We start from the raw sequence: 115,343 nt of genomic DNA on the forward strand, positions 1-115,343 counted from the left end.
TCGTTGCCTGTGGGAACCACCAATTTTCTGGATATTGGAGGGGCACTCGGCAGCAAGTGTCAGCACGTCTCCGCTGACGCGGTCTTGCTGGCAAGACTTGGCCGTGAAGCCGATCGCGACCGGGAAGTGCTGCTCGAGGTTGCGGGCAACCAGGTGATCCTGACGGAACGCCGACGGCCCTTCCATACTCTGGATGATTTCAGGCGGTTCGGCATCGAACCGACCACGGCAAGATACCTCATCGTAAAGTCCGGCTATCTGTCGCCTGACCTCGCCCCGATTGCCAATCCTGCCCGCATGGCCCTTACAGATGGGGCGGTCAACCAGGAAATCGGATCGCTGTCGAGCCGACAACGACCAGTGCCAAGCTATCCTTTTCAAGAGACCTTCGAGTGGATACCGGCTCCTCGGCTTTCTCTAAGGACAAATATTTGATAACCCGCACCTCCCTCTGGTCTCTTCGAACAAAAGACCGAATCCCGGATACCAAAAGCGCGTTCTGCATTTCGTAAGTTTCCGAATATCTTGACGAAAAGCTGTTTTTCGCCTTGCGAATACAAGCGCCGCCAAAGATTTATTCATATAAATTTCGGCGTCAAATTTAATGGCCATCACTCACTGGCGATCACATTTCCCAAATCAATCATAGCCTTAGATAGGACCTTGAACACGACAGGTTCCTCCCAGGCAGAATTATTGTCATTTTTGCCAAGGTTGAACGTGAACGGTCGCTCAGTACTAATTTATTTGACGATCAGACAGACACTGTCAGGGCCTGGCCAGACCGGGGATGTAACCACCGGCAACAGGAAACGTCCTGCGAACAGCAAGGTCTTGGTCGAACGGGATACAAGCACTCGCCCCATCGACTGTGCCAATCCCTATAAGCTCCGCCGGCACGCTCCGGTGGAGCTTTTTGTTTGTGTTGTGAGGGCGCCGCCTCCCTCACCAAACAAACCGGGAAACGATCATCCTCGCGACTTTCGATAAAACTTTAGAATAAGTGGCCTTGACCTTTTCTAAACTCAAACGAATTCATCGAAAAAACTCGGCATAAATGTCACAGTCAACAAACTTACTCTACGTTCATTGTCAGTTATGACGAGGGTCATTTGATCACGAACCAGTGATTGGCCTTGAACTTGAGGGTTCAAACCACACTTATTACCGAAATGTAACTGAAATTGCCCGGATTTGTGATCTTTATTACACGCATTCGGGACATTGTGGTGCGATAATGGCAAAATCGTGACCGCACGAATGGGGCGCAAAAGCGCGGTAGACCTGACAAGTCCCTTAAGGGACCACCGTTAAAGAGACCCCACGCGCGGTAAGTGAAGTTGTATTAGCCTTGGGAGGCGTACATGCAACGGAATACCAGAGCAGGAACTCTTGCGATTGGCTTCATCCTGGCCTTGGCGGGAAGCGCTGCTGCGGCCCCATTGCCTCAGGAAACGATCACGTTACCTGAGGATCGCCTTGCGGTCACAGTCGCGTCAGCGTCACAGGATCAAGCCGATCCGCTGGAAAGTGAGCTCACAATTTGGGTGGGCGAAATCGAATTGGAAGGCCGGAAAACGATCTGGGTAGAACTGATCGATTCCTTCGGCGAAGTTATCTATGACAGTGAAGTGAACACCAACGAAACCCATCTGCTTCCTGATGGCCGGGCCGTTGTAGTTCGCTCCATGGATCAGGATACCGTCGTCGCGAGCAAGGATGAGTCCAGGTTGGTCAACGAAGGCACCCTTACAGTCACACGGCGTGTGGTCAACGAAGGTGCTGATGCCACAACAATTGAACTGATCGAGACCGGTCAGCAGCCAAGCAAAGAGCGTGGCACCATGCTGCAGGTTGCCGATTTTGGTGAATTGGTCTGGCATAAGGTCGTTGCCTTCTTCGACGCAGCACGTACGCGCGTCGAAATCGCCTGGAATTGGATTGTCGATACAATTCAGGCGTAATGACCGGTCCTGACCCGATCTCACTGCTTAGACGCAGTGCGCACCCGCGCTTGCCCGGTTTATAGCCGGGCAGCAACGGTGCGTGCGCCACTTTGCAGGGACATCGGTGATCTCCGAACACACGACGCTATGAGCGCAACTCCTTCGCTCGCCCTCGCGTCAAAAATAATCCATAAAATTCATCATCCTATGTGATCCGCCTATTTAGCCGAGGCGTAACCGCTGCACATCAACTGGAAAACCTCGCAACCAAACAGGTTTTCTGCGGTAACACCGACGTGCCGAAGGATAAGATATGCGGATTGCCGTCATCGGCTCCGGAATCTCCGGAAATAGTGCAGCCTGGGCTCTCAACGATCATCATGACGTTGTTCTTTACGAAAAGCGCGACCGGCCAGGCGGTCACAGCGCAACCGCGGATATCGACTATGACGGCGTCAGGATATCGGTGGATACCGGGTTCATTGTCTATAACGAGCTCAACTATCCGAATTTTACTGCCTTGCTCGACCACCTTGGGGTCGCCAACGAAATCAGCGATATGAGCTTTGCCCTGTCTGCGGACAACGGCAAGCTTGAGTGGTCGGGACATTCGCTGAACGCGGTGTTCGCGCAACGGAAGAACCTGGTTTCGCCGCGCTTTCTGCGCATGTTGCGCGATATTTTCCGATTTAACACGAAGGCCGTGGAAGACCTCAAAGCCGGCCGACTGAACACGGAGACGCTTGGGGGATATCTTGAGCGCGAGCGGTATTCCGCCGGCTTCATCAACGACTATCTGCTGGCAATGGGAGCTGCAATCTGGTCAACACCGATCAATGAAATGCGGGACTATCCGGCAGAAAGCTTCGTGGCATTCTTCGAAAACCACCGCCTGCTGTCCTTCGACCGTCCACTCTGGCGAACGATTTCCGGCGGCAGCCGAAATTACGTCGAAAAACTGCTGGCTCCCCTGCAAGGAAAGATCAGGCTGGGCAAACCGGTGACTGAAATCCTTCGGCAGAACGGTCAGGTACTTGTTCGTGACGCATCAGGTCATCAGGATGTCTTCGATCATGTGATCCTCGCCAGCCACACGGACCAGAGCCTCGCCATGCTGGGTGACCCTTCCGCACAAGAGCGCGATATCCTGGGGTCAATCCGGTATCGGCCGAACGAGGTCTATCTGCACCGCGATGAAGCCTTGATGCCCAGGCGCAAGAAAGTCTGGGCTTCCTGGAATTACATGTCCGATCGCGATGCCGGCGAAACGCAGGATGTGACCGTCAGCTACTGGATGAACAGGTTGCAGAATTTCGACCATTCCAGGCCTGTCTTTGTAACATTGAACCCCTACGCACCGCCGCGCGAGGACAAGACCTTCGCAAAGTATGTGTATGACCATCCGCAGTTCGATGCCACCGCCCGGCAGGCCAAGGACCGCCTTGGCGAAATTCAGGGCGTCAACAACACTTGGTATTGTGGGGCCTGGCGTGGCCACGGTTTTCATGAGGACGGATTAGCTTCCGGCCTCGACGTTGCCAGGTCGCTTGGTGCGCGCCTACCATGGGACAGGGAGAGCACCGAAGGCACCTATCTGGAGGCTGCCGAATGAGGTTGAGGCCGAGCAATCGTCTGCATGACAACGGACCACCACCGGATCCGGCGGCATCCCTGTTCATGGGCACGGTCATGCATCACCGGATGAAACCCCGTGAACACAGGTTTTCCTACAAGGTCTTTTCCATCCTGATCGATCTGGATCGCCTGGACGAGGCATCCGGCTCGAGCCCGCTTTTTTCCGTCAACAGGTTCAATCTGTTGTCGTTTCATCAAAAGGATCACGGGCTGCGGGACGGGACGGATCTTCGGTCTCATGTCGACCGCTTGCTCGCCACGGAAGGACTTGAAGCACCCGCCCGGATCTTGCTGCTCGCCTATCCTCGGATGCTGGGCTACGGCTTCAATCCTCTCAGCGTCTACTATGCCTATGACCGTTCAGACCACCTGGTTGCGCTCGTCTATGAGGTGCGCAACACGTTTGGTGGATTGCATACCTATGTCGCTCCGGTTCGGACGGGTCAGTCAACCGATGCCGGCATCCGGCAGGACCAGAAGAAACTGTTCTACGTGTCCCCTTTCGTGAGCATGGAACAGCACTATTTCTTCCGCATGATGCCACCGGGGAAGACGGTTCGCGTCCGCATCCTGGAAAAGGACACCGACGGGCCGCTGTTGTCAGCAACATTCTCCGGCACCCGGCACCCCCTTACCACCAGTTCGATCCTTCGGGCATGCCTCCGAGTGCCGTTGCTGAGTTACAAGGTCATCAGCGCCATCCATTGGGAAGCCTTTAAAATCTGGCGCAAGCGTGTACCATTTCATGCTCGGCCCGCAGAGGATGCAAGGAAAGACGGGCTGGCCAGGCAGGCAGGATCTGTTCTGCCGGTTTCAAACAACTGACATTTCAAGAGGTTCTGCTATGGGTGAGCCGATTGTTCTGACCAAGGAAAATCTCCGCGCGGAGTTGAAGGGAACACCACGCCTCGCCAAAATGGCGGCGGGCCTTGCCCTCAAAATCCGTTACGGATCGCTCGAAGTGCAATTTCCGGACGGCCGAAGGTTTCTCATCAAAGGCCAGGAAGATGGCCCGCACGGTGTTCTAAAAATCCACAACTGGTCGTTTTTCCGCATGGTGGTGCAGGCCGGCGACGTCGGCGTCGGGGAAGCCTTCATGGCCGGATACTGGTCGTCCCCGGATGTGACCACGTTCCTCGAAGTCTTCTGCATCAATCAGGAATCGACCCTGGAAGCACTCCAGGGAAAGCCGTTCACGCGCTTTCTCATGTCGGTTCGCCATTGGCTGAATTCCAACACAAAACGCGGATCGAAGCGCAACATCTCGGCCCATTACGATCTCGGCAACGCGTTCTACCGGGAATGGCTCGATCCCTCGATGACGTATTCCTCGGCGATCTACAGCAACGAGACCAACAATCTGGAACAGGCCCAGGCGGAAAAATACGCTTCACTGGTACGCCAGACGGGCATAAATCCGGACCACAAGGTTCTGGAAATCGGCTGTGGCTGGGGTGGGTTCGCCGAATATGTCGCCTCGACAGTCGGTGCCAACGTGCGTGCGCTGACGATCTCTCAGGAACAGTTCGACTATGCGCGCGAGCGTATCTACAAGGCCGGTCTCAACGACAAGGTCGAAGTTGTTTTCCAGGATTACCGGGACGAAACCGGCGTGTTCGACCGGATTGCCTCCATCGAGATGTTCGAAGCTGTCGGCGAGAAATACTGGCCAACCTACTTCCGCCAATTGTCGAGATGCCTGAAGCCAGGCGGCAAGGCAGGCCTGCAGATCATCACCATCCAGGACAGGATGTTTGACGATTATCGCCGGGGCACCGACTTCATTCAGCGCTACATTTTTCCGGGTGGCATGCTGCCTCCTCCCAGCCGTCTGGCGGAAATCGGCAAGTCGCTCGGCCTGGATCTCATGGATCAGAAAATCTTCGGTCAGGACTACGCACGAACGCTTGCGGAATGGAGACAAAGTTTCCGGCAGGCCTGGCCCAGGATCAGTTCGCTGGGCTTTGACGAGCGTTTCAAGCGTCTGTGGGAGTTCTATCTCCATTATTGCGAAGCAGGCTTCCGGTCCGGCAATATCGATGTCCGCCAGATGGTTTACGTCAAGTCCGCCTGAACCTGGCGCGAGCCTTGAAGGCTCCCAAGTCGGCAGGCCGGGTCAACCGGCCTGCTTCTTGTTCCAGCCCGTGGACCGGGCAACAAGTGTGAAATACGCACTGTACGGCAACAAGCGAAGAAGCTTGAGCTGTCGCACGAATTTGCGGGGAAACGCGATTTCGAAGCGGGTCGGGTGAAGCAGACCTTGCCTGATCTCTCCGACGGCTTCTTGCGGAGACATCAGATACGGCATCGGAAACGGGTTTGATTTTGTTGCTGGCGTGTCGACGAACCCCGGATTGATCACCTGAATTCGGATACCGGCCAGGTCCAGATCGAACTTCAATGCTTCCACCAGGTTGATCAACCCAGCCTTGGTTGCCCCATAAGCAGCCGATGTCGGCAAGCCGCCATAGCCTGCCACGGAAGACACCACCGCAATCTGTCCCCTGCCCGCTGCCTTCATGGCCGCTATTGCCGGCAGGAGCACGTTCACTGTGCCCATCAGGTTGACGTCAAAACTCTTGCGAAACGCCTCGGTTTCAGCAGCGAGACCATCTTGCGGCAGGTATATCCCCGCATTCGCTACCAGAAGCGCCAGCCCGCCGTAAACATCCTGAATTTTGGTCACGTGAGCGGCCATCAGGTCCGTCTCCGTGACGTCACCAGGCAGAGCATGAATTGAACCGGAAAATCCTTCAGCCTGGGATTCAAGTTCCGCCAACGCCTTTGCCGAGCGGGCTGTTGCAACGACTGTCCACCCCGAACGGGCCAGATCAAGCGCGAGTTCCCGACCAATACCGGAGCTGGCACCCGTGATCCAGGCGCAGCCGTGATCGGGTTCGGCAACGTAGTTCTTTTCAGGCAATTCGATCTCCCGGTCTGTTTGTCTCTTTACGCAAACAAACCGGGTTCTGGATCGTTTTTCAGCGGATGAAAGGTGCGAACCAGCGGCCGACGGGACCGGTCAATTGCAATCGACCCGCGGTCACCGCAAAGCAGATGCAATCTTCGCCCTCATCGGCAATCGGCTTGTGGTCGACATCCCCGTCGGCAAAGGCAACGTCACCGGCCACGTAATGGCCGTCGTCGTCCTTGAAGCCACCTTTCAAGACCAGGGTGAGCTCTGTGCCATGGTGCGTGTGGGAAGGCATGGCGCGGCCCGCGCGCACCCACAGAAGGCTGCTGTCACAGCCGTCGATTTCGCCGAACTTGCATTCCTTCACGCCTGGAAGGAGTGTTTTCCAGGGTAGGCTGTCCATCGAGGCTCCGATGATGGCACGCAGCGATTCGGGAACCGCTGAGCCACCAGCCTCAACCGGCTGCCCAGCAGGCGCATTGTCGTTCAAATCCTCGACAGGGCCGCTGAAAATCGATCCCAGGATTGCATCCCGGTTGGAGATGGACACCGGTTCGGCATCTTCCAGCTCAAGGCCGGCAAGTGCTTCCAGCGAGCTGACATAGGACCTGTTGCTGCCGCTCATTTCAAGATGAGCACCCACCAGTGCCTGCGCCGGATAGGTCAAGGTCCCGGCCGCGTATCCGGCCAGCAACTCGTCCATTCCGGTCACATTTTTTTCCATTACCGCTCTCATATAGCTTCAGAATCCCAAATTGCCTTACGGGCGATACGACAGGCAACAAAATTCGGATCAACAATTACACCAGAATTGTTGGAAATAGTATTTTAGTGAACTGCAAAGACGGAACAACTGATGGCGTGTTTTTGACGCCAGAGGGAAAAGTGAACCTGATTGTCTTCAGGCGCTGGCAATCCCCCTTTGAACGCTTACATTGCGACCTTGATCAAGGCCCATCAGACCTTTAGCGTCCTGGGCTCATCAGATTTCATCTGGCCGGTCAGTGCCACCGGACCAGATCAGCCGGGAAAGAATAAATGTCTGTGTCCGCTTCTGTTGTCGATGCAATCGGTAACACGCCCCTCATCCGTCTGAAAGCCCTGTCCGAAGAAACGGGTTGCGAGATTCTTGGCAAGGCCGAGTTCATGAACCCCGGTCAATCGGTCAAGGACCGCCCTGCCCGGCAAATGATTCTTGAAGCAGAGGCCAGGGGCGACTTGAAACCAGGCGGTGTGATCGTTGAAGGCACCGCCGGCAACACCGGCATTGGCCTGGCGCTCGTCGCCAGCGCACGCGGATACCGGACAGTCATCGTTATTCCGGAAACGCAAAGCCAGGAAAAGAAAGACATGCTGCGACTTTGCGGAGCAGAGCTTGTCGAAGTTCCGGCCAAGCCCTTTTCCGACCCCAACAATTACCAGCATGTTGCCCGCCGTCTGGCAGAAGACATGGCACGCACCGAGCCGAACGGCGTCATCTTTGCCGACCAGTGGAACAATCTCGACAACCGCAAGGCCCATTTCGTGACCACGGGTCCGGAAATCCTGGCACAGACGGGTGGCCGCGTTGACGGTTTCATCTGCGCTGTCGGCTCCGGCGGCACCCTGGCCGGCGTGTCGACCTATCTTCAGGAAAACAAGCCCGGCGTCCTCATCGGCTGTGCCGACCCGCGTGGCGCGGCCATGCAATCGCTGTTCACCACAGGCAAGGCAATTGCATCCGAAGGCGGCTCGGTTTCCGAAGGGATTGGCCTTGGCCGCATCACCCCGATTGTCGGCGACCTGAAAATCGACCATGCGTATACGATCCCGGACGAAGAGGCCTTGCCGCTGGTTTTCGACCTTGCCCAGAACGAAGGCCTGTTGCTGGGTGGTTCGACCGCAATCAACCTGGCTGGTGCGCGGCGCCTCGCCCGTGAGCTCGGTCCGGGCAAGACCATTGTTACCATCCTGTGCGATCACGGGACCCGCTACCAATCAAAACTCTATAATCCCGATTTCCTCAGATCCAAGAACCTGCCGGTTCCCGAATGGCTGGAACGGAAGGTTTCGATCCAGCCTCCCTTCGCCTGATCGACCGACATAGGGGGCTGACATTTCATGGATTCCGGGGATCAAGCATTGGTACAAGGCGGCGAAGCAGCCGAAGCGGGAATCCGCGATGCCGTGACCGATGCAGGTGTTCTGGATGTCATGGCAAACAATCTCGGACTGGTCGCGGCATTTGTCGCGATCATGTATGTGACGGCCGGCATCTGCGCCGTTCGCGAGGTCATGAATTCGCGCACATCCCAGGGTTCGGTTGCATGGCTCCTGTCCCTGTTTTTCCTGCCCTACCTCACGGTACCGCTCTACTTCGTGTTTGGCTGGCGATCCTTCTCCGACTACGCCAAGATTCAGGCAACCCTGGGCCGAGCGGAACGAGCAAGGCGTGCTGACGAACTCGGACTGACCGATCACGTCGAAACCCGGGACTGGCCAGTTCTATCCCGCGTCGCCGGCGTGCCCTTCATGGCCGGCAACAAGGCAAACCTCCTGATTGATGGCGACGCCACCTTTAGCGCTATCAAGAACGAGATCGCATCGGCGCGAAACGTCATCTTCTTCCAGTTCTTCGCCGTACACGACGATGAGCTGGGGCGCGAAATGGCTGACGCCCTGATTGCGCGTGCCAAGGACGGCATCACGGTCTATTTCCTTTACGACGACGTCGGCAGCCATTCCCTGTCGAAAGACTTTCTGGCTCGTTTGAAAACCGCCGGTGTCAAGGTCTGCGGGTTCAATGAAAATCACAAGTTCCTGCGACTTCTCGGGCCCATGCGCCTCAACTACCGCAATCACCGAAAACTGGTCGTCGTCGACTATCGGGTGACCTTTGTTGGCGGACACAATGTTGCGGACCAATATGTCGGCCGGGACAACTGGTTTGGTCACTGGCGCGATACCCACGTCCGTGTCGAGGGGCCGGCCGCCGTTGCCTGCGCACTCTCCTTTGTTGAGGACTGGCTCTGGGCGAGCGGCGAGCGTATCGACCTTCCACAGGTTGGCGAGATCCCGATGCCCGGAGACGAAGCCGTGCTGGTGATGCCGACAGGCCCTGCCGACAAGCTAGAGGAATGTGCGCTGGCCTTTCTCGAAACAGCGGCGCGGGCGCGCAAACGGCTCTGGATCACGACACCTTATCTGGTGCCTTCGCTCGACATCCAGACGGCGCTGTGTTCAGCAGCAATGCGCGGTGTGGACGTGCGGGTCCTGATGCCGGAGAAACGTGACCACTGGACAGTCTGGCTGGCGAGCCACGCCTATGAAGACACCCTGGTGCAGCGCGGTGTGAAGGTTTACCGCTATATCGACGGCTTTCTGCACCAGAAAGTCACGCTTATGGACGACGAACTCGTTTCCATCGGTACAGTGAATTTCGACAACAGGTCTTTCCAGATCAATTTTGAGCTGACCCTTTGGTTCACCCATCCACGCATGATCGGAAACGTCGAACGGATGCTGGAGACCGACTTTCAGAACTCCCGCCTGACCTGGCCGGACGCGTTCCAGTCGCGCAGCTACGTTTTCCGCGTGCTGGCCCAGGGCGCCCGACTTCTGTCACCTATTCTTTGAACAGTTGTCGGGACGTATTGACTCCATAACCGCGCGGCCATGCAGAGCGACTTATGCAGTTTGAAGGCAACTCCAACACCTGTTTTCGGAAAACGATGACAAAGCACGCACCGTCCGGGCTGGTGCCGTCGAGGTGAATGATCTAAACCTCTTTCAGACCAACTTCTCCGGCATCTGCAAACCATGGCTTACATTCCTGACTACACGACCCTGCTCGCCTTCACGGCGGCAGCGCTGGTACTCACGGTTACACCCGGACCAGACATGACGCTGTTCATGAGCAAGACGCTGACACAAGGCCGCCGCGCAGGGCTTGCAGCGGTGTTCGGGGCCACTTGCGGGTTGATCGTACACACCATACTTGCCGCCATCGGTGTTTCGGCACTTCTTTCAGCCTCGGCGGTCGCATTTACGGTGCTCAAGACCGTCGGTGCGGCCTATCTGATATGGCTCGCCGTGCAAGCTGTCAGGAATGGTTCAAGCCTCGCGCTGGAAGCAGCTTCCGTGAAGAAGCAACCTATTCACCGGGTGTGGTTGCAGGCGCTCGGGATCAATATCCTCAATCCCAAGATTGTCTTGTTTTTTGTAACCTTCCTGCCGCAATTCGTGAGTGCGGCCGACCCGAATGCGACTGGCAAACTCATGTTCCTCGGGTTCTATTTCGTCGCGCTTGGCATGCCAATCTGCGCCGCAATGGTGCTTGGTGCCAGTGCTTTTGCACGCTTCCTGAAATCCTCGCCAAAATTCATGCGTACCTTCGACTGGGCCTTTGCCGGGATCATGGGAACTTTCGCCTTGAAGCTTCTGGTGGCCAAGGCCAACAACTGAACGGCATACAAAGGATCTGACCGGCGATCGGCCTTTCAGGACAGATACCGCTCAAGTGAACGCACGACAATTGATCTAGCGAGCCAGCAATTCTCTGAGACCTGAGGGCGTGACTTGCGCCATCTTGCGAAAGTCCCTGCTCATATGGTGGCGGTCCGAATAGGATGCCTGATAGGCGATTTCGTCGAGACAACAATTGCCAGACGCCAACAGGCGCGTCGCCTTGCGAAGCCGAACGAAACGCGCCAGGCGGGCATAGCCGAGGCCCGCCTCCGTGAGCCGGCGGGAAAGACTTCTTGCAGAAAGTCCGAGCTCGGTCGCTGTTGACGACAGCCCCGGGTGTTCTCCTTCGGTCCTTTCCAGGCTGTCGACAACCCGCCCCAGGAGACGGTTCAGTCCCGACCCGGTCTGCCGGTTCACAAGATGAGCAAAAGACAGGCTACGCGCAGGAGCCGCCAATCCGATCTCGCTTTCGAGCCCGGGGACCTTTTCCGAAAGAACAATCAAGATATCGCTGTCGAAGTCTATGCCGTCTCCCAGATAGGTGCCGAACCGATAGACGGGTCGCGAAACTCCGCCACGGGTGACAGACCAAATGCCGTGAATGTGCACCCCCGCACTTTCAAGTGTCCCGGTGGCCACCCCGGCAAGCATTGCAGGTCCGAAGGGTTTCTGGTTGGCAGGACGAACCATGTAGGGAGACAGGACCAGTGAATTACGCTGATCGGCAGCAATAAAACCCTGCCTCGGGTTGCTGTCCTGAAAACGGATGGAAGACTGCAAGGCCAGGACACCTGACCATCTGTGCACGAGACCAGATACGGTCGGTGCACTGGTCAGGAGATGACTGATCACGTCGAAGCCGGCGGGCCGCCCTAGAGCGCGGGCCAATCCAAAAACCGCTCCGCATCCTCGTGCCTCATAAAGCATACCGATGTGAGAAAGCGGGTCTCCGATATCGGTGCCTTGCGCTGCTGCCCCTGCAAAGATTTCAGGAAATTGGGCTTCTGCCTGCCTTGCGAAATGTTTCAGCCACCAGTTCCAGTAAGCCGAATAGGCTTCACCGAGCGGTTCGTTGACACTCGCATCTCCCACTTTTCTCGTCGGGTCGGCGGAAATTTTGGCGTCGATATTCACAGGCCTTCTTTCGACCGTGTTGCAGGATGCAGGGTGCCCTGGAACGAAACCAAGGGTTTAGCGCAAATGCAAGCATCGAAATCGAGGGGAACATGCGCAAATTGAAAAATGGGCTGCGGCTTCTGGCTGTGATGTCACTGACGGTACTGGCTGCCAGCACTTACGTACGCGCCGATCCGGCGAACCTGACGGCGGCCGAGATCAGCGACATGATGTCGGGCAATTCCATCCATGGTTTCTTTCCGGACGGTGTGACGGAGTACAAGCAGAACAATCACTCCGATGGCATCGCCGTTGTCGTGGTCAAGGGCGACAAGATCCGGAACATTCCCTGGGAAGCTGTCGAAATCGAAGGGACAGGGCATTACTGCGAAGACTGGAGCGGCGATGGCTGGGGCAAACTCTGCTTCACCGTAACACGCGAAGACCTCGCCAAACCTGTCTTCACAAATGCGAAGGGCAAGGCCAACAGCCAGAACTGGTCGGAAGGGTTTGTCGACCTGAATTTCGCAGACTGATTTCCAATCCAGATCAACGCTACGCCCGCGGTCCGACCGGATCGCGGGCGTTCGTATTTCAAGCCCTCGCTTCCTCCAAATAGACCTTGCACCCGAGACTGATCGTTGCTCAATTCAACGCTATTCGTTTCAGGGAGTTCCAGATGACCGAACCTTTGTTCCGCGACGACGCCTATCTCAGAACATGTCAAGCCGAAGTGACCGGTGTGAACGAGCGTGGCGGCATCGTTCTGGACAGAACCGTGTTTTATGCAACCGGCGGGGGACAGCCCGGCGATAGCGGCATGCTGGAACTGGAAGACGGCACAAAGCTCAGCATTGCCACAGCGGTCTACGATGACGACAAGAAAACCATCGTGCATGTTCCGTCAGAAGGACAAAGCCTGCCAGCTGCGGGCATCGGCGTAACAGCCCATATCGACTGGGCCAGGCGTTATCGCCTGATGCGCATGCATACGGCCTTGCATCTTCTTTCCGTAGCCCTTCCCTATCCCGTTACCGGTGGCCAGATCGGGGATCCGGAAGGACGACTCGATTTCGATATGGGTGAAGAAACCATCGACCGGGAAGCTCTTCTGAAGCAGCTAAACGCGCTTGCTGCAGGTGACCACGAAGTGACCACCGAGTGGATCACCGACGAAGAACTCGATGCCAACCCGGGCCTGGTAAAGACCATGTTAGTCAAGCCACCACGCGGGTCTGGTCGTGTCAGACTGGTCCGGATCGGTGGTGATGTAGACTTGCAGCCTTGTGGCGGTACCCATGTGACCAGAACCTCCGAAATCGGTCTGCTTGATCTTGGCAAGATCGAAAAGAAGGGCAAGCAGAACAGGCGCGTTCGAATTCGCCTAACGGACTGATGAACTGGAGACGTCAGCATGAAACTATCCGGAAGCTGCCGATGCGGTACAGTATCCTTCGAAGTGGACAGCAGGACGCCCTACCCTTACATGCGCTGTTATTGCTCCATCTGCAGGAAGACAGGTGGCAGTGGCGGCTATGCGATCAATCTTTTGGGGGATGCCGGCAGCCTCAAGGTGAAGGGAGCGGAAGCAAAGGCCGTCTACAATGCGGTCATTGATGGTGAAACCAGTCCTGCGGAACGTCATTTCTGCAAGGCCTGCGGTTCGCATCTGTGGGTTTGGGATCCGCGCTGGCCGGAGCTTGTGCATCCACATGCCGGAGCAGTCGATAGCCCCTTGCCAACACCGCCGGAGATTGTCCATATCATGCTGGCGTTCAAGCCTGACTGGATCGAAGTGCCGAACGGTCCCGGACATGTTCACTTTCAGAACTATCCGGACCTTTCCATCGAGGACTGGCACAAGTCCAAAGGCTTGCTGGAGACCTAAGGAGCCCTTATGACCGACCATCCTCTCGTATCGACCCAATGGCTGGACGATCATCTCTCCTCACCAGATCTGATTGTCATCAATGCCTGGATGCCACCGGTCACTCATCCGGATGCTCCGCCAGTCTATCCAAACGCCCACATTCCCGGTGCTGTCTTTTTCGACGTCAACGAGGTCTGCGACAAATCCACCGATCTGCCTCACATGCTGCCTGCACCACATGTGTTTTCCTCAACCATGCGGAAGATGGGTATCGGCGATGGCCAGACGCTCGTTGTCTACGACGATTTCGGTTTCTATTCCGCGCCACGCGTCTGGTGGACACTGCGCAGCATGGGGGCGGAACGGGTTTATGTTCTTGATGGCGGTTTCCCCAAGTGGCGCGCCGAAGGCCGGGCATTCAACGACGACACGCCCCGGCGGGTACAAAGCCACTTCTCCTCGCGCTTGAACCATGGCGCCGTTGCCGATCTAGCCCAGATCCGCTCTACCATCGCAAACGGATCCCGCCAGATTCTGGACGCCCGGTCTGGCGAACGCTTTGCCGGAGAGGCACCAGAGCCACGCGCCGGCCTCAAGTCCGGACACATGCCGACGGCACTCAACCTGCCGTTCACCCAGCTGATTGCCGAAGACGGCACGTTTTTGCCGAAGGAAGACCTCGCAAAGGCATTCCAGGACGCCGGCGTCAATCTGGATAAGCCCGTGACCACGACGTGTGGCTCAGGTGTGACGGCGGCAATCCTGACGCTTGGACTTACCGTGCTCGGCGTCCGGGATCTCGCACTTTACGACGGTTCCTGGGCGGAATGGGGAAGCCGGGACGACACGGATGTCGTCACCGGTCCTGCCTGAGACCTGACCACCTTGAGTTAGGTACCGGTCTTCAGGGTTTCGAAGAAGTCCCGGATTTCATCTGAGATCGAATTGGTGCTCGACGACATTCGGCTGGAGGCAGCCAGCAGACTGTCTGCGGCCTGATCGGTTGCCGTGATCGCCTGCTCCACGCCGCCGATATTCTCGTCGAGTGTCTGGGTTCCGGAAGCAACCGTCTGGATACTGTGCGAGATTTCCTGCGTTGCAGCCCCCTGCTCCTCGACGGCGGCGGCAATCGACGAGGTCATCTCGTCCAGCTGCTTGACCACTTCGGAGATTGACTGGATGGACGCTACCGCATTGTCCGTCGAACTCTGGATCTCGGTAACCTGCTGGCTGATTTCTTCCGTTGCCTTCGCTGTCTGCTCGGCCAGCGTTTTCACTTCACTGGCAACCACTGCAAAGCCCTTTCCGGCATCACCAGCGCGGGCTGCTTCTATCGTTGCATTCAACGCGAGCAAGTTCGTCTGCTCGGCAATTGCCTGAATGAGACCGATCACATCGCCAATTTTCTGGGCCGCACCAGCAAGGCTCGCCACCTGCAGGCTTGATTGTTCAGTCCCACCAGCCGCCTGGCTTGCAATGCGGGAGGCGCCGGATATCTGCTTGGAAATCTCCTGGATCGAACTGGAGAGCTCTTCCGTGGCAGAGGCAACCGTCTGCACACTTACGCTGGAGTCCTTCGAGACATGACCGGCGTTTTCAACCTGCCTTCTTGCCGTTTGAGAAACGCTCGTCAAATGCTCGGCTTCACCGGCGACACTCCGTGCCCCCGCTTCGACATCGGCTAGTGGTTGCTTGACGCTGTTCTGGAACTTTTCGATAGCCTTGTTCAACCGTTCCGTCTGCGCTGCGCGCTCCAGAAGAAGTTCTTCTTCGTAGGTTGATATGGCAAGGTCCATGTCAAGGAAGACGGCCGCCGTGACATCGTTCAACAAGACAGCAAGGTTTTTAAAAGACCGTCTGTATTTACGGGTCAAATGGGCATGCAGATGGCGCAGGACATAAAGATACCCGGCAATGTACCAACGCGGTTCCAGCCCGATGCGGCAATGCACATGACCGATCTGGTTGATGCTCTGCTGGTAGCTCTGGTCGAAGCCCGACGTGAACAGCTTCTTCCAATGGCCCTTTTGAGCTGAAACAAGTCGGGGCTGATGCGAGCCGACAAGTGCAGCCAGATTTGGCTGGGTGTTGATGTGAACGTAAAAACCCGCCAGCACATCGTCCAACACGGGCTCGATTACCGGCCAGAGCTTTCTGAGATTTTCGATTGTGGAATGATCAATTTGGGCGAATTTCAAACGGGATTGGAAGTCGTATTCCGGATCGCTCATGGCAGGTCACCTTGATAAAAACTGACCCTACGTGACCTGACAATTCTAAATAAACCATAAATTGTATTTTTACGTACGACATAGTGACAATGGCGCGTTGAGCCACAACGAAAACGAAATAGGAATAATTACCAATCCCCCCGGTTTTTGGCCGTTTTTTAGGCAATAAAAACGCGACACCCGATTCTTACCGATGGGAGCGGCGAACACAACCTGAAAACGCAGACAGCGATACTTTGGTCGTATTCCGGTTGTCCAAAACAAGGCTCACTCTCCCGGCTGGGGTCTTGCCTTCAACCCATCCGGTTTCTTGCGTGACGGCTCCAGACTGATCAGAAAGTCGGCACGTGTGCCGGCAAGATGATGGCCTGGCCAGATCTCCAGAGCATCGTTCAGTTTCCCTTTCGGGTATCGAGCGAAGATGTCCTTGCGAACGTTCTGCGCAATCCTGCGCTGCCCCATTCCGAACACGTCACACATTGCTCCACGCGAAATAAGATGTGCTTCTGCACCATATCTTCTGGCAGACACATACCCGTTAAGGTGCAGTCCAATGGCATCGGCAATCCGGTGTACCTTTGCCCGGTCATGTCCCTGGCCGACAAGGTGGTGCTGGCAGCGTTCCGCACCATGGACCACGAAACAGCAATCCCGCGGCTCACTGGTCCGGCCTGACGCCAAGCCTACGTCATGCAATATGGCTGCACAGAAGAGGATTTCCTTGTCTACAGTGAGCTTACGATAGCCACCCAACACGAGACCAAAGTAATAGGTGCGCCAACTGTGCCGCATCAGGTCCAAATTCTGGACTTCGTCGGCAAAGTCCAACGCATCCCGGACCAATGCGGTCTCCGGTGGCTGCAGTCCTTCAAGGTCTGCGCCGAAGGTGTTGATCAGGCCCAGTTTTCCTCTGAAAGCATCCAGCGCTTCAAGCATCCCCATACGGCCAAGATTTGTAAGCACCTTCAGCTTTTCAGTTCTTGTCAGTCGCCCATTGCTGAACTGACCAGGCCTTCGTCCCCAAGCCACCGTCCCCATGTCTACAGTGTTTTCCGGCATCTCCCAAAACGTCTCCATTGATTGCTCCATTTTTATGTACCGTATCGCATAAAAATAGACATGTCGATATTTATGTGCGAATAGGTATAAAATGAAAGCCGAAAGCAAACGCGGCCGTCCGCGCAAATTCGACGAAGACGTCACGCTGGACCGCATCATGTTGGTGTTCTGGCAGCACGGCTATGCCGCTACCAGTCTCGACCAGATAGCAGAAGCAACCGGCCTGAACAGACCCAGCCTCTACGCCGCATTCGGCAGCAAGAAAGACATGTATCTGAAGGTGATTTCACGGTTCGCGGACCAGATGCAGGCCCACCTGAAGGCGGCAGGACAGACAAAAACAGGGCTGAAACCCCGGCTCAAGGCCATCATGACAGCTGCTATCGATCTTTATTGCGGCAGGTCGACATTTAGCGATGCGGCCTATGGTTGCCTGGCCATCTCCACACTGACGACTGAAGCTGCTGATGATCTTGACTTCAGATCAATGCTGGCGCATGTCGTTGAGCGAATGGATCGAGGGTTCGCCAGTCTGATTTACGCGGAAATGAAAGCCTCAGTTCCGGAAGCGAGCGTCCAGTTCGCCGCCCAGCATCTGTCTTTGATGCTGCACGGTCTTTCAGTTCGCGCCCGGGCTGGTGAATCTCGCGATATCCTGGTGGAACTGGCAGAGACTGCGGTCGACCGACTTGTACCGGACCCGGCATCAGAGCCCGTTGTGTAGCTCCAGAGACCATTCAAGCGTCAGAGGCAGCGGCGTCCATATGCCGGTCTTGAGCCCTGCCCGCCTCAGCATGTCGGCCGTCCAGGTGTTGCAGCCCCTGAACGCATTGAAACCACCAACTGCCGGAAAGAAAATGTCGTGCGCGTCGTAAGCCACCCCGGGGATTGCTGCCGGTGGCACCGCGCCATCTGACAGGAAACTGGCCTTGATATCGGCAACCAGTTCATCAAATTCCTGTCCGCTGAGGACAACGTTCCGGACGCTATCCTGATCAAGTTGAATATCGCCGGTTCGACGGACATGCATGACCGATGCATCCCATGTCAAAGCGTCCATCACAGGACCAGGCTTCAGGTCACCCCATGTTGGCGTCTCGATATAGAAAGACCGTCCTCCCCACCCGAAAGCAATCCAGAAAACGCCCGGATAATCGAGTTTCAGCCCCCCATCGGATATGAACCCGAATGCCTCAAGTACGTCCGGATCAGCGGGAAGTGCGATATCCGTGTGAATGGGATTACTGAGTATCAGTATGTTTCGCTCACCGGATGGTGCCGACACCGCATCTTCAAACGGCTTGGAAACGAACAAAGGCCTCGGAACAATTGTTCCGAGGCCTAATGCTACAAGAGCGGTGAAGAAAACCACACAAATTCCAGCCAGGAACCTGCGCAGAATTTTCGCCATCAGCAGTATATTTCCGATCAGTGATGCAGGATCTGGCTCAGGAAGAGTTTGGTGCGCTCATGCTGCGGATTGGTGAAGAACTCTTCCGGCTCGTTCTGCTCGACGATCTGACCCGCATCCATGAAGATGACGCGGTTTGCGACCTTACGAGCAAAGCCCATCTCGTGAGTGACGCACAACATCGTCATGCCTTCTTCGGCAAGCCCGACCATCACGTCCAGAACTTCTTTGATCATTTCCGGATCGAGTGCCGATGTCGGCTCATCGAACAGCATGATTTTCGGGCTCATGCAGAGCGAGCGGGCAATTGCAACGCGCTGCTGCTGACCGCCGGACAACTGTCCCGGATATTTGTTCGCCTGTTCCGGGATCTTGACGCGCTCCAGGTAGTGCATCGCGATGTCTTCGGCTTCCTTCTTGGGCATCTTGCGAACCCAGATCGGCGCCAGTGTGCAATTCTCCAGGATGGTCAAATGCGGAAAAAGGTTGAAGTGCTGGAAGCACATGCCGACTTCCCGACGAATTTCGTCGATCTTTTTGAGATCGTCCGTCAGCTCGATACCATCGACGAGGATCTGCCCGGCCTGGTGTTCTTCCAGACGGTTGATACAGCGGATCATGGTTGACTTACCGGAACCGGACGGCCCGCAGATCACGATGCGCTCGCCGCGCATGACCTTCAGGTTGATGTCGCGCAGCACGTGGAAATCCCCGTACCACTTGTTCATGTTCTTGATTTCGACAGCCACATCCGTATCGGAGATGGTCATTCTGGAACGATCGGCTGCGAGTTCCTCGTCGCGTACAGCGTTTGCAGACATTGTATTTTACTCCAAGAGTGTCCTTTGGCCGGGGCGCTGCGGTTCATCGCGCGCCCCGGAAGCGGCTTGCTAGCGTTTGTGGCCCGTATGCAGCTTGTTCTCCATGAAGATGGAGTAGCGTGACATGCCGAAGCAGAAGGTCCAAAACACCATTGCTGCGAACAGGTAGCCCGTGTGACCGGTGCTTGGCGTCGACCATGTCGGGTCCGTGAAGGACGACTGGATCTGGCCAAGAAGGTCGAACATGCCGACGATCAGAACCAGGGTCGTGTCCTTGAACAGCCCGATGAAGGTGTTGACGATCCCGGGGATCACGAGCTTCAGGGCCTGCGGCAGGATGATGAGATACATCATCGGCCAGAACCGAAGCCCAAGCGCCATGGCACCTTCATATTGCCCCTTCGGAATGGCCTGCAGGCCACCGCGAACCACTTCGGCCATATAGGCCGCAGAGAACAGCGTCACGCCGATCAGCACACGCAGCAGCTTGTCGAAGGTCACACCTTCCGGCAGGAACAACGGCAACATCACCGAGGACATGAACAGAACGGTGATCAACGGAACACCACGCCAGAACTCGATGAAGATGATCGAGACCATCTTGATGATCGGCATTTTCGACCGGCGCCCGAGAGCCAGCGCGATGCCAAGTGGCAGTGAGGCAACAATACCTGTAACCGCAATGACAAGCGTGACAAGCAAGCCGCCCCAGACCGCTGTTTCAACGATCGGCAGGATAACCGCGTCGCCGATGACCAGACCGGTCAGAAGAAAATACGCGACGATCGGAAAAACGACCAGGAACAGGATCGCGTTGATTTTCTTGAACGGAACCCCGGGGATCGCCAACGGAACAAGAAGCACCGCGAACAGGAAATACACGACGTTTACACGCCAGATTTCCTCAGTCGGATACCGGCCATAGATGAACTGCGGGAAGTAAGCTTCCACATACGCCCAGCAGGCTCCGGCATGACCACCATCTTGCGCCAGACAGGCTTCACGGTTCTCCCCGCTCCAGACCGCATCGATTAACGCAAACTGGATCAACGGCGCGATCAGTGAATAGGCGATCAGGATGCCGATTACGGTCAGGACCGTGTTGCCTATGGAAGAGAACAGGTTCTGACGCATCCAGCCGATGACGCCGGTGGTCGAGATCGGCGCCGGCAGACGCGGCGCTTCCTCGGTTCTGATATGAAACAAATCAGTATTAGCCATTGTGTGCGCTCCTTACCGTTCCACGAGCGCCATGCGCTGGTTGTACCAGTTCATGAAGGCCGATGTGATGAGACTGAGCGACAGGTAGACAACCATCCAGATACCGATGATTTCGATTGCCTGACCGGTCTGGTTGAGCACTGTTCCCCCCATCGAGACAAGATCCGGATAGGCGATGGCCACAGCCAGCGAGGAGTTTTTGGTCAGGTTCAGGTACTGACTGGTCAACGGCGGAATGATCACGCGCATTGCCTGCGGGATAACCACCAGTCTCAGGGTCGGTCCGTTCCGCAGTCCAAGGGCATGTGCAGCCTCGGTCTGGCCATGGCTCACAGCCTGAATACCCGCACGTACAATTTCCGCAATGAACGAAGCCGTGTAGATCGACAAGGCCGCAGTGAGAGCCAAAAATTCAGGAATGATGTTCAACCCGACATTCAGCTCGAAGCCCTGACGCAGAATGGGCCCGGTTTCCACAAAGTTCGGATGTTCCAGGCTGATCGGCATGCCCATGACAAAGTAGGTCAGGACGGGAAGCCCGATGATCAACCCAACCCCGGTCAGGAAAGACGGAAATGGCTGTCCGGTTGCTTCCTGACGTTTGCGCGCCCAACGTGCCACAAGATATGCAACCGCGATCCCGATGAGGAAGGCATAACCGATCCATTCAGAACCGGTTCCCATGATAGGTTTGGGAAGCCGAAGCCCACCGATGTTCAGGTGAAACGTGTCGAACAGCGACCATTTTTCACGTTTGCTCGGGATCGATCGCAGAACTGCGAAGTACCAGAAGAAGATCTGCAGCAGCAACGGAATGTTGCGGACCAGCTCAACGTAGCAATACGCCAGGCGGTTGATGACCCAGTTGTTCGACAAACGGGCAATACCGACGATGAAGCCGATCAATGTGGCGAAGAAGATACCGACGCCCGCCACAAGAAGAGTATTCAGGAAGCCGACATAGATTGCCCTTCCGTAACTCGATGTCTCCGAGTAGGAGACCAGGGATTGGTTGGTTCCAAACCCGGCTGTATTTTCAAGAAAGCTCCAACCGGAGGCGATGTTCTGCCTCTCCAGGTTGGCTATCGTGTTCGTAACGATGACATATCCCAAAGTGACAATCGCGACGACCAGCAACAGCTGGTAAAAGATGCCGCGGGCTTTGGGATCGTTCAACAGCGAAGCACGCGCCGGCGCCCCCGCCGAGTCCTGCTCCATTACTGACATAGAACCTCGCCCAAGTTTTCACGAAAGAGCCCGGCCCGAAGCCTCTCCTCAATCGCGTCTGACATGCTTCCTGGCCGCACATTGGCAGCACTCCCCTATCGACGGAAGCAGTCTGTTCCCCCACGCTGTTGCCGGGTATGTTGTCCGGTTTTTATTGCGTGGAATTTATTGAGGGTTCCGGCAGAACACCGCCGGAACCCCTTCAATCCTCAAACAAAGAAGAGGATTATTAGCGGACCGGCGGAGCGTACATGAAGCCGCCGTCGTTCCACAGAGCGTTTACGCCACGGGAGATGCCGAGCGGAGTGTCCGGACCAACGTTTGCGTTGAAGGACTCTTCGTAGTTACCGACGTTCTTGATGATGGCATAGGCCCAGTCGTTCGGCAGGCCGATCGCTTCACCAAATGCGCCCTCGACGCCCAGAAGGCGCTTGATGGACGGGTTGTCGGAAGACTTCATCTCGTCAACGTTTGCAGAGGTCACGCCGAGCTCTTCTGCGTTGAGCATCGCGTTCAGCGTCCACTTTGCAATGTTGAACCACTCATCGTCGCCCTGACGGACAACCGGGCCCAGAGGCTCCTTGGAGATGATTTCCGGAAGGACCATGTGGTCGCCCGGGTTGGTCAGCTTCAGGCGCTGTGCGTACAGGCCGGATGCGTCAGTGGTGTAAACGTCGCAACGGCCGGCGTCGTAAGCAGCCACAACTTCGTCAGCCTTTTCGAAGGCGACGATTTCGTACGGCATGTTGTTGGCGCGGAAGTAGTCGGCAACGTTCAGCTCGGTGGTCGTACCGGTGTTGGTGCAGACCGAAGCGCCAGACAGTTCCAGTGCGGAGGTCACGCCGAGGTCCTTGCGAACCATGAAGCCTTGACCGTCATAGTAGTTCACACCAGCAAAGTTCAGGCCCAGCTGAGTGTCGCGGGACATGGTCCAGGTGGTGTTACGAGACAGAACGTCAACTTCGCCGGACTGAAGCGCGGTGAAGCGCTCTTTTGCAGACAGCGGAGTGTATTTCACAGCGGAAGCATCGCCGAACACTGCTGCAGCCATAGCGCGGCAGTAGTCAACGTCGATACCGGTCCAGTTCCCCTGAGCATCCGGGTTCGAGAAGCCCGGCAGACCCTGGCTCACACCACACTGAATGAAGCCCTTTGCCTTGACGTCTTCCAGCGTCGTTGCACCAGCAGCCGTCGTCGCGGCGACTCCCATAGCAGCGCCGATTACGAGCGGAAGGAATTTGTTGGACATGGATATGCAGCCTTTATTTGTTACCCATACTTTTATTATGCCGGGTTTGTTCGAAAGACACCTTCTCCGTCTCTTATTCCGGACGGATGCCAACCTTAACGGCTGCTTCCTCCAGATATCTTTCGTCCCACCCAACGGCTCCATACGATGGCATTTAGCTGTTCGGGTCAAGTACTTGCTGCAGATATCTCGTCAAATTTCTCGAGCTATCCGCCATTTGCCACCAGGATGGATGCACAAACAGCGAACATGTCTAAATCGAATTCATTCAATGCCTAAAAAGGGTTCAATCCATTTAGACGAGACCTTGCGAAGGTTAACGCTGATCTAAATTTCTCCACTTTCACGATGCATCGAGGAGCACATGAAATGCCGGTTGCGACCATGGCGCGAATGACTAAAGTGAGCGCACGGCGTCCGGTAGTTCACATCCACGCCGCCCCACCACATTCACATACCCAAGAGCCTTCATGTCTTCCACCACCTCCAAGCCGCCGCTGAAGCAGGATACCAAGCTTGCGCACGCCGGGCGGGACCCGCTTGCGTTTCACGGATTCGTCAATCCACCTGTCGTACATGCCTCGACCGTTCTTTATCCCGATACCAAGACCATGGTGACGGGTGCCCAGACCTATTCCTACGCCCGCCGAGGCAATCCGACGACGGATTCGCTTGAAGGCGCAATGAAGGAGATTGAAGGTGCGGCAGGGGTCAAGATTGCCAATTCCGGACTGAATGCTATTGCGCTGGCTATCCTGTCCTGTGTGAAATCCGGCGACCACATCCTGATCACCGATACGGCCTATGGACCAACCCGCTATTTCGCCGACACGGTCTTGCCCGGTTTCGGTGTAACTGTGACCTACTACGACCCCCAGATCGGCACAGGCATAAAAACACTGTTCCAGAACAACACGGCCGCGGTGTTCACGGAAGCTCCCGGCTCCCTCACCTTCGAGATGCAGGATGTGCCGGCGATTGTCGCGGAGGCTCGTGCCATCGGCGCAACGATCCTGATGGACAACACCTGGGCCAGTTCGATTTACTGCCAACCCCTGTCTTTCGGCGTCGACATATCGATCCAGGCGGGCACCAAGTACATTGTCGGTCATTCCGACGCCATGCTCGGCACGATTGCCGCCAGCGAACGCGCCTGGGAAAAGCTGGACAAGCTCTGCGGTGCCATGGGCTGTCACGTCGGGCCCGACGATATCTACCTCGGCCTGCGGGGCCTTAGAACCCTGTCCGTGCGCCTTGAACGTCACCAGCGCAACACACTGGCCGTGCTTGGCTGGTTGAAGGATCAGCCTCATATCGGCCGTATCCGATATCCTGGCCTTGAGACCGACCCCGGTCACGCCCTTTGGAAGCGCGATTTCACCGGAGCCTCCGGCCTGTGTGCATTCGACTTCTCCGAAGGCACGACACAGGAGCAGGCCTACGCATTTCTTGATGCGCTGACGCTCTTCGGTCTTGGTTATTCCTGGGGTGGCTTTGAAAGCCTCGCGATACCGGTTCGTCTGAAGGGAGCTCGAACTGCCACCGCGGTGAACCCGGATCTGCAATCCGTGCGGCTGCACATCGGTCTGGAAGATCCCGAAGACCTGATTGCCGATGTGAGCCAGGCTCTGACGAAAGCTTTCGGCTGACAAATTGCAAACAGAAAGGCGGAACGATTCAGATCGTTGGATCGTCCCGCTTTTCCTTGAAGATCAGCCATATGTTGCGGAAATAGATCAGCAACCCCAGTCCCTGGCCGGCAATGAACACAGGGTCCTGTCTTTGAATGGCGTAAATCAGCAACAACGCCCCACCGGCGATGGAAAAAAACCAGAAAGCAACAGGCACGATTGAGCGGCCGACCCGCTCCGACGCGATCCATTGTATGACGAAGCGCATCATGAACATGCCCTGGGCAAAGAAACCCAGGATGATCCAGAAATCGAATTGCGCGATAAAAACCGCATGGATCCAATCGTAAAGAGCGCTCATGTCTCAGGTCCAGTCAGTGTTCTTGAAAGTTCGGCGGGCTTCTCCACCCCGATTGGGGCATTAATCAGGTCAGCGGGCGGACATCCGGTATTTTTTTGCGGCGGCGGCGCAACCACCAGACACCGAAAAGATCCAGCACGCCGACAAGCGCCCTGTCGAAGATCCCGTATTTCGAAGATCCATGACGCCGTTGCCGATCCTGTACGTCGATATGGGTAACCCCATAGCCTTCGCGGATCACCAGGGCGGGCAGAAATCTGTGCCAGCTGTCGAAATACGGAAGTTGCAGGAAAACCTCCCGGCGCAACGCCTTCAGTCCGCAGCCGCTGTCGCGGGTATTGTCCCGCAGGATTGCGCCACGCAGCTTGTTGGCGAATTTCGAGGCATACCGTTTGGCAAGGCTGGCCTTGCGGCCAAGTCTCTGACCGGCGGCAAGTGCAACCGCAGGGCCGGCTTCCTCAAGTGCATCCAGAAGCGCCGGAATATATGCGGGATTGTTCTCGCCGTCGCCGTCGATGGTCGCCACGACGTCTCCCCTGGCATTCAACACGCCGGTGCGCACTGCACAGCTTTGACCGCACGACTTTTCATGCCTGACCGGCCGAAGCCAGTCATGGGTGGCCGCATAGTCCTGGAGGACGATATCGGTGCCGTCGGAAGACCCGTCATCGATGACGATGACTTCGAAACGCCTGCCCTGCAGAGCAGCCTCAATTTCGTCCAGCAGGATCGGCAGGTTTTCCGCCTCGTCCTTTGCGGGGACCACGACCGTGACAGCGAGCGTGCCTTTGCTGGCAGCCAACGCTTCCAGATAGCTTTGTGTCATGCGCTTGTCCGTTCTGTCGTGTCTGCAGCGAGTGCCTCAGCTTCCACACGATCAGCACCACGCTGACCGCGCAGCACCTGCCAGACAGCCCGCAAACAGGCCTTGGCAGACAGGACATTCATGTTGGGTTCAATCTTTCCGGCGGAAGACAGGTGAAAGCCGATCCGGCGCCGGGCCATGGCGCGAACCGTGAAAAAGGTGAAGGTCATGCCCAAAAGCGTGCCTGCGATAACGTCGCTGGGATAGTGCGCACCGACCATGACGCGACTGAACGCGAGCCAGAAGCCCGCAACGATGATCAGCCAGCGATAGGCCGGAAAAATAAAGGCCAGCGCAGTTGCAAGCGCTGCGACAGTGGTCGAATGGCCAGACGGAAAACTGGTGAAGGTGCCATCGAAAGCCAGAAAGTCGAACCGGACAGGGCCAACTTCCTCATACAGCTTTGGACGTGCCCGACCGAGCGACCATTTGAAAGCAATGGCAAGGAGGCCTGTCGCGGCGACCGAATAGAAGATGAAGGCAGCATAAGTGAAGACAGCCCCGATCGCCATTCGCAGGCGAAACGCATAGCGCCCTGCATCCAGCGCCAGCAGAAGAAGGCAGGCAACACCGGTAGAAACCAGGATCCAGTCAGCCTTGCCAATGTCGGTAAACGTGCGAAAGGCTGACCGGTATTCTCCCGGAAGGGACCGCAGCCAGGGATAGGTCGGCACATCGAAGGCAACGACAGCGATGCCTACAGTCAGCAGCAGGACCGCCAAAATGTCCTGCGGCCGTTGCCCCGGAGGCAACGGATCCCTGTTATGGCGCGCACGTTCCCTGCGCCCGGAAAACAGTATTGCAGCCCGCCGAGAATTCCCGCGCATGCGCGCCAGAACGTGCCAGACAAATTTACTGCTGTTGCTCATTGCCGTCTTCTGAAACCGTCGTCGGCACGGACTTCTGGTAAAGCCCGATATCGACATCGTCCCCGCCGTTGATATTGAGGCCGTCTACCCTTTTTACAGCCTCCGGCACAAGGCCAATCTCTTTTGCTGCCGTCAAAAACGCCGCTTCTTCCCGGCTTTCTATCGCCGCGATACGGCATGCACCCGAATTACCGGCGTCATCGGCAGCCAGAAAAGCAGCTGCGTCCTGAGCGGAAACGATCTTTGTCGTCGTGCCCTCGAGAAAAATGAAGCTGGGTTCGTGAAAACCGGTTGTCACGACAAGCCGGTTCGCCCGGTCTGCGCAACCGGGGATCTCGTCCATGGCCGTGACCAGTCGCGGACTGACCCAGATCGGCGTGAGGGCCGGACCGACGAACCCCCAGAAGCCTATGCTGACGCAAACTGCGGTCAAACAGATCGCAGGGAAGGCATAAAGAGCCGGTCCACGCAGAACCCGAGAGGCTGCGGCGAGCGCAAAAACTGCCCCAAGCGAAAGCAGAACAGCGCCGGGAGGTGACGGCCAAACACCAAGGACGAAAGGACCGGCAAACGCAGCGCCAGCCAGCCCCAGTGCAGGCACCGCCAGCAGGGCAGCAGCGATCCAGCGAAGCCAGGTCTTGCTTGTGGCTCCCGCCCCTTCCATCAAGGCGGCGGCGACAGGCAATGCGAGTGCGGGCAGCAACGGCATCGTGTAGTGCGGCAGTTTGGTCGCGACCAGTTCAAAGACGATCCAGCTTGGAACGAACCATGCCACGGCGAACGTCACCAGTGGACTAGTCCGCTCACGCCAGATGAGTGGAAGAGCGATCAGGAAGAATGCCGGCAACGGCCAGAATATCCCGAACATCGCGCCAAGATGGGTGAGCGGGGGTGCCCCGTGGCCCTCCTGCCCCTGCCCGACCTTGCCAAGAAGATCCTTGCCGATCGCTTCCGTGAAGAACGTTCCGTCGGTGGCGAGCCAGATTGCCACGAACCAGGGCGAAACCAGCAGCACAAACCACAAAAAGCCAACGAGTGGCGCGGTTCCCTTGAACCAGGCTGCTTTCCGCTTCAAGGCCATAAGTCCGACGACCGTAAGACCGATCACCATGGGCCCTACCGGCCCCTTTATGAGCACACTGCCCGCAAGCGCCGTCCAGAACAAGAAACCAAGGCCCCATAGCCGTTTCCCCGGGTTCTTGAGCCAGATCCGCGCCAAGGCTCCTTGCGCTATTATGATCGTTGCAAACAGCGCCGCATCGGTCTTTGCCAGGCGCGCCTCGACACCAACGATGATCGCCATGGCCACAAAGCCGGCAGCCAGAAGCGCTCCCGCCGGTCCCATGAAGGCCCTGGCAAGCCAGAAGGTTGCCAAAACGCTTATCGTGGCAGCTATGATCGACGGCAGGCGATAGGTCCACAGCGGCGCTTCGGCCCCCTGCCCGGTCAGCTTCACGGCAGCAGCCTGAAGCCAATAGATGCCGACAGGTTTCTTGTAGCGCGCCTGATCCTGAAAACGAATATCAATAAAATCGTTCGTTTCCAGCATCTGCTTGGTTGCCTGGGTGAAGCGAGGCTCGTCCCTGTCAAGCGGAGGCACTGTCCACTGGCCCGGCGCGAACAAAATGAGCGCCAAGACCAGCAGAAAAAATGGTGCCGTGATGTCGTGCCCGAAAATATGCAGCCAGACCGGCTTTCGAACCGGAACAACCGGTGGACCATCCACCTTGTGTTTCCGTTCGGTGTTTTCGGCAGATCCGCTTGCTGCCTCGGGCTTCTGATCGTCGCGCGTGTCCGACATCAACTTTCTTGTCCAGTTCCTGCGTCCAGTGCCTGCATCGGGGCGCTCCGCCCCAGGCCGCCCGTTTCTGAACGCTTCTCCTACATGAGCTTTTCAAAAAGGGAAACTAGTGCTTGCCCTCTACGAGAGCACGGTTATCGTCCGGGCAGAAGATCAACCTGACGATTCACAAGGTTTCCCATGACATTGATCGCTCACATGACGGACCTGCATCTGCGTCCGCGGGGGCTTCCCTGCTACCGCGTTTCCGACACCAACATGCTTGCAGAGCGCGCGATCCGGTCCTTGCAGAGCCTCTCCCCGAAACCCGATGCTCTCGTAATTACCGGCGACATAACCGACAGAAACGATCCGCGGGAATATGCGCTGGCCCGGGCGATCCTGTCACGTGTCGATATGCCTGTTTATCTCATTCCGGGAAATCACGACGGAACTGAAGTCATGCGTCGCGAACTGGCCGGTTTTCCGGGCTTGTCGGGAAACCTTGACGACAAGATCTGCTACACGGCGGACATCGGTGACATTCGTCTGATTGCTTTGGACACGCATATTCCGGGCAATCCCCGCGGCCGGCTCGGACAAGCACAGCTGGACTGGCTCGAAAACCAATTGAGCGAATGTTCCAGGACGACACTGATTGCCCTCCATCATCCGCCAGCTCTGTCCGGGATCCGTCACATGGACGACATTGGGCTGGTGGATGCGGATGCTCTGGCAGAAGTCGTTTCTCCCCATGGACACGTCGCGCGGTTTCTGTGTGGGCACCTTCACCGTCCCATCATCGCGAGCTTTGCCGGAAAGGTCATGACACTTGCGCCTAGCACCGGACACCAGGTCGTTCTCGACCTGACCGAAGACGGGCCCGCCATGTTCAACTTCGAACCCGCGGCCTATTTTCTGCACTACCATTCATCGAAAACCGGAGTGGTATCTCACATGGCCTATGTGGAAGCCTATCCGGGTCCACATCATTTCTTCGCCGATGAAGGCGTCGTCTGGCCGGGAGATGAAACCTGATGTGCGGAATCGCGCTACCAAAACGCATCTTGTCCATGTTGCAGCTTGTCCTGTTCGCAGCTGCGCTCAGCGCGTGTGGCGCCTTGCCCGGAAAGAGCGACCTGGAAGACAGGACAGTGTTGACGGACCAGCCGGTCGACAAGGCGCAAATGCTGTCGATGATAAATGCATACCGGCAGCAAAAAGGCCTGCCCGCCCTGCGCCACGATCCGGAACTGGATGTCGTTTCCCAAAAGATGGCGCGTCATATCGCCGAGCGAGACAGTATGGACACTTGGGCACACAGTGCCTTCGGCCTGTCTCAGAGGCTCGACAAGGCGGGATACGCCAATTACGCCGGCGCGGAAAACCTTGGTGCCGGCTATGCGGATCTGTCAGCAGCCTTCCGGGGCTGGCAGGGGTCCGAGGGGCACAACAAGAATCTTCTCAACCCCTACGTGACGCGTGTGGGTATAGCCAGAACGAACCGCAACAATGGCAAGTGGCGCAATTTCTGGGTGATGACACTGTCCCGCCCCTATGCGGACGGACGGCCGACCGTGCGGTAATGCATGTCTCCTGAAAGGAGGCGGAGCCAGGCTCCGCCAAAGGGTTCTTCCAGAGAGCGGATGCACCAGCTGTCATCCGGACGCCAAGCACAAAATATGAGTTCTCACCTCATATTTCTTGGAACCTCGCATACGGCCTGTCAATCGCTCAGAACGGAAACGGCCGGCTGGCGAATTCTGCTTCTGTGGCAGGCGATTCACGCAAGCCACGTTCGACCACCCCGTTGAACAGCCTTTTTTTGCCGAACCGTGGCTCCCAGCTGCAAAGCTCAGCGGACAACAGCTTGATACAGGGAATCTCGAGGTCTTGTCGGGTTGCATCAAACTCCCAAAGGCCGATCCCGCGATCGAAGCAGCTCTGCAGCAATGCCTCGAACGTGGAGGTCGTCTGAATGGTCTTCTCGCCTGCGGCAATCGCGTCCTGTAACGGAAGGTCTTCGAAAATCACGCGTTCTCTGGCATATGCCAACTGTCTGGGCGGTGACAGAGGCGTTCCTGTCTTTCCGCCATTGGCGGGGTAGGCCCTGTCCATCAGCGACAGCGCGTTTTCAGATTGCAGCATCTCCTGAAGAGCACTGACACAGGCTTGCGTAATATCCCAACCGGCGGATGATCCAAACGCGCAACCTCTTCCGTATCCGTCATGAGAAACAGCAATCACCACCTGGACCGCGAGATCCGTTTCGACGTGATAAAGCCCCCATGACCGTGGCTGGCTGGCCAGATAAAGGAGCAGGTCAGGTGGCAGAATTTCTCGCAGAGCCTCCTCAGATATAGAAGTTATCCCCAGGCGGTTGTACCAGGATTGCGCAACAGCATCACGCTCAACCAGCTCAAGCAACGCACGCTCGCGAGCCCCCTCAACATGCTGCCAGACGGCGCATCCGACACTGGAAGCGAAGGGCAATCGAATACCTGCAACCTCATCGGTTTCTCGAAACAGAACACCCAAACTCGGACACTGTGCCGCTTCCCCGGTTTGCAGATTTCGCAAGTGAATTCGCCTGTCCGACAAACGAGACCATTTTGGGGATACGTCACGAGCGCTCACTTCTGCCAGACCCAGCCTGCCAAAGGCAACCTTCGCTTGGCTGTCACTCAAACCAAGCAATGAATCAAAATCTACTTCTGGTTGCTCTACATCATATCTACGCACCCTATTGTCACTATTTCCGAGACTACAAAGACTTAGCCTTTCAGACATTTCGCCAAGACAGCTCAAGGTTGCAATCGCATCAGAATCTCCCTGCCCACCAGCGGGAATTGATGCGAGGAAGCGTTGCTCTTCCGCCACCGCACCTGCCTGAGGTTTCAACAAACCAGTGCAAAAATGTACCGGGCACCCGACCCGAGGCATGGAGACCAGTCTTGGGGAATATGCAAAGAGCAGTTTTGAAAACAGATGCAGATGTGGGTCGAGCACACGCAACTCTCCCGGCCGATCATCGGCAACCGTGGACACAAGGCCAAGGCGCGTCAGGTCGGCCAGCAGCTCACTTGCAAGAGCCTGCTCTCCATTCATTGAAGCGGCATCATCGGCTTCAGCACGCTCAAGCACCAGTCAACGAGACCCAGATACGGTTTTTTACTTTGCCTCACCCTACAATTGCACTCACCGTTGATTAACAAAACTGCCATTGAGTGGGCTCACCTCATCATTCTACATTCATTCCGAAAGCAGTCGAACAGTAGTAAACAGGATAAATACATAATCTTTTACTAAAGTTCGATCAATTTCTGAAAACGCCGGGTGACCATCCCACCACCAGGCAAAACGCATTGCAACTTCAACTACCGGAGGCTCATTATGCACGCTGACACAACTTCCCGGACTGAACTGGAAATTGGCGCAAAACTTGGCGCAATCATTCAGAATGCCACAGCTCGTGAGCGCCTGGTTGCCAACCCGGCTGAAATTTTGGCTGAAGTTGGCATCAAGTCCGATGCCGCAATCTTTGCCGACACTGCTGACCTCGTCCACCTCGTGATTCCTGCACAAATCGACGCTGCACGCGTTGCAGCCGGCGACGAAAGCTATTTCGAAGAACTCGGTAAAGCTGCCCTCGGGACATGCTTTTACGACGACCTGCCGGAATAACTTTTTCTGGGCGACACGTTCCCAAACCCGACAAAATCGTCGTGCGGCGTTTCAATCGGCATTGCCAGATCCGCCGCAGACGCACTTCCGTACCCTCCAGGCAAATATAGTCTGTTGTTGGATCGTTTGCGAACACCCCAACTGGTCTTTGAGTTCGACTATTCTGAATAGACAGAGAGGTGGAAAGCCGTGGCGAGATTTCCGTATTACGCGAGAAACACAGCAGATCTGGGACGCCTTCTGGTGAAAGCGAATATGGATCCCGATTTTGCTGAAAAGCTAAAAAGCGACCCTCGATCTGTGCTGGCAGAACTCGGATTGCCCGCCCAAACAATAGAACTGATCGACTTCAAGGTTGTTGACGAGCGTGATTGCCGCAAGGCTCGTGTTCTGCCGTTCAAACTCAATCCAGCGAAGCTAGCCTCTACGGATGTCTCATATGTCACTAGTGTTGCGAAACTCCTGAGCTAGGTCAGTCTGACTTGTTGAACAAAACCCTTTGGACCAACTGAGCCCCCCGGTCAAAATTTGCCCGAACACGTGCATCCTGGAAAAAATTGATGCGCTGGCGCCACTGCTCAGGTTGGACATTGAGGTTCTCGTTAGGCATCAAGAAATGGTTTCGTTTCTCGTTGAAACTTTCCAGAATAGTGATTGCCTCGCCTTCTCTTCCTGAACAAACAAGTGCTGCTACGCGTGTTGTCAGGCAACCAAGACTGCTTCCCGTACCCCGTTCAATTTGAACGATTGCATTTTCGTAGTCCTCAGCAGCAAAAAAGATATTTGCAAGGTATTCGTAGAACACCCTGGGGACGAACGAGAACAAGCGGAATGCGCGTTCAGCTGTTTCGCGTGCTTCGTTGACATCTCCCGAAAGTGCAAGTCCCTCTGCTACCGACATGAGGTTAGCGGGATCGGAAGAGCTGAGGCGACCCGCGTTTTGGAAGGCACGCTTTGCTTCTTCAGGCATATTGGAAAGAATTAAGGACCAGCCGTAAACTCGTTGGTTCACCGCTTGCCAAGGATCCAGTACAATTGCGCGCTCTGCCATATCAAGCAGACTGCTCATTCCCTCCGAAGACGTTCTGTCATGAAGTGGATAATGCAACTCTTGCTTCATGATTATTGATGCCTTCCCGGCATAAATCATGGAGAAGGTTTTATTCGTCTGCTCCAGCTCGTTCAGCAGACGCATAGCTTTTTCATCGGATTGCGGCGTAAAATCCCAAAGCAGCGCCTCGGCCTGACACCAACGCGCGAATGCTGACGTATTGGCAGGATTCCTCAAGCGACCTGTGGCGTGACCATGAATTCGACCGACAATCTGACTAGCTGCAGGGACGATGCCGTCCCAAAGCGTCAGGTCAACAATCTCGTTAAAGACAATCTGCCCGTTTGTACGATCTTCGAATTGTACAACAATTTTTCCAGAACGTTCGTCATGCCTGAACCGAAGCAGATAAGCCCCCAATTCATGACCTTCGACAAGTGTTGGCTTCGGGGTATTCTCGTCGCCGAAATATTCGGATTCAAACAAGTCGAATGACCTAAAGGACGATAGGCCTGACACAATTTCTTCTCTGAGGTGAACTGCGTCGCTCAGTCCTTTCTTCAGGAGCGAAGAAGATACAATTGAAATTTCAGGCAACCTTACGACTTCGTCGCTGTTTGCAAGCCCTCCCCCGATTGGACCTACTGCTTCCTGGCGCTTGAAGAGCTTTTCCCCAGAAGCCTCGACCTCGGCCTCGCTCAGCAGTTTCCGCGTCTCGTCATCAGGCTCCGCGTCCAGATGAAGGCGCATTTCTCGTTCGCAGGACCGGAATTGCTGTTCGGCACGTTCTCGCTGTCCCAGCTTCATGTAGAGCCGGATGAGAACGCGATGCGCGGCTTCAAATGCGGGATCGAGCTTCAATACGAAACGCGCCCCGGCCTCCGCCAGCACGCCGCCGTCTTCGGTGGATATTCTGTTAAGATGCTTGAAGGCGGCGCTGATGAGTTCCGAACGCACCCGTTCGCGCTCAACCGTCAGCCATTCGGAGAATTCAGAATCGATATCGTCGAAACCGGTCAGAAACTCTCCGCGCCACAGATCCTCCGCCTCGCGGAAATCGGCCGCCTGCCCACGCTCCAGCAGAGTGTTCATGCGTATGAGATCGGAGCTGAATGCCGATGGGTCGAGCTGAATATGACCTGGCGAAGATCTCACCACATCGATACCGGCTGTTTCCTCGGCAGTTTTCAGCTGGCGCAGTGCCTGACGCAAGGATTGCATCGCCTTGTGGCGGTCCGTGCCGCTCCACAACAGGTCCGCCAGCGCTTCCCGGGGTGAAGCCATACCGCTCATGCGGCTCAAATACCCCATGATCGCCAGAGCCTTGCGCGTTTTGACCGCCACAGGTTCCTGGTTGCCATCAAGGAGCAAAGGCCGCCCAAGGCATGCAAAGCAGGACGCGATTGCCATCAATTCCCCGTATTTGAAATGCAGGCTTCAATTGTTGCCTCGCGCAACCGCGAATATCACGCAACCTGAAACACAACAGCACCTTATCACGCTCTTTTCACGCTGCAACAGCATGCTTTTATCGGATGGTCACAGCAGCGATGCTGCAATCGGCAAATCAAATACTGGTGGGTAGTAAAATGTCTAAGACCGTTGGCAAATCGGACCGCACTGAACTCGAGCAGGAACCTGCAATCGAGGCAATCAAGCGCATGATCCGCTACACGAAAAAAGAATCGGACAAGGACGGTCGCACGTTCTGTTCGTATTTCCTGGATATGGCCCTACAGTCCCTGGAAGATGGTTCTGAGGACGTGGACATGATCCTGAAGACCAAGATCACGCCACTCATGGTCGGACAGAAAGCAGAATCAGCCAAATCCGAAACGCTTTAACAGTTTCGCGACAAGCACTCTGACAAAGACCGTCGTGCCTCAATATTTCTGAGGCCGGCGGTTTTTTGTTTTCTAGCGACCGGCTTCCAGTTCACGTCGCGACGAAAATCCCGGCTAGACAAGCATGTTCTGCTGCACGAGACGGAATCGTCCCCGTTCAATATCTGGCTTTTTTCAGAGGTATCAGAGAAATGGCGACTCCGGCAGGATTCGAACCTGCGACCATTCGCTTAGAAGGCGAGTGCTCTATCCAGCTGAGCTACGGAGCCATTTTCTCGGGGACGGAACCCGTCCCACATCAGAGCGCCTGCCACTGTCACCAAGACCGGCGAGACGTTCCGGCAAGTTTGGATCAGCATGTTGTTCCGGACGCAATTCCGATCCTGCAAATGCGCCTGCTGACCTAATGCGCCAAAACACGAGCCCGTGTCGATCCGAATTTGCCGCTTTCAACAGACAATCCGGCTCCTTGCGGACCAGATCCGCAAACCGGATTGCCAAGGTTCAGTGTGTCCAGGGAGCCGTCCTGTTGAATTTGAAATTGTCTGCATAGGCAGACCCGCGCACCTTGCGTTCCTGGGCTTTCTCAACCCGGTGAGGAATACCGTGACGCTTTGCATATGCGACGGCCTCTTCCACGGTTTCGAAATAAAGCCGGATTTGCTGCTTCATGTCGGAAGACGACGTGTAGCCCATCAGCGGCTCGACGGACTTCGCGACCTCCGGCTCATAATCCAGCACCCATCTCTGGGTCTTCGCCTTGCCAGACTGCATGGCGGTTTTCGCCGGACGGTAGATGCGCGCAACCATGTGACAGTGCCCTCAAGTCTGAATGTGTGAGATGCAATTCCTCACAGCAGCTTTTTCCCGCCTTTGCCGCCGGTGTCAACACCGATATTGGCTGCAGCTCGCAATCTCCGGCGATGAATCGACTCATCCATCGTCACAAGCATGCATTAACGACGTTGGTCGAGAGCCCATTTATGACATTCACGTAACATGACAGGGATACTCAACCTATGCTATCAATTACCCTTACGTGAACTTGTCTTGTTGCCACCAGTTTCCGGCAACAATGCAAATTCTGCTTAGAAGGTATAACAGGGCTGGACATCCCGACAGGGCCGATCCTCAATAAAGAACGATAAGGCTTTGACATGCATTATGAATTCCTGAAACGACTGGAAGGTTATGTTCCTGAACATGTGCAGCCGGCCACGACCGCACCTGTCAATCTGAAAGCTGCGATCGACTCGGCCAATCTCACCGAAATGTGGGACATGATACTTACGCTGGACTATTCGGTTTCCGACCCGAACGATCTTTCGCCCGAAAAACGCGACGAGTTCCTGAATGTCATGTCATTGCTGTTGAAAGCTTTCGATCGCTGACCACGTTGAACCCGGCTATCCGGCCGGTATTTTAAATATGCCAAGCCCGGTCGCAATGGTCCCGGAACCAAGGCGACAAACACTTGAGATAGGAACGTGCTGACACGCCCTGACACACATTTTTCAGAACTCGGCATTCAGGCCATAGAGAAAGGGCTTGCGGATCCGGCTGTGTCCGCGTTCTACGACAGCATGATGTCTACCGGTACGGGTCAGATCCAGCAGAGCCTGAAACCGTTCCTGCCGAAGTTGAGCCTTTGCTCTGACAAGATGCCCGGCAACGCGCCGCCTCCGATATTCTACGTGGGCAAGGAAAGCGGTCAGCGGCACCTGTTCGGCGAAGATTGGGCAAGTCCAGCCACGCCCGCGTGCGGTTTGCGCACTCCTGACCCCGACCTGGAACACGCTTCCGCAGACGGCTATCGCAAGGCTCTGGAGGGAACGCCATACTATGGCTATGCGCGGACGAAAATTCAGATCAATGGCGAACTGTACGAAATCGCATTCGAACGGCTGATCGTGGCGGTACGGCCATCGTTGCATTCGAATCTTCGCTTTTGCGCCTATCTTGGCGTTATTCAGGATCTTCAGCGGACGTCCTGAGAATCAGCTTTACGAGGCCATGTAGATCGCTTCGGGTCGCATAGACCAGCCAATCATCCGGCCTGATATGCCCCGGCGCTATTTCCCAATGTGTGCCACGTGGTACGAACCGGCGATATCCAACCCGGACACCGAAGCCTTTCTCGGCACTTCTTGCTGCCATCAGACCATAAAGATAGTCCGGCGACCACTTCAACAGGGACAGCAAAAATCCCAGTTGGGTCAAAGGCTCGGCAAGGCCTTGCCCCCGGATATCCCGCCGGAGCCAGAGATTGCCGTGGTAGACGATGCGCCCACGCATGAAATAAGCGTCATGCGCGTGGTCTGTGCCGAAGCGGACTTGGGGATTGGGATCGACAAAGATTCGTCGCTGCTGTTGCTGCCAGTGCTCTGCAAGGCTCCGGTCCTGTAAGTCCTCTACCTTGGCTGCTTGTACGGACACGACATTGCCATGGCTGTTGACGGCACCGACCCAGAACGCGGTCGCACCATGCAGGTCGAAAAAGCGTGGTGAAAAATCTTCCATCAGGTACTTGTCTTCAGTACCCCGGACAGTGCTTTCGAAAAGCGAAAAATCCGCACTTTCTTTCAGGGAAAGCCCGGCCTTCTCAATTCTGGACTGCAGTACGGCAATCGCCGCGGATACATCCAGCGTCGCCTGGTCGTCAGGATCCTGTATCATCAACCCTATCCGGCGCGGCTTGCATGCCGTCGCAACCGCCGCCACTCCCCAAGGCATGCAAACGCCTGTTCGAACAGTCTGTTATGCTGCGAAAAGTTGCACAAGACGCCAGCGCAGCCTGACCCTAGTTATCCCGGCCTTTAGGCAAGAAACGAGGGATTTAGCGCGTTTTTCCGTCGCCGGATGCCTGCGCACCAGCCCGCATATAGATTATTTTGTTGGAAGAGAGAGTGGTCGGGGCAGCAAGATTCGAACTTGCGACCCTCTGGTCCCAAACCAGATGCGCTACCAGGCTGCGCTATACCCCGATCCGTTGATTTTTGCGGGTGTATCTCCCGGGGCCGCGTTCGTCAAGGGAGAAGCATCCGCTGATATGGATGATTGTGGACAGGCATTCGAATTTTGGACGTTCCACCCTGGCAATCTGGGCGTATCTCCCCTTCGCTCACTCCAGCCCCATTGACGGACTGATGACCTTGTCTCCGGCGGAGATATCAAGTTTTTCCGCCAAACCGGCATTGATCTCGAATACGAATTGCGCAGGGCCGAGTGAGGGAATTACATCTTCTGAGAACGGCGTGGTGTTGTCTGCGATGCTGACGATGGCACCATTCGCGTCGATGAAAATGATATCGAGTGGCAACGGGGTGTTCTTCATCCAGAAATAACGATCGCCCTCCCTTTCGAACAGGAAAAGCATACCGCGCTCTGCTGGCATCTCGTTCCGGAACATCAGGCCCATCGACCGCTGCTGATCCGTCGCGGCGACTTCTGCTTTGAATTTGTGTTCCGTATCACCGGACAGAATGACGAGCTCCTCCACCGGCAGGTTCAGCTGCGGCTCTTGCGCCATCGCCAGATCTGCTGGTCCCGCGAATGAAATCCAGAGCGTTGCGGCGAAAAGGGAGAGAAACAGAAAGAAAGGACGCATTCTGATAACTTTCTGAAAGACCCGGCTGTACCGGATGGAGAGACAGCAGCAACAGGCGTGACCCGGAGGCCAATTCCCGCTTGCCGGAAAAACTTGCCTCAAGGTCCGCAAACAAAAAGGCCGGAACATGTCCGGCCGAGTCAATGTGCAGAATGACGGATAGAGAAGTCAGTGTGAGGACGGTATGTGTGTTCCCGTTCCCATCGGCCGGATTTCGGCAGCCATGCGGCCTTTCGGTCCTTCACCAAATCGAACAAGAACGTCCTGCCCGGGACGAAGCTCTGTAATGCCGAAGCGGCGCAGGGTTTCCATGTGAATGAAGATATCTTCTGATCCCTCACCCTGGGTCAGAAACCCGAATCCCTTGACGCGGTTGAACCATTTCACGGTTGCCTTTTCGAAACCGCCTTCCGGCACGACCTGAACATGGGTGCGTGACGGTGGCAGCTGCGAAGGATGGGTCGCCGTGCTTTCATCCATCGACAGGATGCGAAAGGCCTGAAGCCCACGCGGCCGGTCGAGCACCTCGCAAACAACGCGCGCGCCTTCGTAAGCGGTCTGGTACCCGTCTCGCCTGAGGCAGGTGACGTGCAGAAGGATATCGCCGTTACCGCTGTCCGGCACGATGAAGCCATACCCTTTTCCGACGTCGAACCACTTAATCGTTCCGGCAATCTCAAGCACATCGACAGCAACTTCGTCCGTCAATGTTTCGAGTGCGCGGGGTTCCCGTGCGGTTTTAACCCCCATAGCCTTTTGTCCCGTCTCTGGTCCGCATCATGAAGCTGAAGGCAAAATCGACTCACCAACCAGCTGATTCCTAACAAAAGGATAACATTGTGCTTTCGGGCGAGAAGGGAAATTGTCGGACTAACCACAGACCATTTACGGAAATCAGGCTCGTTATTCGCCAAATCTCGCAAATGTTTGAGCTAAAGGCGTTCGAATGACTGTTGACGCGTAGGAATCGAGCGGTGTTGTCTCACCGTTGAGAATCACCAGTTCAGCTCCGGCACGCACCGCGATTGCGGGCAGTTGTGCGGCCGGGTGCACGACAAGTGAAGACCCCAAGACCAGAAACATGTCGCAAGCAGCAGCGGCTTCCGCAGCCCGCTGGAGTTGGATCTCCGGCATCTGTTGGCCGAAACTGATGACCGCCGCCTTCAACAGCCCCTTGCAATCTGGACATCTTGGACTTTCACCTGCGTCGACGGCAGGCTTCTGTGCCTCCAGCTCGGCCCGCTTGCCGCAGGAAAGACAGGTTGCGAAGGTGGAATTGCCATGGATTTCGACAAGCCGGTCGTCCGGGAAACCGGCCCGCTGGTGCAGACCATCGACATTCTGTGTGATGAGACAGTCAAGTTTTCCTGACAGCGCAAGCGCCGTCATGGCCCGATGAGCCGCATTCGGCTCCGCCTTGGCAAAATACGCCATCATTTCAAAACGGCGGTCCCAGTCCTCCAGGCGGCTGTGTTCATCCGCGACAAACTCCTGGTATTGAACAGGCTGGCGTTTGGACCATATCCCGCCTGGTGAACGGAAATCCGGAATTCCGGACTCTGTCGATATCCCCGCCCCGGTCAGGGCTACGATCTGCCGGTAGGAACCTTCTTTGAACTGTGCCACAAAGCGTTGAGCTTCGGGCAAGGTGTCAATGCACTTCATCGGTCGGTCCGGTGCCCGTTTGGAAAATGCCTCGATTGAGGAAAAGGATAGGACATGCGTTATTTGCACACGATGGTCCGCGTGACCAACATTGAAGACTCTCTCGATTTTTATTGCAACAAGATGGGCATGACGGAAGTCCGCCGTTACGAAAACGATAAAGGCCGTTTCACCCTGATCTTCCTCGCAGGGTCGGACGACGTCGAAGCCGGCAAGGCCAATTCCGCCCCGCTTCTTGAACTGACATACAACTGGGACCCGGAAACCTATTCGGGTGGCCGCAACTTCGGCCACCTCGCCTATGAGGTCGATAACATCTACGATTTCTGCGAAAACCTGCAGAAACAAGGTGTCACCATCAACCGGCCGCCGCGCGATGGCCGCATGGCGTTTGTCCGGTCCCCGGACAATATTTCCTTCGAGCTGCTTCAGAAGGGCGAAGCGCTTGAAATCAAAGAACCCTGGGCATCCATGCCCAACACCGGCGAATGGTAAAACCGGACAGTTTTCAACAGGTGCAGGCCCGGGTTTCCGGGCTTGCAAAAAATTGTCGCAAAGGCTCTTGCAGGCTGATCCATTCCCGCCTATAAGCCTCCCCACGACGCAGCCGCGTCGACCGCGCGCCCATCGTCTAGCGGTCTAGGACGCCGCCCTTTCACGGCGGAAACACGGGTTCGAGTCCCGTTGGGCGTGCCAACTTCTCTCCTTCCGGTTCAGAAGCAGGCACATGCATCGGCGAACGCCGTTGGTCAGTGTGCGGCTGGCGATATGTATCTGCCTTCTATTTCAAGCGCAGGTTCGCCCTCCCGGAACAAAGTCCGCCCCGGAAATTCCCTCTTGTAGAATGCTTCGATATCTGCGGCCGCGGGGCCGGCATACTCGATCCGTCCGTTCGGGAAGAATATGTCCAGGTCGTCATCCTTGTGCTCCGTCGCATAGGTTTCCTGCGATCCGTGCAAGACCATTGCAACACCGAGTCGGTTGTTGACGAAATGCTGCACGTCAAAAAACTTAGGCGAGCGGGTGTGCTTCTGGCCCAGGCGCCCCTCTCTGACGCGGACCAACTTGTCAGGGGCGTCCATGTCGACGATGCCGTAGAGATCAAAGTCACCATGAACGCATTTGGCCGCGGTGATCAGCGAGCTGGATGAGAATTTCACACAGCCGAAATAGGGGTCTTCTGGATTTCTTTCGACGAAATAAACGCCGCCACGGGGAATGTAAGTCAGTTTCCTTTGTTGCTCGAAGGTTGCCATTTCCGGCCGCAACTGTTTTTGGAATTCACCCCATTCCTTGATTACCTTTGCCATCTTGCTTGCCTTGAAGGCCTTTTCGCCGGCTATTTTGGGATCGACTACCAGGCCCGCAAAGCTCTTGCGCTGCGCGTCGGGACACTTGCTCCCGACCGGTTTTACATCGAAATCCGCAGTCTTGGCCTTGCAATCCAGCCGCTTGGGCGAGGCGTAGGGTTCACCAACGTGCTCAAGGGACGCTGTGTTTGTCCTCCGGACCAAAATCGCGACGTTGTAGAGCCGGGCTGCGGACTGAAATACGCCGACATGCTTGGCTCTCATATGTTTGAGAATATCTGCTCTTCCGGCCATCAAGTGTTCTCCGCTGAGCGCAGGCTTCACCTGAGCCTGCGAAAACGCGTATTTTCAATAAAACCAGATTACCAGACAGTCACCCAAATACGGTGATTCAAGTCACAAAGCGGTTGTCTGGAGGCTGAAACTTCAGTCCGTTTTCAAGTTGCTGCCGGCAAAAAGTCCGCCATCACCTTCCCCAACGTCCTTTTGTGTTAACGTAACTCGAAAAATGGCAGCAACTGTCTGTTGAAAAGTGGTTTTTCAAAAAAGGATTAGCTATAGTCTGCAACTGATTTTAGTGGGGCATCATCGGACCGTTTCGGTCTGGCTTCAGTTGGTTGCAGGGGCAGCTTTTTCTTTTTGACGTTCCTGTGACGCGTATTACAGAACCATAGTGCCATCCGGGGTACCTGTTCCTCTCAAGAGGACAAAGACCTCGTGTAAAGATCGGTTCAACCGACAGGCAACCTTGATCTACGAGAGGACAGGATATGTTCAAACGAATGATCGCCGTGCTGGCAATAATTCTCGCAGGGACGGCCCCGGCACTGGCCAAGCGCGTTGCCCTCGTACTCGGCAACGGCGCTTACGAACACACAGTACAACTTCCCAATCCGGCAAACGATGCCGAGCAGATGGCCGCCAAACTCAAGGCCCTCGGCTTCGAAGTCGTTGCCGGTCAGGACCAGACTTACGGTGAAATGCGCAGATCCGTCATGGATTTCGCGAAAAAGGCTTATGGCGCCGATATCGCCATTCTGTTCTACGCCGGACACGGCCTTCAGGTCGCCGGCCAGAATCACCTGGTTCCTATCGATGCCACGATCGAGGATGAAACCTCGCTCGACTTCGAAACCATCACGGTCGATTTCATCATGCGCCAGATGTCCAAGGACGTGAAGGTGCAGATGGTGTTCCTGGACGCCTGCCGTGACAACCCTCTGGCCCGCACCCTCGCGCGCCGGATGGGGCCGAGCCGCTCTGGCAGCGTCGGTGCAGGTCTTGCCGAAATCAAGATCCAGGAAACCGGCGGCGAAGGCTCCGTGATCGCATTCGCGACCAGCCCGGGTGATGTCGCCCTGGACGGCGACGGTGCGAACTCGCCCTTCACCTCCGCACTGATCAAGCACATCGACACTCCGAATGCGTCCATCCAGACCGTCATGACCCGCGTTACCGGCGAGGTCTATGAAGAGACGGAAAAGAAACAGCGCCCGTGGGTGAATGCATCACTGATCGGTGAGGTATTCCTGAACAAGCAGCAAGTCCCTGCTGCGACGACGACAGTTGCATCGCTCGGCGACACCGCGACTGCCGCTCCGCAGCAGCCGGCTGTCAACAATGCCGCCGCCACCTCCCCCAGCCAGTCTGCGATTGCCTGGGAACGCGAGAAGCTGATTTGGGAAACGGCCAAGTCAAGCAACACCGTTGCAGACTACAAAGCTTACCTGGACGCTTACCCGTCCGGTCTGTTCGCAGATTTTGCGCGCAATTCCATCAAGCGGCTTGAAGCCGGCAGCCAGGTCGCTTCAGTCAATCCGACCGTTGTTCCGGGGGCGGCTACAGCTCCTGCGGCCAGCTCGGCTGGTGTTGTCGCAACCCTGCCGGATCCGCAAAAGGCCGTTCCGGGTACAGAGGCAACCGAAGCGTCACTTGGCTGGAACCGGACAGCCCGCCGCGAGGTCCAGACCCGTCTGAACCTGGCCGGTCAGAATGTCGGCCGTCCGGACGGTGCCTTCGGTCCGAAGACCCGTGCGGGTGTGGCTGCCTGGCAGACAGCGAACGGAATCGTTGCTACCGGCTACTTCACTGCCGCTCAATACGCCTTGCTCACGTCACAAACGGCAACGCAGTATTCGGCCTACCAGGCAGAAGTGAATCGCAAGCAGCAAGCCGCCGCAAGCGCTTCTCGCAGCGCAACTTCCACTCGCCGCAATAACACCACCACCACCCGCCGTGCGAACAACAATAACAATGGCGGAGGCATCAACCCGGCCGGCGCAGCCTTCATCGGCGGCGTCGTGGGTGGCATCATCGGCGGGGCAATCGGTCGCTGATCGAGTTACACCATACGCCACATAAGAACGGCTCGGCTGTATGACCGGGCCGTTTTGCTGTTCGGGATCAAGAAACCTAAGGCTGTCTCACTCGCATAATGGCAGCCAGTCGAACGTCATCATTCCAGATGCAAACGCACACTTGTCAGGTTCGAAGTGCGAGCTTCGTCCAGGATGCGCACGATCTGCTGGAAATCCGTCCCCTTGGCAGGCAGCAGAACCGCATCTTTGGCTCCTGCTTTCGCCAACCGGTTCAACTCCGCCGCCAGATCGGCGAGCGCAAGATCGTGCCCATTAACGGTGACGGCAGATCTCCCCTCGCCTTGAACAGCCTTTACCACGATCAGAACTGCAGGAACGGTTGCGACCGATTGTGTCTCAGTCCCACCAGCGGGAGCACCTCTGCCAAGACTGACTTCCAATGGTCGCCAGACGCCGAATGTGGAAGACAACAGAAAGAACATGATCAGGATGAAAATCACATCGATCAGAGGGGTCAGCGGAATGCGCCTTCGTCTCGCGACCGGTGTTTCGATAGAGATCATGCCTCAGCCATCCTGGATCTGTGGGTCTTGTAGCAAATCGAGTTTCCCCCAATTGCAACAAGAGCTCAATTGTCTTTCCTAAATTGACCGCGGAGGCGCAATTCCTTAGCGTATTTAGCAGGTTGGCAAACTGGATCCATGACCATGAAAACAGACCGCGACAGCGCCAATGTCGCTCAAGCATTCCGGTTCTGTTTAGGCAGGACTGCATATTTCGGCGCAGCAGTCCTGGCAGGCCTTCTGTTGCCTGCCGCTGCCCACGCCGGACTGCGCGTCTGCAACGGTTCTGTCGATCTCGTGAATGTCGCGATCGGTTATGAAACCGACGAAGGCATGCGAACCGAAGGTTGGTGGACAATCACTGCCAACGCTTGCAGCCAGGTGTTGCAGGAACCTCTCGAGAAGGCGCGCTACTATCTTCATGTCGCCGACGGCTTCGGCGAAAGCCGTCTTGGAGGCGATATTACTCTTTGCATTCGCGAGGAAAAATTCGTTCTTTATGATGGTGATCAGTGTTGGCAACGCGGCCTGATCGAAGCCGATTTCTTTCAGGTCGAAACCGAAGGGAAACAAGATTGGACGGTTCTGTTGTCCTATGATTAGGGACGGCGAAGACCGGAGACCACCTTCCCTTTCGAATATTCTTTGACGCATTAACCGGGGGAACAAGATGCGGATACTGGTTCAGCAAATTTTTATAGCGATTGCGGTTGCCGTCCTTGCAGCGCCTGTTCAGGCACAGCAAGTCACTGGCAAGATCAGCCTCGAACTCAACCAGCTGCAGCCGACGGCTGATGGCGGCTGCCGCCTGTCGATCATTGCTACCAATGGCCTTGAACGTCCCATGGACAAGCTCGGTCTGGAAATGGTCGCCTTTAACAAGGACGGCCTGGTCGACCAGTTCCTGCGACTGCAGTTCTCCCGCATTTCCGCCGGCAAGACCAAGATCCTGCAGTTCGACCTCGCAGGAAAGGCTTGCGACAGTCTTTCCCGTCTTCACATCAACGACGTCATGAATTGCGTGCCGCCCAGCATCACGGATGTCTACTGCCCTGATCTGCTTGACCTGAGCAATCGCACCCCCATTGAATTCGGCGACTGACCCTGGTCCTGCACGTCTGATGGAGCGTCAATCGCATGGTTGAGACATCTTCCTCCCTTCTGGAGCTCGGCGGGCCTGTTGTGCTCATCCTGCTCGCCATATCCATTGCCGCTGTTGCGGTCATCCTGGCAAAGACCGTGCAGTTTTCAACTGCCCGCGTCGGCCGTCACGGGCTTGTGCGCCAAGCTGTCTCGCAATGGCGAAGCGGCGAACGCGCCAAGGCTTCACAGAACCTTTTGAAAGACAGATCGCTGTCCGGCGCCCTGGTGCGCAGCGCCATGGACGCCATTCAGATGCTGGATCAACAACCGCTGTCTTCCCAGGTGCGTGATATCAGGGAAGAACGCTTGCGGGAGGAAATCTCCGCAAGGGCAGCCGATCGGCTGTTCGGGCTTGCCAGTTGGCTGAAAGCCCTTGATCTGGTCACGCAGATCTCGCCGTTGCTCGGTCTGTTCGGCACCGTCCTCGGAATGATCGAGACTTTCCAGACCCTTCAGGAATCGGGAGCATCCGCCAACCCTGCGTCGCTTGCGGGCGGCATCTGGGTTGCGCTTCTCACAACGGCGTGCGGCCTCGCCGTCGCCATGCCTGTGTCCATTGCGGTTACCTGGTTTGAAACACGGCTGGAAAAGGAACGCGCTGCGCTGGAGGTTCTCCTGACCGGTGTTTTCACTGCCGGAGCGTCAACATCGCCACCTTCAGCGTGACACCTTGAACGCCGTCAACGAGTAGACGCCCGGCTCTGCCAGTATCTCTGCAACCCGTTCTGCCGGCAGCCGTCCAAAACGAGCGGGTTGCCGGTCTGCAGGACGGTTCCAGATGGCCAGCACCAGAGCGGTCTCCTCACTCTTGTCGCTTGCTATCATGGTCACCGGTACCTTGAAGCGCCAGCCGCCTGCTGTCTGACTGTTCGGCGCAGGCAGCAGGAACTCTCGTCCGTCATGGATCTGCCCGGCATCGTCAATCAGATAAAGTTCGGGTGGACCTTTACCGCTGAGATCCAGCCCGGATTGTTCAGCGCTTGCAATCCGCTCAAACGGCAGATCACGCTGAACAACGCCTGAGACCGGTGTCCCGCTGCGAACAACGGTCCGGTCCAGTTCGACAAGGCCTGATGCCTCGATCCCTTCGGAAATTCCGAGAGCATCCAGCAAGGCGCATTGCTTGCGCGTCACCAGTCTGACCTCGATCTTGGCCTCAAAACCCTGATCGGCCTTGAACCGTTGATCGAAGATTGCGAACGGACCAATGCCCGCGCCGAAGGCCGTAACCGCCGCGCTGTCTGCTCCGGCAGAAAGGACAGACATATGGGTGCAGTCGCCGAATTTGTAACTGGCTACATAATCCGTCACTTTTGCCAGCGGATCGATGGAGGCGACAGCAACAGGCGGTACAATTTCCGTCGGCTCTCCCTGCGGCTGCGTTGCGGGAACCGTCGAAGAGACCGGTGCGCTTGGCGCTATTTCCGGCGTGGCAGTTTCAGCAGGCTGAAGAGCGGCAATCTGTTGTTCGGCGGGCATCACGGCTTCCACCTCAGCGGTGGCCACAGGAGTGACCGGAATATTGGTTTCGGGCGTGGCGCTCTCCGGTCTCTCGATCTCTTGCTGTGTTTGCGGCAGGAATGCCTGCGTTACGGCCTCATTGGCTGTGGGATCTGCAGTTACCGGCTCCATGGCGAGCGGAGCCAAAACCTGACTGTCCTGAACAGCAACAACGACGGTCTCGGCTTCTCCTGCAGTCACGACCTTTTCGATGCTGGTTGTGCCAGAGACTGACGGAACCTCAATCTCGGAAACAGGAACTTCCAAACCGACAACCGTTGTCGGTGCGCTTGGCGTCACTGCGACAATCGCCTCCGAAACGGGCGCAGCCGCAACGATGGGCGCGGCGGTTGGCGTGACGACAGAAGACTGCGGAACTTGCACCTGCTCTGGTGGCTCTGCCGCAGCTTGCTCCGGTTCGACAATCGCAATTTCTTCGGCCGAAACAATGTCCAGGTTATTCGAAATTGTCGGTTCGAGAACGCTAATCGGAGCCACACCGACAGGCACACTCGCGGAACTTTCCGTCAGGACCGGTTCTGAGGCGACAGCCTCCAGTACTTCTGAGCTGCCCGAACTTGATACCGTTTCCACCGGTACTGCCGGCTGAACCGGCAAGGGAGTTTCAGGCTCGATTGGTTGAGTGGTTTCCGCTTCAACCCTTGCCAGGTCTTCAAACGGCAGACCACCGCTTTCGAAGATCACCTCAGTCTCGACAATCGGTAGCGGGTCGTCCTCTTTCCAGGGCAGTATTGGTAGTCCGTAGATCAGCGCAGAAAGATGCAAAGCAACCGAGACGCCCAGAACAGCCGGCCAGACATACCCCGGGACATCCCACTGCCGGTCCTGATTATAGGCAGTGACCGTCAAGGCGCACCTGCCTCAACGGTCATCAGTGTCAATTGCTTCACACCGCCGGCCTTCAGCCGGCCAGCCAAGGCCGACACCGCTTCCATTCGGGTGCGTTTGTCGACCTGCACCACCATGCGGCCCCTGTCCGGCGTCCAGGCTTCCAGAAATGGACCGAAGTCTTCGTCTGTCAGAATTTCGCCGTCGAACCAGACAGTGCCTTCCCTGTCCAGCACCAGACTGCCGTCCAGCTTGCCACTACCGTTGTCCTGCTGCGTTTCCGCCCAATCGAACCCTTCGGGCAAGGGTGGGCGCAGCGTTCCGGAAACCAGCAGGAAAAGCAGCAGCAGAAACACCACGTTGATCAGCGCAAGAGAACTGTCCGCCCGACGGTGCGGCTTCAATTCCTGCAAATGGATCGGTTTCGTGTAGCGTTTCATGGTTGGCCAAAGGGTCCGCTGCTCCAGGTTCCTTCCCGGTCAGGGCACCACTTTGACCGTGGTTGCCGTCGCCCGCAAGACCGGAACATCCTGCATCAGCTTTTCAAAATACTGCTCCGGATCCTTTTCGCGGCGACTGGCGAGCGTTTTGGAAACTTCCGGCCCGACCATCGCAATGATCAAGCCGGTTTCCTCGGTGGATGTCTTCAAGGTTAGCGGCACGACAAAACCGGCTCCGCGGTCATCCGTCTGCAGATAGGGGGACAGGTTCACTGCCTCGCCCTTGCTGTTGACGAATATCAGACCGAGCCCGCCTGTCGAAGGGTCGTAACCGGAAATGCGGCCCGCCATGTTGCTGCCATTCGGAACCACCGTCCGCTGCATATCGAGACGCAATTCGGTATTGACGTTGCCTTGCGGCGTTGCCCTGAGGAAAGCAATCGCCGGGCATTGCGCGTCGCTCACCAGGTTGACCTGGATCTTTGCCTCAAAGCCCTGCGACTGAGTGAAGTCGCTGTCAAAACTGATGAAGGGCGGCGTTCTGGATGCAAATCCCTCGATTTCTGCAGACCGGCTGGCGATTTCCATGGGCTGCAAGTACATGCAGTCGCCCGCCTGATAACTGCTGACAAAGTTTCGGATACGGTCTTCGGGCTTGACGGTTTCAGGAGCCTGATCCGGATCGGTCGCCACAGGCGGCCGGATAGCGGTTTCGGTCTGGTCCGGTTTGTTGTCGATCGTCTGCTGCGCAGGCTTCGTCGGGATTGCCGGAACAGTGGTACTTGGTGGTGTCGTAGGTTTTTGTGTTTCCGGCGGCTGCACTAACGGCGTTTGCGTCGCAGGAGGTTGGGTTGCCGGGGTTTGGCTCTCCGGCGTCTGAGGCTCTGGTGTTTTCACCGGCGGTGTCAGGCTGGTCTGCTGCGACGGCGCATCAGGCGCATTGGGCCGCGGCGGGGCGACGAGTACGGGTTTCTGGTCCTGCTCGGGCACAGATTGACCAACCAGGAAATAGACGCCACCTGCGCCGACGCCAGCAAAGCCTAGAAGGGACAATGCAACCAGAATACGCTTGCCCCAATTTGCCTGAGCTGCGGGCTGATCGAGTGCGGATTGTTCCGGTGGCGGTGTGGAAGATGGCCGGATGATGGTCCGGTCCTGATCCTGTCGGCCCATCGGGGCACCAAGCGTCCAGTCCGCGATTTCCTTCATGGTTGCCGGGCGGTTTGCGGGATCGGGTTGCAGCATCGCTTCCAGCAGCGGACGGAAACGATTGTCGATGCCTTCAAGCGGCGGTGTCTGCCGACGTTTGTCGACGATCTGCACCTGAGTGCCACCCATGTCGATCTGTTTGCCGGTCAGCGCTTCGGCGATAACCAGACCCAGCGAATAAATATCGCTGCGCGCGGTCACCTTGGCATCAAAGATGCCGACCTGTTCAGGCGAGACATAATTCACCTTGCCGGCAAACCCGTCGCCGATAATTGTCGGACCACCCGTGTTTGCCCGCGAAATTCCGAAATCGATGATCTTCGCCTGTGCGACATCGCCGTTTTGAAGAATCACATTGTCCGGCGAAAGATCCCGGTGAATGACCTCCCGGTCATGAACCGCCTGCAAGGCTTCTGCCAGGCGCTTGATGAGCGTGAACACGGCTTCAGGCTCCAACGGCCCGGCTTCCAGACGCGTGCTCAGGGACGGGCCGCTGACGAACTCCATGGCAAGATAGTAGATGCCAAGTGTCGGTTCCTTTGCGAAGACGTAATACTGGGTCAGCGCATCGTGCTTGAGTTTGCGCAGGATCTTCGCTTCCCGCTTGAAGAGATCCAGGATCATCGGGTCGCGCGAAAAGGTTGCCAGAAGGACCTTGATGGCAACCGGGTCCCCGCTTTCCACGTCCCTTGCCTTGTAAACCGTCCCGATACCGCCATCGGCAATATGTTCTTCAATCTCGTAGAGATTGTTGAGCCGGGTTCCGGCGGGCAGCAGGTGGTCACCAACGTTCATCAGTTGCGAACTCCTTCGCGCGCAGACATTGCATCTATATCGACAATCACGACGGTCACATTATCGGACCCGCCCTCTTCCAGGGCACCGTTGATAAGGCATTGGGCCGTCGGCTTCGGAGCGCCGTTCATCAGGAAGGTTCCAATGACACTGTCGTCCAGATGACCGGTCAGGCCATCGGAACACAGGAGAAACCGATCCCCCTGACGCAGGTTTCCCGACACCAGTTCGAGTTCAAGTTCAATCCCCGAACCAATCGCACGGGTGATGACATGACGGCGCGCAAACGTTCTCGCTTCTTCCGGTGTCAGGACGTTCTGGTCTACCAGCTCCTGTGCCTCGGTATGATCCGTCGTCAATTGCTCAAGATGGCCGTTGCGCAACCGGTAGACACGGCTGTCTCCTGCCCACAGGCACGCGAAATTCGATCCGGAAATCAGAAGAGCGGCAATGGTCGTTCCCATTGCAGCGCCATTCGCCCTGGCCGCAGCCTGTTCGATCCGGTCCTTTGCGGTAATCAACCTGCTTTCGAACTGCTCGAGAAGGTCTTCCGCACTGCGTGGTTGGGCGATGCTGGTAAGGGCCTCGCGCACGAGACTGGACGCCATCGCGCCATTGTGCATGCCGCCCGCCCCGTCCATAACCGCGAACACACCCTTGCCTTCGTCAACGTAGAACGTGTCCTCATTGTGCTGCCGAACCCGGCCGACATGAGTTAGTCCGATCGCAAAGCCGCGCATTGACGCTTCCATTTGTTCGATCATGTTTGATGATCCTCCGGATGAAATCGCCCTTGAATGTTCCCCGCCACGTCCTGCGGAGTTTCCCTGGTGGCAAAGGCTTCCGGAAGCAACAGCCATCGAAAGGCACTTGCGTCCGGCAGTCCTGCACATGAAAACTCGAATCCCACTTCTCCTGCCCGGCACCAGAATTCGGACAGGACAACCGTGTCCGTTCCAGGCATCGCCTGCAACTCAGCAGCATCGCCTTTCTTGCCACTTGCCTCCACCGCAAACGGCGCATCCAGACCGGCCACGGCCTGTTGAAACTCCTCCAGACCGGCATCTTCCCGCAACGTGTCGCGCAAGATCTCCTCGGCACGGTCGTACCAGTCCTCTGCCGGACGGGCATCTTGCTCAGCCGGCCGCACGCTGCTTGCCAGCGTCAGCGGAAAGGCTCGACCGACCTTGTCGACATTCGGCATCAGAGCTCCGGCAACGGGGTCGACAGGTTCATCGCTGTCCCGGCGAGGCTCAAGCCAGAAACGCCAAACCGGCATGGTCATAAAGGCTTCCTCCCAACCCTCACCCAAATCCTGACGGGACTGTGCAAGTCCAGCCATCAGAAATGCTTCCCAGCTCTTCAGAAAGCCGGCTGGGCATTGCCCGATCACAAAATCCGCCCGAGCCGGCAACTTGCCGAAATAGCCGGTTGCCATTCTAGAAGCTCGTCGGGCAGCTGAAATCGCCCACGGCCGACAGGAAGAACGGGTTCGGGTTCGTTCTCAATGTCACCGTAAAGGCAACCTGTCTGCCACCGAGCGTTTCACGGACGACAAATTTGTTCTGGCCGGAACTGACCCGGTTATCGCGAACGAAGCGATAAAAGGCCCAGTCGCCATGAATTTCACGCCGTGACCGGTATCCAGGAACTTCCGGCTGGATCACGAGAACCACACGCGGCGTCGCCGTGTTGCTGGGCCAGTCGAAATTGGCCGGCAACGGTTCAATTTCCGCATTGAACCCGGGACCACGCGTCACCAGCACGAGATTTCCGTTCACTTCCAGGCTGGCGGCGTCGGCCTGCTGGGACAGCGCCCGCGGAACCACCTGAAGGCCGACGGATGGAAACGCATTGCCAGTCGGGAAGAAGGCCTGCTTGATCAGATCTGCCCGCTCGAACTGTCTAAGTGTCGCATTGGAAAGACGATCTGCCTGTGAAACTTCGGGTTTCCAGTTCCAGGGACGCGTTGAGGTGTCGACCAGCGGCTTCAGGTTTTCATCAAAAAACCGCTGCATGATGCCGGAAGGGGCAAACAACTTGGCAAATTCCGTCATCGGAACTTCCGAGCGACCGTTTTCAAAGGGATAGTTGCGGGCAACGATCCGGCGGCACTCTCCAACAACCTGCGTACTCAGCTTTTCATTCAGCTGCGTGATCGAGGTTTCCTTGTATTCCTCATCGAATTCCTTTGCAGCTTGCACGATCAGCTTGTCGAAAGGTGGCGGAAAGCGCGTGGCATTGCTTCGCAGAAGAGACGCCTGGATCTGCACGTTGGAATTCGCTGTCTCGCTCTGAAGCGGGTTGTTGGCAACGATCAGAAGGTTGTCGAGGATGTTCTTGAAATTCAACAGCAAGGCGTCGATCTTGCGGCTGTTCTCGCCCTCGACCAGCACGTGGTAAGGCCGGAAGTGATCTTCGATCGCCTTGCCCGGAATAATGGTTGGACCATTGTTGCCAGCGGCCGCGCCGAGCGCGCCGGACAGACCTCCCGGTGCGATCGCCTGCAGACCGGCTTCAAGACCTATGCGCTTCAACCCTCCTGATGAATCCAGCACGTAGCGCTGGAAGATTTTTTGCGCAGCTTGCGAGCCTGCTTCCTGCGCGTTGCCGCCGGTCAGGTTTCCGGCAAGCCCCTCGCTGGACATATCCTGCGTCAGCGAGGTTTCGCGTCGAATGCTCTCCAGAAGCTGTACGACTGGTGACGTTGGCGCCGACACGGCCTGAAGCGTCGTGTAAAGCGGTTTGTCGTTGCGCATCGACTTGAATTTCAGATTGCCGAGCGCCTCTTCCCAAGCTTCGATGAAATCCTTGGTGTAAAGCTCCAGGACTTCGCCGGGAAGCGATTGGTATTGATCAGAAAAGGCATCCGCCTCACCGACATCGCCAAACACCCACTTGTCACGCTCCAGCTCCTCACGAATGCCGGCCAGGTTCGGCAGAACCGAGAGGTGGAAGCCGGGATAGGTGAAGAACTTGTCGACCGCGACCGTGTCCAGTGTGTCGCCGTTTTCCGTTTCGAAAACGGTCTCCATGTCGGATCCGCCACGCTGTTCGGCAATCCAGTCTTCGCTGGCCAGGCCTTTGGCACGTGACTTGAGTAGCGCATAGCCGCGTTCGGCAAGGCTGACGCGGCCAAGCTCACGCTGAACCTCAGCAACCAGAATGCCGTCCAGCTGGTCGGTCAGGACATTGCCACCGAAATCGAGATCGAGCATGGCGGCTACATGCGCGTTGAGTTCGTTGCGCAGTATCTCGCCCTGCGGTCCAGGGAAACTCTGCAAGAAATCGGCACGGAACGAATTCTTGATCTGCTCCTTGTCGATCTCGGGCGCATCGCCTGCCACCATCCGGTAGAGCTTGGCGAGATTGTAAAGCGTATCGACGTCCTGTCCGCCCGGTCCGGTGCGGTTGTCGAGAACCTCGGTCATCTGCTCTTCGATTCTCAGCAGCAGACGAGGCCGTAGCAGTCGTTCCAGGCCGCTTCGGTAGGACGTTACGCCGGCTGCTTCCAGGCGGTCGCGCTGGCTGAGACCGAATTGTTCCATGATTGGCGTCGGTGTGTCGCGAGTGTCATATCCAGCCGGCAGATCCCGCAACATGGACAAGATGTAGGCCGTGTCTGCAAGATTGTCATCGCGAACCACCCGCTCCGCGAGAACGGTTTCCCCGTTGACACGCACCGTGTCCACCGCCTTTGCGGTTTCGTCGATCAGCGCCTTGTTGTTGAGGTAACTGATCCCCCACAGGCTGCCGAGGCCAATGGTGACAAGTGCAATTGCCGCGTAAGCCGCAATACGGGTTGCGGTGGCCATCCGCACGGCATGACGATTATGGGTAACCCAGCCGGCTTCCCCGATGATGACTTTTGAAAGCAAGTCACGTAGGAAATAACTCTTGCCCTGACCGGACAGTGCTGCGGCCTGATAGGCCGTGCCGAATGCCTGGCTCATGGAACCGATAACCCGGTCGATGGCGGTTCCCTTCTGGGTGCCGGATGTAAAGTAGAAACCGCGCAGCACGGCATTCGGATAATATCTGCTCGGCTCGAAGATGGCGTTGAGGAAGCCGGTCAGCCGTTCCTTGAGAGCCGCCACCTGCGTCGGGAAGCCGTAAAGCATCAACCGGGCGCGTGGATCCGGCTCTTCCTGCAGGCGATCAGCCATTTCTTCGTTGAGCCGCTCTACCAGGAGATCGAACTCGGCCGGCGCTTCCGCCACCATGTTCTTGGTCTTTTCACGGGTCTGGAAGGTTGCTCCCCAGACCAGATTGCGGCGGGTTTCCGGGTAAGAACCGAAAAACTCCATGAACCCCGCAACCGTGTCGGCCTTGGTGAAAATCACATAGACCGGGAAGTCGATTTTCAGGGTCTTGTAAAGTTCAATCAGCCGGGTCCGGATGGCGTCGGAATGCTGCTTGAGCTCATCGTCCGACAGGGTCATCAGATCTTCAAGACTGATCGACACCATGACGCCGTTGATCGGCTGACGCGGACGCGCCTTGCGCAGGATGTTGAGGAACCCGAGCCAGGCCTCACGGTCATGTTCTTCGTCGGAATCCTGCGTCGTGTAACGGCCTGCGGTATCGATCAGCACTGCCGTTTCGGCAAACCACCAGTCGCAGTACCGAGTTCCACCGAGACCCTCCAGTTTTTGAGCCTCTCCCTTTGCCCGCGCGCCTGCGAACTTCAAGCCCGAGTGCATAAGCGCCGTGGTCTTGCCGGCGCCCGGAGGGCCGATCATCAGATACCAGGGGAGATCGTACAGATAGGTGCGCGCACTTCCGCTCGAACTCTTGAGTGTCTTCAGAGCATCCTTCATCCGCTCCGACATGATCTGCAGGTCGGCGTCGCTTGCCTTGGGCTGCAGGATCTCGCGCTCGAGCTCACGGTTAGCCTTGATCCGCTTGTAGATCCTGTAACCGGCCCAGCCACCGACAGTCAGCAGGACGAATGCGATCAGCAACAACCTTACCCAGAGAGGTTCGAAGGGCCTCACACCGGCGATCGACAGGAAAGGCCCGCCAAACCAGATCAGACCGATCAGGGCGAGAATGCCGATTACTATTGCCGTTATTCCGAGCCAGAATTTCATAAATAGAGCCTTGTTCTGCGGTTGCCCCGGATATCAGTTGTCGATTACCAGCCCTTTGGCCGGTGGTTTCAGAAAGACTTCCACACGTCTGTTGAGTGCCTTGCCTTCCCTGCTGGTATTGGGCGCAATCGGCTCGTCGGCACCACGCCCTTCCACCTGCACCCTGCCGGGCTTCTGCAGGACGGACTCCATGACGGCTGCGACCGCCTTCGCCCGCTCCACTGACAAGTGCCAATTGGTCGGGAAGCGCGGATTGTTGCGGATCGGGTCGCTGTCCGTATGGCCGACGACGAGAATCTCGCCGTCAACCTGATCGAGTGTCTGGCTGACCTGTTCGACCAGAAGCTGGAATTCGGGACGGAGCGTAGCCGCCGCGACGTCGAACTGCGCGCGCATGCGCAGCATGATCGCCGGACCGGCCTGTGAAATCTCCAGTCCCTCCAGCCCTGCCAGCTGTGCGGAGACCGTGTCGATGGTCGCATCTTCAGGTGGTGGCGGCGCCGGTGGCGGCTTGGGCTGATAACCTTCACGCGCCAATTCAACTGGCCCCGTCGGATAAAGCGCAGTCGCCCTGCCCGCGACGACTTCGCTACCGCTGGACAGAAGAAGCATCAAGGTGACGTAGCCTCCGAGTAGCAAAGCTCCAGCCACCGCTGCAACGGACCAGATCGGCACCGAAAATCCGGCCCGCTTCTGCAAGAGCTCCAGGCCGCGCCAATGCGGCGAAAGATCGTCTCCCGGACGTGGCCGGACACGGCGCAAAATTTCATGAAGATCGCGGCGTTCACGCTCAAGTCCCTGCTGCCCTCCCTGGATCGCGCGGTACTTTCCATAAAAACCGAGCGACAGACAGGAATGCATGACCTCCAGGACACCATAGTTGCGGCCTGGGTCCTGCTTTGCCTTTTCCAGCAGCTGGAAGAACTCGACACCGCCGGTTGCCTGACCGAAGAACTGCGTCAACATGGAGTACTGCGTCCATTGATGACGTCCCGCGGACGGCAGATTCTGGACAATGTCGTCGGATGTCGCGCAAAGCGCATAGGCTGCCGAACGGATCTGATCGTCCGTGATACCGGCACTGCGCAATTCTTTCTCGAAGGTTTTGATGGAATTGTAGACGTCGCGCATCAACTGGTCGAACTGCGCATCCGTCATCGTCAGATGAAGGCGCCCCAGAAGCAAAAGCAGCGGTGCCGCTGCGCGGGAAATGGGATTTCTGTTGGCAACGCGGATCTGATTGATGTCCGGCATATGCGCCAGTTTCCCGGCGCCCTGCGCCGGTTGCGCAGTTGGTTGCGAAGTAGCGCCCTGCGGTGACTGGAAGCCACCTGGAGGCGTTCTGAGGTCAGGAGCCTCTTGCTGGCCATATTCGTAACCGGCAGGTGTTGGGGCATAGGGATCCCGGCCGCCGCCTCCACCGCTTTGCCACGGGTCAGTGCCACCGGACGGCCCGCTGGGACGCGGTGGCGAGGCTGCCTGACCAGGGGGTGCCTGCGGGGGGACCTGTTGGGGTGGCGGCGCAGGCTGCTGCGGCGGCTGCCCGGGTTGTCCGGGCTGCCCTTCGCTCCAGCGCCCCCCGGGATTGGGCATTACAATTGTCTTTCCCTTGCGTTTGGAAACGCCAAAGGGATCGTCATTGTCCGACATCAGCGGCCCTCCCGGACGGCATAGAACTCAAGCTGCAGATCCGGCCAGTTGCCGGAAAATTGCAGCCCGATTGCCGAATCCTGGCTGAATTCGCGCCAAAGCGGTGTCGTCTTGTCCAGCCGGAAATAGACCCGGTCCGTCAGAGCCCGGATCTGTGCCGGCGGCACCGGCATGTGGATCAGCGGAATGCCCGGCAGGTTGGAATAGACGATCTGGCGCATCTGACCGAAGGGCCCGACCTTGAAGAGCCTGGGAAACTCGTTCTGAATTTCCGTCAATGGCCTGCGGGCAGCCACTTCGATGACAAAGCCTGCCTGCGAGAACAGGTTACGGTCGACGATGGTCGACTTGAACGCATTCGGCGCCAGCTGTTCCAGCGGCAGGCGAATTGCACGCCGGTCGTAGCCAGCCGACAAGAATGCCTGAATGTCGGCCAGGACAGGCTTGAAAACCTCATGCAGCTTGTCGTGGTCGTAAACCGGGTAATTGCGGGCCCGGCGTTCTTCCGTCGCGAAGGTCGCAAGTTCTCCTGCAAGCTGCAAGAACTGGGAATAGAGCCTTTCCGGATGCACATACGCCGATTTGCGCAGATGCATCAGCAACGGATAGGTGCGATTGAGCAACTGCAGGGTCAGATAGTCGAAATTCTGCAGTCCGCCACCGGCGGAGGTGTCGGCGGCATAGCGCGCCAGTTCGCTCAGCTTGCGCTCTACCCAACCGATAACCGAGTCGATCCAGCCGGTGATGACGGGATGGACATGACAGGCGAGAACCGGCGGCGCAAAGGTGCCGTCTGTTATGACGATACGGTCCTTGATTTCCGTGATGCGCGCGACCGGCAGACAGACCTGGCCGGGATGCGGTGTCGATCGGATCGAATATTGAAGACGCGGATGCGCCACGTCGATCTCTTCCTCCTGCCGTATCGTGGAGGTGGAATCGATGATCGTCTCCCGACCCTGAATATATCGCGTGGCCGCATCATCACGGCCATTGGCGACTTCCACGGCGTTGACGGTGGTCTCGGGTATACCCAGCCACACAATCTGTCCGGCGGCATCTTCAGGAACGTCGATAGCTGGCGGCGGTGTTCCGTCCGCCGGGAAGTTGAAAACGGTTCCATCCGAGAAGATGCCGCGACCATAGCGGAGTGCAAACCTGCATTGCTGGCCTACGTCCTGATCTATTTCCAGCTCGGAAAAACCCCAGGGATAGGGAGAGGCAAAGCGAACCCGTTCGTCCAGCATATGCTCCGCGTACCGGTCGCTCTGCTGGAGATGATGAGGCCTTAAAAACAGACCTTCGGTCCATGCAACCTTGCTATACCACGACATACAGGTACTGCTCCCTTAACGCTTTCGCGCCTTCGCACTCTTAAAACTGGCGAAGGTCTTAATTCATCGATCCGGAGGTCTGATCCGGATCGTCACTGCTTAATTCTTCATAACCTTCGGTAAAGTATTGCGTGAAAAGCCCGACCACGCCATCGTCATACGACCCGGACAGGGAACTCCAACGTTCCTCAATACGCTCCCAAAGCTTGGCCTTCTGGTTACCGAACGTGCTTTTGGCGATCTGGCCTTCCGCTTCGATTGCCCTGGGGGACAGCTTTTCCTCAAATCTTCCGGCGGCCTTTTGCATGGCCGCATATGTCCAGACATGATGTTTCTGGATGTCCTTGAAGGCAGCCTGCATCGCCTTTGATATCGGCAAATAGCCGTTTTCCTCTGCGCCTGGTGCCAGCATTGTCTGCAACGCCATCTGCGGGGTCGGCGAAAACTTCAAGGCATTGTTGCCGCTGCGCATGATCAGCGTGCGGTTCGTATTCCGGGTCATGGCCTTGACCTGACTGCGTGCCTGCAGAAGCCCCATCAGGTCGCCAGTGATGCCCTGCAGGATCGCTCCAACTTCCCGTGCAAACGCCTCGGGATCACGCCCAGCAAGTGTCGCCGCCGGTATACCGGCTCCTTCCGCAAAGGCCTTGATGAAGTCAATATTGCCGACAGAACTGCCGACAGAACTGCCGACAGACCGGGTCGACTCAGCCGCATCGGCCATGGCGGGCACAGGGGCAGCGGCCTGTTTTGTTTCTTGCGTGAAAACAGCTGGCTCCGGCTCCGGAGCTGTCTGTTTCGCGGGTGCCGGCTGTTCGGGCTGCGGGTCCGGGGCAGCCGAAGGCTGAGTTTCGACAGGCTCCGGCGCATTCCAGACGGGGGCGTCCGGAAACGGCGATGAAGCCGGTTCGGTTGTTGAGGCTGGAACGGACTCGGCAGCGGCCTCCTGCGGAGGCACATCCGGCTGAAGTTCCGGCATCTGGAAAAGAGGTTCACCGGCTTGCTGAGGCGGGTTTTCCGCAAGCGCAGGGAAAGGAGATTGAGCCTCCTCCGCCGGGAAACCGAAGGCCGAATCCGCGGGCGATGATCCGGCAGGCTGAAGGTGCGGTTGCTGGGCGAGATGATCGAGCGGATCGGCCTGAGCAGGCCGTGACGCTTCCCGCTCGCCAACGCGTGCATTTGGGTCATAGAGCGACGGATCCGCCGTGCCCCAGCCATGCCCCTGCTGGCTCCAGACATCATCGGCAGGCGTACCAATGCCTGGATTGGAGGAAGGCGGTGCGTGTCGACCTTCCATGCCCCCACCTGGTGATGCCCAGGGTCCTCCCTGATTTTCCATCGGATAATGAGCAGGAGCCGCACCGGAAGGACCTGGACCGGTAGGCCAGGATGAACCGGCTGGCGCGGACGATGTTTGTGGCGCGTCCCAGGGCTGCGGCGCGGCGGCTGCCGGCGCCATGGCCTGATGACCGGATGAGGCTTCCAGAGAGACGGCAATGATGTAATCGCCAATCATCAGCCGGTCGCCGGAGCGCAACACATGCGCCTTGTCCATTCGGGTTTGGCTACCGTTCAAGAAAGTGCCGTTCGTGGAATAGTCGTAGAGAACGAACTGACCATCTTCAAAACGCACTTCGCAATGCTTGCCCGAAATCACACGCTGCGGGTCCGGCAGGCTCCAGTCCAGATGTTCGTGCCGGCCAATGTCAAAGCCGCGGTCGGCACAGCTGTAAGACAGCTGACCGCCGGTCTCCAACCGGTCAACATTTTCAATCTGGAGCGTTATGCGCATTCCCGCGTCTTTCCTTTGATTTCTAAACGGCCGACGCCGAGGACTTCACTCTCACCACTGGCATGGTATCACCACCAGCGAAGGACAGACCTGCCGAAAGACATGATTTCAGCGCTTGCTCGCGTTCCGCCGGCAAGAGTTTTCCGAGAGCAATCAGGACGGCTGCATTTGCGGCTTTTGCCGTCAGATGGTCCGGCATCTCGACGCGGTATTCCGGGTTCGGGGACAAGGATCCGCCAGACCAGCCGGCGGCGAATCCAACCCAAACAGAGGCGCTGTCGCTCTTTGCAGCTTCTGCCGCCGCGTGCACGGCAGCCCGGGCCTCTTCGTCACCCTCGCGTACCCAGTTTTCGCTTAGTTTCAAGATTTCACGGTCATGCTCGCTTGTGGCACCGTCAAGTCCCTTGACGCAATTCATGGCCCACCAGACCGCCTCGCGCTTCGGCAAAACATGTGCGAAGTATTCAATTGCCGTGTTCGGCTCCTCGCTGTCCTGAAGTTCAATGGCATACTCTTCAGGAGCAACATCGCCACTTGGTACACTGACCGTCTCTGACAACTCCGGATATGTTTCAAAAACCTGCTTTGCCTTTGTAAAGCGGATTCGTGATCCCATCAGCTCTACTCCGTTTCTTGTCTTGTCTTTTCAGCGGTTGAGGACCAACGCATCAGTTGATCTTCACAAGAGCGCCTTTGACCATGACCAAGGTGTCGGCTTTCACGTTGTTGACAAGGCCCTTCGTTGTCATCGTCGTCTTTGCCACCACATCGATCATCAATGCTTCGATCTTAATCGACGTCGGGGTCATTGTGATCTTGCTTGTGCCGCAGATGAACTGGATCTTGGTACCGGCGGTCACCTTCCAGTTCATGCCGATCTCTTCGGTCGTGTTCTTGCCGACTTTTTCGGTGCGGTTGACATCGATCTTGGTTTCCCGGCAGTTTTTGACATGCAGCATTTCGTCATTCTCGATGACGGTCTCCATGTCCTTCTGGGCATGTACCCCAATGAGCTCCTGCCCTTTGGAATCGTCGAGTACGAACTCGTTGTAACCGCCGCCACCGACAGTCGAATCCGACTTGATACCTGCCTTGTTCTTTTCGCCAGGCAAGGGATATGGCGGCATGTTTTCGGCATTGTAGACTGTGCCGACGATGATCGGCTGGTCCGGGTCTCCTTCCAGAAACTGGACAATGACTTCCTGGCCGACGCGCGGAATGTAGATGCCGCCCCAGTTCTTGCCTGACCACACCTGCGCCACGCGCACCCGCCGGGACTGTGTCTTGTCACGGTCCCAGTGAAATTCGACCATGATCTGGCCGTACTCGTCCACATCGATTTCGCCTTGCCCCACGACTTTCGCCGTTTGCGGACCGGGGATCCGTGGTTTGCGGGTGATGGCCGGTGTGCGGAACGGTATGTCGGAAGCCAGAACATCATAGGTGCCGGTATAGGCTTCGCCCTGGGCGCCACCACCACCGGTACGATATTGCTCTGTGATGATCTGATGGCTCGCCCGCACGATCAGGTATTCCTTGTTCTGCGGGCCGTGTGGATGGTCAGTCAGCGTGAACAGGCCGCCAGCAAAGAAACGCGGCACTTCACCGGCTGTTTCAATTCGCTTGTCGGCAGCCTGTTCGGCTTCCAGGCGGATCTTGCTGAAAGTGGTGCCCTTGTCCTTTTCGGTGTAGCGGCCCGGATAGTCGTAATTTTCAAGAGACCCTGCCCGGTATGCGGCACCAGCGTCGCGCTCGGCTTCCAGCAACGCACTCGGCTTTTCGAAATCATAGTCGTTGACCGCAAATTTGCCGGTCCTGAACTTGCGGGTCGGGATCCAGTGATAAAGATGTTCCTCCTTCCTCTGACTGTCGCCGCCCAGGGCGATGTAGGGGATGGAGCTGTCTCCCACGATCGGGCTATAGGACGATTTCGCGTCCGCCAGGATCATGGTGTGCTTGCCGTCACTGTGCTCGAAGAAATAGGAAATCCCGAATTCTTCCATCAACCGGCAGCAGAAATCATAATCCGATTCCCTGTACTGCACGCAGTAGTGGATCGGGTCGTAGCTTTCGGTGAGCTTCATGCGGTGATCGGCAAAGTCATGTGCACCCAGGACATCCGCAATGATGTTAGGCGCAGTCTTGTCCTTGAAGATCCGGCAATTGGAATTCTTGGTGAGCAGCCAGAACCAGGGGCGCAGCGTCAATTTGTAGATGTAATAGGAATCGCGAAAACCCATCCATTTCGCGTCGGTCAGCAAACCGTCGAAATGTCGCGTATCCCCGTTATTGGTGACAGCCTTCACCGTCATGTGGGTCGCGATGGCATCATCGAAGTTCAGGTCTTCTTTCTGACTCAGAACCTCGAGCCTGATTTCGAAATCTTCGCTAAGTCCTTCGTCGCACTCAATGGTGACAACGGAAAGCTCATCCTTGCCAAAGACCGATGTCAGCTCGGCCATTCGGTTAGCTTGTTTGAGTTGTCCTACGGCCACGAAAGATCTCCTCGGAAATAACGCGGTTTTCTGCATCAGGCAGCCGTGCGGCTACCACTGCTTCAGACACTAAGGCGTTTCCGGCAAAAATAGTGTGCTCAAGAACACACTTGATGCAAATACTTTGAACTTCAAACCCTTTTGTGACGGAGAGGCGCCCACACCCCTTCCCCAACTGCGGCGAAAAGACCGCCTGACGCTTTTAAATACGACCCCAGTTCACCAACGTCACTTGAACAGCTCTCCTCTTGCTTCTTGCCGATAAAACGACATACTGACATCAAATCGCACTTTAGTGACTTTCGCCACACTATTATTCTTATCCTTATGGCACGATCCATTTCGACGCCCGATGCGATATCGCATTTGAACACTCCACAAGGGAGGATTGAAATCGTGACCCCTACTGTTTTTTCACTCGACCGGAACACTGCCGCTCGGACCGGCCTTCGCCGCGCCTTTCTGGCTGCTTCCGTTTCACTTGCCGTTGTCCTGCCTGCGCTTGGCACGGTTCCGGCCTCCGCCCAGGACGCCACCTACTCGGCTGATGAAGTCAGCAAGCACTTCAAGCAGCTAAAAACGCGGTCGCTGAAACCGGCTGGCGGAACACGGGCGCTGTGCATCGGAACGCGCGACGAATGCAACCCGAACGCCAAACCGGGAGAAGGTGGACAGGTTGCCGTGTCCCAGGACGGCGCAAAGGCCGACGGCGATGATTCGCAGCAGACGCTGGTGGTAGATCCGGACACCAACGCCATCGATGCGGCCTTCAACCTGCTTGTCTCGTTTGAGTATGCCTCGGCAAAACTCAGCTCATCCGCTCAGGCCAATCTGCGCGAGTTTGCCAAGGGCATCAGCGACCCCGACCTGGCCAACGCCACATTCGTGATCGAAGGCCACACAGACGGCATCGGCTCGACGTCCTATAATCAGCGTCTGTCCGAAGACCGGGCGCAGGCTGTCACGCAGTTCCTGGTAAATCTCGGTGTCAGCCGGAATCGTCTGAAGACGGTTGCCTATGGTGAAACCAGGCCGAAGGTTGCCGATGTCAATGACCCGGCCAACCGCCGCGTCGAAAGCAAGCTCGTGCTCGAGCAGTAAAGATCCACAACACAAAAAAACCGGACCGGTTTGCTTCCCGGTCCGGGCAAGTTGAACAACAAGCGGGACCGCTCCGGAGACATATCCGGAACACACACCTGGCTGGGGAGCACGCATGAATTTCGATCCGGAAACCTACGGCACAGAAATTGCGCCGGGTGCGGGCTGCGGGCCGGACCTTTACGACACCGAACCCGCCTTTGCTGCTCTTCTGGATTCTTGTGAGGAGTTGCTGCCTGAACGGTTCAGTGAATTCGACCGATCCGAGATCGACTTTACCGACCTCTTCAAGCAGATGGACGGTTTTCTGAAACAGTCCAGAGACCTGAGACTGCTGGTCATTCTCGCCCAGTTCGGTCTTTTGGGTGGTCAGATCCACACGTTTGCCAACGCTATTCGCACCATCCGCAGGCTGCTGGAAAACCATTGGGATGAGGTCCATCCGAGCGATGCCGACTTCGGCCACATGGAGCGCATCGGTGCGCTCGAATCTCTCAACAACAGACCGACCGTCGTACTGCCACTGGAAGCGGCGCCCCTGCTCAAGACCCGCCGAACCGGACCTATCAGTTATCGCGCCATCCAGATTGCGGCCGGCGATGTAACTGCCCGTCCGGACGAACATACAATCTCGCTGGGTGCGATCGAAGCCGCCCTGACTTCGGGTGAACTGGAACAGGACGCCATCGAAGAAATTCTCAAGGATCTCGGCGATCTTCCAGACGAGCTCCAGGCGATTGCAGACCTGTGCACGGAAAAGCTCAAGGAAAGCGGTGCCAAGGCAGCGCCCCCCAACTACGAAGCTTTGGCCACCCTGCTGAAGGAAATGAACGTCGAGCTGAACACACGGCTAGGACGCCTCTCTCCTGAAGACACGGAAGCTGCCGCGTCTGAAGACGGCGACGCGCATGAGGCTGCAGCCGATGCACCGCAAACGGCTCAGTCCGAAATCAAGAACGCCGCGCAAGCAAAGCTGATACTGGATGCTGTCGAGGATTACTTTGCCTCCCGGGAACCGTCACACCCGGCGCTGTTTCTGGTGCGGGAAGCGCGAGGCCTTGTTGGCAAGTCCTACCTGGATGCCCTGAAAATTCTCATGCCGCGCCGGTTCGACGACGTTGCGTTGATTCTGGGAGCCAGCGGGCTTCAGCTTTCCAACGACCGCTTGGTCGATCTGAATGATGGCGGCGACCGCGAGTTGGGTGATATCGACGATTTTTCAGTGATGGTGATCGAAAGCAGAAACGACGCCATGAAAGGGATTGCCGCGGTCAAGGGTTACTATTCTTCCAACGAACCCACCAGTCCGATCCCGCTTTTGCTCGACGAGGCCCAAAACATGAGTTCCGGGTCTTTCACCGGTCTTCTCAACCTCTTCCTGCGGCCTGAGGAGGAGTGAGCGACAGCAAATACAACCCCTATGTTACCTAGGGTTTTCAGCTTCTTACTTGACACCAAACGCCAACAGGTCCTCAATATTTCAAGAAAAATATAAACCATCGATCATGTGACCATGATCACTTCCCGTTCCCCAAAAACGAAGTACATAGATATCAACGAAACGCAGCGCCAACCTAAGAACAGCTTTTAGCAAACAAGAGTTACGCGCTAGTATTTGACTAAAATTGACCATTTTTATTTTGGTCATGAAAATGAAAGGCAAGTACAATGGCATCGAACAGCGGGCAAGGCTTTATCAAGCGCAACAGACCTCCGCGGGTACACATTTTCTACGAAGATCCGTTCGACGCGGAACAGAAGGTGGAACTGCCTTTCGTCATGGGCATTATGGCCGATCTTTCCGGCGACAGCCCCGGCGTGGAAAAAGCCGATATCGATGATCGTAAATTTCTCGACATCGACATGGACAATTTCACCAAGCGCATGGAAGCGATCGAACCCGGCACCTCCTTCACCGTGAAGGACAAACTGTCCGGCGAAGACAATTCCAAGATGAGCGTCCAGCTTCGCTTCAAAAGCATGGACGATTTCACCCCGGGCCGTGTTGCAGAACAGGTTCCGGCCCTGAAAAAACTGCTCGATGCGCGCCGCAGCCTTGCCGCGTTGCGCACCATGATGGACGGGCGTGTCCAGGCGATCTCCCAACTGGAGGAGCTGACACGCGACCCGGCCCTGATGCAGGCACTTGCTCAGAAAATCGAAGCCGACAAGACATCGTCCGCCGACAAGCCGGCAGACGGGGACGGCACGGAGGAGGCATAAATGAGCAGCACCGATACCAGCACCCAAGCGAGCGGCGCAGCAGCCGGCGAAGTCGCGGTTGAAAAAAGCCCCGAGGAATTCGCCTCGATCCTGAAACAGAATTTCCGGATCAAGAACGAAAACGACACGGCCAACCAGCTGGTTGACAACGCCATGTCGACCTTCCTTGCCGAAGCCCTGTCCGATCAGGCGCTTATCAAGGAAGACGTCTACGACACGATCGACGAGATGATCGCGAAGCTGGACGAAAAATTGACGGCTCAGGTGAACGAGATCATTCACGCCGAGGAGTTCCAGACCCTGGAAAGCGCCTGGCGCGGTATCGATTACCTCGTGCATCAGTCTGAAACCGACGCGTCTCTCAAACTTCAGTTCCTGAACATCTCCAAGAAAGAACTTGCGGGTGTGTTCAAGAGCTACCGTGGTGCCAAGTGGGACCAGAGCCCGCTGTTCAAGCAGATCTATGAAGCCGAATTCGGCCAGCTCGGCGGTCAGCCCTATGGCTGCATCGTGGGTGACTACGAATTCTCCTACGATCCACAGGATATCACCGTGCTTCGTGGCATGGCCAAGATTGCCTCGGCTGCACACGCACCGTTCCTGGCAGCGGCCAATCCGCAGCTGATGCAGATGGATAGCTGGACGGAACTGCCGGCCAAGCGCGATCTGTCCAAGATCTTCGATACGGAGATCCATGCTCAGTGGCGGACATTGAGGGAATCCGAAGACGCCCGTTACCTGGGTCTGACGATGCCGCGCGTTCTGGCTCGCCAACCGTACGGTGCCAAGTCTGATCCGGTGGAAGAATTCGCCTTTGAAGAAGAATTCGGCGAAGACAACCACGAAAATTACGCCTGGATGAGTTCGGCTTACGCCATGGCGACCAACGTCAACCGCGCCTACAAGGAATTCGGTTGGACAGTCCGGATCCGCGGCGTCGAAAGCGGTGGTCTGGTCGAAAACCTGCCGACCCACGTCTTTGAAACCGACGATGGTGGTGTGGATCAGAAGTGCCCTGCGGAAATTGCAATTTCCGACAGACGCGAACACGAGATCTCCCGTCTGGGTCTGATCCCGCTGATTCACCGGAAGAATACGGACCAGGCTGCTTTCCTAGGCGCACAGTCCGTCTTCAAGCCGCGCCAGTTCTCCGGACCGGACGGCAAGGATGCAACGGCATCGGACAACCTGTCTGCCCGTCTGCCTTACATGTTCGCGACCACTCGTTTCGCCCACTACCTGAAGGTGATGGTGCGCAACAAGATCGGTTCGACCAAGGAATCGGCGCAGCTGCAGCGTTGGCTGAACGACTGGATCATGGACTACGTCGATGGTGATCCGGACAATTCGACCGAGGAAACCAAGGCGCGCAAGCCGCTTCGGGAAGCCAAGGTCACTATCGTGCCCGACGAGGAAAACCCCGGATATTACCGGGCCCAGTTCTTCCTTCGTCCGCATTATCAGCTGGAAGGCATGGACATCGGCATGAGCCTGGCGTCCCGCATTCCGCAAGACGGCAACTGATTTCACGAATTGCCGGCGGGGCGGCAGCCCGCCCCACGGCAAGCATCCTCACCGGATGCAACCCGGTTTTCCCGGGCGGAGGTACAAACAAGGTGCGCAAGCGCTTAGGGGTTTGGACCGCGAGGTCCGAGGTAGTTGTCAGGAATAGCAGAGTTTGAGCCAGGACTATTTACCTGGCCCTCAACAACCAAGAGGATCTATTAAAATGGCTGTCGATTTTTATCTGGAACTTGAAGGTATCAAAGGCGAAGCACAGGACAAGACCCACAAGGACAAGATTGACGTTCTGTCCTGGTCCTGGGGCGCTTCCCAGTCCGGCACCACCCACATGGGTTCGGGCTCCGGCTCCGGCAAGGCACACTTCCAGGATCTGAGCATCACCAAGTTTGTCGACAAATCGACCCCCGTGCTTCTGCAGCACGTGTCGACCGGCAAGCACATCACCAAAGGCACCCTGTTCGTTCGCAAGGCTGCCGGTGACTCTCCGCTGGAATATATCAAGCTTGAAATGAAGGACATCATCGTGACCAACGTTTCGACCGGCGGCAGCGGTTCTGATGACCGCATCACGGAAAGCGTTACGCTGAACTTCGGTGAGTACAAGTACATCTACACCGAGCAGAAGCCGGACGGTTCCAAGGGTGCAGCTCCCGAGTTTGCCTGGGACATTGCAGCAAACGAAAAGAAATAAGGCTTCGGCCGACAAGGCTGCCGCGCTTCGGTGCGGCAGCCTTTTTTGGTTTGGACCTGCGATGTGGAATTTCGCCCCTCGAAGCAGTTCCGCGAAGGTCATACTTTAGAATTTCTGGGGCAGCAGTCAGCGTGGGCTTGGCCGATGGCTAAATCAAATGTGAAAATGCACTCCCCGCTGATGTGGGCCTTCCGTGCAATGGACGACCCGGACTACAAAGCCGCTCAAGCCAAGCAGAAAGAGGTGCAGAGCGGTGGGAGGCTAAAGTCCGGTCGACGGCTTTCCCGGTCCTATGGCGTATCGGAACACACATTGCTGTCCGAAGTCCGCCGTGACCTTCAGGCCCTCCTCAACACGGTCAATCTCAATTCGACTCAGGATCTGTCCGATTTTCCAGAAGTCGAGAGTTCGATTATCAATTACGGATTGCCTGACCTGTCAGTCCATATCGTCGACACCGTGCGCATTGATCGGCTTGCCGACGACATCCGACAGGCCCTCATCCATTTCGAGCCGCGCATGGATCCGCGCACACTGAAGGTTGAGCGCGACGACAAGGTCGAAAGCGATACATTCAAGGTAAGGTTTTTGATCAAGGCGGAGATACGCTGCGATCCGATCCGGGTCTCGAGTGAATTCGTTGCCGACGTCGATCCCGCCTTCGGCCGTATCAAGATCATCGGGGCGACCGCATGAACCGTGAATTTCTCGACCTCTACAATCAGGAACTGACGTATCTGCGGGAACAGGGCGCCTCGTTCGCGGAGGCGTATCCAGCGGTCGCCGAACGGCTGGGTGGTCTTCTGGAAGACCGTTCCGACCCCATGCTGTCCGGTCTGCTGGAAGGCACTGCCTTCCTGTCGGCCCGTGTGCAACTGAAGATGAAGCATGAATTCGCCGAATTCACTTCCAACCTGTTCGAGCAGCTTTATCCGAGCGCCCTCGCGCCTATTCCGTCCCTGGTGCTTGCCCGGATTACGCCGAAATATGGCGACGCAAATCTGCGAAATGGCATAAAAATCGAACGCCATGCCCCCATGGAAGCCGTGTTCCGCGAACGGCAGGGCGAAGTTCGCTGCAGGTTTACACTCACTTCTCCAATCACGCTCACCCCGCTGGAACTGACAGGGGCAAAGTACCTGAGTTCGGCGGCACAGGTTTCCGGTCTCGGTGCTGAAATGGCTGAAGACCGGCGGGCCCGCGCGGGCCTGTCGATCACGTTGACACACAGAATGTCCGAGGACCCGGAAAACGAAGTTTCGGCAGAAGAGGCGCTGAAGAAACCTGAGTACCAGGTGGCCGGATGCAGGATCGACACTCTTCCGGTCCGCCTGATCGGACCTTTGGATCTGGCAGCAAAAGTCTATGAGCAGATCTTCGGACACACGATTGCGCTTTACATCCGTACCGAGGACGCCTTCGGACAGGCCAGCCTTCAAAGACTCCCTGTGGATGCCATCGAACAATTGGGTTTCGATGAAGAAGACGCGCTTCTGCACAACGATCTGCGCATGTTCACCGGTTTCGACTATCTGCGCGATTATTTCAATTTTCCTCGCAGTTTCCTCGGATTCCGCCTTACGGGCCTGCGCCGTTATCTGGACAGGGTCAAAGCCAAGTCATTCGATCTGATTTTCGTCTTCGATGAAGCGGAGACCCGCTTGCCCGCCCATGTCGAACGCAAGATCTTCGCGCTTCATTCTGCGCCCGCCGTCAACCTGTTCGAGCGGCAGACGGACCGCGTGCCGATTAAAAAAGGGCAGCACGAGTTCGCCGTGATCACCGACAGAACCCGGCCGCTCGACTATGAGGTACATGCGGTCACCGAGGTTTCCGCTCACTTCTCAGGTGGTGAAAAACGTCCCGTCGAACCACTCTACAGCGTTGCTCCAGACACCGAAAAAGCCGGGCACGAATGGTTTTACACCATCCGCCGGCTGCCTCGTCGCCAGTCCTCTTCCGAAATCCGGCGCATGCAGCCGAGCATCTACATCGGCACGGAAACATTCATCTCCATATCCAGTGGAGCGCAGGCTGCCGCACTGTTGCAAACCGGCAAGAAACGCCTGGCGGAACTATCGCTCAAGGTATTGGCTTCAAACCGGTCGCTTGCGGCTGATCTTCCGGTCGGGTCCAACCCGGACAAGTCCGAAATCGGTGATTTCCGCATTCTGGAAGATATCGGTCTCAAGGTGGATTGCGTTGCCGGCCCGACGTCACCAAGACCACCTCTTCTGTCATACAATGAAAGGCTGGGCGAACAGGGCCATTCCGGTGCCATTGCCTGGAGGCTCATCAACATTCTGGCCTTGAACCACACAGGCCTCGTTCACGACGCCGCTGGTCAGGATGGCCGGTCTTTCCGGGATGTCTTGAGCGTGTTCGCACCACTTTCCGACAGTGCCGCTGATCGTCAGGCACAGTCCGTCCGGGCAGTGTCGACAAGGCCGGTTGTGCGTCGGATGCAGCAGAAATCCGGTACAGGTGTTGCCAGAGGCCTGGAAGTCACAATCACGCTCGACGACAAGGCCTTTGAAGGGGCAAGCGCCTTTCTGCTGGGGGCGGTCCTTGACCGTTTCATTGCCGAATACGCCTCAATCAATCACTTCACGCAATGTGTCATCGCCACGACAGAGCGCGGTATTATCATGAAGTGGCCTCCGCGGATCGGCGCGAAAGGAATTCTATGAGCGGCCCGGCAGACAAGGATCTGACGAAGACCCGCGTCGCTCGGGACAAGACAATCGTGCCTTCATCCGCACGCAAAGCCCCGGCATGGCCGACAAAGGACGACCGTACGACCGCAGCCGACAGCATCGAGACGACCGACGCTGACAATGTCTGGACGGAAGACGTCTCTGAGCAATCCGAACCTGTTGAAGCAACAGCATCGACCGACATTCAATCGTCCGCGACAGTATCCCGGACGACAGTATCGGAAGACCGAAAGGACCCCACACCGTCTGAAAACCTGCCGGAAACGCCTGCTCTGCAGACCACACAGATGGATGATGAATCCGTTGAACAGGCAGGCGCGACGCTTGAGGAGCAACCTTCCGCGACGATGCCTGAAGCGGCAAGTGACGAGGCAACAGCGGAAGCGCCGCGCATCGAGGTTCCCGTCCAGCAACAATACGCTTCATTGCTCGCCGCTCTGGGGGAGCGTATCGAGAAGCATCCGGGCGGGCACGACCTTCTGGCGGTGCTGAGAATGCTTGAAGGCCAGACCGCCCCAGGCATTTCCGAGACGGGCATGACGCCCAAAAATGCCGAAGAGCCGGCACCGCCAAGGATCGGCAAGAGCCAGCGCATGATGGAGGACATCGTCCGCTTTGGTCAGGATCCGTCCAGCGAATTTGCCACGTCGACCATCGAACGTGCGACGCGGGACGGTGATGGTGGCCTGGTGTTGCTGGAGCGTTTCCTTGGCCTACTCGGTCCGCAAGGCTCCCTGCCCTCCGCCTATACTGACGAAGCCATCATGCGCGGACTTAGGGGCGATGACAGTTTTCCGCGGTTTCTCGACCTCTTCAACAATCGCTTCGTGCAGTTGTTCTACCGTGCATGGGCGGATGCCAGACCAATCGTTCAACATGACCGGCCCGACGACGACAGGTTTCTTGCCTATATCGGCTCTGCAATCGGTATCGGCACACCGATTTATCGTGATCTCGACAGGATCGATGACCGCCTGAAGCTACTCTACGCTGGTCTGATGTCGTCAAAGACCAAGAGCGCAGCCCGCCTGAAGGCCCTCATAACCGGGGTCTTCGGTGTGAAGGTGGAAATCGATCAGTGCGTCGGAACATGGCTGCACCTGGACAAGGAAGACCAGCTCAAGCTCGGGGGCTTTGGGCCTGGCGGCGCCGGGCAACTTGGTGCCGACACCATTGTGGGTGCCAAGGTCTATAGTGTCAGCGACAAGATCCGGATCCGAATTTTCACACGCACGCTGGAGGAATACCGCAAATTTCTTCCACCGACCCGCGCGAAACCAAACCCCTGGACAGAAAAGCTGTTTGATCTGATCGATTTTTATCTCGGGTTGGAGATCGAATATGAGATCGAGCTTGCCCTGCCGAAACGATGCGCGTCCGCCGTTCGAATGGACGCGAACAATTCCGCCACGCTGGGACATATCGGCTGGCTGAAGCCTATGGAAACCGGCTCCGAAGACGATACCGGACCAGAGGCCGACGAAGAAGACATGCTCACCGACACCCGTTTCCGGCCAGTGCGCCGCCACACCACCGTCTACCAATAGGTCTCAAGTCCGAAGGACCGAAATTATGAGTGACATTACGGTTGAAAAAGTTGCCAGCAAGATTAACTCGGTTGCCTACGAGAGCCTGGACAAGGCCATGCGGCTTACAAAGGATGCCGGTCACCGGCACCTGGAATTGCTCCACTGGTTCTACTATCTGATCCGCAACGAAAATTCCGATTTCTTTCATATTCTGCGCCATTTCGATGTTGATTTCAGTGCCGTGGACAGGGACCTGCAGGCCGCGCTTGCGGAGTTGAAAATCAATCAAACCGAACTTCCCACGATGTCGAAACCATTTCGCGAGGCCTTGCAGGGTGCCTGGTTTGTGGCGTCGCTTACCCACGGCGACTACAAGATACGGACAGCCTACGTGCTACTTGCGATCCTTGGGGACGAAAGCACGCGAACGCAGCTTTTCCAGCTGTCGAAAGCTCTCAACAAGCTCAAGCACGATGAAATCGAGAGTAACCTGGACGCCATCGCCGGTTCGTCCGGCGAAGTGCGGGCCCGGCCGATCGACGGTTCAGGGCTGGCCGCAAGCGCAGCGGGAGGCGAACCGGGGTCTGAACCCCTGACAGCAGGCGGCCCTGGTGAAGACGCTCTCAGCCAATTCACGGTCGATTTCACCGCCCGGGCACGGGCCAAGGAATTTGATCCGATTGTCGGTCGTGACGAGGAAATCCGCCAAGTCATCGACGTTCTGATGCGCCGCCGCCAGAACAATCCGATCCTGACCGGGGAAGCCGGTGTTGGCAAGACAGCCATTGTCGAGGGTTTCGCGCAGAAAATCGTCGCCGGAGATGTACCGCCCGCGCTTATCGGCACGCGTCTTTGCGCACTTGATCTTGGCCTGCTTCAGGCAGGCGCTTCCATGAAGGGTGAATTCGAAAAGCGCCTGCGTGCGGTCATAGATGCCGTCCATGGTTCCATAGTGCCAACGATCCTGTTCATCGACGAAGCCCACACGCTGATCGGCGCTGGCGGTGCAGCTGGAACAGGCGATGCCGCCAACCTCCTGAAGCCGGCGCTTGCTCGCGGCACGCTCCGAACTGTCGCCGCCACGACATGGTCGGAATACCGTCAGCATTTCGAAAAGGACCCGGCTCTGACCCGGCGCTTCCAGCCTGTACAGGTTGACGAGCCGGACGAGGAAAAATGCTTTGCAATGGTTCGCGGCCTGCTCGGTCCGATGGAGGAGCATCACCAGGTCCGTATCCTGGACAGCGCGGTTCGCTCTGCGGTCTCGCTTTCGCATCGCTACATTCCCGCACGCCAGCTTCCGGACAAGGCAGTCAGCGTGCTGGACACCGCCTCGGCACGCGTCAACATCTCGCAGGCCGCGCAGCCTGCACGGCTGCTGGACCTTGTCGCCAGGAAGGGCTTTCTGGAAACGGAAAAACAGGCCCTGACCAACGACGCGGAGCTGGGTGTTGAGCATCAGGAACAGCTCGACGCGCTCTCCGAGGCGATCGAGGAAACCGAACGCAATATCGAAACTGTCCGCAGCCAGTGGGAAAACGAGCGGAAACTGGTCGCCGGCATCCGGCGGCTGAATGCCACCCTCGCCCAACTGCGTGGCGGCGAACCGGCCCCCCATCCGGATAGCAACGCCATCGATGATCCGCAGGATGACAAACCGGCGCTTGTTCCGATCGATGAGATTGAGCTCGATCTTGATGTTGACCTGACCAGCGAGGATGCCATTCGAGAGGCGCTCCTGGCAAAGCGCACCGAACTATCCGAAATTCCGGAAGACGATCGCATGGTCTATGCCTATGTGGACGATGAAGCTGTCGCCAGCATCATTTCCGACTGGACCGGCATTCCGGTCGGCCGCATGGTCCAGGACGAAATGCAGACGATCCTCACACTCACCGACAGCCTGAACAAGCGTGTGATCGGCCAGGCACACGGTCTTGCCATGATCTCGAAGCGGATCGAGACCAGCCGCGCCCAACTGGGCAACCCGGACAAGCCCATCGGTGTCTTCATGCTGTGTGGTCCCTCAGGCGTCGGTAAGACCGAAACCGCGCTGGCACTCGCCGAGACCCTTTATGGCGGTGAAGAAAGCCTGATCACCATCAACATGTCCGAATTCCAGGAAGCGCATTCGGTCTCCGGTCTCAAGGGCGCACCTCCGGGCTATGTCGGATATGGCGAAGGTGGCCGACTGACCGAAGCCGTGCGGCGCAAACCCTATTCCGTGGTCCTGCTGGACGAAGTCGAAAAGGCCCATCCGGACGTCCATGAAATCTTTTTCCAGGTGTTCGACAAGGGCTGGATGGAAGACGGCATGGGCCGGAAGATCGACTTCCGCAACACGTTGATATTGCTGACGTCGAACGTCGGCACCGATATCATCATGAATGCGGCAAGCCACATGCTGGATGCACCGGTCTCCAGTGACCCGGACCTGGCGACGAGCGACCCCAACGCACCGGATCCGGAAAAACTCGCCGAGACCCTGCGACCAGCATTGCTCGACGTGTTTCCACCGGCCTTGCTAGGCCGTATCGTGACGATACCCTACTATCCGCTCTCGCCATCCATGCTCGGATTTATCGTCCGTCTTCAGCTCAACCGGATTGTCAAACGGGTCAAGCAGAACAGGGACGCGGTTCTGAGCTATGGAGACGATGTTGTGAGCCACATTGTATCGCTGTGCCGGGATCCGGACAGTGGCGGGCGCATGATCGACAATATCCTGACCAACGACCTTCTGCCCAAGCTCTCGCGAGCGTTCCTGACAGCGCAAATGAACGGCGAGGAGTTGAAAAGCGTGACCTTGAAAGCCACAGAAGCCGGTATCGAAATCGAACCGGCAAGTTGACGGATCGAACAGAAAACGCCGGACAGGCTCTTATGCCTGTCCGGCGTTTCGATTCCGGGCGGTACAAATTCTCAGATTATTGAAAGCCTGATGTCAGCCACCGATCAGGACGGTGAACTCACCCGTGGTAATCACCCCGCCCTTGGCTGTTGGATCACCCATACGCGCAGACGGCAGTATCCCTAAGAATACCGACATAGACCCCATTACGATGGGATCAACATTTGCCGGTGGAGGACCGACACAAACACATAGATCCGTCACTCTCGCGGCAGGACGGTTGCCGATCAGAACATTTATCTTGCAAGGTGGCGCGATCGGCAGTCCCGGAGGGACAGGCGTCATCGAACACATATGAAAATCACCCAATCGGGCAGCTGGTCTGGTCATGGCAGCCTCGTGCGCTGTTGCATTTTTTCCAGAATGAACGTTCCTGCAAGAAATACTGGGACCTGGATCACAGTCTGGCGCATTTCAGCGCTTCTGCAAGCGTTGTTTCACTGCGCACTTAAAATGTCGGCGATCGCCGTACGGTATTCCTGCAGATCCTTGCCACCGACCGATTGCGGGGCATCTGCTCCCGTCTCCATTTCGAAGGCCAATGGGTCTGTCGGCTCCCCCTTGTGCCTGATCTCAAAATGAAGATGCGGCCCCGTCGACAGTCCTGTGGTTCCGACATAGCCAATCAGATCACCCGCCTGCACAACGGTCCCAAGCTGGATGCCATCTGCGAACTCATGCATATGCGCATAGCGACTGGTGATGCCGTCCTTGTGGGTGATTTCAATAAAATTGCCATAACCACCGCGGACATCCCGGTAACTGATCTTCCCGGAAAAAGCCGCATGGATAGCGGTGCCGGTGGGAGCGGCCCAATCAACCCCCGCATGCAGGCGCTCGGTCTTCTTGATCGGATGAAATCTCATACCGAATTTGGAGGTCAGAACACCTTTGACCGGCACGAGCATGGCGCCAGAAAGACTGACCTTACCGCCTTCGTTCACGCAGGCAAATCCGCGATTGCCAGGTGCCTTCAGGACGTAGCATCGAACTGACCAGTCGTCCCCTCGACGAACGCCTGCAAAGAGCACTCTGCCCCCGCCACGTTTCTCGTCACGAGCAGCGTCCGTGAACACAAGCGTGAACCGCTCGTCAGGCTTGATCGACCGTTTGAGGTCGGTCATGGGGGCAAGATACGCGATTGCCTCGCCCACGATAGAAGCGGGCACGGCATTGCGGACCGCCGTCGCATAGAGGCCGTCGATCAGGCGATGCGAGTTCGCAGGTTGTGCCGCCTCCTCAACCGATCCCTTCTCTTCCACGATGGTCTTGCCAAACCAGGGATCCGCGCCAGCAACGTACCCCTCACCGTCTCTTCCCGCCGAATAAGCTGCCGTCCCGACATAGCCTTCCTGCGCATAAATCGAAATCTGCACAGGCCGATAATAGTCGCCAATCCGGCCAAGCTTGTTCGGCATCCGGACGCCGCGCACCGCGATTTTATCGCCTGCGACCAAATCGCTCTTCTTCAAATGGTTTGATGCAAACTCGATCAGCGGATCAAGTACCTCTTCATCAAATCCATTGTCTTTCAGAAATTCCTTGAGCGAAGTTGCCTTTGTCACCTCCTCGCGAACCTCGATCCGGCTCGGCCCCTGTCCGATGGGACGCTCGGTCAGATAGAGGTTCAGCGTGTCGGTCGATGGTTTCAGAAACACCGGCAAGTCGGAAGAGCTATCGTCTGCAGGTCCTGCATCTTCTTCAACGACAATACCTTCGGCTTCATCCCCGCCGCCAAAATTGCCGAACTGGAAGTCCGCCTCACTACCAGGAGCGCGAATAACCAGATTGCCGTCCTCGTCCAGCATCTGACTGTCGAGAACGAAAGCGGCAACGGATGGGATCGACACGGCGCCATCCCCTGTCGCAGAAGCCGGAACAGGCCGTTCCGACAAGTCTATCCGCCTGTTAGCGGCGCCGTCCTTCAATAGAACCGGGTCTCCTGCCAACGGGATGACGGCAGACAGGGCCATGTCGAAAAACGGATCGGCCGGGACGTCGAGATCCTCTTCGTTCGCCAGCTCCGCATCCTCAACGTCCTGTTCCAGAGGCAGTTCGGCGTCGGCAGTTTCGGTCGCGTCTTGCTGCGACGTGATCTCCGGACTGGCGCTATCTGACACCGCGTCAGCAATTTCCTGAGAGCCAAGCTCCTCTGGCGGTGACAGGGAAATCGCGCCGGAGGAAATCAAATGAACAATCCCGCCGGTAACGCCCCCCAGCACAAGAAACCCCAGCGCCATTGCAGCGTAAAGGACAATGGGAGACCGTTTCGGTGGCGCCGGTTTACCTGGTGATTGGCTCGATTTCGGCGAAGAAGTATCGCTGGTCCCGGATTGCGCCGCCTTGTGCGACGGACGGATCACTGTCCTGTCAAATTCAGGGCGATTTGCACCCGGATTTTGGTTGTCAGGCCATTGGACCATAATGAGACCTTAAGCGCAGCACCGCAGCTGCTCAGGCTGCCGAAATACTATATTCCGATCATGCCGGATGATTGAAGGAGATGCAAAAAATGCTGTGTTTGGAGGCGCTTCGTCAAGAACGAGGAAATGTGACCAGTTTGCTCCTGTCCTGCTCTTCTCGCGCTTTCTCCCGTTGCTCCTCCGGCTCCATGTACATTTCCGGCAGATCCAGCGTGTAGACAGAAATGTCCGAGCTGAGACCACGTAATTGCCCCTTCCAGATCTCCACGACCGGATAGGACGCAGGCAGCTTTTCGGCAACCGATTGACTGACAGCAAGACGTACCTTCTGGTCCTTGGCGACAGACTCGATGCGGCTGGCGGTGTTGACCGTCGTTCCCATGACCGTGAACGACCGGCGATGTTCGCCGCCAATGTCACCAACCAGGACCGGCCCGGCATTGAGAGCGATGCGCAGATCCAAAGGCGGTTGGCCGGTGAGTTCTCGCAGTCGGTCCAACAGCTGTATGATTTCGCTGGCGGCATCGACCGCCGACTGTTCCGGATGGTCAACCGTATTCGGCGCGTTCCAGACCGCCATGATGGCGTCGCCGATGTATTTGTCTATGTATCCCTGGTGGGCTGTGATCACCTGCCCGATCCTGTCGAAACAGGAATTGACCACGCGAACCACATCCTGATCTGCCAGCTTTTCAGACATCTTGGTGAAGCCGACTATGTCGATGAAGGCAACGACCACATGCCGGGTTTCCCCGCCAAGCGCCGGCAGCTGCTCCGAACTGGCCATCAGCTTGATGACATCAGGTGCAAGGTAGTGACCGAAGAGCCGCACCAGAGACCGCTGACGGCGCTGGAGAATGCCGACCTTGCCGACCGCCGCAATGATTGTTGCGGAGACGAAGGCCACCGGCGCAACACCCGGCGACGGAAACATGCCGAGCTCAATACTGCCCAGGCTCACTCCCAGTCCACACAGCACACCACCGACAGCCACGAGGGGTAGAACGAACAGGGGCAGCGACAGGCCGGCAAGCGTGCCTATCGCTGCGAACAGGACGGCTAGAGCCGGAACCAGGCCTGCGGGAGGTTCGATCACAATTCGTCCGGCAATCGCGGAGCCGATGAAATCGGCCAGCACAAACACACCAGCCGTTTGAGGTTGAACGCGCGGGCGTCCGCTTGGGCCTGTCTCCGCCAGTTCGGCAGGCAGGTGCGGCAGGAACCGGTCTGAAAAAAGGTGTTCGTCTTCATAAGGCAAGAGACCACCGAAGAGTACTATCCGCCCTTCGGCAAAACGGGCAAGCTCCTGCCTGCCCTGGTCACTCTCCAGAAGCTGCAGAACGTCGATGAGCGAAAGATATGGAACGGAAGTCGCCAACCGGGCAGAGGGAATCGGGATGTAGGCTTCGGCAACATCCGCACCCGCCATCCCGAGAAGAGCATCGATAAGGTGCGGCGAAGCGGTAAGTGGTGCTTGGGGTTCGTGCCGCCGAACCACACCGTCGCTGTCTGTCGAGACGATAACCGACCTGACACCACCTTCCCCCGCCGCGGCTGAGAACATGCGCTGGGGCACGCCTATTTCGGTATGGGCAATGAAGACTCTGCCGCGGTTCTGATAGAGGAACCGCTGAAATGCCAGATCGAAGCCTTTTAACCTGGCTTCACCGGTGCTCGGGTCCACAAAGCCGTCCGCGCTATACGCAAACACAAAATCGTAGCCCAGCGCCACCGCACCGGCATTCAGCATCGCTTGTCCAGCCTCAGCCAGCACCGGGGTCATGAGAACCCGCGGAATTGGTGCCAACCGGTCGGAATCAAGAGCTTTTTGATCGAGGCCGACCACGACTACAGGCGCAGGGGGGGCCTGCTCCTTGTTGTGCATGAAGGCCTTGATCTGGAACAGGCGGTCTGTCACCCAGCCTTCCCAGATGGCCTTTTGAGCGGATAAACCGATGGCGATGCCAGCCCCCACCGCGACAAGGGCGATGAGCAAGATGAGCTGTCTGCGTCCAATGGCTGCGTCCGCGAACCGGCCGCCAAAAATCATTTCACGATGACAACCGCGGTTTTCCGTCCAACCTGGACCGGGTCGATGGTGATCGTGCGCATGACGACACCATAGTCGGGTGCCTTGCCTTGCAGGAACAGTTCAACTTCAACCGCTTCATCTTCCGGCTCGCGGTCCGGCATATCGGTAAGGATGTTATCGAGCATGTCGAAGCGCTTGGGTTCGCCGCCTCCGAAGGACACAAACACAGTGTCGTATTGATCGCGTAGCTTGTTGTCGAAGCGCAACATCAAAGACGCAGCTTTCTTGTTTTCCAATGTCAGGCCACGCAATGTGACGGTCAGGCCCTTGTCGGCCTTCTCACTGTCGGTTCCGCTATCGGCCTGCAGGCAGTTACCCGCTCTCAGTACCGTCTGCTCCGACCCCTCAGCCGTATAGCCTTCGGAGGATACTTTTACGACACCAGCCTGGATCCTCACCTCCTGACACGCAGAATAGTCGAGCAGATCGACATGGCCGGTAGTGCCGAGATCGACCACGTCACCGGGCATAAGCTCGGTAAAGGCGGAGACATCGACGCCTTCGGACTTGTCGAGTACCAGCGCAATGGGGTCTGCGAGTGCCGCACCTGCGGACACCGCAAACATCAGACCGGCGAGCGCGCCCGTGGCCTGCAAACTTCGCCTTGAACAGGCGTGCTTCAAAATCTGTTTCATGAAGGGCTCCTGATTCCCTGGTCATTCCAACACGCCCGGCCATTTGGACAAGGCCCAGCGCTGACTATGGATAGATATTACCAGAGGATGGCAAAATGAGTGTGGCTATGGTCACAAAAAATTCTTTTCAACCGCAACAAGATAGACGAAGCCTCCGGACATCAGTCAGCAGGCTCGGTATAGACACCCGCAATGCCTACCGCGTCTGCATTTTGGGCAATCAACTCCAACAATTTCGGTGTCAGTTCCGCGCTCAATGGCTTGCCGTCCAGAGCAGCCAAGACACCAACCAGTTGAGGCATCGGTTTGGTAGCCCGCACCATAACGATATGGTCTGCCCCGAATGGCAAGGCAGCCCGCAGGTTCAGAACATAGGGCCGCGCTGCTGCAACGGTCGTGTCCTTGCCCAGCGGATCGGCCTTCTTGTTCGGTGCAAGCAGACGTAGTGTTCCATCGGCCTCCAGTGCAAAAACGGCCATATTGCCTGCCTGGTCCGACTTAAGCCCGACCTTGAACGCATCGCCTTCCGGAATGTGCCCGACAGATGGCTGGAGAGTTCCTTCGATGGGTTGGCGCTCACGCGACAATTCATAAAGGTCGGTGAGAAAGCCCCATTTGGTCACGACGTCGGCAAACCGGTCGATATTGGTAGCCTTGCCACGCAAAACCACATCGCCGAATTTTGTCAGCACGTCTCCTTCCTCGACATCCCAGAACAGATCCGCGGTCCCCTCCTCTACCACCTTCAAGCGGCCTTCCTGTTTGCTGGCAAGCTGCTGCAAGACCGGCGTCGCGGCGTCCGTGCTGGCGGAGAGAGTCAAGACGCCGTTTTCATGCGCAAAAATCTGTTCGTTGACGCGTGGCAGAACAGCGGCACGGCTTTCCCCGCTCATGTTCAGGCTTGGCGACTGACGCCCCTCTGTCGCAACGCGCACGGTTTCCTTCAGGAACAGGCTGAGTTCCTCCATGGAAATACCGCCGTCACGATCAAGGTCCGCCCGTCCTTCAACTCCCCGCGCAAACGCCCAGCTCAGGGCACCGCGCGGCTCACCGGCAATCAGCAACTCGGGAATGACCTGTCCGTCTACGGTCGCGCCGACATAAATTACGTTGGGCAGATCCTGAATATCGCCTGTCTGGGTCGCGTTTCCCGCCAGCATGGGAGGGAGCGGTTGCGACCGCAGTGCGTCATTATCAAACGGGGGAAGGCCGACCAGACGTGTGCCCAGCCTCTTGATACGCGGATCCACGGATCGTGTCATGGTTCCTGAGTGGCAACTGTCTGCGAGGACGAGAACGTTACGCCCGCCGGCTGCGCGAAGCATCGCCGCGACATCGTCGTCTCTCAGTCGTTCGCCATTGCCCGGTGCGGAAATATCGAAGCCGGCTAGAAGAAAGACTTCATCCATACCGTCTTCTTCCGACCCTTTTACCCACTCGGGCTCCTGCGCCCCATGCCCAGCATAGGACAAAACAAGAACATCATCAGGTGCGGAGCGAGAAATCAGGTCTTGCCAGGACGACAGGATTGCCTGCCTGGAAGCATCAGCATCAAACAACGTGGTGAGGTCGGAGACACCAGCTGCAGACAATGTTTCGGCGATGTCCCTCGCATCATTGACCGCGCCCTTCAAAGGAGAAACATGCTGATAGGCGTCTACGCCAATGATGAGCGCTCGCCACTGTCCGGCTTCAGCGGGGAAAGCAGAGCTCGCTGCAAGAAAAAACAGTCCGCAGATCCTGACCCAGAACTTTCGGCCGGGTGCCAGGCAAATGGAAACGCTCATCGATGTTACCTTTTTCTCGTGAGGTCAGCCCCAGCTGCCGCCGCCACCGCCACTCGGGCCGCCGCCACCGCCACCGCCGCCGCCGCCGCCGCCGCCGCTATTGCCGCCACCGCCACTATTACCACCACCGCTATTGCCACCGCCGTTGTCGTTATCGCGTATGCTTGGATCGTTGATCGGATCGTAGACGGGTCTGGTGGTGCTCCGGTTCGTCGTCGTGTTTGTGGCAGCAGGCTGCCTCACCCCTTGAGGAGCCGGATTTTGTTGTGTCTGGCATCCTGCGACCATGAGGGCCAGCAGTCCTGTGACGGGCAAAATGTGCACAAACGATTTCATCTGAATATCTCCCTCGATGATTAAAACAGATCATATCTGGGACGATTCTGTTCCCACTGATGCTTGACCAATGCAATCAGGGCCTCATCGCCGTCGGAAGGCGACCGTCCAGAGGCTTTGAAGAATTCTGCCAAGGCTTCACGGGTTTTCCGCCCCGGCTGTCCATCAACCGGTCCCGGATCGAAACCGAGGTCGGTCAAGGTCTGCTGCAAGACCTTTGCCTTCAGATTCTTCTGCGCTTCCCCCAAAGCAGTCTTTGCCTGCTCCGCTGCCTTTGAGGAAGGCTCGACAGCCACTGCCATGGCAAGCATGCGAACACGATCCTGCCCTGCCGCTTCGCCATTCTTCTGACCGAGCATCCATGCGGTGTTGAAAGCACCCCAGGGGTCACCGCGCTGGGCGCTTTCACGGAACCAGCGTGTTGCCTCTTCGTCGTTTTTCTCAACACCCTGGCCGTTGTAATAAAGCAGTCCGATGGCAGTGCCTGCTGCGGGATGGCCACCCTCATGGGCTTTCTTGAACCAGCCAAGCGCTGCTTCGTAATCCTGCGGCACGCCTTTGCCATCGCGATAGAGCGTTCCCACGTTCAGGAAGCCATAGATGTCGTTCCGTGACGCCGAGCGATTGTAATAATAAACAGCCCGGTCGATGTTCTCTTCCACATGCTGGCCATTCAGATAAAAGCCTCCGATGGCGTTGAACGAGAAGGTATGGCCCGCTTCTACTGATTGGAGCAGCTTTTCAAGGCCGTCCTTTTCGTTCTGGGCCGTTCCTTCTCCCTTGATCTCTGCCATGCCAAGCGAATGCAACGCATAGGCATCGCCGCGCTCGGCTGCCTTGCGGTAGAGGTCGACAGCCTTCTTGCGGTCACGGTCGATACCGGCACCGAGGAAGTACATGCGTCCCAGAACCTGTCCAGCACGGACATGCCCCACCTGGTAGGCCTGCTCAAAATAGCCGATTGCCTGCTCCAGATTACCGGCGGCAAATGCACCGCGGCCACGCTGGAACACGAAACGGCCAACTTCCGGATAAGCGTCCATCGCCTCGGCGCAAGCCGCATCCACCGCGGCTGCATCGAGATCGTTTGCCAAACGTCCTTCCGTCACAGCCTGCAAGTCGAAAGGCTGGGTTGCCAGGCGGTCGCACTGTGTGACGCGGGGCTGCACTATCTGCGTGATCGTTTTTGCTGCCTTGCCTTCGATGGCCGGCAGTTCCAATGAAAACTTCCGCGCTTCGCGTTCGCTGCCGATCTGTGGCCGGACGGTCAAGGTCGTAAGAGCAGATACAGGAAAGCGGTCACCGGCCTGCAGCAGGCGGTTATCGGAGGCAAGCTGCAGATCAGTGTCAACAGAGACAACCTTAAGCCAATCGCTCGTTGCCGGCAGGTCTTCCACTGGTGCAGCCGGGTAGACATTCACAGGACCAATGCCGATATCCGCTTCAACCGCGCCACTGGACGCAGCGCTGTCCAACCACGACAGCAGGGCTTCAAGCCGCTTCGTTCGGCTTTCTTCGTTCCGGTCGCTTTGAACCGGTTCTTCAGCCTGTGCCACGGTTATGGACGCGATTGCCGACGCGGAGCCGCCCCATTGGTCTGTAACCTCGTAGGAAATCAGCTCCACATCACCGGCTTGCGAGCCTTCCGGAACGAATTCGAGGCTCGCCAGTTCCGACGCATCTATCACATCCCCTTCGGTGACAACTCGCCCGTCAGGCAGTTTCAACGTTCCCTTTTCGGGCAGCAACGTGAGTTTCGCCTTGAGAGACCCGCCTTCCGGTTGAACCGGCTCCGGAATTCCGATCGGCGCCGGCCCCGCAGATGCCGATACGCTGACCCTGTGATGGGCAGTCACGATTGGTTCCGGCTTGGGCGGCACGAAGTAGAAGCTGGTGACGAGCGTTGAATCCTCATAAGGGATCTGTTGCCCGCCGGTCTTGCGAACCACATCGTCGCGAACCCTGGTCATCAGGTCCTTGATCTCCAGCGCCGGATCAAGCGCATTTTCCACTACCGAAGAGGTGAACGGGCTCATCGGCCCTTCACCGTCATAGGCAACCTGACCGGGACGTGTGGCGTAGGAGATGAATGTGCCGAGCTTGTTCGGGATACGGCGCAACCCTCTTGTCTTGCCGAGTGAATACTCCTCTTCACCCCAAAACAGACTGGCAATCTCGAAAGGATTGTCGCGGCAAGCATCCAGCATCACGATCTGCAGGCTTGAGGCAGCCTTCATGTAGTCCAGCAGGTGGGAAACCTTGAGGCTTTCGAACTCCAGGTCGTATTGAGAGGACAGCTTGGCATCAACGGGAAGGATGAAATTGGCTTCGCCAACCTGCAGAGCGTGACCTGAGTAGTAGAACAGGGCCGTGTCGCCGTCATTCAGCTCACGCAGGAACCGGCGGACGACCTGCTCCAGATCTTTCTTGTTCAGATCGGTGCCTATCGTCACGTCGAAGTCGGCCTCTCGCAGGATTCGAGCGATTTCCGTCGTATCCTTGATGGGATTTTCCAGTGGTGTGACATACTGGTAGTCCTGATTGCCGATGACCAGCGCAACCCGTCGTCCCTCGTCGGACTGGGCCAGCGCCTGGGCAGGAGGCAGGGCCAGAGCAAACCCGAGCGGCAAGCTCAACAGTCCTATCCTGACAGCCTTCCGCAACCGGCCAACCGGCTTGGTGGAGGCCAATGAGTTGCCAACCTTTGTGGCAAGAGGTCGATAATCCCGATTTTGCATAACGTCCTCAGCGCTTAAATCCGCATTAAACTATTGCGCTAGAGCTGCTGCCTGTCTGTGATGAAACTCACATGGCGGCATTTCCGGCTCTATAGCCACCGATGCCCCCATCTTTCTGATACCCTAACGGAAAGTGATGCACACTTGCGGTCCTGACGCAAGGGAGACGAAGACGCCACGCGTCGGCGCTCTCGGCAACGTCAAGGGAATGCCCCACCCCAGGCAAGTGTTTCTTTTCATTCCGAGTCATCCTACGGTGAGGAAAAAGCCTGCAGATGCTCAGGAGGCCCGATGACAGACGCATTCAGGATTCGCCAACTGAAGGAAACAGAGATCCACATCCCGCTTGAACTGGCGATGGAGGAAGGCTGGAATCCGGGCATTGAAGATGGACCTGCCTTTTTCACTGCCGATCCGAACGGGTATTTTGCCGGCGAAATTGACGGTAAGTTGATCAACGTCATATCGGCGGTGCGCTACGGCGACACATATGGCTTCATCGGTCTTTATATCTGCAAGCCTGAATTCCGGTCCATGGGATACGGACACCGGATTTGGGATCACGCGATGACTTACCTGGGATCGCGGGTGATCGGCCTGGATGCCGTCAACGAACAGACCGCAAGTTATGCCGAACATGGCTTCAGGTCGGTCTACCGGAACATCCGGCACGCCGGCATCTCGCTGTGTGACACGCCCATGGATCCTCGGCTCGCACCGCTCGGTCATGGTCTGTTTCCCGGCATCCGGGACTACGACCAGCGTTTTTTCCCGGCAGAGCGGACACAGTTTCTGAAATCATGGGCTGCCCCCATGCTCGAAACACGCCGCGGTTTTGCCTTTGTTGAAGACGGTCACGTCAGGGGTTACGGCATCATCCGCCAGTGCCATGAAGGCTACAAGATCGGACCACTGTTTGCCGATGAGCCGGAAATTGCCGACACGCTGTTCCGTACACTCGCAGGTCAGGTCAAGGGGCAGACCGTGATCCTGGATACTCCGGAACCCAATGCTGCCGCACTGCTGTTGGCAGAAAAATACGAGCTGTCACCGGAGTTTGAAACCTTCCGCATGTATCGCGGACTGGCTCCCGAACTTCCGCTTGACCAGCTCTATGGGATCACGACATTTGAACTGGGTTGAGGCGGCTGACCGCCTCTCTTCGTCACGTCTTGCCGGTCAATGTTCGACGGACTGATAGGCGAGTATGGCGCCGGCGAGGTCTTCCAGAGCGGCGCCGACGGATTTGAACATGGTAATGGCTTCGTCAGTCTGCCGGCCAGGGTGTTCACCGCGGCAAAGCTCATAAAGATCTGCCTTGATCTCGCCTGGAGACAACAACCCGGCCTTGATCGGCTGCACGATATCACCGCCTTCCGACAAGCACCCGTCGCGGGTGTCGACGAAGATCTCCGCGCGCTTGATCAGCTCGTCATCGCTCTCCCGCATGCTCGGCTTGAAGGCGCCAACCAGATCCACATGCGTGCCCGGCTTCAACAAAGCGCCGTTGATAAGCGGCTCGGAGGAAAGCGTCGCCGCGCTGACGATATCCGCTTCCCCAAGTGCTGTCTTCAAACTCGTTGCCGTCTTCAGTTTCACCGGAAACTGGTCGGCCAGTGAACGCACGAGTTCGTCCGTCTTGTCTCTGGACCGGCCCCAGATGGTGACTTCGTCAATTGAGCGTACGGCCATGTGCGCGGCGATGAGATTGGGCGCTAGACGCCCCGTACCAAGAACCAGCAGATGCCTTGCATCCGAGCGGGCCAGATAGCTGGCGGCCAGAGCCGAGGCAGCTGCAGTTCGCCGGGCCGTCAGTTCGCCACCATCGATAAGCGCCAGCATTTCTCCGGTTCTGGCATCAGACAGGAGATATTGCGCGGCAATGGCCGGAAGGTTGCGCTCGGAATTGCCGGGAACCACGTTGACCACCTTCACCCCCGCGTAGCCTCCAGGCACCCAGGCCGGCATCAGGAGCACGGTTGCATCCGGCTCACCGGGTATTTCCATGTCATGGTGGTGACGAGTCGGCATGACGCAACCCGACCGAAACATCTTTGCCAAAGCATCTATCAGATCGGGAAATGGCAGAGCGTCGCGGGTCTGGTTTTCGGTCAAAAGCAGCATCTTGAACCAATCTGTTGAGTGTTAACTTTCATGGATACAAATCATATTACCCGGAGCAGTCCAAGTATTTGCGCGGGCGAAAAACTCCGGATTGCCGAAATTTCAGGACAAATCGAAGATCATCATCACGTAAGCGGCGAAGAGCGCCAAATGCACGGCGCCCTGGAGATAGTTCGTTGCCCTGCTGCCGAAAGTCAGCAGACTTACGAACAGGGTCAGAACAAGCATAATGATATCAGCAGGTTCCAGTCCGAGTTCTATTCTCAGACCGGTGACCCATCCAACGAGAAGGACAGCAGGCACAGTCAGGCCGATGGTTGCCACCGCCGATCCAAGACAGATGTTCACGGCGCGCTGAAGCTTGTTTTCGCGCGCGGCCTGGAGTGCACTTAGGCCTTCGGGCATCAGCACCAGCGCTGCGACAATGAACCCGCTTAGAGCCAGCGGGGCTCCAAGTCCCTCGATACCGAACTCAACGTAGAGTGCGAGCTTTTTCGACAGAAGTATGATCGGCAGCAGCGCTCCAAGCAGGCCGACGATGTGAAACGGCATCGAACGGACGACCACACCGTGGTGCCCTTCCTCGTGTCCGTCGTCGTCGGGCTGCCGAAAAATATCGCTGTGGGTCACTGTCTGGATGGCGAGAAAGACACCGTAAAGCAGAAGGCACATGACGACATCGAACGCGGCCTGCAGGGACGACAGTTCTCCCCCGGGGGCAGAATGCGTGATGCGCGGCAATACCAGTGCAAATATCGCAAGTGGTACCAGAACTGACAAAAACGCATTCGCACCCTGTAGATTGTATGTCTGATTCTTGTGGCGAAGACCTCCGGCCAGAAGACAGAGACCGACCAGTCCGTTGAGGACGATCATTACCACCGAAAACATGGTGTTTCGCGCCATCGTCGGCACCGCATCCCCTGAAAGCATGATCGCAACGATCAGCGCGACTTCAATGCCGATGACCGCAAGGGTGAGGATCAGAGTGCCGAAAGGTTCGCCGAGCAGCGTTGCCAGGCATTCCGCATGCCGGACCACTGAAAAGGCACACCACATCACCGTTGCGAAAATTGCCGCAAGCAGCAGCAACGAGGGAACGATCCCCATTGCTTCCGGTTTCAAGGCATCACCTGCGAAGGTGAAGGCGGCAAAGACGGCAAATCCCGTCAGGCTCGGCAATTCCGATTTAAGGCTGGTCACAAAGAAACCCGATTAAAAAAATGTATGCAGTTCAAACAGACTACAGACCGCCGCCTTGCCCTTCAACCAATCCCCGGACACAAAAGAAACGAGACAAAAGGAAAAGGCCGGTGCTTTGCACCGGCCTTCCGTACCTGAATCGCAGGTAGGCTCAGATCGCCAGATATTCCTGACGCAACTCCGCATTGTCGAGAACTTCCTGAGCCGCGCCGTCGAACACGACCTCTCCCATGTCCAGGATCACGGCCCTATCGGCGAGATGAAGGGCTGCAATCGCGTTCTGTTCGACGATTATGGTCGTGATACCCAGCTCCTTCACACCCTCGAGAATGCGCTCGATCTCCTGAACGATCACCGGCGCGAGGCCTTCATAAGGCTCGTCCAGCAGGAGCAACTTGATGTCTCGTGCGAGGATGCGGGCAACAGCAAGCATCTGCTGCTCGCCGCCGGACATCGTGATCGCGTCTTGCCCCCGGCGTTCTGCCAACCGTGGGAAATGCTCGTAAATGCGCTCGATCGACCAGCCGATCGGCTCGGCGATCTGAGAAAGCTCCAGATTTTCCTGAACTGTCAGCCCCGGAATGATGCGCCGATCTTCCGGCACCAGGCCAACGCCCTGGCGTGCAGCCTGATAGCTTTTCATGGAGTGGAGCGGCTTGTGATCAAGCCAGATCTCGCCGTGCTTCAACTGCGGATCTTCCATGCGGGCAATGGCGCGCAGGGTCGATGTCTTGCCTGCGCCGTTGCGGCCCAAAAGCGCCAGGATCTCACCTTCGCGGATGTCGAAGCTGACACCCTGGACGATGTAGCTTTCCCCGTAATAGGCATGCAGATCCCAGGCAGAGAAGAAGGCCGGAGCTCCGCCCTGAGACTTGCGCGGCGGAACGCCTGGCGCGGACCGGCCGCTGAACTGGTCGTCAAGTAGGGTCACAGATGCGCTCCTCCGAGATAGGCTTCCTGTACGCGCGGATCACCCTTGATCTCTTCGGGCTTGCCTTCCGCGATGATCGTTCCCTGTGCAAGCACCGTGACCTTGTCGGCCAGCGAGAACACGACGTGCATGTCGTGCTCGATGACCACCTTGGTAATACCGCGGCCGGCAATCCGCTTCAGAAGATCGATCGTGTTGTTGGTATCGGCGCGGGACATGCCCGCGGTTGGTTCATCAAGCAGCAGGAGCTTGGGGTCCTGCGACAGGCACATGGCCAGTTCGAGCCGGCGCTTGTCACCACGCGACAGTGATCCGGAGATGACGTCTTTCTTCTCAGCCAGACCGACGTCCTCCAGCATGTGGAGCGCCTTGTCCTGGATCTCTGCGTCCCTGTCGAGCCGCTTGAACGGACGCAGTGAGAACTGTCCGTCACGCTTTGCCATGGACGGGATGATCACATTCTCCAGCAAGGTGAGTTCCGCGAAGATTTCCGGCGTCTGGAACACCCGCGACACCCCGATCTGATTGATCTGGTAAGGCTTCATGCCGGTGAGCGAGACATCGCCGAACATCACTGTGCCCGTATCGGGGGCAAGCCGGCCGATCATGCAATTCAGGAAGGTCGACTTGCCTGCGCCATTCGGTCCGATGATCGCGTGAACAGTGCCCTGCTCAACCGAGAAGTTGACATTGTTGAGGGCTCTCAGACCGCCGAACGACTTGTTGACGCCCTCTACACGTAGGATTTCCATTTTCTTGTTCCTTACTCTGCAGGGGCAGTTGCACGGTTAGGCTCTGACTTGCCGGACGACCGCTTGAACAGCTTGCCGATACGAGACACGCCTTCCATGATGCCGCCAGGCAGGAAGATAACGATCAGCATGAAGAGAACACCGAGCGTCAGGTGCCAGCCTTCACCGACGAACAGGCTAGCGACAGAAATCACTGGCCCTTCGATAAAGTCCGGAAGGAAACCGAAAATCTCGTGCAGGGTCTGTTCGTTAAAGGCTGAGAAGATGTTCTCGAAATACTTGATGAGACCTGCACCAAAGATCGGGCCGAGCAAGGTGCCGGCACCACCGAGAATGGTCATCAGAACGACCTCCCCGGATGCAGTCCACTGCATGCGCTCTGCACCTGCAAGCGGATCGGTGATGCACATCAGTGCGCCAGCCAAACCTGCATACATGCCGGAGATCACGAACGCTGCCAGTGTGTACGGCCGCGGGTTGAGCCCGGTGTAGGTCATGCGATTCTGGTTGGTCTTCACGGCCCGCAACATGATGCCGAAAGGTGAACGGAAGATCCGCTGGGCAACGAAGAAGCCGATCAGCAGGACAACCGCGCAGAAGTAGAAACCACCCCATCCGGTCATGTCGTAGCCGAACAGGTTTGCGATCAGCGGACCTTCCTGTCCTCCGTTGCCGTCGAAAATGCGCGGATCGGTGCGCAGCACGCGCAAGCCGGTCTCGCCATTGGTAATCGGCGTCAGTACGGAATAGGCCAGGTTATAGGACATCTGCGCGAAGGCGAGCGTCAGGATCGAGAAGTAGATGCCCGACCGGCGCAGCGACACATAGCCAATCGCCAGGGCAAAGATGCCGGACGCGATGATTGCCATGATCGCGGCGGGGATAGGGTTCATGCCGAGCAGCTTGAATGTCCACACGGCTGTGTAGGAACCGACGCCCAGAAAGGCGGCATGCCCAAAAGACAGGTATCCCGTCAGACCGAACAGAATGTTGAACCCGGTTGCAAAGAGACCGAAGATTGCAAATTTCTGCAAGAGATCGGGATAGCCTGCGCCGATCGGTTCCAGCCAGATCGGCATCGTGAGAACCGCGACGGCGAAGATTGCGAAGAAGACGTAATCGCGTGCAGGAGATGTTCTTGATGACATTTCTTAGTTCTCCATGACGCCTTTGCGGCCCATCAGCCCGCGCGGACGCACGAGGAGAATAACCACAGCAACGAGATAGATGATGATCTGGTCGATGCCCGGCAGGATGGCCTTGATTTCGTTCATTGATGCGAAGGACTGCAGGATGCCGAGCAGGAAGCCTGCGGCAACTGCACCCGGAAGGGATCCCATGCCGCCGACGACCACCACGACGAAGCTGAGCACAAGGAAGTCCATGCCCATGTGATAGTCGGGTGGCAGGATTGGCGTGTACATGACCCCGGCAAGACCTGCGACCACTGCGGCGATTGCAAAGACAATGGTGAAACGGCGTTCGATGTTGATGCCCAGCAACCCGACCGTATGACGATCAGCCATGCCGGCACGCACGACCATGCCGAACGTGGTGAATTGCAGGAAGGCGAACACGGCTGCTATGATTGCGCCGGCGAATGCGAGATAGACCATGCGCCAGTACGGATAGACGATTACCCCCGGATCCATGCCCAGGGCGGCGCCGATATCAGCCGCACCGCGCACCGCGTCGGGTGCTGTTTGCGGGATTGGATTGGCACCGAAGATCGACTTGATGATTTCCTGAAGAACAATGGCGAGGCCGAACGTGACGAGGATCTGGTCGGCGTGCGCACGATTGTAGAAATGCTTGATCAGGCCGCGCTCCATGATGAAGCCGAAGAGCAGCATGACCGGAATGGCAAGCAGGATGGAAACCGGCACCGAGTAGTTGAGGACCCAATTACCGAAATCGCCTAGATAAGCCTCGATATAGGGTGTCCGGATCTCCAGAGGTGTTCCCCAGGCCGTCGTCTTGGTCGGGTCCGTGGTAACGATCTCAAGGCTAAGCAGCTTGTTGAACGAAACCGCGCAGAACGCGCCGAGCATGAACAAGGCTCCGTGCGCGAAGTTGACGACCCCGAGGGTTCCGAAAATCAGGGTTAGACCGAGGGCAATCAGCGCGTAGGCTCCGCCTTTGTCCAACCCGTTCAGCAGTTGAAGAATAATCACATCCATGGTTTTGCCGATATTTGCTGCGCCACTTGCCTTTTGATAAGCAGCAGCCGCCGGCGGAGATCCTCCGGCGGCTGCTGACCTTCAATGGCTTATGCGCCGTTGTTGCACGCGCCGAGTTCGCCACCCAGCATTTCTGCCGGGTATTCGACCTGCGAACGCGGAGTGACTTCAACCACTTCCAGAAGGTCGAACTGGGAGCTCGGGTTTTCTTTACCCTTCACGACCAGAACGTCCTTGAAGCACTGATGATCGTCGGCACGATAGAGGGTCGGACCGTTGCCCATGCCGTCGAATTCGAAGCCTTCGAGGGCCGCAGCAATCGCGCAAGGATCGAACGTGCCTGCCCGCTGCGCAGCGTCTGCATAAAGCAGTGTCTGTACGTAGCAGGTGTGAGCTGCCTGGCTCGGCGGGAAGCCGTATTCCTGACCGAAGGATTTCACGAAAGCCTTGGAGCCTTCGTCCTGCAGCGACCAGTGCCAGTTGGTGGAACCGAAGATGCCCTTCACGTTGTCGCCAGCACCCTGCGCCATCAGACGGGAGTACAGGGGAACGACAATCACGAAATCCTTGCCGTTGACCTGCTTGTCGCGCAGCCCGAACTGAACGGCCTGGGTCAGGGAGTTCACCATGTCCTTGCCATAGTGGTTCAGAACCAGAACGTCAGCGCCGGAATTCAGAACCGGAGTGATGTACTGCGAGAAGTCACCTGCGCCAAGCGGCGTGCGGACGGCTGCAGTCGTCTCCCAGCCCATGCCTTCGGTGTACTTCTTGATGGATTCTTCCTGCGACCAGCCCCAGGTGTAATCTGCGGTCAGGTGGTAGGCCTTGCGATCGGTGCCGTAGTTGTTCTTCAGAACCGGTGCCAGCGCAGCGCCGGACATTTCGGTGTTGAAGAAGTGACGGAAACCGTTCTTGCGCTTGTCCTTGCCCGTGGTGTCGTTGGAGTGGGTCAGACCAGCCATGAAGATGACGCCGGCTTCCTGGCAGAGCGACTGAACGGCGATCGCCACGCCGGAGGACGAACCACCGGTGATCATCACGGCGCCGTCTTTTTCGATCATGCGCTTGGCAGATGCGCGGGCAGCGTCGGATTTGGTCTGCGTGTCACCGGTGACGAAAGCGACTTTCTTGCCGTTGACGCCGTCACCTTTCAACTCCTTCGAGGAGAAGGTGTTCAGCAGGCCGCCGTCGCCTTCGCCGTTAAGGTGTTTCACGGCCAGCTGATAGGCACGCAGTTCGTCAGCCCCTTCGTCGGCGTAGGCGCCGGTCTGCGGAACGTTGAAGCCCAGAACGACTTCGGCGCCTGTCGGCTCGTTGAGATAACCGGCAGACCATGCGCGGCTGGTGAAAATGGTCGGGGTTGCCAGAGCGGCACCGCCCAGTGCGCCAGCGCGCAAAATGGAACGACGATTGAGGGGTTTACGAATTAAGCTCATACTTTCCTCCCAGAAAGGCGTCGCGTGCCCACCTCGGGCACGCCTGCAATAGCTGTACAGCTGCAAGCAATCCTGGCTTGTTCCCCGTCCGGGACCCCGGCTCCTCCGCGCCAAAACTGCAAGCTGTAATAACTGTAAAAAAATCAGTTACTGGACAGCAATACGACTATCGGATCGCCTCCCCCGAACAGTGCATTATACTTTTGAAGTAATCACGGCTAATTATCGGTTTTCGCCGTCGGAATTATTGCATTGCATCATTTTTTTCTTGTTACTTTTCAGCAGCTTGCATCTTCACCCTACCGCAATGCAAAGTTACCTTCACGTAAAGGTCCAAAATTCCAAGAATTCAAGACGTTAGACCAAAGTGCAAGATAACTCGGTACTCAAAAGGGTCCGATCGCTAAATTGACGGAAACAGATTCTGCTGGATAAGCTGCAGCTCACGCCTTCATCCCTTTACAACCGACCCGGATCCAACTTCATGAGCATCCTCACCTCCCTTGAGGACCTTCACGCGCACTACGGCACTACCGGTGAGGCGTCCGTTATCAAGGAAATCAACAGCCTGAGCCCCGCCTATCGCAGCCTTGTCGAGGCCTCGAGCTTCTGCGCCCTGGCGACCAGCGGACCGGAAGGGCTCGACTGCTCTCCGCGTGGAGACGACGGGATGGTCGTCAGGATAAAGGACGACCGAACGTTGCTTATGCCCGACCGCCGCGGCAATAACCGGATCGACTCACTGCGCAACATAATACGCGACCCGCGTGTATCCCTGATGTTCATGATCCCCGGCTGGAACAATGTCCTGAGAATCAACGGCAAGGCGGTTGTTTCTGTTGAACCTGATCTGCTTGCCAGCTTCGAGAAAGAAGGCCACCTGCCCCGTTCGGTGATCGTCATCACCATCGGGTCGGTCTACTTCCAGTGCGCAAGAGCAATCATGCGTGCTGGCCTTTGGGATCAGGAAAACAAGGTTGGCAAGAGCGATCTGCCAACACCGGGTGAAATCATGCAGGAGATCAAGACAAATTTTGATGGCAAGACTTATGACCGGGAGTGGCCTGAACGCGCCAAAACCTCGATGTGGTAAAGGTCAAGGCCTGCGTGCCGCGACGTCTGACATCCACGATCCCCTCCTGACCGGCCACATTGTCTTCACGAGCCAGACGTTTGCTTGGCGCGTTCTGCTTTTTGGTCGTGCAAACTTGCCCAACCTCACCTGAATGTCATGATCGGCACTCATCCAACCGGAGACAGCCGGGCGTCCCCAAACCTGGTCGACAAAGGACACACTATTTGGCGGCTGACCGCTTGGAACCAGCCCCAATGTACGCCATATCTCGCTCACATCCATCCAGATACCCGTCGAGGCTCAAATGACCGTCAATCCGCTTCTTTCCGAATGGACCACACCGTTCGATCTGCCTCCCTTCGAAGCCATTGGCCCCGAGCATTTTGAAGAGGCCTTCGATGTGGCCATGGCAGAGGCCCAGAAAGACACCGACCGGATCGCCCAACAAGACGCGGCTCCGACGTTTGAAAATACAATCGTCGCCCTGGAAACTTCGGGAAAGACGCTCACAAAGGTTGCAAGAACATTCTTCAATCTGACGGGCGCCCACACAAATGATGCCTTGCAGAAGATCGAACGCGAGGTTGCGCCGAAACTTGCCAAACACTCGTCCGAAATGCTGCTCAATCCTCAGCTTTACAGCCGTATTGCCGCTCTGTGGGACGAAAGGGACTCTCTCGGTCTCAACGCCGAGGATGCGCGCGTTCTGGAGCGCTACCAGAAAATGTTCCAGCGCGCAGGAGCAGGCCTTGATGAAGCGGGTAAAGCGAGAATGGCAGCAATATCGCAACGGCTCGCAACACTCGGAACCAGTTTTTCCCAGAACGTCCTGAAAGACGAGTCCGACTATCAGCTGGTACTCGAAACGGAAGAGGACCGTGCAGGTCTACCCGATTTTCTGCTGACGGCTGCTGCGGAAGCGGCAAAGGAACGGGGGCTGGACGGGAAGCACGTCATCACGCTGTCCCGTTCGTCAATCGAGCCGTTTCTTCAGTTTTCAACCAACAGACGGTTGCGTGAAGAGGCCTTCAAGGCCTGGTCTGCCCGCGGTGAAAATGGTGGAGAGACGGACAATCGAGCAATCATTACGGAAACCCTCAGATTGCGTGCCGAAAAAGCGCAGATGCTGGGCTTCAGGAATTTTGCCGAGTTCAAGCTCGACGACACGATGGCCAAGACCCCCGACAATGTCAGAGGCTTGCTTGTGAAGGTTTGGGAACCGGCGGTTGCCCAGGCGCGGGAAGAAGAAGCCAAACTCGCGGACATGGCCCAAAGCACAGGTGAAAATCATGCGATCGAAGCGTGGGACTGGCGCTATTATTCAGAGAAGGTTCGCAAGGCCGAGCACGACCTTGATGAAACGGAATTGAAGCCGTACCTGCAGCTCGAAAACATCATTCAGGCCGCCTTCGACACCGCAACCCGCCTTTTCGGACTTTCTTTCAGGGAACTGAAGGGCCTGCCGGTCTATCATCCCGACGTGCGCGTTTTCGAAGTCCTCGGCAAGGACGGCAAACACGTCGGCCTTTTCCTTGGCGACTATTTCGCACGATCCTCGAAACGCTCCGGTGCCTGGATGAGTGCGTTCCGGTCGCAACACAGGCTTGACGGCGATGTCACGCCAGTCATCGTCAATGTGATGAACTTTTCCAAAGGCGCCAAAGGAGAAGCCACCCTTCTGACTTTTGACGACGCCCGTACGTTGTTCCACGAATTTGGCCATGGACTTCACGGCCTCCTGTCGGACGTGACCTACCCGATGATCTCGGGTACCAGCGTCGCGCGGGATTTCGTCGAATTGCCGTCCCAACTTTACGAGCACTGGCTGTCCCAGCCTGAAGTGCTTTCAAAATACGCCGTGCACTACAAGACAGGTGAGCCGATGCCCAAGGCGCTTCTCGACAAGCTGCTGGCTGCCGCCAACTTCAATCAGGGCTTTGCGACGGTCGAATACACCGCCTCCGCGCTGATCGATCTGGAACTGCATCTGCTAGGCCAACCGGCTGAACTCGATATTTCTGCCTTTGAGAAAGAAGAACTCGGCAAGATTGGCATGCCCCGGGCAATCACCATGCGCCACCGCATCCCGCATTTTCAGCATGTCTTCTCGGGCGATGGTTATTCGGCCGGGTATTACAGCTACATGTGGTCGGAAGTGATGGATGCGGATGCTTTCGAAGCATTTGAAGAGAAGGGTAACGCCTTTGATCCGCAAACGGCGGAAAAGCTGCTGACCCATATCTATTCAGCAGGTGGCCGCCAGGACCCGGAAGCCGCTTACCTTGCATTCCGGGGCCGTGCTCCGCGAATCGATGCTCTTCTTGAAAAACGCGGTTTTGCTGCCTGATCCACCCTGCATTCAACGCCTGCCGGTTTTCACCGGCGGGCCAAAATGTTCAAAGATAAACGGATAAAGCCGTCATGCAGCCTCAGGCTACCCCTACCGCCCCACTGCTCAGAACAGGCATGGTCATGTCCGGTATCATTGGCGCAGCCGGTGTCGTAAGTCTGGCGTTATCCGCACACGCCGGCGCATCAAGCCTGATTGAAACCGCAGCACACATGCTCCTGTTTCATGCCCCGGTTTTTCTTGGTATCGGCCTTGTTGCACAAGCGCGAAGGGTGCCGCTTCTTCCGGTCGTTCTATTATTTCTTGCCGCGGGACTGACCTTGTTCTGCGGTGATCTGTTGATGCGTGCCTTTCTGGAAAGACGCCTGTTTCCAATGTCAGCTCCGATTGGCGGCATGATGGTGATCCTGGGCTGGCTGATGCTCGCGCTCTGCGCTTTACGTGTTCGGCCCAAGTGACTAAAAGCCATCTGATAGGTTATTTCGGCAAAACCAGAAAAAATCCGGATTTTTTTAGTGACTGTTTCTGCACAAATTACAGGTGACACCGACAAGGCTGGGCCGATTGACCCCAAGGCCGAGGACTTCGTGCCGCCCTACCCGTTCCGTTATGAAAAGATGCCGCCGGTCTGGAGCCTGATCGGAATGGCCAAGCGCAATTTTCTATCCATCTGGGGCGTTGACGATTTTCAAAGCCGTCTCAGAAGCAAGAAGATCTTCACCCGGGAACTGGTGATCTGCAACCGGCCGGATGTTGTGCGGGAAGCGTTTCAGACCAACCACGAAGTTCTGCAGCGCAAAAGCCCGCAAATGCGTCACGCGCTACAGCCTCTGCTCGGTGATGGTCTGTTCATCAGTGACACGGAAACCTGGGCCAAACGCCGCAAGATCGTGGCACCGATCATCCACGGTTCCCGGGTCAAGGGGTTTGCCCCGATCATGATCGAAACCATCGAGGAAAAGCGTGCTGACTGGGCTGCCCAGGGTGACGGCGCCGAGGTTGATGCGCTTGCCGACATGGCTCACCTGACAGCTGAGATCATTTGCAGGACCATTTTTGGCCGGCAACTCGGCAAGGACCACGCCGCCGAGGTTGTTCAGGGGTTTTCAGACTATCAGCGCCACATTGACCAGATTGATATCCTGTCTCTGTTCGGATTGCCGGAATGGCTACCGCGGTTCCGTGGCCGCGCGATCAAGAAACCCGTCGAACGCATCATGACGGTGCTCGACAAGATCATCGCAAGCTACGAAGCGCAAAAGGAAAAGGGGGAAGCATCGGTCATTGGCGGCTTGCTGGAAGCCCGGGACGAAAACGGCGAACCACTCAGCCGGGACGCCATCATCAGCGAAGCAGCAGTGATCTTCATGGCCGGCCATGAGACCACCGCCAACACGCTGGCCTGGGCCTGGTTCCTGCTGTCCCAATGCGACAAGAGCCGTGCCAAACTACAGGCCGAACTCGATACGGTCCTTGCCGGCCGGTCACCGACATTCCAGGACGTTCCGAACCTGCCTTACACCAAGGCTGTGATTGAAGAGACCTTGCGGCTTTACCCGCCGGTGCCGATCCTTGCACGCGAAGCAATGGCGGACACCACTATCGGCGGCAAGGCCGTGCCGAAAGGCTCACTCGTGATGGTCGTGCCCTGGCTGATGCACCGCAACCCGGTCTTGTGGTCGAAACCGGATGTCTTCGACCCGGACAGGTTTCGCAATCCGAAGTCGAAAAAACCCAATAAATACGGCTATGTGCCGTTCAGCATCGGTCCCCGGATCTGCGCAGGGCTTCAATTCGGCATGACGGAAGCCATTCTCAGCCTCGCCATTCTTGCCCAGGATTTCGAACTCAAGCTGAAGGACGGCACCGACGTCCAACCGGTCGCCCGCCTCACGTTGCGCCCGGGCGAAAACCTGCCGATGACTGTGCATTCTCGCCGCACATGACCAGACAGGCACGGCTGGAAGACATTCCGTTTGCCGAAACACTGGCTGACGAGCCCGCGCCCCCCCGGTTGCGAGGTGTTTTTTCCAAGGACAACGAAGAATGCGCTGCTGCGCGTCTTCATTGGATGCGGCACGTAAAGGATGGTGTGTTCAACACTCTCTTTCATCACATATTGAAAGTGTGCCCGCCCGCCTTTGTCTCGAATTTCGGCAAATTTCTCGTTCCTTTCATGCGCTGGTCGTACCGCGGCAAGCATTTCCCGCAGCGCATAGAACGTAACTACAACCTGCTGACAGCCGGTCTTTGGTCCAATGAGACAGAGCGCGACGCCGGACTGAGCCGGTGGTGGTTCAACAGTGGCCGAACAATCTCAGAATTCTGCATTGTCAATAAGTTATGGAAAAATTCTCATATAGAAGTTGAGGGGCTGGAAAACCTGCGTAATGCGGAAGCTGTCGGTGCACCGATCATCTTCACCTCCATGCATCTGGCAACCTGGGAAGCGCTTTTCGTTGCAATCCATGACGGTCTTGCCGGACCAAGCATCGGACCATTCCAACCGGAACCAAATCGGTTCAAGAACCGCATCGTTCATGCGATTCGTAAGGCACGGAATCAATATCTGTTCCCTCCCGGCCAGAGAAGCGCATACCGGCTGCACCGGTTGATGAACAGCGGCAAGTATTCCATGACCATTTTCGTGGACGAAGTTCGCGACAAGCAGGTTCATCTGCCGTGTTTCGGCCGCAGCCTGCCAACCAGGGGAAATGCCGTTGTCGCTGTAAAGATTGCCAATTCCTGCGGGGGCACAATCATTCCGACCTACCTGACCCGGCTCGGCCCGGCCCGCTTCAGGTTGACCATTCTGCCCGCTCTCGAACGGCCTGATGCAAATCAGAAATACGAAGTGCCAAAGACGATCCAGCGCCTCAACGATGTGTTCGAGCCAATCGTTCTCGAGCACATCGAAGAATGGTACATGCTTGGCGAATTGCGATTGCCGAAGCGGTTCGATCAGAGCACCTATGCAAAGGCTCTTGCCCAGAAGAACGCAGCCGGTTGACTTAGCCTTTCAGCCGCTCCGCATGCCAGGCGACATGATCGCGTGCGAATGTCGACACAAAATAATACGAATGGTCGTATCCTGCCTGCAATCGATAGGTGTGAGCCGTCTTTGTCTCGGTCAGCGCTTCGATGAGAGCTCCGGGTTTCAGCAGATCGAAAAACTGGTCACTCGCTCCCTGATCGATCAGAACATCGCCGGACCAGCCCGTTTCCCTGACCAGAATCGTTGCATCATGTGCTTTCCAGCGAGCTTCGTCGTCTCCGAGATAAGCACCAAGCTGTTTGAGGCCCCAGTCGGAAGCTGTCGGGTTTGCAATTGGCGCAAAGGCGGACAGTGACTGATAATGCCCGGGATATTTCATCGCCAATGTCAGCGCGCCGTGTCCGCCCATGGAATGCCCGGTGATGCCGTGATGGACTGAGACCGGGAAGTTTTCAGTCACCAGGTCGCGCAGTTCACTGGCGATGTAGGTTTCCATCTGGAAGTGCGGTGCCCACGGTGCTTCGGTGGCATTTACATAAAACCCGGCGCCCTGACCCAGATCGTAAGCCTCGTCGTTGGCAATACCCTCGCCGCGCGGGCTCGTATCCGGGAATACGACAGCAATACCAAACTCCGATGCATGGGCTTGCAGCCCGGCCTTGGTCATGGCGTTTTCATGGGTGCAGGTCAGGCCTGACAGATACCAAAGGCACGGCACTGGTCCGTCCTGGGCCTGCGGGGGAATGTAGACCGCAAAGGTCATTTCACAGCCGCAGGCTTCCGACATGTGGCTGTAGACACCCTGCGTGCCACCAAAGGACTTGTTTTCGGAAAGGGTTTTCATCGTCAGTCAATTCCAATCTCTGAATAGCCGCGAACCCGAATGGTGTCTCTCCGGCTTTGCGTCGCCAGACCAGAGAGATGTCTGTGCTCACAGCAAACGCGTCCCTGCTGCCGCAGGGACGACGCTTCGGTAAAGTGTCGGCGCTTTACGCCTGGCGTCCGATCAGTAAACCACCACAGAACGGATAGACTCACCAGAATGCATCAGATCGAAGCCCTTGTTGATGTCTTCGAGCGGCATGGTGTGGGTGATCATCGGATCGATCTCAATCTTGCCGTCCATGTACCAGTCGACGATTTTCGGGACGTCCGTACGGCCCCGGGCACCGCCGAACGCTGTGCCTTTCCAGACGCGGCCGGTCACCAGCTGGAACGGACGGGTCGAGATTTCAGCGCCGGCCGGAGCAACGCCGATGATGATGCTTTCCCCCCAGCCCTTGTGGGCGGATTCAAGAGCCGTGCGCATGACGTTCACGTTGCCGGTGGCGTCGAAGGTGTAGTCGGCACCTCCCTTGGTGAGGTTCACCAGATAGGCTACCAGATCCCCGTCAACTTCACTGGGATTGACGAAATCGGTCATGCCGAAGCGTTCGGCCATCTCTTTCTTTTCAGGATTCAGGTCAACGCCAACGATCTGGTCAGCACCAGCGAGACGCAGGCCCTGAAGCACGTTCAGGCCAATGCCACCAAGACCAAAGACGATTGCGCGAGACCCGATTTCGACTTTTGCGGTGTTGATCACTGCGCCGATCCCGGTGGTGACGCCGCAGCCGATGTAGCAGACCTTGTCGAAAGGTGCGTCCGGACGGATCTTCGCCAGAGCGATTTCCGGAACAACCGTATAGTTGGAGAACGTCGACGTGCCCATGTAGTGCAGAATCGGATCGCCATCGAGGGTCGAGAAACGGGAAGAACCGTCCGGCATGAGGCCCTGGCCCTGTGTCGCACGGATCGACTGGCAAAGGTTCGTTTTCGGATTGAGGCAATATTCGCAGGTCCGGCATTCCGGCGTATAAAGCGGAATGACGTGATCGCCCGGTTTCAAAGTGGTGACACCTGGACCTACCTCGACAACGACACCTGCCCCTTCGTGACCAAGAATCGCGGGAAACAGGCCTTCCGGATCTGCACCCGACAAGGTGAACTCATCGGTATGACAGATGCCGGTTGCCTTAATTTCCACCAGCACTTCAAAAGCGCGCGGGCCTTCCAGCCTTACGGTTGTGACTTCAAGCGGTTTTCCGGCCCCAACGGCCACAGCGGCGCGAACTTCCATGGAGGATCTCCTGATGTGTGTTTCCCGGGGAGAGTTAACGCCCATGTCTGCAAATGCAAGAACCGATGCGGCATTGGCTGTCGGGAATGCGCAAATCGACCCAAATTGCCACTCCAGACACCACGCATGCGCCGCCGAAATCCATTGTTTTTGCGACGTTTTGAACGGACTGGCGCAATTCGCCGCAAGCCGTGAGACACTCATGTCGCATTCAGACAAGCATGCGACTGAAACCTTATACGCAACCTGAACCCCAGTCGCGAATATGCCTCACAATGGACGCGGCTCGAACTCTATCAGTAAAGTCTTCGTCCGATTGCGTATTGACCCTGACGGCCAGCCGACCGGATTTTCCCGATCTGCTTGTCGGCAACGTGCGGAGCCGCTGCTTCATGAAGCGATATTCCTTTCTGGAACTGGCCAAAAACGCCTTTTCCGCGCACCAGAACTGGGGCCGCCAGTGGCGGACGCCCGAACCCAAGGCCGAGTATGACGTCGTCATTGTCGGCGCTGGCGGGCACGGCCTGGCAACAGCCTATTACCTTGCCAAGGAACACGGCATCCGCAATGTCGCCGTGATCGAAAAAGGCTGGCTCGGCGGCGGCAACACCGGCCGCAATACGACAATCGTGCGCTCCAACTACCTCTGGGAGGAAAGCGCCGGGCTCTACAATCACGCAATCGGTCTGTGGCAGAACCTGTCGCAGGAACTGAACTACAACGTCATGTATTCCGCTCGTGGCGTGATGATGCTGGCACACACCGTGCACGACGTTCAGGTCGCGCAGCGTCATATCCACGCCAACCGTCTGGCTGGTGTCCAGAACGAATGGCTGACACCGGAAGCGGCAAAGGAATATTGCCCGCCGCTGAACATTTCCAAAAACATACGTTATCCGGTCATGGGTGCGGCTCTGCAGCGCGTCGGCGGCACCGCCCGTCACGATGCAGTCGCGTGGGGTTATGCCCGTGGTGCAGATGCCCTGGGTGTCGACATCATTCAGAACTGCGCCGTCACCGGCATCCGTCGCGGCCAGAACGGCGCGGTCGAGGGTGTGGAAACGGTCAAGGGCTTCATCAAGGCCAAGAAGGTGGGCGTGGTGGCAGCCGGGCACACGTCCGTCGTCATGGACATGGCCGGTGTCCGCCTGCCGCTGGAATCCTTCCCGCTGCAGGCACTGGTATCCGAGCCTGTGAAACCCGCTTTCCCCTGCGTGGTCATGTCGAACACGATCCATGCCTATATTTCTCAGTCCGACAAGGGCGAACTCGTGATTGGTGCGGGTACGGACCAGTTCGTCTCCTACTCCCAGGCGGGCGGCATCCACATCACCAACCATACGATCGACGCGATCTGCGAACTCTTCCCACATTTCCGGCGCATGCGCATGCTTCGCAACTGGGGAGGCATCGTCGACACGACTCCTGACCGGTCGCCTATCCTGTCGAAAACGCCAGTTCAGGGACTTTACGTCAACTGCGGCTGGGGAACCGGCGGTTTCAAGGCTACCCCCGGGTCCGGCCACGTCTTTGCGCATACGATCGCCAAGGATGAACCTCATCCGATCAACGCCCCCTTCACCATCGACCGGTTCCGCACTGGCCGCCTCATCGACGAAGCCGCTGCCGCGGCTGTGGCCCACTAGGGGAGATCACAAGAATGCTGCTGATTTATTGCCCCCATTGCCAGGTCGAACGCGCAGAAACGGAATTCGCCTGTCGCGGCGAAGCCCATATCGCCCGGCCAGCGGATCCAAGTCAGGTAACCGATGAGGACTGGGTCGAGTTTTTGTACATGCGCGCCAACACCAAGGGCGTAGCCGCCGAGCGCTGGCGACATATCCACGGCTGCGGACGTTTTTTCAACGCAGTCCGCGATACCGTCAGCGACAAGTTCCTGAAAATCTACAAGACCGGCGAACCGAAACCGGATCTTGAAGCGATTGCCAAGGAGGCCGGCAAATGAGCCAGCCATTCCGTACCGAAAAAGGCGGCCGGATCGACCGCGCCGAGCAGCTTACCTTCACCTTTGACGGCGAGGAGATGCAGGGCCACAAGGGCGACACGCTCGCATCCGCTTTGCTTGCCAACGGCGTTCACCTGGTCGGCCGTTCGTTCAAATATCACCGACCACGCGGCATCCTGACCGCCGGATCGGAAGAACCCAACGCACTGGTCGGAATTTTCCGGAACGGTGACCAGACACCGAACCTGCGTGCAACCCAGGTTGAACTCTATCAGGGCCTGGAAGCCGTCTCGCAGAACCGTTTTCCGTCGCTGGGTTTCGATATCGGCGCCGTCAACGACCTACTGTCGCCGCTATTTCCGGCCGGGTTCTACTACAAGACCTTCATGTGGCCGCATGTCTTCTGGGACAAGGTCTACGAACCGATCATTCGCTCGGCTGCCGGCCTCGGCAAGCCGCCGAAAAACCCGGATCACGACTTCTACGGCAACATCTACGCCCACTGTGACGTCCTCGTGGTCGGTTCCGGCCCAACCGGACTTGCGGCAGCTCTGGCCGCCGCTGAAACCGGCGCCAAGGTCATTCTGGTCGACGAACAGGCGGAATTCGGCGGCTCCTTGCTGTCCGAAGTCAGTGCAAGCATCGACGGTAAGGAACCTGTAGAATTCGTGACGGAAACCATTGCCAAACTCGCCGCGATGGACAATGTCACTCTGCTTCCGCGAACAACGGCCTTCGGCTACTTCGCGCATAACTACATTTCGCTTGCGGAACGCGTAACCGAGCACCTGTCAAACCCGGACCCCAAACTGCCGCGCGAACGGCTGTGGCAGGTTCGTGCCAAGGAAGTGGTGATCGCAGCCGGTGCCATCGAGCGTCCGATGGTGTTTCCGGAAAACGACCGGCCGGGCATCCTGCTGGCCGACGCCGGACGGACCTATCTCAACCGGTACGGCGTAAAGGTCGGACACAAGGTGCTGGTGGCAACAGCTTGCGACAGCGCCTGGCAAGCGGCGTTCGACCTGGCCGACCATGGTGTTGACGTTGCTGCAATCGTCGACATCCGCGAGACGCCGCCGGAAAGCCTTATCTCGATTGCCGAAGCCAGAGGCATTCGTGTCGAGGCCGGTTGCGTTGTGACCGGAACGCTTGGACGCAAAAGGGTCAAGGGAGCATTGCTCGGCCGCTTGATGACCTCAGGCCAGGTTGCCTCCGGTGGCCAGATTGCGTGCGACGCCCTTTTGATGTCCGGTGGCTGGACCCCGACCGTGAGCCTTTATTCCCAATCCCGCGGCAAGGTCGTCTGGGATGCGGACAAGGGTGCCTATGTTCCAGGTCACTCTGTCCAGAAAGAACGTTCGGCTGGTGGTGCCAAGGGCCTTTACGGCCTGCAGGCAACGCTTCAGGACGGCTACGCGGCCGGTGAAGAGGCGGCGAAAGCCGCGACCGGCAAGTCTGCCAAGATCACTTATGCTGCTGCAACCGGCGGAGAAGCCGGGTCAGGTGGTATCCTTGGTGCCCTGCCCCACGACCGCAACGCAGCAAGGGTCAAGGCGTTTGTCGATTATCAGAATGACGTGACCGCAAAGGACGTCAAGCTGGCAGTGCGCGAGGGCATGCAGTCCATCGAGCACATCAAGCGCTACACCACCACCGGCATGGCCACCGACCAAGGCCGCCTTTCGAACATGAACGCCCTGGAGATCGCTTCAGGCGCATTGCAGAAACCGATGACGGACGTTGGGCTCACCACGTTCCGTCAGCCTTACACGCCGACGACCTTTGGCCTTTTTGCCGGAGTTTCCCGCGGAGACTTCTTCGACCCGGTCCGCAAGACACCGTCCCATGACTGGGTTGTCGAGAACGGTGGCGTCTATGAAGACGTCGGCCAGTGGAAACGCACCTGGTACTTCCCGAAAAACGGCGAAGACATGCATGCTGCAGTCGCCCGGGAATGCAAGACCGTTCGGGAAAGCGTCGGCCTGTTCGATGCCTCTACGCTCGGCAAGATCGAGGTGGTCGGACCGGATGCCGCAGAATTCCTGGAACGGATGTACACCAACCCGTGGAAGAAGCTGGCTCCGGGCCGCTGCCGCTATGGCCTGCTGCTCAATGACGCCGGTTTCATCACCGACGACGGTGTTATCGGGCGGCTTGCGGAAGACCGGTTCCATGTGACCACCACGACCGGCGGTGCGCCGAGTGTGTTCGCGACCATGGAAGACTACCTGCAAACCGAATGGCCGGATCTGGACGTCTGGATCACGTCGACCACGGAACAGTTTGCGGTCGCTGCGGTTCAAGGCCCCAAGGCCCGCGAAGTCATCGCGCCGTTTATCGAAGGTGTCGACCTTTCTGCGGATGCGTTCCCGCACATGAGCGTCAAGGAAGCCACATTCTGCGGTGTTTCCTGCCGGCTGTTCCGAATTTCGTTTACCGGTGAACTCGGTTTCGAAATCAACGTGCCTCGCCGCCATGGCAAGATGATGTGGGAAACACTTGCCAGGGAAATCGAAAAGCACAACGGCACCGTCTACGGCACCGAGTCCATGCACGTCCTGCGCGCCGAAAAAGGTTACATCATCGTCGGTCAGGACACGGATGGAACCGTGACACCGCAAGATGCCGGCATGACCTGGGCCATCGGCAAGAACAAGTTCGACTTCGTCGGCAAGCGCGGTCTTGCCCGCCCCGATCTTGTCGCGGATGGGCGCAAGCAGCTTGTCGGCCTATTGACGAAGGATCCGAAAGTGAAGCTGGAAGAAGGTGCGCAAATCACGACTGCCGAGCGACCGGCTACCGGCACTCCGGCGGAAGGTCATGTGACCTCGTCCTATTACAGCCCTGCGCTTGACCGTTCGATCGCACTTGCGATCGTGAAGAACGGCCACGCTTTGGAAGGCAAGACACTTTATGTGCCGATGCCGACCGGCAGCATGCCGGTCGAAGTGACCGGCACGGTGTTCTATGACAAGGAAGGAGCACGGATCAATGTCTGAACTTCTGGCAAGCGATCTGATAACGCCGGATGCGGGTGAAGCCCCGCTCCTGAGCCTCGCGTCCGTCTCCATCCTGAAGGCTGCTCCCCTGACGCGCCTCTCGTTGCGCTGCCGTGAAGCGGCGCAAAAGGATGCCGGAGCTGCATTTGGCGCCGAGTTGCCGCTCTCTCCCCTGTCAAGTTCCACGGCAGCCAAACGGGCGTCTCTCTGGATGGGACCGGACGAGTGGACCTTGCTGGCTCCTGAAGAAGACCTCAGATCGGTTTTCGACGGGATGGAGGACAGGCTTTCCGGTCAGCCGCACGCCCTTGTAGATATCTCCGACCGGTCGGAAGCGATTATCGTCAGCGGCAACAAGGCGGTCTGGCTGCTCAACACGGGGATCTTCATGGACTTTTCTCCAGAAATCTTCCCGGTCGGCACCGTGACCCGGACGTTGTTTCACAAGGCTCCAGTCATGATCTGGCGCACCGGCCCCGACACCTTCGTGGTGGAAGCCTGGGTCTCCTTCATGGACTATGTTGCCGGTCTGCTGGTGCAGTCGGCCGGCGAACTGGAAGCAGCTTGACATAGGGCGGGACAACACCCGATCTTAACGAAACTTTGCGAGCCTCGCGGAACTCATTGTTGCGCGAGGCTCGCTTTACATGTCCGAACAGGTTTCCAGAAAACTCCGGCTGGCGGAGTTGCTCGGCGCGCTCAGCCACGCTTTGGATATCACCGAAGGACAGCCACGCGGCCACTGCGTTCGCTGCTGCTGGATCGGCATCCATGTCGGGCGGCAGGTAGGCCTGACGGAGGCCCAACTCAGCGACCTCTATTACACCCTTCTTCTGAAAGACCTCGGTTGTTCGAGCAATGCAGCCAGGATCTGCGAGTTATACCTTACCGACGACCTGACCTTCAAACACGACTACAAGACGATCAGCGACAGCCTGCCGGCAGCCTTGCGTTTCGTTCTGTCCCATACCGGACTGAAGCACGGCTTTTCTGAGCGTGTGCGCGCCATCGTCACCATTCTTCAAAACGGTGGCGACATCGCCAACGAAATGATTGAAACACGCTGCACGCGCGGTGGTGATATTGCCCGCCAGATGCATTTCTCCGAAAAAGTCGTTTCCGGTATCTACAGCCTGGACGAACATTGGGATGGCAAAGGCCGGCCGCACGGCATTGCGGGGTCAACCATTCCCGTCTTTTCCCAGATCGCCCTGTTGGCGCAGGTGATGGATGTCTTCCAGATCAATGCCGGTGTGAATGGCGCCATGCAGGAACTGAAGGAACGGGCCGGCAGCTGGTTCGACCCGAGCCTTGTCGCCGCCGCCGAAACCGTTGCTTCCGATCCCCAGTTCTGGAACACGTTGAAATCCGAAGACCTGGACAAGATTGTCTATGGTCTTGAGCCGGCACAGAACATGCGCTTCGCGGATGAAGACCAACTCGACGACATTGCCCACGGCTTTGCTTTGGTGATCGATTCCAAAAGCCCCTTCACTGCCGGTCACAGCGAGCGGGTCACGCTCTACACCGACATGATTGCCGAAGAACTGGGATATGGAATGCGGGACCGGCAATTGCTCAAGCGAGCTGCGCTGCTGCACGACATCGGAAAACTCGGTGTCAGCAATTCCGTTCTCGACAAGCCAGGAAAACTGGACGATCTGGAATGGGAACAAATTCGGATGCATCCCGTTTATTCCGATGAGATCCTGTCGAGGATCGACACCTTCAAGGACCTGTCGCCGATTGCGCGGGGCCATCATGAAAAACTGGATGGCCGCGGGTATCCGGACGGCTTGACAGCAAGCAGGATTTCCATGGAAACGCGGATCGTCACCACAGCGGACATTTTCGACGCGCTGACCGCAGAGCGGCCTTATCGTGGGCCGATGCCGATGCCGAAAGCACTGGGCATCATGGAAGCAGATGCAGGCACCGCCCTCGACCCCAAATGTTTCGCGGCGTTGAAACGGGCAACCGAGCGCATGGATCAGATCAAGGCTGCCTAAATTGATCGCACAGGCTGTCAAAGCACCCAGTTGTTCTTGCATCTTTCCACGTAAGACCTTCACTCTGCGCCCATGCTGAAAATCGGTTCCTACAACATACAAAAATCAATCGGGGTGGATGCGCGCAGACGGCCAGACCGGACGCTCAAGGTAATCCAGGAACTGGATTGCGACATCCTGGCCCTTCAGGAAGCCGACAAACGTTTCGGACCGCGTGAAAGTACGCTCAACAGAGAGACCATTCTTCTGGAAACGGACTACCGGCCCGTGCCTTTCGCCACCGGTGACAAAAGTCTGGGCTGGCACGGAAACGCCATTCTCGTAAGAAATTCCATCGACATTCTGGAACACCGTCGGCTGGACCTGCCGACGCTGGAACCACGTGGAGCCGTCGCTGTCGACCTTATGGTTGCCGGAGAAAAAATCCGTGTGGCGGCCATGCACCTCAGCCTGCTTAGCCACTTCCGCAAAAAGCAGATAACGTCGCTGATGCATCAGTTGCACGAGCATCTGGACTATCTGCCGACGGTCCTGATCGGCGACCTGAACGAGTGGCGCGACACAGCCGGCAGCATCAAGCTGTTTGAAGAACGCTACGAAGTGACGACGCCAGGCCGAAGTTTTCCGAGCCCGCTTCCCGTCGGTAGCCTGGACCGGATCATCACCAGCCCGGAATTCATCGTCAGACAGGCCGGCGTCCATAAATCGAAGACGGCTCGCGTCGCGTCAGACCACCTGCCGGTCTGGGCCAACCTGACGCTGGAGCCAGCCGGACATCTCCCGGGTTAGTACTGAAACCGGGAAGATCAGGCGATCAGCTTGACCATGACGAAGTAAAGACCAGCGGACAGAACAGCGGCCGCCGGCACGGTGACGACCCAGGCCGCGACGATGGTCATGAAATGCGCCCGGCGCACAAGGTGTCGACGCGCCTGTTCCTCGCGATTGCGAACTGGCCGCACGACATTGCCGTTGCCTTGTTTCTTGTTCACGAAGTCCAGGCGGCGCTGCGAGCGTTCCGTATACCATTCCCGGAAGAAACCGACGCCAAAGACCGCTCCGACAGCGATATGGGTCGAACTCACGGGGAGCCCGAACCCGGAGGCGACAATCACCGTGATGGCGGCGGAGAGCGAAACGCAGTAGGCCCGCATCGGATTGAGCTTGGTGATCTGCTGGCCGACCATTTCGATCAGACGCGGTCCGAACAGCAGCAGGCCAAAGGAAATACCGAAGGCGCCGACTGCCATGACCCAGAGCGGAATGCTGACCTTGGCGGCAACGTCGCCAAGTTCTGCCGTATGCACGATGGCCGCCAACGGGCCAACGGCATTGGCGACATCATTGGCGCCGTGAGCGAAGGACAGCAGTGCCGCCGAGCACACCAGCGGCACGGAGAACAGGATACGAAGAGACTGGTTCCGGTTCTCCAGTCCTTCCGACTGACGCCGGATAAGCGGCCGAACGATCGCCCAGACGGCAACCCCGACCACGAGTCCCAGAACCAGCGACATCGGCATGTCGATCTTCACGATCTTCTTCAAGCCCTTGAGCGCCAGATAGCTGGCAAAGGTTCCGGACATGACCCCAATCAGAACCGGGACCCATTTGCGAGCGGCGGCGATCTTGTCGTCCTGATAAATGATGAAAGTCTTGATGAAGGCCAGAAAAGCGGCTGCGATCAGACCGCCGAGAAAGGGCGAAATAACCCAGCTGGCAGCGATTCCCCCCATCGTAGCCCAATTGACCGCGCTGAACCCTGCCGCCGCAATGCCGGCGCCCATGACGCCGCCAACGATCGAATGGGTTGTCGATACCGGCGCTCCGATCCAGGTGGCAAGGTTGATCCACAGCGCAGAGGAGACCAGGGCCGCCATCATTGCCGCCATGAAGATATTGGCATCGGCAACCGATGCCGGATCGATGATCCCCTTGGAAATCGTGCTGACGACGTCCCCGCCTGCAATGAGAGCACCGGCACTTTCAAAGACCGCTGCGATAACCAGGGCTGTCAGCAGTGTCATGGCCCGCGAACCGACCGCGGGACCAACATTGTTGGCAACATCGTTGGCGCCGATGTTGAGCGCCATATAAGCGCCGATGGCCGCTGCCGCGACAATGATGACCGCTCCAGGCGTGCCCGACATTGAAGCGCCGGCGCCAAGTGCGCACAGGACAATAAAGACCAGTGCGATACCCGGTGCGATCAGGCCACGTCCAAGAGACCCGGCGGCCTCTTCCATGTAGCTCAGTTTGTCGAGATCTTTGTCGAGGGTCGGCTTTTTCAAATTCGGCATGGGCGTTCCAGTCGGGAAGTCCTTTGAAGGCAAGTCGTGCAAGCCAAGCGTCTTCTGGCGCCTGCCTTAAACAATCGCCCGAAAAGGTCAACCGAAACGGCCTTGTTTGGCCAATATTTCTTAGTTGGGTAAATTTTCCAGTTTCCGGAGCACCTTCACGAGGCCCGGATCATCGGCAAGCCTGACAGCTTCCTGAATTGGCAACCAGCGGACGTCGCGTTCGTCCTTGTCCGGAAAACTGCTCGTGGTGCTCTCGACATCCACCAGAAACACCAGAACCTCGGTGCGCAGCCGCAAACCGCCCTCACCGCCCTTGTGGGACTGGAAACTGGCAAAGGGTTTCTTCTGCGCGGCGCCAATAACACCCGCTTCCTCGAAGGCTTCCACCGCGGCCGTGTGATGTGCCTTCAGCGACAGAATGGGCCAGCCTTTCGGAAGAATCCACCGGTGAGTAGACTTGGTCGTCACAAGCAGCACCTCGCGCTGGCCGTCGCGCAGACGATGACATAGCGCGGCGATCTGCAATCTCGAGGGACGCCGGAACATCAGAAGCAGGTTCTGGAACCAGGAAGACCGGTTATCGATTGCTGAATAAAGCTGCGCCATGGTGCCCTTTCCCGGAAATTGACAGGAGTCGCAGGATACGGCGCAAACACGGGCCTGTCCAGAAAATGCGCACTGTGTGCCGTTATTTATCCTGGTAACTTGTTTGCCCAGGGTCAGTTACATCAAGACAAGACCAGCTTGAGCACCGTGAACAGACCCGCAGCCAGCAGCGCCGATGCCGGAACGGTGACCACCCAGGCTGCAATGATGGTAATCAGGCTCGACCGGCGCACGAGAAGCCGCCTGCGACGTTCTTCCCTGTTTTTCATCATCTTGCGCGGTTTCATGACCCCGCCTTCCGCCACATACCTGTTTCGGTACCATTCCCGGTAAAACCCGACGCCGAACAAGGCACCAACCGCAATATGGGTGGATGACACCGGCAGTCCTGCACCTGATGCTGTCAGCACAGTGGCAGCTGTTGCCAGTGTGATGCAAAAGGCCCGTACTGGGCTGAGTTTGGTAATCTTCTTGCCGACCACCGTGACGAGGCGCCTGCCGAACAGCAAAAGACCCGCGGAAATGCCGCAAGCGCCCACGGCGCTCACCCAGATCGGCACTTCGGGATTGAGCGACCCTAGATACCAGAAGACCAGGTCAGGAAAATCGTTCGACTGGCTCAGCACAATAGCGGCCAGCGGTCCGATGGCATTTGCAACGTCGTTGGCACCATGGGCAAAAGACAGCAAGCCAGCGGCGACCATGAGCGGAACGGCAAAGAGATTTCGCAGGGCACGCGCACTGTTTTCCAGCGTGAGCGTTTGGGCACGGATCACGCGGCAATAAATTCGCCAGACAACCAATCCGACGGCAAGCGACAAGACAATGGAAAGCCATTCGGGAACGGAGATCAGCCGGTCGGAGGTTTTCAGCAGAATGTAGCCGGTAAAGGTCGCCCCCATGATGCCTAGGAGTATCGGCAACCAGTATCTGGCGGCTTTCAGCCGGTCAGGCGTGTAAACCACCCTTGCGTTGATGAAGGCCATGATCCCGGCCCCGACAAGACCACCGAGCACCGGTGACAGTACCCAGGAAGCAGCAATTGTCGATATTGTCGTCCAGTTGATGGCAGCAAAACCACTTGCCGCGATACCAGCACCCACAACACCGCCGATGATCGAATGGGTTGTCGATACCGGAGCGCCGATCACGGTCGCGAAGTTGATCCACAAAGCGGAGGCCGCCATGGCTGTCAGCATCGCCAGCGTGAATTCAGCGCTGTTGCGGACGTCACTGGGGCTCAGAATATCGCCGGAAACGGTCGAGACGACATCTGCTCCTGCCAGCAATGCACCTGCGCTTTCGCAAACAGCGGCAATCAGCAAGGCCCCGGTGAGACTGACAACGCGCGCGCCGACGGCGGGGCCAACGTTGTTGGCGACGTCGTTGGCGCCGATATTGAGCGCCATGTAACCGCCGATCGCACTGGCGGCCACAAGGATGAGCATGTTGGAGAAACCGCTGGAAGACACCTGGAAAGCTGCCACGCAGGCACAGATGACCAGAAACACCAAAGCAAGACCCGGCCCGACAAGGCGCCGGCCCATGGCTTCTGCTGCCTCGCTGACAAAACTGATCTTGTCGAGATCCTTGTCCAGTGCTTTCTTTTTCAGGTCCTTGCTGGTGAGCACCCGAACACGCCTCGCTATCCCTCAGGAGATGTCTATCAGATTTGCGATTTGTGCCGCCGCAAAAACCGTCTCAGCGCCGGCTCGTCCGCGGCCTCGATAGCCTTGGAAAGAGGCAGCCACACCCTTTTGCGCTGACCGAGCTCGGGAAACTCCTTCAACTGTTTTTCAAACCGGATCTTGAAGACGACCACCTTGGTGCGGATCTTCAAACCGTCTGCTAGACCCTTGAAGGACCGGAAGCTGCCAATGGCCCGTGGGTCGGCCTTGCCGACAATGCCTGCTTCCTCGTATGCCTCGATCAACGCCGTTTCGAATGCGGGCTTGTCTTTTTCCGGCCAGCCTTTGGGCAAGATAAAACGGCCCGTGTCGCGCGTCGAAACTAACAGGATTTCGGGTTCCGCCTTGCCCTCACGCACGCACAGGGCAGCGATCTGCAAACGGAGCGGTTTAACGAACAAACCCGCAATTCCGTGCAACCACGATGCATCCCACGCTGTAAGTGCCTTAGCGAATCCCATCTCCACACCTGTTGTTTTGGAACAGCAGGTGTATAGGGAGTTCCCTTAGGGACGTCTACAGAAAAGTGCACTCGGTGCGCGCACATTTTTATTACAAATATTACACTCCGGCATCAAATCGCAGATACGCAAACGTGATCGGCGGTCCAGGCACCCGGCCAGACTTCCGCCTTACCCGATTTCAGGTCGCGAAGTTCGTCCAGCGGTACCAAAGCTACCAGGAACGGTTCTTCACCATTGCTTCCGGACGTCGCCGCTACCTCTGCGGCAATACCTGAAAACCCGAACTCCTCTTCACACGGAAGATAGAGCGCGGCACCGGAAACATTGGTGTCGTTTTGCGTGGTGCCTTTCGATGTGCCGACAAGACCGCAGACGGCAACCGCACACATGAGCTCTACGGAACGCGCCTTGGCGCAGCCGAAGACCCGATGGTAGCCGGAGAGTTTTT

Annotated in this window: 102 protein-coding genes and 3 tRNA genes (2 of these 105 running past the window's edge); 48 read left to right on the forward strand and 57 right to left on the reverse strand. The window is 57.2% G+C overall.

What is annotated here, in order from left to right; genetic code table 11:
- The 5 genes from ACYQ54_RS22000 to ACYQ54_RS22020 all read left to right on the forward strand — a co-directional run.
- Positions 1-435 carry the 3' end of a M81 family metallopeptidase gene (locus ACYQ54_RS22000; protein WP_460086276.1) on the forward strand. Its footprint begins 1,002 nt before the window's first position, so only the last 435 of its 1,437 coding nucleotides appear in the window; its start codon lies off the left edge, out of view; the stop codon is at positions 433-435.
- A 929-nt stretch (positions 436-1,364) separates the two neighbouring features.
- A complete protein-coding gene (locus ACYQ54_RS22005) occupies positions 1,365-1,964 on the forward strand; it encodes a hypothetical protein (protein ID WP_460086279.1) in 600 nt (199 codons plus the stop codon).
- 295 nt (positions 1,965-2,259) lie between these two features.
- Positions 2,260-3,558, forward strand: a complete 1,299-nt coding sequence (locus ACYQ54_RS22010; RefSeq protein ID WP_460086280.1) for an NAD(P)/FAD-dependent oxidoreductase — start codon at positions 2,260-2,262, stop codon at positions 3,556-3,558.
- Entirely contained in the window at positions 3,555-4,406 is an 852-nt protein-coding gene (locus ACYQ54_RS22015) for a DUF1365 domain-containing protein (RefSeq protein ID WP_460086283.1), read from the forward strand. Before ACYQ54_RS22010 ends, ACYQ54_RS22015 begins: the two co-directional genes overlap by 4 nt.
- 19 nt (positions 4,407-4,425) lie before the next feature.
- Positions 4,426-5,655 (forward strand): class I SAM-dependent methyltransferase, encoded by a 1,230-nt coding sequence (locus tag ACYQ54_RS22020; RefSeq protein WP_460086284.1) that lies wholly within the window; start codon positions 4,426-4,428, stop codon positions 5,653-5,655.
- Positions 5,656-5,697: 42 nt separating this feature from the next.
- Here the strand turns inward: ACYQ54_RS22020 and ACYQ54_RS22025 are convergent, their stop codons facing one another.
- Together ACYQ54_RS22025 and ACYQ54_RS22030 are read right to left on the reverse strand one after the other, a co-directional pair.
- Positions 5,698-6,504 (reverse strand): SDR family NAD(P)-dependent oxidoreductase, encoded by an 807-nt coding sequence (locus tag ACYQ54_RS22025; protein ID WP_460086287.1) that lies wholly within the window; start codon positions 6,502-6,504, stop codon positions 5,698-5,700.
- Between the two features lie 58 nt (positions 6,505-6,562).
- Positions 6,563-7,219, reverse strand: a complete 657-nt coding sequence (locus ACYQ54_RS22030) for a ChrR family anti-sigma-E factor (RefSeq protein ID WP_460086290.1) — start codon at positions 7,217-7,219, stop codon at positions 6,563-6,565.
- A gap of 314 nt (positions 7,220-7,533) precedes the next feature.
- Between ACYQ54_RS22030 and ACYQ54_RS22035 the strand changes: the two genes are divergently transcribed.
- The 3 genes from ACYQ54_RS22035 to ACYQ54_RS22045 all read left to right on the forward strand — a co-directional run bounded on the left by ACYQ54_RS22035 (position 7,534) and on the right by ACYQ54_RS22045 (position 10,938).
- A complete protein-coding gene (locus tag ACYQ54_RS22035) occupies positions 7,534-8,568 on the forward strand; it encodes a cysteine synthase A (RefSeq protein WP_460086291.1) in 1,035 nt (344 codons plus the stop codon).
- Positions 8,569-8,595: 27 nt separating this feature from the next.
- Entirely contained in the window at positions 8,596-10,110 is a 1,515-nt protein-coding gene (cls, locus tag ACYQ54_RS22040) for a cardiolipin synthase (RefSeq protein WP_460086294.1), read from the forward strand.
- A 183-nt stretch (positions 10,111-10,293) separates the two neighbouring features.
- Complete coding sequence (locus ACYQ54_RS22045; protein WP_460086295.1) at positions 10,294-10,938, forward strand: LysE family translocator; 645 nt, start codon at positions 10,294-10,296, stop codon at positions 10,936-10,938.
- A 75-nt stretch (positions 10,939-11,013) separates the two neighbouring features.
- Here the strand turns inward: ACYQ54_RS22045 and ACYQ54_RS22050 are convergent, their stop codons facing one another.
- Positions 11,014-12,075: an AraC family transcriptional regulator gene (locus tag ACYQ54_RS22050; RefSeq protein WP_460086297.1), complete on the reverse strand. Its 1,062-nt coding sequence runs from the start codon at positions 12,073-12,075 to the stop codon at positions 11,014-11,016.
- Between the two features lie 92 nt (positions 12,076-12,167).
- Between ACYQ54_RS22050 and ACYQ54_RS22055 the strand changes: the two genes are divergently transcribed.
- From ACYQ54_RS22055 to sseA, 4 genes are all read left to right on the forward strand, one after another.
- Positions 12,168-12,593 (forward strand): hypothetical protein, encoded by a 426-nt coding sequence (locus ACYQ54_RS22055; RefSeq protein WP_460086298.1) that lies wholly within the window; start codon positions 12,168-12,170, stop codon positions 12,591-12,593.
- Positions 12,594-12,736: 143 nt separating this feature from the next.
- The gene (locus ACYQ54_RS22060; protein ID WP_460086300.1) at positions 12,737-13,453 is read left to right on the forward strand and encodes an alanyl-tRNA editing protein; all 717 of its coding nucleotides are present in this window, start codon (positions 12,737-12,739) and stop codon (positions 13,451-13,453) included.
- 18 nt (positions 13,454-13,471) lie between these two features.
- Positions 13,472-13,945: a GFA family protein gene (locus tag ACYQ54_RS22065; RefSeq protein ID WP_460086302.1), complete on the forward strand. Its 474-nt coding sequence runs from the start codon at positions 13,472-13,474 to the stop codon at positions 13,943-13,945.
- Between the two features lie 9 nt (positions 13,946-13,954).
- Positions 13,955-14,800 (forward strand): 3-mercaptopyruvate sulfurtransferase, encoded by an 846-nt coding sequence (sseA, locus tag ACYQ54_RS22070; protein ID WP_460086305.1) that lies wholly within the window; start codon positions 13,955-13,957, stop codon positions 14,798-14,800.
- A 17-nt stretch (positions 14,801-14,817) separates the two neighbouring features.
- On the opposite strand, the gene ACYQ54_RS22075 is transcribed toward sseA, so the two are convergent.
- Together ACYQ54_RS22075 and ACYQ54_RS22080 are read right to left on the reverse strand one after the other, a co-directional pair.
- Positions 14,818-16,158, reverse strand: a complete 1,341-nt coding sequence (locus ACYQ54_RS22075) for a methyl-accepting chemotaxis protein (RefSeq protein WP_460086307.1) — start codon at positions 16,156-16,158, stop codon at positions 14,818-14,820.
- Between the two features lie 267 nt (positions 16,159-16,425).
- A complete protein-coding gene (locus tag ACYQ54_RS22080; protein ID WP_460086308.1) occupies positions 16,426-17,325 on the reverse strand; it encodes an HD domain-containing protein in 900 nt (299 codons plus the stop codon).
- On the opposite strand from ACYQ54_RS22080, the gene ACYQ54_RS22085 reads away from it, so the two are divergent.
- A complete protein-coding gene (locus tag ACYQ54_RS22085) occupies positions 17,309-17,941 on the forward strand; it encodes a TetR/AcrR family transcriptional regulator (protein WP_460086311.1) in 633 nt (210 codons plus the stop codon). The genes ACYQ54_RS22080 and ACYQ54_RS22085 overlap by 17 nt on opposite strands.
- On the opposite strand, the gene ACYQ54_RS22090 is transcribed toward ACYQ54_RS22085, so the two are convergent.
- The 5 genes from ACYQ54_RS22090 to ACYQ54_RS22110 form a co-directional block, all read right to left on the reverse strand.
- Positions 17,924-18,628: a TIGR02117 family protein gene (locus tag ACYQ54_RS22090; protein ID WP_460086313.1), complete on the reverse strand. Its 705-nt coding sequence runs from the start codon at positions 18,626-18,628 to the stop codon at positions 17,924-17,926. The two genes, ACYQ54_RS22085 and ACYQ54_RS22090, sit on opposite strands and share 18 nt — an antisense overlap.
- Before the next feature lie 17 nt (positions 18,629-18,645).
- A complete protein-coding gene (locus tag ACYQ54_RS22095) occupies positions 18,646-19,449 on the reverse strand; it encodes an amino acid ABC transporter ATP-binding protein (RefSeq protein ID WP_460086316.1) in 804 nt (267 codons plus the stop codon).
- Positions 19,450-19,518: 69 nt separating this feature from the next.
- Positions 19,519-20,670, reverse strand: coding sequence for an amino acid ABC transporter permease (locus ACYQ54_RS22100; protein ID WP_460086318.1), 1,152 nt, complete (start codon positions 20,668-20,670; stop codon positions 19,519-19,521).
- Between the two features lie 12 nt (positions 20,671-20,682).
- On the reverse strand, positions 20,683-21,897 hold the full coding sequence (locus tag ACYQ54_RS22105) for an amino acid ABC transporter permease (protein WP_460086320.1): 1,215 nt from the start codon (positions 21,895-21,897) through the stop codon (positions 20,683-20,685).
- A 229-nt stretch (positions 21,898-22,126) separates the two neighbouring features.
- Positions 22,127-23,146 carry an amino acid ABC transporter substrate-binding protein gene (locus tag ACYQ54_RS22110; RefSeq protein ID WP_460086322.1) on the reverse strand — a complete coding sequence of 340 codons (1,020 nt, stop codon included), beginning with the start codon at positions 23,144-23,146 and terminating at the stop codon, positions 22,127-22,129.
- Between the two features lie 470 nt (positions 23,147-23,616).
- Here ACYQ54_RS22110 and metC point away from each other — a divergent pair, with 470 nt between their 5' ends.
- On the forward strand, positions 23,617-24,795 hold the full coding sequence (gene metC, locus ACYQ54_RS22115; RefSeq protein WP_460086324.1) for a cystathionine beta-lyase: 1,179 nt from the start codon (positions 23,617-23,619) through the stop codon (positions 24,793-24,795).
- Positions 24,796-24,823: 28 nt separating this feature from the next.
- Here the strand turns inward: metC and ACYQ54_RS22120 are convergent, their stop codons facing one another.
- From ACYQ54_RS22120 to ACYQ54_RS22135, 4 genes are all read right to left on the reverse strand, one after another.
- The gene (locus ACYQ54_RS22120; protein ID WP_460086326.1) at positions 24,824-25,138 is read right to left on the reverse strand and encodes a lipid-A-disaccharide synthase N-terminal domain-containing protein; all 315 of its coding nucleotides are present in this window, start codon (positions 25,136-25,138) and stop codon (positions 24,824-24,826) included.
- A gap of 64 nt (positions 25,139-25,202) precedes the next feature.
- Positions 25,203-25,964: a glycosyltransferase family 2 protein gene (locus ACYQ54_RS22125; protein WP_460086327.1), complete on the reverse strand. Its 762-nt coding sequence runs from the start codon at positions 25,962-25,964 to the stop codon at positions 25,203-25,205.
- Positions 25,961-26,872, reverse strand: coding sequence for a phosphatase PAP2 family protein (locus tag ACYQ54_RS22130; protein WP_460086329.1), 912 nt, complete (start codon positions 26,870-26,872; stop codon positions 25,961-25,963). Before ACYQ54_RS22130 ends, ACYQ54_RS22125 begins: the two co-directional genes overlap by 4 nt.
- Complete coding sequence (locus tag ACYQ54_RS22135; RefSeq protein ID WP_460086331.1) at positions 26,856-28,673, reverse strand: ArnT family glycosyltransferase; 1,818 nt, start codon at positions 28,671-28,673, stop codon at positions 26,856-26,858. The genes ACYQ54_RS22130 and ACYQ54_RS22135 overlap by 17 nt, the downstream gene beginning before the upstream one ends.
- A gap of 180 nt (positions 28,674-28,853) precedes the next feature.
- Here ACYQ54_RS22135 and ACYQ54_RS22140 point away from each other — a divergent pair, with 180 nt between their 5' ends.
- Both ACYQ54_RS22140 and ACYQ54_RS22145 read left to right on the forward strand, forming a co-directional pair.
- Positions 28,854-29,690 carry a phosphodiesterase gene (locus ACYQ54_RS22140; protein ID WP_460086334.1) on the forward strand — a complete coding sequence of 279 codons (837 nt, stop codon included), beginning with the start codon at positions 28,854-28,856 and terminating at the stop codon, positions 29,688-29,690.
- A complete protein-coding gene (locus ACYQ54_RS22145; protein WP_460086335.1) occupies positions 29,690-30,238 on the forward strand; it encodes a CAP domain-containing protein in 549 nt (182 codons plus the stop codon). The genes ACYQ54_RS22140 and ACYQ54_RS22145 overlap by 1 nt, the downstream gene beginning before the upstream one ends.
- A gap of 148 nt (positions 30,239-30,386) precedes the next feature.
- On the opposite strand, the gene ACYQ54_RS22150 is transcribed toward ACYQ54_RS22145, so the two are convergent.
- Entirely contained in the window at positions 30,387-31,796 is a 1,410-nt protein-coding gene (locus ACYQ54_RS22150; protein ID WP_460086338.1) for a YcaO-like family protein, read from the reverse strand.
- A 192-nt stretch (positions 31,797-31,988) separates the two neighbouring features.
- Between ACYQ54_RS22150 and ACYQ54_RS22155 the strand changes: the two genes are divergently transcribed.
- Both ACYQ54_RS22155 and ACYQ54_RS22160 read left to right on the forward strand, forming a co-directional pair.
- Complete coding sequence (locus tag ACYQ54_RS22155) at positions 31,989-32,336, forward strand: hypothetical protein (RefSeq protein ID WP_460086339.1); 348 nt, start codon at positions 31,989-31,991, stop codon at positions 32,334-32,336.
- 243 nt (positions 32,337-32,579) lie between these two features.
- Positions 32,580-32,807 (forward strand): hypothetical protein, encoded by a 228-nt coding sequence (locus tag ACYQ54_RS22160; protein WP_460086342.1) that lies wholly within the window; start codon positions 32,580-32,582, stop codon positions 32,805-32,807.
- Between the two features lies 1 nt (position 32,808).
- Here the strand turns inward: ACYQ54_RS22160 and ACYQ54_RS22165 are convergent, their stop codons facing one another.
- Positions 32,809-34,797, reverse strand: coding sequence for a BTAD domain-containing putative transcriptional regulator (locus tag ACYQ54_RS22165; RefSeq protein WP_460086343.1), 1,989 nt, complete (start codon positions 34,795-34,797; stop codon positions 32,809-32,811).
- 179 nt (positions 34,798-34,976) lie between these two features.
- Between ACYQ54_RS22165 and ACYQ54_RS22170 the strand changes: the two genes are divergently transcribed.
- Entirely contained in the window at positions 34,977-35,231 is a 255-nt protein-coding gene (locus ACYQ54_RS22170) for a hypothetical protein (RefSeq protein WP_460086345.1), read from the forward strand.
- Between the two features lie 192 nt (positions 35,232-35,423).
- On the opposite strand, the gene ACYQ54_RS22175 is transcribed toward ACYQ54_RS22170, so the two are convergent.
- Positions 35,424-35,500, reverse strand: a tRNA-Arg gene (locus ACYQ54_RS22175).
- A 235-nt stretch (positions 35,501-35,735) separates the two neighbouring features.
- Positions 35,736-36,041, reverse strand: a complete 306-nt coding sequence (locus ACYQ54_RS22180) for an ETC complex I subunit (protein ID WP_460086346.1) — start codon at positions 36,039-36,041, stop codon at positions 35,736-35,738.
- A gap of 347 nt (positions 36,042-36,388) precedes the next feature.
- On the opposite strand from ACYQ54_RS22180, the gene ACYQ54_RS22185 reads away from it, so the two are divergent.
- Complete coding sequence (locus tag ACYQ54_RS22185; RefSeq protein ID WP_460086348.1) at positions 36,389-36,622, forward strand: hypothetical protein; 234 nt, start codon at positions 36,389-36,391, stop codon at positions 36,620-36,622.
- A gap of 96 nt (positions 36,623-36,718) precedes the next feature.
- On the forward strand, positions 36,719-37,225 hold the full coding sequence (locus ACYQ54_RS22190) for a hypothetical protein (RefSeq protein ID WP_460086349.1): 507 nt from the start codon (positions 36,719-36,721) through the stop codon (positions 37,223-37,225).
- Here the strand turns inward: ACYQ54_RS22190 and ACYQ54_RS22195 are convergent.
- From ACYQ54_RS22195 to ACYQ54_RS22215, 5 genes are all read right to left on the reverse strand, one after another.
- Positions 37,197-37,907, reverse strand: a complete 711-nt coding sequence (locus ACYQ54_RS22195) for a hypothetical protein (RefSeq protein WP_460086350.1) — start codon at positions 37,905-37,907, stop codon at positions 37,197-37,199. The genes ACYQ54_RS22190 and ACYQ54_RS22195 overlap by 29 nt on opposite strands.
- A gap of 231 nt (positions 37,908-38,138) precedes the next feature.
- Positions 38,139-38,215: transfer RNA gene (locus ACYQ54_RS22200), tRNA-Pro, on the reverse strand.
- 137 nt (positions 38,216-38,352) lie between these two features.
- Complete coding sequence (locus tag ACYQ54_RS22205; RefSeq protein WP_460086352.1) at positions 38,353-38,838, reverse strand: DUF192 domain-containing protein; 486 nt, start codon at positions 38,836-38,838, stop codon at positions 38,353-38,355.
- A 168-nt stretch (positions 38,839-39,006) separates the two neighbouring features.
- The gene (locus ACYQ54_RS22210; protein WP_460086354.1) at positions 39,007-39,588 is read right to left on the reverse strand and encodes a cold-shock protein; all 582 of its coding nucleotides are present in this window, start codon (positions 39,586-39,588) and stop codon (positions 39,007-39,009) included.
- Between the two features lie 153 nt (positions 39,589-39,741).
- Complete coding sequence (locus tag ACYQ54_RS22215; protein WP_460086357.1) at positions 39,742-40,503, reverse strand: SIR2 family NAD-dependent protein deacylase; 762 nt, start codon at positions 40,501-40,503, stop codon at positions 39,742-39,744.
- A 54-nt stretch (positions 40,504-40,557) separates the two neighbouring features.
- Between ACYQ54_RS22215 and ACYQ54_RS22220 the strand changes: the two genes are divergently transcribed.
- On the forward strand, positions 40,558-40,998 hold the full coding sequence (locus ACYQ54_RS22220; protein WP_460086359.1) for a VOC family protein: 441 nt from the start codon (positions 40,558-40,560) through the stop codon (positions 40,996-40,998).
- Positions 40,999-41,123: 125 nt separating this feature from the next.
- Positions 41,124-41,199 (forward strand) — tRNA-Glu (locus ACYQ54_RS22225).
- Positions 41,200-41,252: 53 nt separating this feature from the next.
- On the opposite strand, the gene ACYQ54_RS22230 is transcribed toward ACYQ54_RS22225, so the two are convergent.
- The gene (locus tag ACYQ54_RS22230) at positions 41,253-42,137 is read right to left on the reverse strand and encodes a hypothetical protein (protein WP_460086361.1); all 885 of its coding nucleotides are present in this window, start codon (positions 42,135-42,137) and stop codon (positions 41,253-41,255) included.
- A 446-nt stretch (positions 42,138-42,583) separates the two neighbouring features.
- On the opposite strand from ACYQ54_RS22230, the gene ACYQ54_RS22235 reads away from it, so the two are divergent.
- The gene (locus ACYQ54_RS22235; RefSeq protein WP_460086363.1) at positions 42,584-44,149 is read left to right on the forward strand and encodes a caspase family protein; all 1,566 of its coding nucleotides are present in this window, start codon (positions 42,584-42,586) and stop codon (positions 44,147-44,149) included.
- A gap of 119 nt (positions 44,150-44,268) precedes the next feature.
- Here the strand turns inward: ACYQ54_RS22235 and ACYQ54_RS22240 are convergent, their stop codons facing one another.
- The gene (locus ACYQ54_RS22240) at positions 44,269-44,694 is read right to left on the reverse strand and encodes an ExbD/TolR family protein (protein ID WP_460086364.1); all 426 of its coding nucleotides are present in this window, start codon (positions 44,692-44,694) and stop codon (positions 44,269-44,271) included.
- A gap of 144 nt (positions 44,695-44,838) precedes the next feature.
- Between ACYQ54_RS22240 and ACYQ54_RS22245 the strand changes: the two genes are divergently transcribed.
- From ACYQ54_RS22245 to ACYQ54_RS22255, 3 genes are all read left to right on the forward strand, one after another.
- On the forward strand, positions 44,839-45,297 hold the full coding sequence (locus ACYQ54_RS22245) for a DUF1036 domain-containing protein (protein ID WP_460086366.1): 459 nt from the start codon (positions 44,839-44,841) through the stop codon (positions 45,295-45,297).
- Between the two features lie 67 nt (positions 45,298-45,364).
- On the forward strand, positions 45,365-45,796 hold the full coding sequence (locus ACYQ54_RS22250; protein WP_460086368.1) for a hypothetical protein: 432 nt from the start codon (positions 45,365-45,367) through the stop codon (positions 45,794-45,796).
- A 35-nt stretch (positions 45,797-45,831) separates the two neighbouring features.
- On the forward strand, positions 45,832-46,503 hold the full coding sequence (locus ACYQ54_RS22255; RefSeq protein ID WP_460086370.1) for a MotA/TolQ/ExbB proton channel family protein: 672 nt from the start codon (positions 45,832-45,834) through the stop codon (positions 46,501-46,503).
- Here ACYQ54_RS22255 and ACYQ54_RS22260 read toward each other — a convergent pair.
- The 11 genes from ACYQ54_RS22260 to ACYQ54_RS22310 are packed head-to-tail and all read right to left on the reverse strand — an operon-like array spanning position 46,495 to position 62,961.
- Positions 46,495-48,207, reverse strand: coding sequence for a hypothetical protein (locus ACYQ54_RS22260; RefSeq protein ID WP_460086372.1), 1,713 nt, complete (start codon positions 48,205-48,207; stop codon positions 46,495-46,497). The genes ACYQ54_RS22255 and ACYQ54_RS22260 overlap by 9 nt on opposite strands.
- Complete coding sequence (locus ACYQ54_RS22265; RefSeq protein WP_460086375.1) at positions 48,204-48,626, reverse strand: ExbD/TolR family protein; 423 nt, start codon at positions 48,624-48,626, stop codon at positions 48,204-48,206. Before ACYQ54_RS22265 ends, ACYQ54_RS22260 begins: the two co-directional genes overlap by 4 nt.
- A gap of 39 nt (positions 48,627-48,665) precedes the next feature.
- The gene (locus tag ACYQ54_RS22270; RefSeq protein ID WP_460086376.1) at positions 48,666-50,630 is read right to left on the reverse strand and encodes a serine/threonine protein kinase; all 1,965 of its coding nucleotides are present in this window, start codon (positions 50,628-50,630) and stop codon (positions 48,666-48,668) included.
- The gene (locus ACYQ54_RS22275; RefSeq protein WP_460086378.1) at positions 50,630-51,394 is read right to left on the reverse strand and encodes a PP2C family protein-serine/threonine phosphatase; all 765 of its coding nucleotides are present in this window, start codon (positions 51,392-51,394) and stop codon (positions 50,630-50,632) included. Before ACYQ54_RS22275 ends, ACYQ54_RS22270 begins: the two co-directional genes overlap by 1 nt.
- Positions 51,391-52,068 (reverse strand): type VI secretion system-associated protein TagF, encoded by a 678-nt coding sequence (tagF, locus tag ACYQ54_RS22280; protein ID WP_460086380.1) that lies wholly within the window; start codon positions 52,066-52,068, stop codon positions 51,391-51,393. Before tagF ends, ACYQ54_RS22275 begins: the two co-directional genes overlap by 4 nt.
- A 1-nt stretch (position 52,069) precedes the next feature.
- Positions 52,070-55,723: a type VI secretion system membrane subunit TssM gene (tssM, locus tag ACYQ54_RS22285; protein WP_460086381.1), complete on the reverse strand. Its 3,654-nt coding sequence runs from the start codon at positions 55,721-55,723 to the stop codon at positions 52,070-52,072.
- A 33-nt stretch (positions 55,724-55,756) separates the two neighbouring features.
- Positions 55,757-57,373, reverse strand: coding sequence for a type IVB secretion system protein IcmH/DotU (gene icmH / locus ACYQ54_RS22290; RefSeq protein WP_460086383.1), 1,617 nt, complete (start codon positions 57,371-57,373; stop codon positions 55,757-55,759).
- Positions 57,373-58,707 (reverse strand): type VI secretion system baseplate subunit TssK, encoded by a 1,335-nt coding sequence (gene tssK, locus ACYQ54_RS22295; protein ID WP_460086385.1) that lies wholly within the window; start codon positions 58,705-58,707, stop codon positions 57,373-57,375. The genes icmH and tssK overlap by 1 nt, the downstream gene beginning before the upstream one ends.
- Before the next feature lie 58 nt (positions 58,708-58,765).
- Entirely contained in the window at positions 58,766-60,499 is a 1,734-nt protein-coding gene (gene tagH / locus ACYQ54_RS22300) for a type VI secretion system-associated FHA domain protein TagH (RefSeq protein WP_460086387.1), read from the reverse strand.
- A 22-nt stretch (positions 60,500-60,521) separates the two neighbouring features.
- Positions 60,522-61,115, reverse strand: coding sequence for a DUF6931 family protein (locus ACYQ54_RS22305; RefSeq protein WP_460086389.1), 594 nt, complete (start codon positions 61,113-61,115; stop codon positions 60,522-60,524).
- Positions 61,116-61,167: 52 nt separating this feature from the next.
- Positions 61,168-62,961, reverse strand: a complete 1,794-nt coding sequence (locus ACYQ54_RS22310; RefSeq protein ID WP_460086392.1) for a type VI secretion system Vgr family protein — start codon at positions 62,959-62,961, stop codon at positions 61,168-61,170.
- Positions 62,962-63,390: 429 nt separating this feature from the next.
- Here ACYQ54_RS22310 and ACYQ54_RS22315 point away from each other — a divergent pair, with 429 nt between their 5' ends.
- The 9 genes from ACYQ54_RS22315 (at position 63,391) to tssH (ending at position 75,630) form a co-directional block, all read left to right on the forward strand.
- Entirely contained in the window at positions 63,391-64,095 is a 705-nt protein-coding gene (locus ACYQ54_RS22315) for an OmpA family protein (protein WP_460086394.1), read from the forward strand.
- Between the two features lie 115 nt (positions 64,096-64,210).
- On the forward strand, positions 64,211-65,494 hold the full coding sequence (locus ACYQ54_RS22320) for a type VI secretion system protein TssA (RefSeq protein WP_460086396.1): 1,284 nt from the start codon (positions 64,211-64,213) through the stop codon (positions 65,492-65,494).
- A 269-nt stretch (positions 65,495-65,763) separates the two neighbouring features.
- The gene (tssB, locus tag ACYQ54_RS22325; RefSeq protein WP_460086399.1) at positions 65,764-66,318 is read left to right on the forward strand and encodes a type VI secretion system contractile sheath small subunit; all 555 of its coding nucleotides are present in this window, start codon (positions 65,764-65,766) and stop codon (positions 66,316-66,318) included.
- The gene (tssC, locus tag ACYQ54_RS22330; protein WP_460086401.1) at positions 66,319-67,842 is read left to right on the forward strand and encodes a type VI secretion system contractile sheath large subunit; all 1,524 of its coding nucleotides are present in this window, start codon (positions 66,319-66,321) and stop codon (positions 67,840-67,842) included.
- 205 nt (positions 67,843-68,047) lie between these two features.
- Positions 68,048-68,533: an Hcp family type VI secretion system effector gene (locus ACYQ54_RS22335; RefSeq protein WP_460086404.1), complete on the forward strand. Its 486-nt coding sequence runs from the start codon at positions 68,048-68,050 to the stop codon at positions 68,531-68,533.
- Positions 68,534-68,677: 144 nt separating this feature from the next.
- Entirely contained in the window at positions 68,678-69,229 is a 552-nt protein-coding gene (tssE, locus tag ACYQ54_RS22340; protein ID WP_460086405.1) for a type VI secretion system baseplate subunit TssE, read from the forward strand.
- The gene (gene tssF, locus ACYQ54_RS22345) at positions 69,226-71,223 is read left to right on the forward strand and encodes a type VI secretion system baseplate subunit TssF (protein ID WP_460086407.1); all 1,998 of its coding nucleotides are present in this window, start codon (positions 69,226-69,228) and stop codon (positions 71,221-71,223) included. The genes tssE and tssF overlap by 4 nt, the downstream gene beginning before the upstream one ends.
- The gene (gene tssG, locus ACYQ54_RS22350; RefSeq protein ID WP_460086408.1) at positions 71,220-72,797 is read left to right on the forward strand and encodes a type VI secretion system baseplate subunit TssG; all 1,578 of its coding nucleotides are present in this window, start codon (positions 71,220-71,222) and stop codon (positions 72,795-72,797) included. Before tssF ends, tssG begins: the two co-directional genes overlap by 4 nt.
- A gap of 25 nt (positions 72,798-72,822) precedes the next feature.
- Positions 72,823-75,630, forward strand: a complete 2,808-nt coding sequence (gene tssH / locus ACYQ54_RS22355; RefSeq protein WP_460086410.1) for a type VI secretion system ATPase TssH — start codon at positions 72,823-72,825, stop codon at positions 75,628-75,630.
- A 93-nt stretch (positions 75,631-75,723) separates the two neighbouring features.
- Here the strand turns inward: tssH and ACYQ54_RS22360 are convergent, their stop codons facing one another.
- From ACYQ54_RS22360 to ACYQ54_RS22390, 7 genes are all read right to left on the reverse strand, one after another.
- Entirely contained in the window at positions 75,724-76,020 is a 297-nt protein-coding gene (locus ACYQ54_RS22360; RefSeq protein ID WP_460086413.1) for a PAAR domain-containing protein, read from the reverse strand.
- Positions 76,021-76,127: 107 nt separating this feature from the next.
- Positions 76,128-77,879, reverse strand: a complete 1,752-nt coding sequence (locus ACYQ54_RS22365; protein ID WP_460086414.1) for a peptidoglycan DD-metalloendopeptidase family protein — start codon at positions 77,877-77,879, stop codon at positions 76,128-76,130.
- 346 nt (positions 77,880-78,225) lie between these two features.
- Complete coding sequence (locus ACYQ54_RS22370; RefSeq protein ID WP_460086417.1) at positions 78,226-80,109, reverse strand: adenylate/guanylate cyclase domain-containing protein; 1,884 nt, start codon at positions 80,107-80,109, stop codon at positions 78,226-78,228.
- 50 nt (positions 80,110-80,159) lie between these two features.
- On the reverse strand, positions 80,160-80,840 hold the full coding sequence (locus ACYQ54_RS22375) for a hypothetical protein (protein ID WP_460086419.1): 681 nt from the start codon (positions 80,838-80,840) through the stop codon (positions 80,160-80,162).
- A gap of 161 nt (positions 80,841-81,001) precedes the next feature.
- The gene (locus ACYQ54_RS22380; protein ID WP_460086422.1) at positions 81,002-82,627 is read right to left on the reverse strand and encodes a caspase family protein; all 1,626 of its coding nucleotides are present in this window, start codon (positions 82,625-82,627) and stop codon (positions 81,002-81,004) included.
- 24 nt (positions 82,628-82,651) lie between these two features.
- Entirely contained in the window at positions 82,652-82,963 is a 312-nt protein-coding gene (locus ACYQ54_RS22385) for a hypothetical protein (protein WP_460086424.1), read from the reverse strand.
- 20 nt (positions 82,964-82,983) lie between these two features.
- Positions 82,984-85,599, reverse strand: coding sequence for a caspase family protein (locus ACYQ54_RS22390; protein WP_460086427.1), 2,616 nt, complete (start codon positions 85,597-85,599; stop codon positions 82,984-82,986).
- 393 nt (positions 85,600-85,992) lie between these two features.
- On the opposite strand from ACYQ54_RS22390, the gene ACYQ54_RS22395 reads away from it, so the two are divergent.
- A complete protein-coding gene (locus ACYQ54_RS22395) occupies positions 85,993-86,844 on the forward strand; it encodes a GNAT family N-acetyltransferase (RefSeq protein ID WP_460086430.1) in 852 nt (283 codons plus the stop codon).
- 36 nt (positions 86,845-86,880) lie between these two features.
- Here ACYQ54_RS22395 and lhpI read toward each other — a convergent pair whose 3' ends face one another.
- The 7 genes from lhpI to ACYQ54_RS22430 form a co-directional block, all read right to left on the reverse strand.
- Complete coding sequence (lhpI, locus tag ACYQ54_RS22400) at positions 86,881-87,825, reverse strand: bifunctional Delta(1)-pyrroline-2-carboxylate/Delta(1)-piperideine-2-carboxylate reductase (protein WP_460086431.1); 945 nt, start codon at positions 87,823-87,825, stop codon at positions 86,881-86,883.
- A gap of 102 nt (positions 87,826-87,927) precedes the next feature.
- Entirely contained in the window at positions 87,928-89,028 is a 1,101-nt protein-coding gene (locus ACYQ54_RS22405) for a calcium:cation antiporter (protein WP_460086434.1), read from the reverse strand.
- 151 nt (positions 89,029-89,179) lie between these two features.
- A complete protein-coding gene (locus ACYQ54_RS22410; protein WP_460086436.1) occupies positions 89,180-89,959 on the reverse strand; it encodes an ABC transporter ATP-binding protein in 780 nt (259 codons plus the stop codon).
- Positions 89,956-90,711 (reverse strand): ABC transporter ATP-binding protein, encoded by a 756-nt coding sequence (locus tag ACYQ54_RS22415; RefSeq protein ID WP_460086439.1) that lies wholly within the window; start codon positions 90,709-90,711, stop codon positions 89,956-89,958. Before ACYQ54_RS22415 ends, ACYQ54_RS22410 begins: the two co-directional genes overlap by 4 nt.
- 11 nt (positions 90,712-90,722) lie before the next feature.
- On the reverse strand, positions 90,723-91,859 hold the full coding sequence (locus tag ACYQ54_RS22420; protein WP_460086442.1) for a branched-chain amino acid ABC transporter permease: 1,137 nt from the start codon (positions 91,857-91,859) through the stop codon (positions 90,723-90,725).
- A 3-nt stretch (positions 91,860-91,862) separates the two neighbouring features.
- Positions 91,863-92,891 (reverse strand): branched-chain amino acid ABC transporter permease, encoded by a 1,029-nt coding sequence (locus tag ACYQ54_RS22425; protein WP_460086444.1) that lies wholly within the window; start codon positions 92,889-92,891, stop codon positions 91,863-91,865.
- A gap of 89 nt (positions 92,892-92,980) precedes the next feature.
- A complete protein-coding gene (locus tag ACYQ54_RS22430) occupies positions 92,981-94,327 on the reverse strand; it encodes a substrate-binding protein (protein WP_460086445.1) in 1,347 nt (448 codons plus the stop codon).
- A gap of 484 nt (positions 94,328-94,811) precedes the next feature.
- Between ACYQ54_RS22430 and ACYQ54_RS22435 the strand changes: the two genes are divergently transcribed.
- The 5 genes from ACYQ54_RS22435 to ACYQ54_RS22455 all read left to right on the forward strand — a co-directional run bounded on the left by ACYQ54_RS22435 (position 94,812) and on the right by ACYQ54_RS22455 (position 100,762).
- Positions 94,812-95,420: a pyridoxamine 5'-phosphate oxidase family protein gene (locus ACYQ54_RS22435; RefSeq protein WP_460086446.1), complete on the forward strand. Its 609-nt coding sequence runs from the start codon at positions 94,812-94,814 to the stop codon at positions 95,418-95,420.
- A gap of 286 nt (positions 95,421-95,706) precedes the next feature.
- Positions 95,707-97,749, forward strand: a complete 2,043-nt coding sequence (locus ACYQ54_RS22440) for a M3 family metallopeptidase (RefSeq protein ID WP_460086447.1) — start codon at positions 95,707-95,709, stop codon at positions 97,747-97,749.
- A 125-nt stretch (positions 97,750-97,874) separates the two neighbouring features.
- Positions 97,875-98,210 (forward strand): DUF423 domain-containing protein, encoded by a 336-nt coding sequence (locus ACYQ54_RS22445; RefSeq protein WP_460086450.1) that lies wholly within the window; start codon positions 97,875-97,877, stop codon positions 98,208-98,210.
- Between the two features lie 57 nt (positions 98,211-98,267).
- Positions 98,268-99,698 (forward strand): cytochrome P450, encoded by a 1,431-nt coding sequence (locus tag ACYQ54_RS22450; protein WP_460086451.1) that lies wholly within the window; start codon positions 98,268-98,270, stop codon positions 99,696-99,698.
- Positions 99,695-100,762, forward strand: coding sequence for a lysophospholipid acyltransferase family protein (locus ACYQ54_RS22455; RefSeq protein WP_460086453.1), 1,068 nt, complete (start codon positions 99,695-99,697; stop codon positions 100,760-100,762). The genes ACYQ54_RS22450 and ACYQ54_RS22455 overlap by 4 nt, the downstream gene beginning before the upstream one ends.
- A gap of 1 nt (position 100,763) precedes the next feature.
- Here the strand turns inward: ACYQ54_RS22455 and fghA are convergent, their stop codons facing one another.
- Both fghA and ACYQ54_RS22465 read right to left on the reverse strand, forming a co-directional pair.
- On the reverse strand, positions 100,764-101,591 hold the full coding sequence (gene fghA, locus ACYQ54_RS22460; RefSeq protein WP_460086454.1) for an S-formylglutathione hydrolase: 828 nt from the start codon (positions 101,589-101,591) through the stop codon (positions 100,764-100,766).
- Positions 101,592-101,753: 162 nt separating this feature from the next.
- Positions 101,754-102,866, reverse strand: coding sequence for an S-(hydroxymethyl)glutathione dehydrogenase/class III alcohol dehydrogenase (locus tag ACYQ54_RS22465; protein ID WP_460086456.1), 1,113 nt, complete (start codon positions 102,864-102,866; stop codon positions 101,754-101,756).
- 392 nt (positions 102,867-103,258) lie between these two features.
- Between ACYQ54_RS22465 and ACYQ54_RS22470 the strand changes: the two genes are divergently transcribed.
- The 6 genes from ACYQ54_RS22470 to ACYQ54_RS22495 all read left to right on the forward strand — a co-directional run bounded on the left by ACYQ54_RS22470 (position 103,259) and on the right by ACYQ54_RS22495 (position 110,629).
- Positions 103,259-104,512 (forward strand): sarcosine oxidase subunit beta family protein, encoded by a 1,254-nt coding sequence (locus tag ACYQ54_RS22470; protein ID WP_460086458.1) that lies wholly within the window; start codon positions 103,259-103,261, stop codon positions 104,510-104,512.
- Positions 104,513-104,526: 14 nt separating this feature from the next.
- Positions 104,527-104,832, forward strand: coding sequence for a sarcosine oxidase subunit delta (locus tag ACYQ54_RS22475; RefSeq protein WP_460086460.1), 306 nt, complete (start codon positions 104,527-104,529; stop codon positions 104,830-104,832).
- Positions 104,829-107,831 carry a sarcosine oxidase subunit alpha family protein gene (locus tag ACYQ54_RS22480; RefSeq protein WP_460086461.1) on the forward strand — a complete coding sequence of 1,001 codons (3,003 nt, stop codon included), beginning with the start codon at positions 104,829-104,831 and terminating at the stop codon, positions 107,829-107,831. Before ACYQ54_RS22475 ends, ACYQ54_RS22480 begins: the two co-directional genes overlap by 4 nt.
- Positions 107,824-108,399 carry a sarcosine oxidase subunit gamma gene (locus ACYQ54_RS22485; RefSeq protein WP_460086463.1) on the forward strand — a complete coding sequence of 192 codons (576 nt, stop codon included), beginning with the start codon at positions 107,824-107,826 and terminating at the stop codon, positions 108,397-108,399. Before ACYQ54_RS22480 ends, ACYQ54_RS22485 begins: the two co-directional genes overlap by 8 nt.
- 79 nt (positions 108,400-108,478) lie before the next feature.
- Positions 108,479-109,840, forward strand: coding sequence for an HD-GYP domain-containing protein (locus ACYQ54_RS22490; RefSeq protein ID WP_460086465.1), 1,362 nt, complete (start codon positions 108,479-108,481; stop codon positions 109,838-109,840).
- Between the two features lie 72 nt (positions 109,841-109,912).
- Positions 109,913-110,629, forward strand: a complete 717-nt coding sequence (locus tag ACYQ54_RS22495; RefSeq protein WP_460086467.1) for an endonuclease/exonuclease/phosphatase family protein — start codon at positions 109,913-109,915, stop codon at positions 110,627-110,629.
- Between the two features lie 17 nt (positions 110,630-110,646).
- Here the strand turns inward: ACYQ54_RS22495 and ACYQ54_RS22500 are convergent, their stop codons facing one another.
- The 5 genes from ACYQ54_RS22500 to ACYQ54_RS22520 all read right to left on the reverse strand — a co-directional run.
- Positions 110,647-112,137 carry an inorganic phosphate transporter gene (locus tag ACYQ54_RS22500; RefSeq protein WP_460086469.1) on the reverse strand — a complete coding sequence of 497 codons (1,491 nt, stop codon included), beginning with the start codon at positions 112,135-112,137 and terminating at the stop codon, positions 110,647-110,649.
- A gap of 120 nt (positions 112,138-112,257) precedes the next feature.
- Positions 112,258-112,743: an NUDIX hydrolase gene (locus tag ACYQ54_RS22505; protein ID WP_460086471.1), complete on the reverse strand. Its 486-nt coding sequence runs from the start codon at positions 112,741-112,743 to the stop codon at positions 112,258-112,260.
- Positions 112,744-112,865: 122 nt separating this feature from the next.
- A complete protein-coding gene (locus ACYQ54_RS22510; RefSeq protein WP_460086472.1) occupies positions 112,866-114,374 on the reverse strand; it encodes an inorganic phosphate transporter in 1,509 nt (502 codons plus the stop codon).
- A 35-nt stretch (positions 114,375-114,409) separates the two neighbouring features.
- Positions 114,410-114,832: an NUDIX hydrolase gene (locus tag ACYQ54_RS22515; protein WP_460086474.1), complete on the reverse strand. Its 423-nt coding sequence runs from the start codon at positions 114,830-114,832 to the stop codon at positions 114,410-114,412.
- A 173-nt stretch (positions 114,833-115,005) separates the two neighbouring features.
- Positions 115,006-115,343, reverse strand: the final stretch of a protein-coding gene (locus tag ACYQ54_RS22520; protein ID WP_460086476.1) for a nitrilase-related carbon-nitrogen hydrolase. Its footprint extends 553 nt past the window's final position; the window shows 338 of its 891 coding nt (coding positions 554-891); its start codon lies off the right edge, out of view — the gene reads right to left on this strand; the stop codon is at positions 115,006-115,008.

It is taken from the genome of Roseibium sp. LAB1, from assembly GCF_054658235.1.

Bases quoted from the DNA above. Each gene is read 5' to 3' on its own strand.
- ACYQ54_RS22005 (WP_460086279.1), top strand. From the start codon at position 1,365: ATGCAACGGAATACCAGAGCAGGAACTCTTGCGATTGGCTTCATCCTG.
- ACYQ54_RS22010 (WP_460086280.1), top strand. From the start codon at position 2,260: ATGCGGATTGCCGTCATCGGCTCCGGAATCTCCGGAAATAGTGCAGCC.
- ACYQ54_RS22015 (WP_460086283.1), top strand. From the start codon at position 3,555: ATGAGGTTGAGGCCGAGCAATCGTCTGCATGACAACGGACCACCACCG.
- ACYQ54_RS22020 (WP_460086284.1), top strand. From the start codon at position 4,426: ATGGGTGAGCCGATTGTTCTGACCAAGGAAAATCTCCGCGCGGAGTTG.
- ACYQ54_RS22030 (WP_460086290.1), bottom strand. From the start codon at position 7,219: ATGGAAAAAAATGTGACCGGAATGGACGAGTTGCTGGCCGGATACGCG.
- ACYQ54_RS22035 (WP_460086291.1), top strand. From the start codon at position 7,534: ATGTCTGTGTCCGCTTCTGTTGTCGATGCAATCGGTAACACGCCCCTC.
- cls (WP_460086294.1), top strand. From the start codon at position 8,596: ATGGATTCCGGGGATCAAGCATTGGTACAAGGCGGCGAAGCAGCCGAA.
- ACYQ54_RS22045 (WP_460086295.1), top strand. From the start codon at position 10,294: ATGGCTTACATTCCTGACTACACGACCCTGCTCGCCTTCACGGCGGCA.
- ACYQ54_RS22055 (WP_460086298.1), top strand. From the start codon at position 12,168: ATGCGCAAATTGAAAAATGGGCTGCGGCTTCTGGCTGTGATGTCACTG.
- ACYQ54_RS22060 (WP_460086300.1), top strand. From the start codon at position 12,737: ATGACCGAACCTTTGTTCCGCGACGACGCCTATCTCAGAACATGTCAA.
- ACYQ54_RS22065 (WP_460086302.1), top strand. From the start codon at position 13,472: ATGAAACTATCCGGAAGCTGCCGATGCGGTACAGTATCCTTCGAAGTG.
- sseA (WP_460086305.1), top strand. From the start codon at position 13,955: ATGACCGACCATCCTCTCGTATCGACCCAATGGCTGGACGATCATCTC.
- ACYQ54_RS22075 (WP_460086307.1), bottom strand. From the start codon at position 16,158: ATGAGCGATCCGGAATACGACTTCCAATCCCGTTTGAAATTCGCCCAA.
- ACYQ54_RS22085 (WP_460086311.1), top strand. From the start codon at position 17,309: ATGAAAGCCGAAAGCAAACGCGGCCGTCCGCGCAAATTCGACGAAGAC.
- ACYQ54_RS22090 (WP_460086313.1), bottom strand. From the start codon at position 18,628: ATGGCGAAAATTCTGCGCAGGTTCCTGGCTGGAATTTGTGTGGTTTTC.
- ACYQ54_RS22095 (WP_460086316.1), bottom strand. From the start codon at position 19,449: ATGTCTGCAAACGCTGTACGCGACGAGGAACTCGCAGCCGATCGTTCC.
- ACYQ54_RS22100 (WP_460086318.1), bottom strand. From the start codon at position 20,670: ATGGCTAATACTGATTTGTTTCATATCAGAACCGAGGAAGCGCCGCGT.
- ACYQ54_RS22105 (WP_460086320.1), bottom strand. From the start codon at position 21,897: ATGTCAGTAATGGAGCAGGACTCGGCGGGGGCGCCGGCGCGTGCTTCG.
- ACYQ54_RS22110 (WP_460086322.1), bottom strand. From the start codon at position 23,146: ATGTCCAACAAATTCCTTCCGCTCGTAATCGGCGCTGCTATGGGAGTC.
- metC (WP_460086324.1), top strand. From the start codon at position 23,617: ATGTCTTCCACCACCTCCAAGCCGCCGCTGAAGCAGGATACCAAGCTT.
- ACYQ54_RS22120 (WP_460086326.1), bottom strand. From the start codon at position 25,138: ATGAGCGCTCTTTACGATTGGATCCATGCGGTTTTTATCGCGCAATTC.
- ACYQ54_RS22125 (WP_460086327.1), bottom strand. From the start codon at position 25,964: ATGACACAAAGCTATCTGGAAGCGTTGGCTGCCAGCAAAGGCACGCTC.
- ACYQ54_RS22130 (WP_460086329.1), bottom strand. From the start codon at position 26,872: ATGAGCAACAGCAGTAAATTTGTCTGGCACGTTCTGGCGCGCATGCGC.
- ACYQ54_RS22135 (WP_460086331.1), bottom strand. From the start codon at position 28,673: ATGTCGGACACGCGCGACGATCAGAAGCCCGAGGCAGCAAGCGGATCT.
- ACYQ54_RS22140 (WP_460086334.1), top strand. From the start codon at position 28,854: ATGACATTGATCGCTCACATGACGGACCTGCATCTGCGTCCGCGGGGG.
- ACYQ54_RS22145 (WP_460086335.1), top strand. From the start codon at position 29,690: ATGTGCGGAATCGCGCTACCAAAACGCATCTTGTCCATGTTGCAGCTT.
- ACYQ54_RS22165 (WP_460086343.1), bottom strand. From the start codon at position 34,797: ATGGCAATCGCGTCCTGCTTTGCATGCCTTGGGCGGCCTTTGCTCCTT.
- ACYQ54_RS22170 (WP_460086345.1), top strand. From the start codon at position 34,977: ATGTCTAAGACCGTTGGCAAATCGGACCGCACTGAACTCGAGCAGGAA.
- ACYQ54_RS22180 (WP_460086346.1), bottom strand. From the start codon at position 36,041: ATGGTTGCGCGCATCTACCGTCCGGCGAAAACCGCCATGCAGTCTGGC.
- ACYQ54_RS22185 (WP_460086348.1), top strand. From the start codon at position 36,389: ATGCATTATGAATTCCTGAAACGACTGGAAGGTTATGTTCCTGAACAT.
- ACYQ54_RS22195 (WP_460086350.1), bottom strand. From the start codon at position 37,907: ATGATACAGGATCCTGACGACCAGGCGACGCTGGATGTATCCGCGGCG.
- ACYQ54_RS22205 (WP_460086352.1), bottom strand. From the start codon at position 38,838: ATGCGTCCTTTCTTTCTGTTTCTCTCCCTTTTCGCCGCAACGCTCTGG.
- ACYQ54_RS22210 (WP_460086354.1), bottom strand. From the start codon at position 39,588: ATGGGGGTTAAAACCGCACGGGAACCCCGCGCACTCGAAACATTGACG.
- ACYQ54_RS22215 (WP_460086357.1), bottom strand. From the start codon at position 40,503: ATGAAGTGCATTGACACCTTGCCCGAAGCTCAACGCTTTGTGGCACAG.
- ACYQ54_RS22220 (WP_460086359.1), top strand. From the start codon at position 40,558: ATGCGTTATTTGCACACGATGGTCCGCGTGACCAACATTGAAGACTCT.
- ACYQ54_RS22235 (WP_460086363.1), top strand. From the start codon at position 42,584: ATGTTCAAACGAATGATCGCCGTGCTGGCAATAATTCTCGCAGGGACG.
- ACYQ54_RS22240 (WP_460086364.1), bottom strand. From the start codon at position 44,694: ATGATCTCTATCGAAACACCGGTCGCGAGACGAAGGCGCATTCCGCTG.
- ACYQ54_RS22245 (WP_460086366.1), top strand. From the start codon at position 44,839: ATGAAAACAGACCGCGACAGCGCCAATGTCGCTCAAGCATTCCGGTTC.
- ACYQ54_RS22250 (WP_460086368.1), top strand. From the start codon at position 45,365: ATGCGGATACTGGTTCAGCAAATTTTTATAGCGATTGCGGTTGCCGTC.
- ACYQ54_RS22255 (WP_460086370.1), top strand. From the start codon at position 45,832: ATGGTTGAGACATCTTCCTCCCTTCTGGAGCTCGGCGGGCCTGTTGTG.
- ACYQ54_RS22265 (WP_460086375.1), bottom strand. From the start codon at position 48,626: ATGAAACGCTACACGAAACCGATCCATTTGCAGGAATTGAAGCCGCAC.
- ACYQ54_RS22270 (WP_460086376.1), bottom strand. From the start codon at position 50,630: ATGAACGTTGGTGACCACCTGCTGCCCGCCGGAACCCGGCTCAACAAT.
- ACYQ54_RS22275 (WP_460086378.1), bottom strand. From the start codon at position 51,394: ATGATCGAACAAATGGAAGCGTCAATGCGCGGCTTTGCGATCGGACTA.
- tagF (WP_460086380.1), bottom strand. From the start codon at position 52,068: ATGGCAACCGGCTATTTCGGCAAGTTGCCGGCTCGGGCGGATTTTGTG.
- tssM (WP_460086381.1), bottom strand. From the start codon at position 55,723: ATGAAATTCTGGCTCGGAATAACGGCAATAGTAATCGGCATTCTCGCC.
- icmH (WP_460086383.1), bottom strand. From the start codon at position 57,373: ATGTCGGACAATGACGATCCCTTTGGCGTTTCCAAACGCAAGGGAAAG.
- tssK (WP_460086385.1), bottom strand. From the start codon at position 58,707: ATGTCGTGGTATAGCAAGGTTGCATGGACCGAAGGTCTGTTTTTAAGG.
- tagH (WP_460086387.1), bottom strand. From the start codon at position 60,499: ATGCGCATAACGCTCCAGATTGAAAATGTTGACCGGTTGGAGACCGGC.
- ACYQ54_RS22305 (WP_460086389.1), bottom strand. From the start codon at position 61,115: ATGGGATCACGAATCCGCTTTACAAAGGCAAAGCAGGTTTTTGAAACA.
- ACYQ54_RS22310 (WP_460086392.1), bottom strand. From the start codon at position 62,961: ATGGCCGAGCTGACATCGGTCTTTGGCAAGGATGAGCTTTCCGTTGTC.
- ACYQ54_RS22320 (WP_460086396.1), top strand. From the start codon at position 64,211: ATGAATTTCGATCCGGAAACCTACGGCACAGAAATTGCGCCGGGTGCG.
- tssB (WP_460086399.1), top strand. From the start codon at position 65,764: ATGGCATCGAACAGCGGGCAAGGCTTTATCAAGCGCAACAGACCTCCG.
- tssC (WP_460086401.1), top strand. From the start codon at position 66,319: ATGAGCAGCACCGATACCAGCACCCAAGCGAGCGGCGCAGCAGCCGGC.
- ACYQ54_RS22335 (WP_460086404.1), top strand. From the start codon at position 68,048: ATGGCTGTCGATTTTTATCTGGAACTTGAAGGTATCAAAGGCGAAGCA.
- tssE (WP_460086405.1), top strand. From the start codon at position 68,678: ATGGCTAAATCAAATGTGAAAATGCACTCCCCGCTGATGTGGGCCTTC.
- tssF (WP_460086407.1), top strand. From the start codon at position 69,226: ATGAACCGTGAATTTCTCGACCTCTACAATCAGGAACTGACGTATCTG.
- tssG (WP_460086408.1), top strand. From the start codon at position 71,220: ATGAGCGGCCCGGCAGACAAGGATCTGACGAAGACCCGCGTCGCTCGG.
- tssH (WP_460086410.1), top strand. From the start codon at position 72,823: ATGAGTGACATTACGGTTGAAAAAGTTGCCAGCAAGATTAACTCGGTT.
- ACYQ54_RS22360 (WP_460086413.1), bottom strand. From the start codon at position 76,020: ATGACCAGACCAGCTGCCCGATTGGGTGATTTTCATATGTGTTCGATG.
- ACYQ54_RS22375 (WP_460086419.1), bottom strand. From the start codon at position 80,840: ATGAAACAGATTTTGAAGCACGCCTGTTCAAGGCGAAGTTTGCAGGCC.
- ACYQ54_RS22380 (WP_460086422.1), bottom strand. From the start codon at position 82,627: ATGAGCGTTTCCATTTGCCTGGCACCCGGCCGAAAGTTCTGGGTCAGG.
- ACYQ54_RS22385 (WP_460086424.1), bottom strand. From the start codon at position 82,963: ATGAAATCGTTTGTGCACATTTTGCCCGTCACAGGACTGCTGGCCCTC.
- ACYQ54_RS22395 (WP_460086430.1), top strand. From the start codon at position 85,993: ATGACAGACGCATTCAGGATTCGCCAACTGAAGGAAACAGAGATCCAC.
- lhpI (WP_460086431.1), bottom strand. From the start codon at position 87,825: ATGCTGCTTTTGACCGAAAACCAGACCCGCGACGCTCTGCCATTTCCC.
- ACYQ54_RS22415 (WP_460086439.1), bottom strand. From the start codon at position 90,711: ATGGAAATCCTACGTGTAGAGGGCGTCAACAAGTCGTTCGGCGGTCTG.
- ACYQ54_RS22420 (WP_460086442.1), bottom strand. From the start codon at position 91,859: ATGTCATCAAGAACATCTCCTGCACGCGATTACGTCTTCTTCGCAATC.
- ACYQ54_RS22425 (WP_460086444.1), bottom strand. From the start codon at position 92,891: ATGGATGTGATTATTCTTCAACTGCTGAACGGGTTGGACAAAGGCGGA.
- ACYQ54_RS22430 (WP_460086445.1), bottom strand. From the start codon at position 94,327: ATGAGCTTAATTCGTAAACCCCTCAATCGTCGTTCCATTTTGCGCGCT.
- ACYQ54_RS22435 (WP_460086446.1), top strand. From the start codon at position 94,812: ATGAGCATCCTCACCTCCCTTGAGGACCTTCACGCGCACTACGGCACT.
- ACYQ54_RS22440 (WP_460086447.1), top strand. From the start codon at position 95,707: ATGACCGTCAATCCGCTTCTTTCCGAATGGACCACACCGTTCGATCTG.
- ACYQ54_RS22445 (WP_460086450.1), top strand. From the start codon at position 97,875: ATGTCCGGTATCATTGGCGCAGCCGGTGTCGTAAGTCTGGCGTTATCC.
- ACYQ54_RS22455 (WP_460086453.1), top strand. From the start codon at position 99,695: ATGACCAGACAGGCACGGCTGGAAGACATTCCGTTTGCCGAAACACTG.
- fghA (WP_460086454.1), bottom strand. From the start codon at position 101,591: ATGAAAACCCTTTCCGAAAACAAGTCCTTTGGTGGCACGCAGGGTGTC.
- ACYQ54_RS22465 (WP_460086456.1), bottom strand. From the start codon at position 102,866: ATGGAAGTTCGCGCCGCTGTGGCCGTTGGGGCCGGAAAACCGCTTGAA.
- ACYQ54_RS22470 (WP_460086458.1), top strand. From the start codon at position 103,259: ATGAAGCGATATTCCTTTCTGGAACTGGCCAAAAACGCCTTTTCCGCG.
- ACYQ54_RS22475 (WP_460086460.1), top strand. From the start codon at position 104,527: ATGCTGCTGATTTATTGCCCCCATTGCCAGGTCGAACGCGCAGAAACG.
- ACYQ54_RS22480 (WP_460086461.1), top strand. From the start codon at position 104,829: ATGAGCCAGCCATTCCGTACCGAAAAAGGCGGCCGGATCGACCGCGCC.
- ACYQ54_RS22485 (WP_460086463.1), top strand. From the start codon at position 107,824: ATGTCTGAACTTCTGGCAAGCGATCTGATAACGCCGGATGCGGGTGAA.
- ACYQ54_RS22490 (WP_460086465.1), top strand. From the start codon at position 108,479: ATGTCCGAACAGGTTTCCAGAAAACTCCGGCTGGCGGAGTTGCTCGGC.
- ACYQ54_RS22495 (WP_460086467.1), top strand. From the start codon at position 109,913: ATGCTGAAAATCGGTTCCTACAACATACAAAAATCAATCGGGGTGGAT.
- ACYQ54_RS22500 (WP_460086469.1), bottom strand. From the start codon at position 112,137: ATGCCGAATTTGAAAAAGCCGACCCTCGACAAAGATCTCGACAAACTG.
- ACYQ54_RS22505 (WP_460086471.1), bottom strand. From the start codon at position 112,743: ATGGCGCAGCTTTATTCAGCAATCGATAACCGGTCTTCCTGGTTCCAG.